At 65.2% G+C, this 115,343-nt stretch carries 105 protein-coding genes, 2 tRNA genes and 1 riboswitch (2 of these 108 only partly in view); of the genes, 71 read left to right on the top strand and 36 right to left on the bottom strand.

Annotated features, from left to right (window positions below):
- Positions 1 to 578: the 5' portion of a class I SAM-dependent methyltransferase gene (locus CXQ88_RS04895; protein WP_104043032.1), read on the bottom strand. 106 nt of this gene lie to the left of the window's left edge; only the first 578 of its 684 coding nucleotides appear in the window; the start codon lies at positions 576 to 578; the stop codon falls past the left edge of the window.
- Between the two features lie 27 nt (positions 579 to 605).
- On the bottom strand, positions 606 to 1,466 hold the full coding sequence (gene purU, locus CXQ88_RS04890) for a formyltetrahydrofolate deformylase (protein ID WP_104043031.1): 861 nt from the start codon (positions 1,464 to 1,466) through the stop codon (positions 606 to 608).
- Between the two features lie 43 nt (positions 1,467 to 1,509).
- Positions 1,510 to 1,595, top strand: a riboswitch (ZMP/ZTP riboswitch).
- Between the two features lie 146 nt (positions 1,596 to 1,741).
- Here purU and glyA point away from each other — a divergent pair.
- The 10 genes from glyA to CXQ88_RS04840 all read left to right on the top strand — a co-directional run bounded on the left by glyA (position 1,742) and on the right by CXQ88_RS04840 (position 11,244).
- Positions 1,742 to 3,040 (top strand): serine hydroxymethyltransferase, encoded by a 1,299-nt coding sequence (glyA, locus tag CXQ88_RS04885; RefSeq protein ID WP_104043030.1) that lies wholly within the window; start codon positions 1,742 to 1,744, stop codon positions 3,038 to 3,040.
- 3 nt (positions 3,041 to 3,043) lie between these two features.
- Positions 3,044 to 3,964 (top strand): bifunctional methylenetetrahydrofolate dehydrogenase/methenyltetrahydrofolate cyclohydrolase, encoded by a 921-nt coding sequence (locus CXQ88_RS04880; protein ID WP_104043029.1) that lies wholly within the window; start codon positions 3,044 to 3,046, stop codon positions 3,962 to 3,964.
- A 125-nt stretch (positions 3,965 to 4,089) separates the two neighbouring features.
- The gene (locus CXQ88_RS04875) at positions 4,090 to 5,091 is read left to right on the top strand and encodes an ABC transporter ATP-binding protein (RefSeq protein WP_373637693.1); all 1,002 of its coding nucleotides are present in this window, start codon (positions 4,090 to 4,092) and stop codon (positions 5,089 to 5,091) included.
- 4 nt (positions 5,092 to 5,095) lie between these two features.
- Positions 5,096 to 5,950 carry an ABC transporter permease gene (locus CXQ88_RS04870; RefSeq protein WP_258061682.1) on the top strand — a complete coding sequence of 285 codons (855 nt, stop codon included), beginning with the start codon at positions 5,096 to 5,098 and terminating at the stop codon, positions 5,948 to 5,950.
- Positions 5,947 to 6,780 carry an ABC transporter permease gene (locus CXQ88_RS04865; RefSeq protein ID WP_104043027.1) on the top strand — a complete coding sequence of 278 codons (834 nt, stop codon included), beginning with the start codon at positions 5,947 to 5,949 and terminating at the stop codon, positions 6,778 to 6,780. The genes CXQ88_RS04870 and CXQ88_RS04865 overlap by 4 nt, the downstream gene beginning before the upstream one ends.
- A 139-nt stretch (positions 6,781 to 6,919) precedes the next feature.
- A complete protein-coding gene (locus CXQ88_RS04860) occupies positions 6,920 to 7,480 on the top strand; it encodes a hypothetical protein (protein ID WP_104043026.1) in 561 nt (186 codons plus the stop codon).
- A 10-nt stretch (positions 7,481 to 7,490) separates the two neighbouring features.
- Positions 7,491 to 8,324, top strand: coding sequence for an exodeoxyribonuclease III (locus CXQ88_RS04855; RefSeq protein WP_104043072.1), 834 nt, complete (start codon positions 7,491 to 7,493; stop codon positions 8,322 to 8,324).
- 20 nt (positions 8,325 to 8,344) lie between these two features.
- Positions 8,345 to 9,388, top strand: a complete 1,044-nt coding sequence (gene trpS, locus CXQ88_RS04850; protein ID WP_104043025.1) for a tryptophan--tRNA ligase — start codon at positions 8,345 to 8,347, stop codon at positions 9,386 to 9,388.
- A gap of 4 nt (positions 9,389 to 9,392) precedes the next feature.
- Entirely contained in the window at positions 9,393 to 10,115 is a 723-nt protein-coding gene (locus tag CXQ88_RS04845) for a 2'-5' RNA ligase family protein (protein ID WP_373637692.1), read from the top strand.
- Positions 10,116 to 10,152: 37 nt separating this feature from the next.
- Complete coding sequence (locus CXQ88_RS04840) at positions 10,153 to 11,244, top strand: YihY/virulence factor BrkB family protein (protein ID WP_104043024.1); 1,092 nt, start codon at positions 10,153 to 10,155, stop codon at positions 11,242 to 11,244.
- Here CXQ88_RS04840 and CXQ88_RS04835 read toward each other — a convergent pair.
- The 5 genes from CXQ88_RS04835 to sdhC form a co-directional block, all read right to left on the bottom strand.
- Positions 11,201 to 11,971, bottom strand: coding sequence for an alpha/beta hydrolase family protein (locus CXQ88_RS04835; protein ID WP_104043023.1), 771 nt, complete (start codon positions 11,969 to 11,971; stop codon positions 11,201 to 11,203). The genes CXQ88_RS04840 and CXQ88_RS04835 overlap by 44 nt on opposite strands.
- Positions 11,972 to 12,134: 163 nt before the next feature.
- Complete coding sequence (locus CXQ88_RS04830) at positions 12,135 to 12,917, bottom strand: succinate dehydrogenase iron-sulfur subunit (protein ID WP_104043022.1); 783 nt, start codon at positions 12,915 to 12,917, stop codon at positions 12,135 to 12,137.
- Position 12,918: 1 nt separating this feature from the next.
- Positions 12,919 to 14,718 (bottom strand): succinate dehydrogenase flavoprotein subunit, encoded by a 1,800-nt coding sequence (gene sdhA / locus CXQ88_RS04825; protein WP_104043021.1) that lies wholly within the window; start codon positions 14,716 to 14,718, stop codon positions 12,919 to 12,921.
- Positions 14,719 to 14,826: 108 nt separating this feature from the next.
- Positions 14,827 to 15,288: a succinate dehydrogenase hydrophobic membrane anchor subunit gene (locus CXQ88_RS04820; protein WP_104043020.1), complete on the bottom strand. Its 462-nt coding sequence runs from the start codon at positions 15,286 to 15,288 to the stop codon at positions 14,827 to 14,829.
- Positions 15,289 to 15,291: 3 nt separating this feature from the next.
- Positions 15,292 to 15,672, bottom strand: a complete 381-nt coding sequence (sdhC, locus tag CXQ88_RS04815; RefSeq protein WP_015936418.1) for a succinate dehydrogenase, cytochrome b556 subunit — start codon at positions 15,670 to 15,672, stop codon at positions 15,292 to 15,294.
- 266 nt (positions 15,673 to 15,938) lie between these two features.
- Between sdhC and CXQ88_RS04810 the strand changes: the two genes are divergently transcribed.
- The 24 genes from CXQ88_RS04810 (at position 15,939) to CXQ88_RS04695 (ending at position 40,813) form a co-directional block, all read left to right on the top strand.
- Positions 15,939 to 17,072, top strand: coding sequence for a mannose-1-phosphate guanylyltransferase (locus tag CXQ88_RS04810; protein WP_104043019.1), 1,134 nt, complete (start codon positions 15,939 to 15,941; stop codon positions 17,070 to 17,072).
- A gap of 74 nt (positions 17,073 to 17,146) precedes the next feature.
- Entirely contained in the window at positions 17,147 to 18,346 is a 1,200-nt protein-coding gene (locus tag CXQ88_RS04805) for an amidohydrolase (protein ID WP_104043018.1), read from the top strand.
- A gap of 104 nt (positions 18,347 to 18,450) precedes the next feature.
- Complete coding sequence (locus CXQ88_RS04800; RefSeq protein WP_104043017.1) at positions 18,451 to 18,885, top strand: MarR family winged helix-turn-helix transcriptional regulator; 435 nt, start codon at positions 18,451 to 18,453, stop codon at positions 18,883 to 18,885.
- Between the two features lie 47 nt (positions 18,886 to 18,932).
- Positions 18,933 to 19,361 (top strand): organic hydroperoxide resistance protein, encoded by a 429-nt coding sequence (locus tag CXQ88_RS04795; protein WP_104043016.1) that lies wholly within the window; start codon positions 18,933 to 18,935, stop codon positions 19,359 to 19,361.
- On the top strand, positions 19,358 to 20,389 hold the full coding sequence (locus tag CXQ88_RS04790; RefSeq protein ID WP_104043015.1) for an NADP-dependent oxidoreductase: 1,032 nt from the start codon (positions 19,358 to 19,360) through the stop codon (positions 20,387 to 20,389). The genes CXQ88_RS04795 and CXQ88_RS04790 overlap by 4 nt, the downstream gene beginning before the upstream one ends.
- Positions 20,390 to 20,634: 245 nt before the next feature.
- Complete coding sequence (locus tag CXQ88_RS04785; protein ID WP_441296476.1) at positions 20,635 to 21,744, top strand: BMP family lipoprotein; 1,110 nt, start codon at positions 20,635 to 20,637, stop codon at positions 21,742 to 21,744.
- A 180-nt stretch (positions 21,745 to 21,924) separates the two neighbouring features.
- Positions 21,925 to 23,505, top strand: coding sequence for an ABC transporter ATP-binding protein (locus CXQ88_RS04780; protein WP_104043014.1), 1,581 nt, complete (start codon positions 21,925 to 21,927; stop codon positions 23,503 to 23,505).
- Positions 23,498 to 24,871, top strand: a complete 1,374-nt coding sequence (locus CXQ88_RS04775) for an ABC transporter permease (protein WP_104043013.1) — start codon at positions 23,498 to 23,500, stop codon at positions 24,869 to 24,871. Before CXQ88_RS04780 ends, CXQ88_RS04775 begins: the two co-directional genes overlap by 8 nt.
- Positions 24,868 to 26,193 (top strand): ABC transporter permease, encoded by a 1,326-nt coding sequence (locus tag CXQ88_RS04770; RefSeq protein WP_104043012.1) that lies wholly within the window; start codon positions 24,868 to 24,870, stop codon positions 26,191 to 26,193. Before CXQ88_RS04775 ends, CXQ88_RS04770 begins: the two co-directional genes overlap by 4 nt.
- Positions 26,194 to 26,197: 4 nt before the next feature.
- Positions 26,198 to 26,605 (top strand): cytidine deaminase, encoded by a 408-nt coding sequence (locus tag CXQ88_RS04765; protein ID WP_258061681.1) that lies wholly within the window; start codon positions 26,198 to 26,200, stop codon positions 26,603 to 26,605.
- Positions 26,599 to 27,933: a thymidine phosphorylase gene (locus CXQ88_RS04760; protein ID WP_104043010.1), complete on the top strand. Its 1,335-nt coding sequence runs from the start codon at positions 26,599 to 26,601 to the stop codon at positions 27,931 to 27,933. Before CXQ88_RS04765 ends, CXQ88_RS04760 begins: the two co-directional genes overlap by 7 nt.
- 6 nt (positions 27,934 to 27,939) lie before the next feature.
- Positions 27,940 to 28,569 (top strand): DedA family protein, encoded by a 630-nt coding sequence (locus CXQ88_RS04755; RefSeq protein ID WP_104043009.1) that lies wholly within the window; start codon positions 27,940 to 27,942, stop codon positions 28,567 to 28,569.
- Between the two features lie 126 nt (positions 28,570 to 28,695).
- A complete protein-coding gene (locus tag CXQ88_RS04750) occupies positions 28,696 to 29,427 on the top strand; it encodes a DedA family protein (protein WP_104043008.1) in 732 nt (243 codons plus the stop codon).
- A 40-nt stretch (positions 29,428 to 29,467) separates the two neighbouring features.
- Positions 29,468 to 30,604 carry an adenosine deaminase gene (locus CXQ88_RS04745; protein WP_104043007.1) on the top strand — a complete coding sequence of 379 codons (1,137 nt, stop codon included), beginning with the start codon at positions 29,468 to 29,470 and terminating at the stop codon, positions 30,602 to 30,604.
- A 58-nt stretch (positions 30,605 to 30,662) separates the two neighbouring features.
- The gene (locus CXQ88_RS04740; protein WP_104043069.1) at positions 30,663 to 31,274 is read left to right on the top strand and encodes a MazG nucleotide pyrophosphohydrolase domain-containing protein; all 612 of its coding nucleotides are present in this window, start codon (positions 30,663 to 30,665) and stop codon (positions 31,272 to 31,274) included.
- A 132-nt stretch (positions 31,275 to 31,406) separates the two neighbouring features.
- A complete protein-coding gene (eno, locus tag CXQ88_RS04735) occupies positions 31,407 to 32,687 on the top strand; it encodes a phosphopyruvate hydratase (RefSeq protein WP_104043006.1) in 1,281 nt (426 codons plus the stop codon).
- 124 nt (positions 32,688 to 32,811) lie between these two features.
- On the top strand, positions 32,812 to 33,495 hold the full coding sequence (locus CXQ88_RS04730; RefSeq protein WP_104043005.1) for an FtsB family cell division protein: 684 nt from the start codon (positions 32,812 to 32,814) through the stop codon (positions 33,493 to 33,495).
- 28 nt (positions 33,496 to 33,523) lie between these two features.
- Entirely contained in the window at positions 33,524 to 34,195 is a 672-nt protein-coding gene (locus CXQ88_RS04725) for a DUF501 domain-containing protein (RefSeq protein ID WP_104043004.1), read from the top strand.
- Positions 34,192 to 35,139 (top strand): Ppx/GppA phosphatase family protein, encoded by a 948-nt coding sequence (locus CXQ88_RS04720; protein ID WP_104043003.1) that lies wholly within the window; start codon positions 34,192 to 34,194, stop codon positions 35,137 to 35,139. The genes CXQ88_RS04725 and CXQ88_RS04720 overlap by 4 nt, the downstream gene beginning before the upstream one ends.
- 6 nt (positions 35,140 to 35,145) lie before the next feature.
- Complete coding sequence (locus CXQ88_RS04715; RefSeq protein WP_104043002.1) at positions 35,146 to 36,537, top strand: S8 family serine peptidase; 1,392 nt, start codon at positions 35,146 to 35,148, stop codon at positions 36,535 to 36,537.
- Between the two features lie 58 nt (positions 36,538 to 36,595).
- Positions 36,596 to 38,071 (top strand): NAD(P)/FAD-dependent oxidoreductase, encoded by a 1,476-nt coding sequence (locus CXQ88_RS04710; protein WP_104043001.1) that lies wholly within the window; start codon positions 36,596 to 36,598, stop codon positions 38,069 to 38,071.
- A gap of 113 nt (positions 38,072 to 38,184) precedes the next feature.
- The gene (locus tag CXQ88_RS04705) at positions 38,185 to 39,147 is read left to right on the top strand and encodes an N-acetyltransferase (protein ID WP_104043000.1); all 963 of its coding nucleotides are present in this window, start codon (positions 38,185 to 38,187) and stop codon (positions 39,145 to 39,147) included.
- A gap of 20 nt (positions 39,148 to 39,167) precedes the next feature.
- A tRNA-Leu gene (locus CXQ88_RS04700) sits at positions 39,168 to 39,241 on the top strand.
- Between the two features lie 219 nt (positions 39,242 to 39,460).
- Positions 39,461 to 40,813: an ABC transporter substrate-binding protein gene (locus CXQ88_RS04695; protein WP_104042999.1), complete on the top strand. Its 1,353-nt coding sequence runs from the start codon at positions 39,461 to 39,463 to the stop codon at positions 40,811 to 40,813.
- 67 nt (positions 40,814 to 40,880) lie between these two features.
- On the opposite strand, the gene CXQ88_RS04690 is transcribed toward CXQ88_RS04695, so the two are convergent.
- The 4 genes from CXQ88_RS04690 to CXQ88_RS04675 are packed head-to-tail and all read right to left on the bottom strand — an operon-like array spanning position 40,881 to position 45,015.
- Positions 40,881 to 41,654 (bottom strand): ABC transporter ATP-binding protein, encoded by a 774-nt coding sequence (locus CXQ88_RS04690; RefSeq protein ID WP_104042998.1) that lies wholly within the window; start codon positions 41,652 to 41,654, stop codon positions 40,881 to 40,883.
- A complete protein-coding gene (locus CXQ88_RS04685; RefSeq protein ID WP_104042997.1) occupies positions 41,651 to 42,745 on the bottom strand; it encodes an ABC transporter ATP-binding protein in 1,095 nt (364 codons plus the stop codon). The genes CXQ88_RS04690 and CXQ88_RS04685 overlap by 4 nt, the downstream gene beginning before the upstream one ends.
- Positions 42,742 to 43,710 carry a branched-chain amino acid ABC transporter permease gene (locus CXQ88_RS04680; protein ID WP_104042996.1) on the bottom strand — a complete coding sequence of 323 codons (969 nt, stop codon included), beginning with the start codon at positions 43,708 to 43,710 and terminating at the stop codon, positions 42,742 to 42,744. The genes CXQ88_RS04685 and CXQ88_RS04680 overlap by 4 nt, the downstream gene beginning before the upstream one ends.
- 9 nt (positions 43,711 to 43,719) lie before the next feature.
- Entirely contained in the window at positions 43,720 to 45,015 is a 1,296-nt protein-coding gene (locus CXQ88_RS04675; RefSeq protein WP_373637700.1) for a branched-chain amino acid ABC transporter permease, read from the bottom strand.
- Positions 45,016 to 45,500: 485 nt separating this feature from the next.
- Between CXQ88_RS04675 and CXQ88_RS04670 the strand changes: the two genes are divergently transcribed.
- Positions 45,501 to 46,412, top strand: coding sequence for a Bax inhibitor-1/YccA family protein (locus CXQ88_RS04670; RefSeq protein WP_104042994.1), 912 nt, complete (start codon positions 45,501 to 45,503; stop codon positions 46,410 to 46,412).
- Positions 46,413 to 46,509: 97 nt separating this feature from the next.
- Here CXQ88_RS04670 and galK read toward each other — a convergent pair whose 3' ends face one another.
- Positions 46,510 to 47,697, bottom strand: coding sequence for a galactokinase (gene galK / locus CXQ88_RS04665; protein ID WP_181037415.1), 1,188 nt, complete (start codon positions 47,695 to 47,697; stop codon positions 46,510 to 46,512).
- Complete coding sequence (gene galT / locus CXQ88_RS04660; RefSeq protein WP_104042993.1) at positions 47,694 to 48,854, bottom strand: galactose-1-phosphate uridylyltransferase; 1,161 nt, start codon at positions 48,852 to 48,854, stop codon at positions 47,694 to 47,696. Before galT ends, galK begins: the two co-directional genes overlap by 4 nt.
- A gap of 130 nt (positions 48,855 to 48,984) precedes the next feature.
- On the opposite strand from galT, the gene CXQ88_RS04655 reads away from it, so the two are divergent.
- From CXQ88_RS04655 to CXQ88_RS04640, 4 genes are read left to right on the top strand one after another with little or no spacing between them, the layout of a single operon-like run.
- Positions 48,985 to 49,944 carry an aldose 1-epimerase family protein gene (locus CXQ88_RS04655; RefSeq protein WP_104042992.1) on the top strand — a complete coding sequence of 320 codons (960 nt, stop codon included), beginning with the start codon at positions 48,985 to 48,987 and terminating at the stop codon, positions 49,942 to 49,944.
- A 39-nt stretch (positions 49,945 to 49,983) separates the two neighbouring features.
- A complete protein-coding gene (locus CXQ88_RS04650) occupies positions 49,984 to 51,327 on the top strand; it encodes an AI-2E family transporter (protein WP_104042991.1) in 1,344 nt (447 codons plus the stop codon).
- A gap of 3 nt (positions 51,328 to 51,330) precedes the next feature.
- On the top strand, positions 51,331 to 52,569 hold the full coding sequence (gene ilvA / locus CXQ88_RS04645) for a threonine ammonia-lyase (RefSeq protein ID WP_104042990.1): 1,239 nt from the start codon (positions 51,331 to 51,333) through the stop codon (positions 52,567 to 52,569).
- An 8-nt stretch (positions 52,570 to 52,577) separates the two neighbouring features.
- Complete coding sequence (locus CXQ88_RS04640) at positions 52,578 to 53,195, top strand: rhomboid family intramembrane serine protease (protein ID WP_104042989.1); 618 nt, start codon at positions 52,578 to 52,580, stop codon at positions 53,193 to 53,195.
- A 69-nt stretch (positions 53,196 to 53,264) separates the two neighbouring features.
- Here CXQ88_RS04640 and greA read toward each other — a convergent pair whose 3' ends face one another.
- Both greA and CXQ88_RS04630 read right to left on the bottom strand, forming a co-directional pair.
- Positions 53,265 to 53,759, bottom strand: coding sequence for a transcription elongation factor GreA (gene greA, locus CXQ88_RS04635; RefSeq protein WP_104042988.1), 495 nt, complete (start codon positions 53,757 to 53,759; stop codon positions 53,265 to 53,267).
- 148 nt (positions 53,760 to 53,907) lie between these two features.
- On the bottom strand, positions 53,908 to 54,369 hold the full coding sequence (locus CXQ88_RS04630) for a DUF4307 domain-containing protein (protein WP_104043067.1): 462 nt from the start codon (positions 54,367 to 54,369) through the stop codon (positions 53,908 to 53,910).
- Between the two features lie 132 nt (positions 54,370 to 54,501).
- Here CXQ88_RS04630 and mca point away from each other — a divergent pair, with 132 nt between their 5' ends.
- Positions 54,502 to 55,407, top strand: coding sequence for a mycothiol conjugate amidase Mca (gene mca / locus CXQ88_RS04625; RefSeq protein ID WP_104042987.1), 906 nt, complete (start codon positions 54,502 to 54,504; stop codon positions 55,405 to 55,407).
- Positions 55,408 to 55,505: 98 nt separating this feature from the next.
- A complete protein-coding gene (locus CXQ88_RS04620) occupies positions 55,506 to 55,886 on the top strand; it encodes a hypothetical protein (RefSeq protein ID WP_104042986.1) in 381 nt (126 codons plus the stop codon).
- A 97-nt stretch (positions 55,887 to 55,983) separates the two neighbouring features.
- On the opposite strand, the gene trhA is transcribed toward CXQ88_RS04620, so the two are convergent.
- Complete coding sequence (gene trhA / locus CXQ88_RS04615) at positions 55,984 to 56,646, bottom strand: PAQR family membrane homeostasis protein TrhA (protein WP_181037423.1); 663 nt, start codon at positions 56,644 to 56,646, stop codon at positions 55,984 to 55,986.
- Positions 56,647 to 56,897: 251 nt separating this feature from the next.
- On the opposite strand from trhA, the gene CXQ88_RS04610 reads away from it, so the two are divergent.
- Positions 56,898 to 57,659: an isoprenyl transferase gene (locus CXQ88_RS04610; RefSeq protein WP_104042985.1), complete on the top strand. Its 762-nt coding sequence runs from the start codon at positions 56,898 to 56,900 to the stop codon at positions 57,657 to 57,659.
- Positions 57,660 to 57,898: 239 nt separating this feature from the next.
- The gene (locus CXQ88_RS04605) at positions 57,899 to 59,317 is read left to right on the top strand and encodes a PhoH family protein (protein ID WP_104042984.1); all 1,419 of its coding nucleotides are present in this window, start codon (positions 57,899 to 57,901) and stop codon (positions 59,315 to 59,317) included.
- A 157-nt stretch (positions 59,318 to 59,474) separates the two neighbouring features.
- Here CXQ88_RS04605 and CXQ88_RS04600 read toward each other — a convergent pair whose 3' ends face one another.
- Positions 59,475 to 60,122 carry a GNAT family N-acetyltransferase gene (locus CXQ88_RS04600; protein WP_104042983.1) on the bottom strand — a complete coding sequence of 216 codons (648 nt, stop codon included), beginning with the start codon at positions 60,120 to 60,122 and terminating at the stop codon, positions 59,475 to 59,477.
- A 42-nt stretch (positions 60,123 to 60,164) separates the two neighbouring features.
- Positions 60,165 to 60,956, bottom strand: coding sequence for a hypothetical protein (locus CXQ88_RS04595; protein WP_181037411.1), 792 nt, complete (start codon positions 60,954 to 60,956; stop codon positions 60,165 to 60,167).
- Positions 60,957 to 61,014: 58 nt separating this feature from the next.
- Here CXQ88_RS04595 and CXQ88_RS04590 point away from each other — a divergent pair, with 58 nt between their 5' ends.
- Together CXQ88_RS04590 and CXQ88_RS04585 are read left to right on the top strand one after the other, a co-directional pair.
- On the top strand, positions 61,015 to 61,569 hold the full coding sequence (locus CXQ88_RS04590; RefSeq protein ID WP_104042981.1) for a prepilin peptidase: 555 nt from the start codon (positions 61,015 to 61,017) through the stop codon (positions 61,567 to 61,569).
- A 75-nt stretch (positions 61,570 to 61,644) separates the two neighbouring features.
- Positions 61,645 to 62,115, top strand: a complete 471-nt coding sequence (locus tag CXQ88_RS04585; RefSeq protein ID WP_104042980.1) for an NUDIX hydrolase — start codon at positions 61,645 to 61,647, stop codon at positions 62,113 to 62,115.
- Positions 62,116 to 62,232: 117 nt separating this feature from the next.
- Here CXQ88_RS04585 and CXQ88_RS04580 read toward each other — a convergent pair whose 3' ends face one another.
- From CXQ88_RS04580 to CXQ88_RS04560, 5 genes are all read right to left on the bottom strand, one after another.
- Positions 62,233 to 63,924, bottom strand: coding sequence for an MDR family MFS transporter (locus tag CXQ88_RS04580; protein ID WP_104042979.1), 1,692 nt, complete (start codon positions 63,922 to 63,924; stop codon positions 62,233 to 62,235).
- A complete protein-coding gene (locus tag CXQ88_RS04575; RefSeq protein ID WP_104042978.1) occupies positions 63,921 to 64,586 on the bottom strand; it encodes a TetR family transcriptional regulator in 666 nt (221 codons plus the stop codon). The genes CXQ88_RS04580 and CXQ88_RS04575 overlap by 4 nt, the downstream gene beginning before the upstream one ends.
- Positions 64,587 to 64,703: 117 nt before the next feature.
- Positions 64,704 to 66,125, bottom strand: a complete 1,422-nt coding sequence (locus CXQ88_RS04570; RefSeq protein ID WP_104042977.1) for a class II fumarate hydratase — start codon at positions 66,123 to 66,125, stop codon at positions 64,704 to 64,706.
- A gap of 76 nt (positions 66,126 to 66,201) precedes the next feature.
- On the bottom strand, positions 66,202 to 66,816 hold the full coding sequence (locus CXQ88_RS04565; protein WP_104042976.1) for a carbonic anhydrase: 615 nt from the start codon (positions 66,814 to 66,816) through the stop codon (positions 66,202 to 66,204).
- Between the two features lie 10 nt (positions 66,817 to 66,826).
- A complete protein-coding gene (locus tag CXQ88_RS04560; protein ID WP_104042975.1) occupies positions 66,827 to 67,507 on the bottom strand; it encodes a DUF4245 domain-containing protein in 681 nt (226 codons plus the stop codon).
- Between the two features lie 233 nt (positions 67,508 to 67,740).
- Here CXQ88_RS04560 and glpX point away from each other — a divergent pair, with 233 nt between their 5' ends.
- Positions 67,741 to 68,763 carry a class II fructose-bisphosphatase gene (glpX, locus tag CXQ88_RS04555; protein ID WP_181037422.1) on the top strand — a complete coding sequence of 341 codons (1,023 nt, stop codon included), beginning with the start codon at positions 67,741 to 67,743 and terminating at the stop codon, positions 68,761 to 68,763.
- Between the two features lie 87 nt (positions 68,764 to 68,850).
- On the top strand, positions 68,851 to 69,906 hold the full coding sequence (locus CXQ88_RS04550) for a lipid II:glycine glycyltransferase FemX (protein ID WP_104042973.1): 1,056 nt from the start codon (positions 68,851 to 68,853) through the stop codon (positions 69,904 to 69,906).
- Positions 69,907 to 69,969: 63 nt separating this feature from the next.
- On the opposite strand, the gene manA is transcribed toward CXQ88_RS04550, so the two are convergent.
- From manA to CXQ88_RS04530, 4 genes are read right to left on the bottom strand one after another with little or no spacing between them, the layout of a single operon-like run.
- On the bottom strand, positions 69,970 to 71,238 hold the full coding sequence (gene manA, locus CXQ88_RS04545) for a mannose-6-phosphate isomerase, class I (RefSeq protein ID WP_104042972.1): 1,269 nt from the start codon (positions 71,236 to 71,238) through the stop codon (positions 69,970 to 69,972).
- 46 nt (positions 71,239 to 71,284) lie between these two features.
- Positions 71,285 to 72,937: an LCP family protein gene (locus CXQ88_RS04540; RefSeq protein WP_104042971.1), complete on the bottom strand. Its 1,653-nt coding sequence runs from the start codon at positions 72,935 to 72,937 to the stop codon at positions 71,285 to 71,287.
- A 10-nt stretch (positions 72,938 to 72,947) separates the two neighbouring features.
- A complete protein-coding gene (gene purE, locus CXQ88_RS04535; protein ID WP_104042970.1) occupies positions 72,948 to 73,532 on the bottom strand; it encodes a 5-(carboxyamino)imidazole ribonucleotide mutase in 585 nt (194 codons plus the stop codon).
- Positions 73,529 to 74,725 (bottom strand): 5-(carboxyamino)imidazole ribonucleotide synthase, encoded by a 1,197-nt coding sequence (locus CXQ88_RS04530; protein WP_104042969.1) that lies wholly within the window; start codon positions 74,723 to 74,725, stop codon positions 73,529 to 73,531. Before CXQ88_RS04530 ends, purE begins: the two co-directional genes overlap by 4 nt.
- A gap of 173 nt (positions 74,726 to 74,898) precedes the next feature.
- Between CXQ88_RS04530 and CXQ88_RS04525 the strand changes: the two genes are divergently transcribed.
- Positions 74,899 to 75,471: a GtrA family protein gene (locus tag CXQ88_RS04525; RefSeq protein WP_104042968.1), complete on the top strand. Its 573-nt coding sequence runs from the start codon at positions 74,899 to 74,901 to the stop codon at positions 75,469 to 75,471.
- A gap of 24 nt (positions 75,472 to 75,495) precedes the next feature.
- Here CXQ88_RS04525 and CXQ88_RS04520 read toward each other — a convergent pair whose 3' ends face one another.
- Complete coding sequence (locus CXQ88_RS04520) at positions 75,496 to 76,194, bottom strand: TIGR03089 family protein (protein ID WP_104042967.1); 699 nt, start codon at positions 76,192 to 76,194, stop codon at positions 75,496 to 75,498.
- A 367-nt stretch (positions 76,195 to 76,561) separates the two neighbouring features.
- Between CXQ88_RS04520 and CXQ88_RS04515 the strand changes: the two genes are divergently transcribed.
- From CXQ88_RS04515 to CXQ88_RS04505, 3 genes are read left to right on the top strand one after another with little or no spacing between them, the layout of a single operon-like run.
- Positions 76,562 to 77,092 carry a WhiB family transcriptional regulator gene (locus CXQ88_RS04515; protein ID WP_104042966.1) on the top strand — a complete coding sequence of 177 codons (531 nt, stop codon included), beginning with the start codon at positions 76,562 to 76,564 and terminating at the stop codon, positions 77,090 to 77,092.
- Between the two features lie 29 nt (positions 77,093 to 77,121).
- Positions 77,122 to 80,439, top strand: a complete 3,318-nt coding sequence (locus CXQ88_RS04510) for a glycosyltransferase (RefSeq protein WP_104042965.1) — start codon at positions 77,122 to 77,124, stop codon at positions 80,437 to 80,439.
- Positions 80,432 to 82,096 (top strand): DUF5719 family protein, encoded by a 1,665-nt coding sequence (locus CXQ88_RS04505; RefSeq protein WP_104042964.1) that lies wholly within the window; start codon positions 80,432 to 80,434, stop codon positions 82,094 to 82,096. The genes CXQ88_RS04510 and CXQ88_RS04505 overlap by 8 nt, the downstream gene beginning before the upstream one ends.
- Positions 82,097 to 82,164: 68 nt before the next feature.
- Here CXQ88_RS04505 and CXQ88_RS04500 read toward each other — a convergent pair whose 3' ends face one another.
- Positions 82,165 to 82,677 carry a metallopeptidase family protein gene (locus tag CXQ88_RS04500; RefSeq protein WP_104042963.1) on the bottom strand — a complete coding sequence of 171 codons (513 nt, stop codon included), beginning with the start codon at positions 82,675 to 82,677 and terminating at the stop codon, positions 82,165 to 82,167.
- A 119-nt stretch (positions 82,678 to 82,796) separates the two neighbouring features.
- On the opposite strand from CXQ88_RS04500, the gene CXQ88_RS04495 reads away from it, so the two are divergent.
- The 4 genes from CXQ88_RS04495 (at position 82,797) to CXQ88_RS04480 (ending at position 86,407) form a co-directional block, all read left to right on the top strand.
- Positions 82,797 to 83,186 (top strand): DUF3499 domain-containing protein, encoded by a 390-nt coding sequence (locus tag CXQ88_RS04495; protein WP_104042962.1) that lies wholly within the window; start codon positions 82,797 to 82,799, stop codon positions 83,184 to 83,186.
- A gap of 77 nt (positions 83,187 to 83,263) precedes the next feature.
- Positions 83,264 to 83,515, top strand: a complete 252-nt coding sequence (locus CXQ88_RS04490) for a hypothetical protein (RefSeq protein ID WP_104042961.1) — start codon at positions 83,264 to 83,266, stop codon at positions 83,513 to 83,515.
- 102 nt (positions 83,516 to 83,617) lie between these two features.
- On the top strand, positions 83,618 to 85,105 hold the full coding sequence (gene ahcY / locus CXQ88_RS04485) for an adenosylhomocysteinase (RefSeq protein ID WP_104042960.1): 1,488 nt from the start codon (positions 83,618 to 83,620) through the stop codon (positions 85,103 to 85,105).
- A 63-nt stretch (positions 85,106 to 85,168) separates the two neighbouring features.
- The gene (locus tag CXQ88_RS04480; protein WP_104042959.1) at positions 85,169 to 86,407 is read left to right on the top strand and encodes a L,D-transpeptidase; all 1,239 of its coding nucleotides are present in this window, start codon (positions 85,169 to 85,171) and stop codon (positions 86,405 to 86,407) included.
- A 3-nt stretch (positions 86,408 to 86,410) separates the two neighbouring features.
- Here the strand turns inward: CXQ88_RS04480 and CXQ88_RS04475 are convergent, their stop codons facing one another.
- On the bottom strand, positions 86,411 to 87,211 hold the full coding sequence (locus tag CXQ88_RS04475) for an RDD family protein (RefSeq protein WP_104042958.1): 801 nt from the start codon (positions 87,209 to 87,211) through the stop codon (positions 86,411 to 86,413).
- A gap of 65 nt (positions 87,212 to 87,276) precedes the next feature.
- Between CXQ88_RS04475 and CXQ88_RS04470 the strand changes: the two genes are divergently transcribed.
- Both CXQ88_RS04470 and CXQ88_RS04465 read left to right on the top strand, forming a co-directional pair.
- Positions 87,277 to 88,269, top strand: a complete 993-nt coding sequence (locus CXQ88_RS04470; RefSeq protein ID WP_181037408.1) for a stage II sporulation protein M — start codon at positions 87,277 to 87,279, stop codon at positions 88,267 to 88,269.
- A 137-nt stretch (positions 88,270 to 88,406) separates the two neighbouring features.
- Positions 88,407 to 89,582 (top strand): TIGR01906 family membrane protein, encoded by a 1,176-nt coding sequence (locus CXQ88_RS04465; RefSeq protein ID WP_104042956.1) that lies wholly within the window; start codon positions 88,407 to 88,409, stop codon positions 89,580 to 89,582.
- Here CXQ88_RS04465 and CXQ88_RS04460 read toward each other — a convergent pair.
- Both CXQ88_RS04460 and CXQ88_RS04455 read right to left on the bottom strand, forming a co-directional pair.
- Positions 89,573 to 91,399 (bottom strand): AMP-dependent synthetase/ligase, encoded by a 1,827-nt coding sequence (locus CXQ88_RS04460; protein WP_104042955.1) that lies wholly within the window; start codon positions 91,397 to 91,399, stop codon positions 89,573 to 89,575. The genes CXQ88_RS04465 and CXQ88_RS04460 overlap by 10 nt on opposite strands.
- A 65-nt stretch (positions 91,400 to 91,464) precedes the next feature.
- On the bottom strand, positions 91,465 to 93,192 hold the full coding sequence (locus CXQ88_RS04455) for a dolichyl-phosphate-mannose--protein mannosyltransferase (RefSeq protein WP_104042954.1): 1,728 nt from the start codon (positions 93,190 to 93,192) through the stop codon (positions 91,465 to 91,467).
- Between the two features lie 46 nt (positions 93,193 to 93,238).
- Between CXQ88_RS04455 and rsmI the strand changes: the two genes are divergently transcribed.
- Together rsmI and CXQ88_RS04445 are read left to right on the top strand one after the other, a co-directional pair.
- Positions 93,239 to 94,180, top strand: coding sequence for a 16S rRNA (cytidine(1402)-2'-O)-methyltransferase (gene rsmI / locus CXQ88_RS04450; RefSeq protein ID WP_104042953.1), 942 nt, complete (start codon positions 93,239 to 93,241; stop codon positions 94,178 to 94,180).
- A 181-nt stretch (positions 94,181 to 94,361) separates the two neighbouring features.
- Positions 94,362 to 95,861, top strand: coding sequence for an NAD-dependent succinate-semialdehyde dehydrogenase (locus tag CXQ88_RS04445; RefSeq protein ID WP_104042952.1), 1,500 nt, complete (start codon positions 94,362 to 94,364; stop codon positions 95,859 to 95,861).
- A 40-nt stretch (positions 95,862 to 95,901) separates the two neighbouring features.
- Here the strand turns inward: CXQ88_RS04445 and CXQ88_RS04440 are convergent, their stop codons facing one another.
- Genes CXQ88_RS04440 through CXQ88_RS04430 form a run of 3 tightly spaced genes read right to left on the bottom strand, consistent with a single transcriptional unit; the run spans position 95,902 to position 100,965 of the window.
- Positions 95,902 to 98,397, bottom strand: a complete 2,496-nt coding sequence (locus CXQ88_RS04440) for a transglutaminase TgpA family protein (RefSeq protein ID WP_104042951.1) — start codon at positions 98,395 to 98,397, stop codon at positions 95,902 to 95,904.
- Positions 98,394 to 99,830 carry a DUF58 domain-containing protein gene (locus CXQ88_RS04435; protein WP_104042950.1) on the bottom strand — a complete coding sequence of 479 codons (1,437 nt, stop codon included), beginning with the start codon at positions 99,828 to 99,830 and terminating at the stop codon, positions 98,394 to 98,396. Before CXQ88_RS04435 ends, CXQ88_RS04440 begins: the two co-directional genes overlap by 4 nt.
- Before the next feature lie 10 nt (positions 99,831 to 99,840).
- Positions 99,841 to 100,965 (bottom strand): AAA family ATPase, encoded by a 1,125-nt coding sequence (locus CXQ88_RS04430; RefSeq protein WP_104042949.1) that lies wholly within the window; start codon positions 100,963 to 100,965, stop codon positions 99,841 to 99,843.
- Between the two features lie 162 nt (positions 100,966 to 101,127).
- Between CXQ88_RS04430 and CXQ88_RS04425 the strand changes: the two genes are divergently transcribed.
- The 5 genes from CXQ88_RS04425 (at position 101,128) to CXQ88_RS04405 (ending at position 107,322) form a co-directional block, all read left to right on the top strand.
- On the top strand, positions 101,128 to 102,033 hold the full coding sequence (locus tag CXQ88_RS04425) for a TatD family hydrolase (protein ID WP_104042948.1): 906 nt from the start codon (positions 101,128 to 101,130) through the stop codon (positions 102,031 to 102,033).
- A gap of 281 nt (positions 102,034 to 102,314) precedes the next feature.
- Complete coding sequence (locus CXQ88_RS04420) at positions 102,315 to 103,508, top strand: resuscitation-promoting factor (protein ID WP_104042947.1); 1,194 nt, start codon at positions 102,315 to 102,317, stop codon at positions 103,506 to 103,508.
- 112 nt (positions 103,509 to 103,620) lie between these two features.
- The gene (gene rsmA / locus CXQ88_RS04415; protein WP_104042946.1) at positions 103,621 to 104,493 is read left to right on the top strand and encodes a 16S rRNA (adenine(1518)-N(6)/adenine(1519)-N(6))-dimethyltransferase RsmA; all 873 of its coding nucleotides are present in this window, start codon (positions 103,621 to 103,623) and stop codon (positions 104,491 to 104,493) included.
- On the top strand, positions 104,490 to 105,452 hold the full coding sequence (locus tag CXQ88_RS04410; protein ID WP_104042945.1) for a 4-(cytidine 5'-diphospho)-2-C-methyl-D-erythritol kinase: 963 nt from the start codon (positions 104,490 to 104,492) through the stop codon (positions 105,450 to 105,452). The genes rsmA and CXQ88_RS04410 overlap by 4 nt, the downstream gene beginning before the upstream one ends.
- Positions 105,453 to 105,492: 40 nt before the next feature.
- Positions 105,493 to 107,322, top strand: coding sequence for an ABC-F family ATP-binding cassette domain-containing protein (locus tag CXQ88_RS04405; protein WP_104042944.1), 1,830 nt, complete (start codon positions 105,493 to 105,495; stop codon positions 107,320 to 107,322).
- A gap of 41 nt (positions 107,323 to 107,363) precedes the next feature.
- Here the strand turns inward: CXQ88_RS04405 and CXQ88_RS04400 are convergent, their stop codons facing one another.
- Positions 107,364 to 107,990 (bottom strand): TetR/AcrR family transcriptional regulator, encoded by a 627-nt coding sequence (locus CXQ88_RS04400; protein WP_104042943.1) that lies wholly within the window; start codon positions 107,988 to 107,990, stop codon positions 107,364 to 107,366.
- A gap of 176 nt (positions 107,991 to 108,166) precedes the next feature.
- Between CXQ88_RS04400 and CXQ88_RS04395 the strand changes: the two genes are divergently transcribed.
- The 7 genes from CXQ88_RS04395 to CXQ88_RS04365 all read left to right on the top strand — a co-directional run.
- Positions 108,167 to 108,238: transfer RNA gene (locus CXQ88_RS04395), tRNA-Gln, on the top strand.
- 106 nt (positions 108,239 to 108,344) lie between these two features.
- Positions 108,345 to 109,826, top strand: a complete 1,482-nt coding sequence (gene glmU, locus CXQ88_RS04390) for a bifunctional UDP-N-acetylglucosamine diphosphorylase/glucosamine-1-phosphate N-acetyltransferase GlmU (RefSeq protein ID WP_104042942.1) — start codon at positions 108,345 to 108,347, stop codon at positions 109,824 to 109,826.
- Positions 109,826 to 110,806, top strand: coding sequence for a ribose-phosphate diphosphokinase (locus CXQ88_RS04385; RefSeq protein WP_104042941.1), 981 nt, complete (start codon positions 109,826 to 109,828; stop codon positions 110,804 to 110,806). The genes glmU and CXQ88_RS04385 overlap by 1 nt, the downstream gene beginning before the upstream one ends.
- A 281-nt stretch (positions 110,807 to 111,087) precedes the next feature.
- Entirely contained in the window at positions 111,088 to 111,687 is a 600-nt protein-coding gene (locus CXQ88_RS04380) for a 50S ribosomal protein L25/general stress protein Ctc (RefSeq protein ID WP_104042940.1), read from the top strand.
- Positions 111,688 to 111,798: 111 nt separating this feature from the next.
- Positions 111,799 to 112,389: an aminoacyl-tRNA hydrolase gene (pth, locus tag CXQ88_RS04375; protein WP_104042939.1), complete on the top strand. Its 591-nt coding sequence runs from the start codon at positions 111,799 to 111,801 to the stop codon at positions 112,387 to 112,389.
- A gap of 121 nt (positions 112,390 to 112,510) precedes the next feature.
- A complete protein-coding gene (locus tag CXQ88_RS04370; protein WP_104042938.1) occupies positions 112,511 to 115,246 on the top strand; it encodes a LuxR C-terminal-related transcriptional regulator in 2,736 nt (911 codons plus the stop codon).
- Between the two features lie 52 nt (positions 115,247 to 115,298).
- Positions 115,299 to 115,343, top strand: partial view of a LuxR C-terminal-related transcriptional regulator gene (locus tag CXQ88_RS04365; protein WP_373637698.1) — the start only. It continues 2,559 nt past the right edge of the window; 45 of the gene's 2,604 nt are visible here — the first part of the coding sequence; it begins with the start codon at positions 115,299 to 115,301; its stop codon lies off the right edge, out of view.

The raw sequence follows: 115,343 nt of genomic DNA, 5'->3' as shown, positions 1-115,343 counted from the left end.
GCACCTTCCTGCCACGTGACAAAGTCCTCGAAATCGCCGTGGCGCCCAAAGACTTCCCGAACCGTGGCGTCACTGCGCCGGCTGAAAAAGCGGGGCTCGACGTCGTCCTCGGGATTCAGCAACTCTTCACCCTCGCCTGACCAGAGGCCGACCGCGATCAGCCCGCCGGGGGCGGTGACCCGCACCAGCTCTGCCAGGACGGCGTCGATGTCGTAGGCGGGGATGTGCAGCAAGGTGCTCATCGACCACAACGCCGGGAACGAACCCTTCGGGAACGGCAGTCGCCGGGCGCTCGCAACCGACACCTCCAAGCCCCTGGCCCGGGCCAGCCGGACCTGCCCCTCAGCGAGATCCACCCCCGTGTAATGGATGCCCGCTTGAACGAATTTCAACCCGTCCAGGCCTGTCCCCGTCCCAACTTCGAGAACGGAGTGGCGCCCTTCAGACTTCAGCAGGGCGATGAAACGCTGCCGCTGCTCCGCCCGGTTGCGCGACGGCGGATGGTCGCAGCCGGAAGCGGCCCGCCGGTTGTAGTAGTCGGCCAGGCGGCGCTCGCCGTCCTCCGCTCCCGGTTCCATCGCGCCTCCCTGACGCCTAGTTCACCGTCAGTTGAAGACGACGGTCCGGTTGCCGTCCAGCAGCACCCGGTGCTCTGCGTGCCACTGCACTGCCTGGACCAGCGTGCGGCCTTCAACGTCCCGACCCATCTGGACGAACTGCTCCGGCGTGCGGGCGTGGTCCACGCGGATGACTTCCTGCTCAATGATGGGGCCCTCGTCCAGCGCAGCCGTCACATAGTGGGCGGTGGCACCGATCAGCTTCACGCCGCGTGCGTGCGCCTGGTGGTACGGCTTAGCGCCCTTGAAGGACGGCAGGAAGGAGTGATGGATGTTGATGGCCTTGCCCGTGAGTTCAGTGCAGAGCTCGTCGGAAAGGATCTGCATGTAGCGGGCCAGGACCGTCAGTTCAACATCGTGCTCCGCCATGATGGCGCGGAGCTTGTCCTCCGCCTGGCCCTTGGTGTCCTTGGTGACGGGGATGTGGTGAAACGGAATGCCATAGAACTCGGCGAGCCCGGCCAGGTCCTGGTGGTTGGACACGATGGCGGGAATCTCGATGGGCAGCGTCCCGGAGCGCTGCTGGAACAGCAGGTCGTTGAGGCAGTGGGCGGACGTGCTGGCCATCACCAAAGTCCGCACCTTTTGCCCCACCGCGTTGAGGCTCCACTGCATGCCGAACGCCTCAACCACAGGTTCCAACGCAACCCGAAGCTCTGACGCAGCAGCCGGCGTCGTTACCTCCACCCGCATAAAGAAGTTGCCCGTGGCGGGGCTGCCGTACTGCTGCGAATCCGTAATATTGCACCCCGCCACCAGCAGGGCGCCGGCCACCGCATGGACGATTCCCGGGCGGTCCGGGCAGGACAGGGTTACTACATACGCTTGGTTCAGCTGCTCTTCTTTCACGCCTACAAGCCTACCCGCGCAGCGGCGCCCGGATTTGATAGGCTGAAAGGGTCGCAACTGGCGTTGGGTGGCTAACCACCAGGGAGCGGCAATCACGAAGACCACGGATCGTACGCCTGGGCCGAGGGTCATGTCTTGCCGGAATTGGGGCTGCACCCCGTCAGTACTGCAGCGCCATGCCTACGCTTTTACGCCCTGTCATCAAGGCTGTGTGAAAGTGCGCCAGCCGGTAGCCTGACCTTAGCAGTGCCCGTATCCCTAGCCAGGAGTTCTTCGTGACTACTACAGCCACCTCAACAACCGCCGTCAGCAACCAGCCGCTGGCTGAGCTCGACCCCGAAATCGCCGCAGTCCTGGACCAGGAGCTCGGCCGCCAGCGCGGCACCCTGGAAATGATTGCTTCCGAGAACTTCGCCCCCCGCGCCGTGATGGAAGCGCAGGGCTCCGTCCTCACCAATAAGTACGCCGAGGGTTACCCGGGCCGCCGATACTACGGCGGCTGCGAGTACGTTGACATCGCCGAGCAGCTGGCCATCGACAGGGTCAAGGCACTCTTCGGTGCGGAGTACGCCAACGTCCAGCCGCACTCCGGCGCCCAGGCCAATGCCGCCGCACTGTCTGCCATGATCACCCCCGGCGACAAGATCCTCGGCCTGTCCCTGGCCCACGGCGGCCACCTGACCCACGGCATGAAGCTGAACTTCTCCGGCAAGCTCTACAACGTGGCTGCGTACCAGGTGGAGGAAGACAACTTCCGCGTGGACATGGACAAGCTCCGCGAGCAGGCCATCGCCGAGAAGCCCCAGGTCATCATCGCCGGCTGGTCCGCCTACCCACGCCACCTGGACTTCGCTGCCTTCCGCTCCATCGCGGACGAAGTTGGCGCGTTGCTTTGGACCGACATGGCGCACTTCGCCGGCCTGGTTGCCGCAGGCCTGCACCCGAGCCCGGTGCCGTACTCCGACGTCGTCACCTCCACGGTGCACAAGACCCTCGCCGGCCCGCGCTCCGGTGTGATCCTGGCCAAGCAGGAGTGGGCCAAGAAGCTGAACTCCAATGTCTTCCCGGGTCAGCAGGGCGGACCGCTCATGCACGTCATCGCCGCCAAGGCCGTTGCCTTCAAGATTGCCGGCACCGAGGAATTCAAGGAGCGCCAGGAGCGCGTCCTTGAAGGCGCCAAGATCATCGCGGACCGCCTCAACCAGGCCGACGTCGCCGAAGCCGGCGTCTCCGTCCTCACCGGCGGCACCGACGTGCACCTGGTCCTCGTTGACCTGCGCAACTCCCAGCTGGACGGCCAGCAGGCCGAAGACCTCCTGCACTCCGTGGGCATCACGGTCAACCGGAACGCCGTTCCGTTCGACCCCCGCCCGCCGATGGTCACCTCCGGCCTGCGCATCGGCACCCCGGCCCTGGCAACCCGCGGCTTCGGTGCCGCCGAGTTCACCGAGGTGGCAGAAATAATCGCCACCGCGCTGAAGGCCGGCACCAGCGCCGACGTTGATGCCCTGCAGTCCCGCGTGGACAAGCTGGCCGCCGACTTCCCGCTGTACCCGACGCACGAGCAGTGGTGACCCATGACTGAAACGAAGACCGCCCGGATCCTGGACGGCAAGGCAGCCGCCGCCGCGATCAAGTCCGAGCTGACTGAGCGTGTAGCGGCCCTGAAAGCCCGCGGCGTCACTCCCGGCATTGCCACCGTTCTTGTTGGTGCGGATCCTGCCTCGCAGCTGTATGTGTCTATGAAGCACAAGCAGTCCGAAGAAATCGGGATGAACTCGATCCAACGGGAGCTTCCGGCGGATGCCACCCAGGCGCAGGTTGAGGCCCTCATCGACGAACTCAATGCGGACCCTGCCTGCCATGGTTACATCGTGCAGCTGCCGCTGCCCAAGCACCTGGACACCGATGCCATCCTCGAGCGCATCGATCCCGCGAAGGACGCCGACGGTCTGCACCCGACCAACCTTGGCCGGCTGGTGCTCAACGTCAACAGCGAGATCACCTCGCCGCTGCCGTGCACGCCACGCGGTGTCATCGAGCTCTTGGAGCGCAACGGCTACAGCCTCGCCGGCAAGCATGTAGTGGTGGTGGGCCGCGGTGTGACGATTGGCCGTTCCATCGGCCTGCTGCTGACCCGGCGCGCTGTGAACGCCACGGTGACCCTGACGCACACCGGTACCGAGAACCTCTCAGAGCTGTTGCGGCAGGCGGACGTCATCGTAGGTGCGGCGGGTGCGAAGCATATCGTCAAGGCTGCCGACGTGAAACCGGGCGCGGCAGTGCTCGACGTCGGGGTCACCCGTGAGACCGACCCCGAGACGGGCAAGAGCAAGGTCCACGGCGACATCGAACCCGCCGCGGCCGAAGTGGCCGGCTGGATCTCGCCGAACCCCGGGGGCGTCGGTCCCATGACCGTGGCGCTGCTGATGACCAACGTGGTCGAAGCCGCAGAGCGCCAATTGGCACAGAAAAGCGGCTCGGGAATCGCCCGGTAATTCCCCTTCTTCACGTCCGACGGCGGCCCGTCCCTTGCGATCAAGGGGCGGGCCGCCGTCGGACTTTAAGGACAGAACCGACAGTCCTCTTCCACCTGCCCGGCAGCTCTACTAGTCTGCGGAGGGTGCACAACAAAGCCACCGTGTCCTCCGGCGCCGCAGCGGGCGCCGTCCAGCCAGCCGCCGAACCCCACACCGAAGCTCACCCCACCGTCATCAGGGCAGAGAACCTGACCAAGACCTACGGCGACGTTGCCGCAGTGGACGGTATCTCCTTCAGCGTCCCGGCGGGGGAGTCGTTCGGCCTGCTGGGGCCTAACGGGGCCGGCAAGTCCACCACCATGAAGATGATCGGCGGGGTCACCCGCCGCACCTCCGGGAACCTCCACATCATGGGTCTGGACCCCGACACCCACGGACCGGAGGTACGCGCGCACCTCGGAGTGGTGCCGCAGCAGGACAACCTGGACGAGGAACTCCGCGTTCGCGACAACCTCCTGGTGTACGGCCGGTACTTCGGCCTGCCCATGAGCTACCTGAAGCCGAAGGCGGATGAGCTGCTGGAGTTTGCCCAGCTGACGGACAAGGCAAAGTCCAAGGTGGACGCGCTGTCCGGCGGCATGAAGCGGCGCCTCACCATCGCGCGTTCGCTCATCAACGAACCCCGGATCCTGCTGCTCGATGAACCCACCACCGGACTGGACCCGCAGGCCCGGCACATCCTCTGGGACCGGCTGTTCCGGCTCAAGGAACAGGGCGTCACGCTGATCCTGACCACGCACTACATGGACGAGGCCGAGCAGCTCTGCGACCGGCTCATCGTGGTGGACAAGGGCCGCATCATGGCCGAGGGGTCCCCGGTGCAGCTGATCCGCGAGCACTCCACCCGGGAGGTGGTTGAACTGCGGTTCGGGTCAGAACGGAACACCACCATCTCCGCGGAACTGGAGGGCATCGGGGAGCGGCTGGAGGTCCTGCCGGACCGGGTGCTGATTTACGCGCACGACGGCGAGGCGGCCCTTGAGCAGGTAGCGTCACGCGGACTGCGGCCGCTGACATCGCTGGTTCGGAGGTCCTCGCTGGAAGACGTGTTCCTCCGGCTGACGGGCAGGAGCCTCGTTGAGTGAGGTTGTGAAAGCGAATTTGGCTGGGAACACGGAGCTGCACTCCCGGGCGCACAGCCCTGAGGTCGCGGCGGCGAAGGCGAGGCGGTGGGGCGCCTTTTACTACGCCGAGCAGGTGCTACGGGTGATGAAGGGGTACAGCTGGTCCATCATCATGTACAGCGTGGGACACCCGGTGGCTTATCTGTTTGCCATGGGCGTGGGCCTGGCCACCTTGGTTGATTCGCAGGGCGCGGGCGCCTTCGGGGGAGTGGGCTACGTGACGTTCGTGGCACCGGCGCTGGTGGTCTCCGCGGCAGTCATGACGGCCGCCAACGAATTCACCTTCCCCGTGATGGACGGCTTCAAATGGCGCCGGACCTACTACGGGCCGCACGCCTCGCCGTTGACGCCACAACAGATAGCCGCCGGCCACATCATGGCGGTAACCCTGCGGTTCCTGCTGCAGTCCGGCGTCTACTTTGCCGCAGTTGCCCTATTCGGTGCGGCGCCCGGCGGCTGGGGCTGGGTCACCATCCTGGTGGCCACGCTGGCGGGGCTCTCCTTTGGCCTGCCGCTGATGGCGTACGCCGCGTCCATTACCGAGGACAAGGGGCAGTTCGCGCTGGTGATGCGCTTCATCGTGATGCCGCTGTTCCTGTTCTCCGGCACGTTCTTTCCTTTGGACAGCCTCCCGCTGGCGGTCCGCTGGATCGGCTGGATCTCGCCGATCTGGCACGGCACTGAACTGGGACGGGTCTTCAGCTACGGATACCAGGAGCCTCCGCTGCTGACCATCCTGCATGCCGCGGTGCTGGTGGGCCTGGCGGTGCTGGGCTGGTTCCTGACGCGGCGGCAGTTCGCCGCAAGGATGGGCCAATGAGCGCCGGGCTGCCCGTGAAGAGCGCTGCGGATGAGGCCCGCAACAGGACGTTCGGGCCGCTGTATTCCCGCAATGCCAGGGCGGTGATTTCGCGTGGCCTCCTGGCTACGAAGAGCACCAACTGGCTGGTGATGCTCTCCGGGTTCTTTGAACCGGTCCTTTTCCTAATCTCGATGGGAGTGGGGCTCGGCGCGATCGTTGGTTCGGTTCACGGCCCGGGTGGTGGGGAGATCAGCTACGCCGCCTACATTGCCCCGGCCCTGCTGGCAGTCTCCGCGATGAACGGCGCGGTCTACGACTCAACGTGGAACGTGTTCTTCAAAATGAACTTCGCGAAGCTGTACCAGGGCATGCTGTATACCTCGCTGGGGCCGCTCGACGTGGCTCTGGGGGAGATCTTCCTGGCCCTTCTGCGCGGGCTCCTCTACGCCATGGGGTTCACAGCGGTCATGGGTGTGATGGGTTTGATCACCACACCCTGGGCGCTGCTGATGGTTCCGGCCTCCGTGCTGATCGCGTTCGGGTTCGCCAGCATCGGAATGGGGATCACCAGCTTCCTGAAGACGTTCCAGCAGATGGACTGGATCAACTTCATCATGCTGCCCATGTTCCTGTTCAGCGCCACGTTCTACCCGCTGAGCGTGTATCCGCAGGCGATTCAGTGGCTCATCCAGGCCATGCCGCTGTGGCACGGGGTGGAACTGCTGCGCCAGATCAGCGTTGGCACGTTCACTGCGGCCACCCCCATCCACATCGGCTATTACGCGGCATTGACCGCCGTCGGAATGCTGCTCACCACCGTGCGGCTGCGGCAGCTGTTCCTGAAGTAGCTCCCAACTAACTGGCACTTAACGTCCTCAAAACGCATGTTGGGAGCGTTAAGTGCGAGTCAGTTGGGAGGGGGAGGGGGTTGTTCGCCGGGGGTGGAAGGCGGCGGGAGCATACGCCGGCATTTGAGAGAATGGGTCCATGCAATCTCTGGGCAGCTCCAAGTCATCCTCCAAACCCGCCAGGGGCGGATTCTCCATGTTTCGAATCAGCGGGCCCGGACTGATGGTCCTCGTCACCGCGTTCGTGGTGGCCGTCATCTTTGCGGCCAACCAGAACGACGTCGTGGGCTGGGTTGTTGCCGTCATCGCCGCCTTCTGGCTCGCTCTCGCATGCTTCGTTGTCTTCAGCATCCAGAAGGCCGCCAAGAAGGCCGGAGCCAAGCTGACTGAAGCCCAGAACGCCTTCACCACAGCCGCCGGACGCGGGCCGTCCTCCTACGTCGACCAGGGCGGAACCCGTGTTGTTGCCGAGCGCAGCCAGGCCGAAGAGGTCCGCGACCTCAAGCTGGACCACTCCTTTAAAATCGTCCAGGTGCAGATCCGCGTGGTGGAGGAGGAACGTGCCAAGGGTGCGGCCGCCAACCAGGACACCATCAACCGGGCCCTGGAAACCATCGAGATCACAGCCACGAATGCCAGGGACATGATCAAGTCCTCCGGCGGCAGCGGAGAGCCGGTCACCGGAACCATCATCGACTAGAGTGGAGCGGGTGATCTCGGCATTGAAGAAGGACCACCTTCGCATCGCATCCGTTAATGTCAACGGCCTTCGGGCCGCTTACAAAAACGGCATGGCGGCGTGGCTCGAGCCGCGCGAAGTGGACATCCTCTGCCTGCAGGAAGTCCGCGCCCCCGACGCCATCGTCCGGCAGCTGCTGGGCGACGGCTGGCACATCCTGCATGCCGAGGCTGAAGCCAAGGGCCGTGCCGGCGTCGCAATCGCTTCCCGGGAAGAACCCCTCGAAACGCGGAACGGCATCGGCGACGATTACTTCGCTACCGCCGGCCGCTGGGTGGAGGCCGACTTCCGGTTCGCCGACGCAGCCGGACACCCTGTCCAGCTCACTGTTGCAAGCGCCTACGTCCACTCCGGCGAGGTGGGCACACCCAAACAGGATGACAAATTCCGGTTCCTCGACGTCATGAGCACCCGCCTCCCGGAACTGACCAAGCACAGCGACCACGCCCTGGTGGTGGGGGACCTCAACGTGGCCCACACACCCCGTGACATCAGGAACTCAAAAGGCAACGTCAAGAAGGCGGGCCACCTGCCGGAAGAACGCGCCTACTTTGACAGGTTCTTCGGCGAGGAGATCGGCTGGCAGGACGTCCACCGCAACCTTGCCGGCGACGTGGACGGGCCCTACACGTGGTGGTCCCAGCGCGGGAAGGCGTTCGACAACGACACAGGCTGGCGCATTGACTACCACCTGGCCACCCCCGAACTGGCTTCCGCCGCCATCTCCGCGGTGGTGGACCGGGCGGCCTCGTGGGACACACGCTTCTCTGACCATGCCCCGCTGGTAGTGGATTACCAGCTCTGAGCCCCGAAGGTTTCCTCCCCATGACTAGCCAGACTTCCACGGCAACCAAGAAGCGCATCCTCTCAGGCGCCAAGCCCACAGCGGACTCGCTGCACCTGGGCAACTACATCGGCGCCGTCCGCAACTGGGTGGACATGCAGGCCGAATACGACGCCGTTTTCTTCATCCCGGACCTGCACGCCATCACCGTGGACTTCGACCCCTCCGAACTGGCCAGGCGCACCCGCATCGTGGCTGCCCAATACATTGCGGCAGGCATCGACCCGGACAAAAGCATCTTCTTCGTCCAGTCCCACGTGCCCGAGCACGCGCAGCTGGCCTGGGCCTTGAACTGCATCACCGGTTTCGGTGAAGCCTCCCGGATGACCCAGTTCAAGGACAAGACCCAGAAGTCCGGCGCCGACGCCGCCACCCTGGGGCTGTTCGCCTACCCCACCCTCATGGCCGCGGACATCCTGCTGTACCAGACGGACCTGGTACCGGTGGGAGAGGACCAGCGCCAGCACCTGGAGCTGACCCGGAACCTGGCCCAGCGCTTCAACACGAGGTTCGGCGCCACGTTCACCGTTCCGGAGGCCACCATCGTCAAGGAACGCGCCAAGATTTACGACCTTCAGAACCCCAGCGCCAAGATGTCCAAGACCGGGGAGTCGCCCAACGGTGCCATCCAGCTGCTGGAAGACCCCAAGATCGCGGCCAAGCGCATCAAGTCCGCAGTGACTGATGCCGGGACGGAAATCCGGTTCGACTCTGAAGAAAAGCCCGGCGTCTCGAACCTGCTGACCATTTATTCGTCCCTGACGGGTAAGTCGGTGGCGGAACTCGAAGCCGAGTATCAGGGGAAGATGTACGGCCACCTGAAGGTGGACCTCGCTGAGGTGGTGGTGGAGTTCGTCACGCCGCTCCGTGACCGCACGAACGAGCTGATGTCAGACCCGGCGGAACTGGACAGGCTGCTGGCGCACGGCGCCGAGCGTGCCCGTGAAATCGCTTCCGTAACTCTTGGCCAGGTTTACGAGCGCATGGGCTTCCTTCCGTCCTTCTCCCTTGCAGGAGTCCGCTAGCGCCATGCCATCCAGCAAAGTCACCGCGAGGGAAGGCTCCCGCTCCACAAAGGTGGCGGGAATGTCCAGTAACCCCCAAGGCGACCCAGCGGCGGCCACCGGCAGGAAGGTTGCCGGCGCGAACCGTGCGGAAGACGTCAGTGTGGGCGTCATCCTGGGCTTTCCACCGGATGTGGCTGAAGAGCTGCAGCGCTGGCGGGCTTCGTTCGGCGACCCTCTCGCGGACGTGGTTCCGGCCCACATCACACTGGTCACCACCACTCCAACCCAGGACTGGGAGGCCACCCAGGAGCATGTCCGGCAGGTGGCACGGAATCAAAGCCCGTTTATGGTCACCATCGCCGGGACCGGGACGTTCCGTCCGGTTTCGCCCGTGGTCTTCATCAACGTGGAGGACGGCTTCGCGGACTGTGTTGACCTGCACGAAAAGCTGCAGCAGGGCCCGCTCCAGCGCGAACTGCCCTTCGCCTACCACCCGCACGTCACCATCGCCCACGACGTCGCCCCGGAAAGCCTCGATGAAGCCGAAACGGTGCTGAAGAACTACAGGGCTACGTTCCCCGTGGTTAGCATGGGACTTTACGAGCACGATGCTGACGGCATCTGGCAGCTACGGGAAGAGCTGGACTTTGGGACCGAAACTGACAACGACGCCGGCACCAGATTCACGGACGCCGCCGCGGACACAGCCACCGAAGCAAGCGGAAGAACAGCCACTTCCCACTGAGCAGGCCCGGCTAAAGCTCGCCGTCATCCAAAAGCAGATGGAGCTGGGCAAGGCACGCAGGGCAGGGAGCGGTCTGTTCGCCACCCTGATGGCCACCTTCCAGTGGCTCGTTGCCCGCCTCAACGCACTTCGCCCCATGCGCGCGTTCCGGCATTACTCCCTTCAGCACGGCCCGCTGATGAGCGCCGGCATCGGCTTCAACATGTTCTTTTCCATCACCGGACTGCTCACCACCGGCTTCTCCATCGCCGGGCTGGTGCTGCGCGGACAGCCTGCGCTCCTGGACACCATCATCGGCAGCGTGGCCCAGAGTGCGCCCGGACTTCTGAAGCTGAACGGCGGTGAAGGGCTCGTCGATCCGCTGGACCTGCTTAACCCGGACGGGCTCGGCTGGACAGCAACCATCGCCGCAGCAGTAACCGTCTTTACGTCCCTGCGCTGGATTGCCGGGCTTCGCGACGGGCTGCGCGCCGTTATGGTCCTACCTCCGCTGCTGGTCAACCCCATCCTGCTGAAACTGCGCGACGCAGGCACCCTGCTTCTGCTCGGAGTAGCACTGGTCATCAGCGCCGGAGCGTCCCTGGTCTTCGGCACCGCGGCGGGGTGGATTTCGGACTTCCTGCAGCTCGACGACGCGCTGGCCGGTCCGCTGACTACCTCCATCAAGATTACGGTGCCGTTGGTGTTGAGCTGGGTTACGGCGCTGATCATGTTCCGGTTCGCGGGCAGCTTGAAGTTGTCCCGCCGGGCCCTGCTCGAAGGCACCGTCCTGGCGGCGCTGGGCACCACGGTACTTCAGGTGTTCAGCACAGAGCTGCTTGCCGGAGCAACCCGCAACCCCCTGCTGGCGCCGTTCGCCATCATCATCGGCCTGCTGATTTGGTTCAACCTGGTGAGCCAGGTCTACCTCATCTCGGCAGGATGGGCCGCCATCCGGGAGGCCGACCTCAAGAACCAGTCCTCGGGGCACGGGAAGGGCACGTGGGGAGCCCGCCAGGTCCAGCCGGGAAAGGTGCCTGTCCAGCCGGGAAAGGTGCCTGTCCAGCCGGGCAAGGCCTCGGTCCATCCGGACACCGCCGCCCCGGCTACGGGGCGGCGTCGAGGTATTGGTCGGCCCAGGCAGCGATAATCCGGGCGGCCCGTGCGGCCTGGCCCTTTCCGGTCAGGAGATGGTCACTGCCTTCGAGGGACACGAAGTTCCGCGGATGCCGTGCCGTCTGGAAGATGGTGCTGGCATTCTCGATGCCCACAGTGTTGTCCGTGGGGGAGTGCAGCACCATCAGCGGCTTGTGCAGCTGCTTGATGCAGTCAGTCAGGTCGGCGTTCTCCAGGTCCTCCACAAAGTGCTTGCGGATCTCCACCCGTTTCCCGCCGAGGTCCACCTCGGCGCTGCCTTCATTCAGGATCTTGTCCAGCGCAGCGTCGAAAACGTGCGCCACGTGCTTGGGTGAGAAAGGTGCCCCGACGGTAGCGACGGCGTCGAGCTCGGGAATCTCCCGGGCAGCAGCCAGCACTGCGGCGCCGCCGAAGGAATGGCCCACCAGCAGGGAAATTTGTTTTCCCTCGCTCCGCATAAACTCCGCGGCCTTTACCGTATCCGCCACCTTGTGGCTGAAGGAACCCGCAGACCACTCGCCGGCCGAACCGCCGAGGCCCAGGTTATCGAACCGCAGCATGCCCACGCCGCTGTCCGCCAGCGCCTTGCACATGCGCGAAGCAGACGGCGCGTCCTTGCCCAGCGTGAACCCGTGGGAGAAGACCCCCCAACCTTTCACCGGGCCCTCGGGAACGTCGATGATGCCGGAGAGCATCTCGCCGGTGGAACCTGCAAAGGAAACTTTTTCAGAGCGGGACACGGCGTCCCCTTTCTTTGATGCGGATGCCCCATCAGTTCTCGTTCCCAAACCGGTGTTTGGGGACCAAATCTGATAGCTCATCCGGAGGTGCTCAACTGCTGAAACGACGACGGCGCTGTCCCCCTCAGGTGGGGGACAGCGCCGTCGTCCGCTAAATCCTTTGTCAGATCTTACGGGAGAGAATGGCCTGCTTGACCTCTTGGATGGCCTGGGTTACCTGGATGCCGCGGGGGCATGCTTCCGAGCAGTTGAAGGTGGTGCGGCAGCGCCACACGCCTTCCTTGTCGTTGAGGATCTCCAGGCGCATGTCGCCGGCGTCATCGCGTGAATCGAAGATGAAGCGGTGCGCGTTGACGATTGCTGCCGGGCCGAAGTACTGGCCGTCGGTCCAGAATACCGGGCAGGAGGACGTGCACGCGGCGCAAAGGATGCACTTGGTGGTGTCATCAAAGCGCTCACGGTCTTCGGCGGACTGAAGGCGTTCCTTGGTGGGTTCGTGGCCCTTGTTGATGAGGAACGGCATAACCTCGCGGTAGGACTGGAAGAACGGCTCCATGTCCACGATGAGGTCCTTCTCCACCGGCAGGCCCTTGATGGGCTCCACGGTGATGGGCTTGGACGTGTCCAGGTCCTTCAGGAGTGTCTTGCAGGCGAGGCGGTTGCGTCCGTTGATGCGCATGGCGTCCGAACCGCAGACGCCGTGGGCGCAGGAGCGGCGGAACGAGAGGCTTCCGTCCGTCTCCCACTTCACCTTGTGCAAGGCATCCAGGACACGGTCCGTGCCGTACATGGTGAGGTGGAAGTCATCCCAGGTGGCTTCCTCGGAAACCTCGGGGTTGTACCGGCGAACACGCAGGTGCACATCAAACGTGGGGATTTCGCCGCCACCGCCGACGCCGGCAGGCAGTTCAATCTTTGAGGCTGGCTCAGCGGTTTCAGCGGTCATCTTAGTACTTCCTCACCATCGGCTCGTAGCGGGTAAAGACAACCGGCTTGGTAGCCAGGCGGATACCAGCAATAGCTTCTGCCGATCCGTCCGCAGGGGCGTGGTCATCCTTGTACGCCATGGAGTGCTTCATGAATTTCTCGTCGTTTCGTTCCGGGAAGTCCTCGCGGAAGTGTCCGCCCCGGGATTCCTCGCGGTGCAGGGCTGCCACGGTCATCACCTTCGCCAGTTCCAGCAGGAAGCCCAGCTCAACGGCCTCCAGCAGGTCAAGGTTGAAGCGCTTGCCCTTGTCCTGGACGTTGATGCGCTTGTACCGCTCCTCGAAGGAGGCGATGTCGCGCAGCACCTGGTTCAAAGTCTCGGCGGTACGGAACACCTGCATGTTGGCATCCATAGTGTCCTGCAGTTCCTTGCGGATCACAGCCACTTTTTCTTCGCCAATGCCGTTGCGGGCAATGTCCAGCAGTTCGGTGGTGTACGCCACCGGGTTCGCCGGCAACTCCACAAAATCAGCCGTCTTGGCGTATTCAGCCGCGGCGATGCCGGCCCGCTTGCCAAACACGTTGATGTCCAGCAGCGAGTTGGTGCCCAGGCGGTTGGAGCCGTGCACGGAGACGCACGCAACCTCGCCGGCTGCATAAAGGCCGGGGATCACGGTGTCGTTGTCCTGCAGGACTTCGGTGGTGATGTTGGTGGGGATGCCGCCCATGGCATAGTGCGCCGTCGGGAAAACGGGAACCGGCTCCGTGTAGGGCTCCACACCCAAGTATGTGCGGGCGAACTCGGTGATGTCCGGGAGCTTGGCATCGATGTGCGCAGGTTCCAGGTGCGTGAGGTCCAGGAGGACGTAGTCCTTGTTCGGGCCGCAGCCACGGCCTTCGCGGACCTCGTTGGCCATGGAGCGGGCCACGATGTCACGGGGCGCCAGGTCCTTGATGGTGGGGGCGTAGCGCTCCATGAAGCGCTCACCTTCCGAGTTGCGGAGGATGGCGCCTTCACCGCGGGCGGCTTCGGAAAGCAGGATGCCCAGGCCGGCGAGGCCGGTCGGGTGGAACTGGAAGAACTCCATGTCCTCCAGGGGGATGCCGCGGCGGAACGCGATACCCATGCCGTCACCGGTGAGGGTGTGGGCGTTGGAGGTGGTCTTGAAGACCTTGCCGGCGCCGCCTGAGGCGAACACCACGGACTTGGCCTGGAACACGTGCAGCTCACCGGATGCGAGGTCGTAGGAGACCACACCGGCAACGCGCTTCTGCTTGTACGGCGTGCCGTCCTCGCGGATGGCGTCCTCTTCGACCGTCAGCAGGTCCAGGACGTAGTACTCGTTGTAGAACTCGACGTTGTGCTTGACGCAGTTTTGGTACAGCGTCTGCAGGATCATGTGGCCGGTGCGGTCCGCGGCGTAGCATGCGCGGCGGACGGGAGCCTTGCCGTGGTCGCGGGTGTGACCGCCAAACCGGCGCTGGTCAATGCGTCCTTCGGGCGTACGGTTGAACGGCAGGCCCATCTTTTCCAGGTCCAGCACGGCGTCGATGGCCTCTTTGGCCATGACCTCTGCGGCGTCCTGGTCAACCAGGTAGTCGCCGCCCTTAACGGTGTCGAACGTGTGCCACTCCCAGTTGTCTTCCTCGACATTGGCAAGGGCTGCGCACATGCCACCCTGCGCCGCACCGGTGTGCGAGCGGGTGGGGTAGAGCTTGGTCAGTACTGCTGTGCGGGCGCGTTGACCGGACTCGATCGCGGCGCGCATGCCAGCGCCACCGGCACCGACGATGACGACGTCGTACTTATGGACCTGCATACCAGACGCTCTTTCTCTCAAAATTCGCTATAAAACAACGGTCGGGCGTTGCCCGCTCCGCAAAACAAGGCCCGCGGTTGTACCCGCGGGCCCGGGATGCTGCCGGTGCTAGGCAGGGCAGAATCCGCCAGGCAGGGGAACGCCGTCAACCACGGGGCACGGGTTGAAGGTGAAGATCACCAGGGTGCCCAGCACGATGATGACGACGGTGGCCGAGTAGAGGACCGTCTTCAGCCAGCGACGGGTGGAATCCTTTTCGGCGTAGTCGTTGATGATGGTGCGGACGCCGTTGGTGCCGTGCAGCATGGCGAGCCAGAGCATGGTGAGATCCCAGAACTGCCAGAACGGGTCGGCCCACTTGCCGGCAACAAAGCCGAAGTCGATGGCGTGGATGCCTTCACCCACCAAAAGGTTCACAAAGAGGTGGCCGAAGATGAGGACTACCAGCACCACGCCGGAGAGCCGCATGAACAGCCAGGCGATCATCTCGAAGTTGCCCCGGCTTCCGCCGGTGCGGCGGTACTGGGGGGCGATACGCCCGCTGCGCGGGCTCTCGATGGTTGCAGACATGGCTTAGTGACCTCCGAGCGCGAGGGACAGGTGGCGGATGGAGAAGGCGACCATGGTGACCACCCAGAGGCCCAGGACTGCCCAGAGCATCTGGCGCTGGTACTTGGCGCCCTTCTTCCAGAAGTCCACAGCGATAATGCGCAGGCCGTTGAAAGCATGGAAAACGATGGCGGCAACAAGGCCGGTCTCACCCAAGGCCATCAGGGGGTTCTTGTAGGCACCGATCACCGCGGTGTAGGCCTCCGGAGACACCCGTACCAAGGAGGTGTCCAGGACATGGACCAACAAGAAGAAAAAGATCACTACACCGGTAATCCGGTGTCCTACCCAGGACCACATGCCTTCACGGCCGCGGTACAAGGTGCCAGCTGGTTTTGTCGGCACTGATAAACCTCCCTGCAACACAGCGGCGCTGGCATGAGATCCACGCGGGGGGAACGCCTGCTGCGAGAGCACTCGTAGCTCGGAGCCTAAATCTAGGCTCCGCTAACAGCTTATTCAATTTAGGAACTCCTTGGTGCCCATCAAAGGCACGGAATCCGCCGATTAATGAGACAAACACCACAATGCCCTGCAGTCAGGGCGGTATATGTTGCGGCTGGGGGAGCCGGAAGGGGCCCTCTGTATCCGGTCGGCTAAAGTAGGCATTGATGAGTACAGACAAAGTGACAAGCCCGGTTTCACCCCTTGACCGCTTCATCGCGGTGATTCCGGCAGGCGGAGTGGGGACCCGCCTCTGGCCCCTGTCGCGAGCCGCAGCTCCCAAGTTCCTGCACGATCTCACCGGTTCGGGCAGCACGCTGCTCCGCGCCACCTATGACCGGCTGCACCCGCTCGCCGGGAGCAGGATGCTGGTGGTTACGGGGCAGGCCCACCGTGAAGCGGTCTGCCGGCAGCTTCCGGAGGTTCAGGATTCGGACCTGGTCCTGGAGTCCGAACCCAAGGATTCCGGCGCGGCGATCGGCCTTGCCGCCGCCATCCTCCACGAACGTGATCCGGACACCATCATGGGTTCCTTCGCCGCCGACCATGTGATCAGCCCGGACAGCCTTTTCCAGGAGGCCGTCCGTGAGGCGATCCACACCGCCGCCGCCGGCAAAATCGTCACCATCGGCATCAAGCCCACCCATCCGTCCACCGGCTTCGGCTACATCCGCTCCGGGCAGGACCTGCGCATCGAGGGCGCACCCCATGCGCTGGACGTGGTGGAGTTCGTCGAAAAGCCGAACGAGGAAGTGGCACAGCAGTACGTGGACAGCGGAAACTACGTGTGGAACGCGGGAATGTTCGTCGCCCCGGTTGCACTGCTGCTCAAACACCTGGAAGCCAACCAGCCCGAGCTGTTCCAGGGCCTGCAGGAAATCGCGCGCGCCTGGGACACCCCCGCCCGCGATGAGGTCACGGCCCGCGTCTGGCCCACGCTGCCCAAGATAGCCATTGATTATGCGGTTGCCGAACCTGCCGCCGAAGCCGGGGACGTCGCCGTCGTGCCCGGTTCCTTCCGCTGGGACGACGTCGGCGACTTTGCTTCCGTGGGCAGGCTCAACAGTGCCAAGGAAGTGGACGACGTCACGGTGCTGGGGGAAGGCGCGCGCGTCTTCACGGAAAACTCCAGCGGCGTGGTGGTCAGCGACACCAAGCGCGTGATCGCCCTCATCGGTATCGAGGACGTTGTCATTGTGGACACCCCGGATGCGCTGCTGGTAACCACCATGGCGAACTCGCAGCGGGTCAAGGCAGCGGTGGATGCCCTCAAGGCCAGCGGGGATACCGACGTTCTCTGAGGCAGGGCGGTTTGCGGATGTAACGCGGGGACCGCGATGGCCCGTATTCCAGCGACCCTCGCTAGAGTGAACCAGTGCGCAATTACACTACGGAAGCCGAGCCCACCGCACTGGTGGCTCCCTGGCTTGAGCCGCTCCTGCCGGAACTGATCGATTTCCGCCGGGACCTGCATGCGCACCCGGAACTGTCCTTTAAGGAATTCCGCACTACGGACAAGCTGGCTGACAGGCTCGAAGCCGCGGGCCTCAACCCGCGCCGGCTGGACGGCACAGGTCTCACCGTGGATGTGGGTGAAGGCCCCATCGCCACGGCGCTTCGCGGTGATATTGATGCCCTGCCCATCATCGAGGAAACGGGCCTGCCCTTTGCCTCGAAGAATCATGGCGTCACCCATGCGTGCGGCCACGACGTCCATACCACCACCATGCTGGGTATTGCCCTTGTGCTGCACCGGATGCACCTGGAGGAGCCGCTCGGCGCCACCGTCCGCATCATCTTCCAGCCCGCAGAGGAAACCATGCCGGGCGGTGCCCACTCGTGTATTGAGCAGGGCGTCCTGGACGGCGTTCCCCGGATCCTGGCCCTGCACTGCGATCCGCGCATTGAAGTGGGCAAGATCGGTACCCGCATCGGTGCCATCACCTCGGCCTCGGACACCATCCGGATCGAACTTTCCGGCCGCGGCGGCCACACGTCCCGCCCGCACCTGACCGAGGACCTCGTCTTCGCCTTGGCGCAGATCGCCGTCAACGTTCCCGCCGTCCTGTCCCGCCGGGTGGATGTCCGAAGCGGAGTTTCAGTGGTGTGGGGCCAGATTTCCGCCGGCTCGGCCCCGAACGCCATTCCGGGAACCGGCTACATGGCCGGGACCATGCGCTGCCTGGACCGCGAGGCATGGCATGCCGCCGGGGAGCTCCTGGATGAGGTGGTCCACCAGGTGGCTGCCCCGTACTGCGTTGACGTGCGCCTCGAGCACACCAGGGGAGTGCCCCCGGTAGTGAACTCCGAGCACGAGACGGCCATCATCGAAGCGTCCGCCCGCGCTGAAATCGGCGAAAGCGCCGTGGTGCTTACCCCGCAGTCCATGGGCGGGGAGGACTTCGCCTGGTTCCTCGCCGAGCTCCCGGGCGCCATGATGCGGCTTGGCACCAAGACCCCCGGCGGCGAGGAATACGACCTCCACCGCGGCGACTACATCCTGGACGAACGCGCCCTGGGCCTCGGCATCCGGGTCCTCACAGCGGCTGCGCTGCGCACCATCCGCGACCTTTAGGGCAAAGGGCGCGGGAGGCCGTCGTAATCCACCAAGCTGACCGGGACGCGGTTTCCTGCCGCGGATAAGTTGTGGGCAATTGAATTGTGCCCTAGAGTGATCACATGACAGATGCTCCACGGCTGAACCGCCAGGTGTGCTTTGCGCTTTACTCAGCCTCCCGCGCCGCGACCGCGGTCTACCGGCCCGTCCTGGACGAGCTCGGGCTGACCTATCCCCAGTACCTGGTGATGCTGGTGCTCTGGGAGAACGAGCCGCGCGGCGTGAAGGAACTGGGCGAGGAGCTCGGCCTCGACTCCGGCACGCTGTCGCCCCTGCTGAAGCGCCTGGAATCACTGGGCCTGGTGGAGCGCCGCAGGTCCGGCGAGGACGAGCGCCGCGTGGCCATCCACCTGACGGCCGCCGGACGGGAACTCAGCGGAAAAGCAGGCGCCATCCCCAAACGGCTGGCCGAGGCTGCAGGGCTGACGCCCGAGGAGCTCGACCAGCTCCACAACACCCTGGGCAGGCTGACTGCCGCCCTGCACAACAGCCACTGACAGCATCAGCCCCAAAGTCTTCAACCGCAGAACAGGACGGATATAGCGTGAAACCCCTTTACACTGCCGAGGCACTTGCCTCGGGCGAAGGACGCGACGGCAACGCCCGCACCAACGACGGCAAGCTGGACGTCACCCTGTCCAGCCCCGTGGAGCTGGGCGGCAACGGCCAGGGAACCAACCCCGAGCAGCTGTTCGCCGCCGGCTATGCAGCCTGCTTCCACTCCGCGCTCCGCCTGGTGGGCCGCAAGGAAAGGGCCGACCTGACGGACTCGGCGGTGGCTGCCAAAGTCCACCTCGGCCAGCTGGACGACGCCGGATTCGGTCTTGCCGCGGAACTGGAAATCGCGCTGCCCGCACTGGATCTGGCCACCGCAGAGGCGCTGGTAGCCAAGGCCCACCAGATCTGCCCGTACTCCAACGCCACTCGGGGAAACATCTCCGTGGACATCAGGATCATGGAGTTCGCCGCATGAGCCTCGGAACCCTTCCCGCCACCACCCGCGAAATCCAGCTGGCCTCCCGTCCGGTGGGCCGCCCCGTGGCGGACAACTTCCGGCTTGCCAAGTCGCCGCTGCCCGAGCTGCGGGACGGCCAGATCCTGGTACGGAACCTCTACATGTCCGTTGACCCCTACATGCGCGGACGCATGAACGACGTCAAGTCATACTCAGCACCGTTCGCCCTGGACAGAGCGCTCGACGGCGGCGCCGTGGGTGAGGTGATCGCGTCCCGTTCCCCGGAACACCAAGAAGGGGACGTTGTGGTGCACAGCCTCGGCTGGCGCGAGTACGCAGTGGTGGACGGCGACGCTGCCCAGCCTGCCCGCACCGATCTTGCTCCCGCGTCGGCGTTCCTCGGCGCCCTGGGCATGACGGGGCTGACCGCATACGCCGGACTGCTGAAGGTGGCAGAGTTCAAAGCCGGCGACGCCGTGTTTGTCTCCGGAGCCGCAGGAGCCGTGGGTTCGCTGGTGGGCCAGATCGCCAAGGTGATGGGCGCCTCCCGCGTGATCGGCTCGGCAGGCTCACCCGCCAAGGTTGCCCGGCTTCTTGAGCTCGGCTTTGACGCCGCATTCGACTACCACGACGGTCCCGTGCGCGGGCAGCTGGCGGAGGCAGCCGGCCCCGGCGGCATCGACGTCTACTTCGACAACGTAGGTGGCGAGCACCTCGAGGCAGCCCTGGCCACCCTCAACGTGGGGGGCCGGGTGGCAATGTGCGGAGCCATCGCGCAGTACAACTCGACGAAGCCGACGCCTGCACCGCACAACCTGATGCTGGCCATCGGAAAGCAACTCACCCTCAAGGGTTTCCTGGTGGGCGGCCAGCGGCAGCACGCCGCCGAGTTTGCCGCGAAGATGGCGGGCTGGCTGGCTGATGGCACCGTGCAGTACGACGAAACCATCGTTGACGGGCTCGAGAACGCCCCGCAGGCCTTTATGGACCTGCTTGCCGGAGCCAACACCGGCAAGATGCTGGTCCGCCTCCAGCCTGAGCTGTAACCAGCCGGACCGGGAAGGGTGCCGCGCCGGGACGCGGCACCCTTACTGGTTGGTAACAACTTGTAAACAATCTCCGGGAACAAGTCCCGCTGTGCTATTGGGACGTGGTGCAGGCCACTAAAGTAGGTGGCATCAGTGCGCTCCGGCGCAGTGCTGCGGACCTCAGTGAAAACAGAATTTCAGTGCAGAAACGGACACTCATTGAATTCCAGCCGTGGCGCCACTCTCTTCATCCTGGAGGAAAATTGAAGACATCACTGCGTGCACAATTCAAGCGCGGTTCAATGGCCGGCCTGGCTACCGTCAGCGCCTCGGCCCTTCTGTTGACCGCCTGCGGCGCAGCGCCCGAAGCCGGAAGCACTTCGTCCGCCGGGGCCACCGACTACACCGGCTGCATCGTTTCCGACTCCGGCGGATTCGACGACCAGTCGTTCAACCAGTCCTCCTATGAGGGCCTAAAAAAGGCTGAAGCCGACCTCGGCATCAAGGTCAACCAAGTGGAGTCCAAGACCAACAACGACTTTGAGCCCAACCTGCGCGCCATGGTCACCGCAGGCTGCAACCTGACCGTCACCGTTGGCTTCCTCCTGGGCGACGCCACCAAGGCACAGGCAACGGCCAACCCGGACAGCCACTTCGCCATCATCGACTTCGGCTACGAAACGCCCATCAGCAACGTCAAGCCGATCATCTACGACACCGCCCAGGCGGCCTTCCTCGCCGGCTACCTCGCCGCAGGAACCACCAAGACCGGAACTGTAGCCACGTTCGGCGGCATCAAGATCCCCACCGTAACCATCTTTATGGACGGCTACGCGGACGGCGTGAAGTACTACAACGAGCAAAAGGGCAAGAACGTCAAGCTTCTTGGCTGGAACAAGGACGCCCAGGACGGCAGCTTCACGGGCGACTTCGAAAAGCAGGACGTGGGGAAGCAGCTGACCCAGAACTTCCTGGACCAGGGCGCCGACATCGTGATGCCCGTGGCCGGCCCGGTGGGCAAGGGCGCCGGTGCAGCGCTGAGCGAAGCCAAGGACGCCGGCAAGGACGTCAAGCTGATCTGGGTGGACTCCGACGGCTACCTCACCGCCCCTGACTACAAGGACATCATGTTGTCTTCGGTCATGAAGCAGATGGGCGACGCCGTGGAAACCGTGGTCAAGGAGGACAAGGAAGGCAAGTTCAGCAACACCCCGTACGTCGGCACCCTGGCCAACGAGGGCGTGCAGCTGGCCCCGTTCCACGATCTCGAGTCCCAGGTCCCCGCGGAGCTGAAGACCGAACTTGAGCAGATCAAGAAGGACATCGTTGACGGCAAGCTGAAGGTGGAGTCCGCCGCCAGCCCCAAGGCCTGACCCGCATCTGAAGCGCCACCCCCGGTTGGTCAATGACTGGCCGGGCGGTGGCGCTTTTTGCTGTGGACTTCCACTTACGGGCCACCGCCCGCTCATCCCAGGACTGCACCCACTAGGCTGGTGCTGCAGCCACATATCCCGTCCGGTCGATCACTGGACGCTTCGAGATTGGTCAGAGTTTTGAAACTTGAGCTCAGAGGGATCACTAAACGCTTCGGAACCCTGCTCGCCAACGACCACATCGACGTGGTGGTTGAGCCCGGACAAATACACTGTCTGCTCGGCGAGAACGGGGCCGGAAAATCGACCCTGATGAATGTGCTGTACGGCCTCTACGAGCCGTCCGAGGGCGAAATCCTCATCGACGACAAGGCGGTAGCCTTCCGCGGACCCGGCGATGCCATGGCGGCCGGGATCGGGATGGTGCACCAGCACTTTATGCTGGTCCCCGTCTTCTCGGTGGCCGAGAACGTGGCGCTCGGTGCAGAGCCCACCAAGGCCGCCGGTTTCCTTAACCTGGAAGAGACGCGCCGCCGGATCAAGGAAATCTCTGATCAGTACGGCTTCGACGTCGATCCGGACGCCCTGGTGGAGGACCTGCCGGTGGGCGTCCAGCAGCGCGTCGAAATCATCAAGGCGCTGGTCCGCAACGCCAAGGTCCTGATTCTCGACGAACCCACCGCAGTCCTGACACCCCAGGAGACCGACGAACTGCTTGACATCATGCGCCAGCTCAAGGCCGGCGGAACGTCCATCGTCTTCATCTCGCACAAGCTGCGCGAAGTGAAGGAAGTTTCGGACACCATCACCGTGATCAGGCGCGGCAAGGTGGTGGGCACCGCAGACCCCGCTGCCCCCACAGCGGAACTCGCCTCGATGATGGTGGGGCGCGCCGTCAGCCTGACCCTCGACAAAGCACCCGCGCAGCCGAAGGAGAAAACCTTCGAAGTCCGGGACCTCACAGTCATCGCTTCCAACGGCCAGCACGTGGTGGACGGGCTCAGCTTCGACATTGCCCGCGGCGAGATCCTGGCCGTGGCAGGCGTCCAAGGCAACGGCCAGACCGAACTCACCGAAGCAATCCTTGGGCTCCAGGACCGGGTCTCCGGCTCCATCAGGCTGGACGGCAAGGAGCTGCTGGGCCGGTCCGTCAAGGAAGTCCTGCACGCCGGCGTCGGATTCGTTCCGGAAGACCGCAAGGTGGACGGTCTGGTGGGCACGTTCTCAGTGGCAGAGAACCTGGTCCTGGACCTCTATGACAAGCCTCCCTTCGCGAAGGGCATCAGCATGAGCCCGGCGAAGATCCTGGAGAACGCCAAGGCCCGCATCGGCGAATTCGACGTCCGGACGCCCTCCGCCGCAGCCGCCGCAGGTACGTTGTCCGGCGGCAACCAGCAAAAAGTGGTGATGGCCCGCGAACTCTCCCGCCCGCTGCGCCTCTTCATCGCCTCCCAGCCCACCCGCGGTGTAGACGTGGGCTCCATCGAGTTCCTGCACCGCAGGATCGTGGCGGAACGGGACCAGGGCACCCCGGTGATGATCATCTCCACCGAGCTGGACGAGGTCATGGAACTGGCAGACCGCATTGCGGTCATCTATAAGGGCAAGCTGGTGGGCATTGTTCCGGGCGGCACCAGCCGTGACGTGCTGGGCCTCATGATGGCGGGCATCCCGCCGGAGGAACACGCGCACACCACAGGGCAGGCGCCCGCAGCTGCCACGGCCTCCACTTCCGACGCCGAAGGAAACGACCATGTCTGACAAGCATCCACCCAAGCACGCAGCCGAAGAGGGCAGCAGCAAAGCGCACCGGGCGGCCCCCGCTGCAGAGGAGACGGCCGCCGTCGTATCCGTTGATACTGCCGGCGGCGCCATGGAACCCTCCGCGGTTCCCGCAACTGCCCAAAGCGGGCAGCTCCCGGGCGGCCCGGATACCCTGCTCCGCAAAATCTTTACCGGGAGCGGCATGGTCTCGGTCCTGGCCGTCCTGCTGGCGCTCATCATCGGCGGCCTCCTGATCGCCAGCACGGACAAGCAGGTGGCCACGACCTCCACCTACATCTTCGCCCGTCCCACCGATTTCCTGGCAGCTGTGTGGAACGCCGTCACCCGCTCCTATATCGCCCTGTTCCAGGGTTCGGTCTTCAACCCCCGGGGCAACAGCGTCGCGGCCCAGTTCGCACCGTTTATGGAAACGCTCACCATTGCCACGCCGCTCATCACAGCCGGCCTTGGCGTGGCACTTGCCTTCCGCGCGGGACTGTTCAACATCGGCGCGCAGGGACAGATCATCGTGGCCGGCATCCTTGCCGCGTGGGTGGGCTTTGCACTCCACCTGCCCCTGGGACTGCACCTGCTGCTGGTCCTGGTGGCCGGCGTCATCGGCGGTGCCTTCTGGGGCGGACTGGTGGGGCTGCTCAAAGCCCGGACGGGCGCCCATGAAGTCATCCTCACCATCATGTTCAACTACATCGCGCTGTACTTCCTGCGGTACCTGCTGAACACACCCGCCTTCCAGCGGCCGGGGGAGACGAACCCCATTTCGCCCATCCTGGACCCCACCGCCGTGTACCCTCAAATTTTCGGCACGCAGTACCGGCTGCACCTGGGCTTCCTCCTGGCCATCGCGGCCACCGTCCTGGTGTGGTGGCTCCTGAACCGCTCCACCGTGGGCTTTGAGTTCCGTGCCGTGGGCGCCAACCCCAAGGCTGCCCAGACCGCAGGCATCAATGTTTCCCGCTCCACCATCCTGGTGATGGCCATCGCCGGTGGCCTGGCCGGCATGTCCGGTGTCGCCCAGGTTGCCGGCACGGAGAAAGTCCTCACGGACGGTGTGGCCGCCACCTATGGATTCGACGCGATCACCGTCGCACTCCTGGGCCGTTCGACGCCGTGGGGCACCTTCGCTGCCGGCCTGCTGTTCGGCGCCTTCCGCGCCGGAGCCGTCCAGATGCAGATCCAGACCGGAACCCCGATCGACATCGTCCTGGTGGTCCAGTCCCTGATCGTCCTCTTTATTGCGGCCCCGCCGCTGGTCCGGGCCGTTTTCGGCCTGAACCCCCGCCGCAAGAAGCCGGCCCGGGCGGCCAAGTTCCGCCAGGCAGCCACAACCGGAGGTGCAGCATGAGCACAAAATTATCGTCGCCCCGCCCCGGAAACCCACAGCCGGGTGACACCTCGAACGGCACCGGCACTAACGTCGTCTCCGCCAAGCCGGTGACCTGGCGGACGCCTGTCCTGCTCACGGTCTTCGGTCTGATCGCCCTGGTCTTCTTTGGTTTGCTGGCGCCCCACCAGACCGCCAGTTTCGGCATCTCCACGGGCGAAGACTTTTTCCAGCTGCCGGCCCTTGCCGTGAACGCGTTCGCGGGCGGCATCGTGTTGTCCGTCCTCCTGCTGGGGCTCGCAGCCTATGCGTTGTTCCTGAAAACCAAGGACCGGCCGGCTCCCGGGTGGCTGACAGTAACCTTCATCGTCCTGTTCGTGGCCGCCTTCCTCATCTGGGTGGTGGGCGGCGCGCGGACCCCGAGCATCTCGCTGGCCGGGCTCATCGCCGGGTCCGTCACCCTCGCCGTCCCACTCGTGTTCGGCTCGTTGTCGGGCGTCCTTTGTGAGCGCGTCGGCGTGGTCAACATCGCCATCGAGGGCCAGCTCCTGGGCGGCGCATTCACCGCCGCCATCGTGGCCAGCATGACGCAGAACCCCTTTATAGGGCTGCTGGCCGCCGCAGTGGCAGGGGCCGTCGTATCCATGGTGCTGGCGGTGTTCAGCATCAAATACCTGGTCAACCAGATTATTGTGGGCGTGGTGCTCAACGTCCTGGTCTCCGGCGTAACCGGCTTCCTGTTCAGCACGGTCATGCAGGAGGACAGCGACCAGTTCAATTCACCTCCCGGGCTGGACATCATTGAGATCCCCGTCCTGTCCAGCATCCCCATCATCGGGCCCATCCTTTTCCGCCAATCGCTGGTGGGATACCTGATGTACATCGCGGTCCTGGTGGTGTGGGTAGGCCTCTTCAAGACCCGGTGGGGCCTGCGGGTCCGCGCTGTGGGCGAACACCCCCAGGCGGCCGACACCCTGGGCATCAACGTGAACGCCACCCGGTTCTGGAACGTCACCCTGGGCGGGGCAGTAGCCGGCATCGGCGGCTCCTTCTTTACCCTCGTGGCGATCGACAGCTTCACCAAAGAGATCTCCGGCGGGCGCGGCTTTATAGCGCTGGCCGCCCTGATCTTCGGCCGGTGGAACCCGATCGGCGCGTTCTTCGCCGCACTCCTGTTTGGGTTTGCAGACAACCTGCAGAGCATCGTGACAATCATCGGCACCCCGGTGCCCAGCCAGTTCATGGCCATGCTGCCCTACCTGGTAACGGTCCTCGCCGTGGCCGGACTGGTAGGGAAGTCCCGAGGGCCGGCAGCCAGCGGCATCCCGTATGTCAAGGGATAACGGCGTGACCGCCGAAAAAGCCGTGGACTGGCCCGCCCTGGAGGCTGCCGCCGTCGACGCCATGAGTAAGGCGTACACGCCCTACTCGAAGTTCCCCGTGGGGGCGGCAGCCCTTACGGAGGACGGCCGGATCGTCAGCGGCTGCAACGTGGAGAACGCGAGCTACGGCCTGACCCTGTGCGCAGAGTGTGCTCTAGTGGGCAACCTGCACATGACCGGCGGCGGCCTGCTCCGCGCGTTCTACTGCGTGGACGGCAAGGGCAACGTCCTGATGCCGTGCGGGCGCTGCCGCCAGCTGCTCTACGAATTCCGTGCCCCCGGCATGCAGCTCATGACCACCCAAGGCATCAAGACGATGGACCAGGTGCTGCCCGACGCCTTTGGTCCCGAACACCTGGAGGAAACATGGTGACAGAGACCCGCGCAACGGAAAACAAGGCCGAAGCGTTCGACGCCGTCGACATCATCCGCACCAAGCGGGACAAGGGCACGCTGAGCCCGGACCAGATTGACTGGACCATCGACGCCTACACGCGGGGAGCCATCGCGGACGAGCAGATGGCCGCCCTCAACATGGCCATCCTGCTCAACGGCATGAACCGCAGCGAAATCGCCCGGTGGACGGCCGCCATGATCGCTTCCGGGGAACGGATGGACTTTTCCAGCCTGCGCCGCCCCGACGGCGGGCTGAAGTACACCTCGGACAAGCACTCCACCGGAGGCGTAGGGGACAAGATCACCCTGCCCTTGGCACCACTGGTAGCGGTCTTTGGCGTCGCCGTTCCGCAGCTCTCCGGCCGGGGACTCGGCCACACCGGCGGCACACTGGACAAGCTCGAGGCTATTCCGGGCTGGCGGGCCTCCCTCAGCAACGAGGAGATGCTGGCGCAGCTACAGGACGTGGGCGCGGTCATTTGCGCAGCGGGCGCAGGCCTCGCTCCCGCAGACAAAAAGCTTTACGCCCTCCGCGACGTCACCGGCACCGTAGAGGCCATTCCGCTCATCGCCTCGTCCATCATGAGCAAAAAGATCGCCGAGGGCACCGGCTCGCTGGTCCTGGACGTGAAGGTGGGCAGCGGCGCGTTTATGAAGGATGAGGCAACGGCCCGTGAACTGGCGGAGACCATGGTGGCGCTAGGTAAGGATGCCGGGGTCAACACCGTGGCCCTCCTCACCAACATGAGCACGCCGCTGGGCCTGACTGCGGGCAACGCCATCGAGGTCGAGGAATCCGTCGAGGTGCTGGCGGGCGGCGGCCCCGACGACGTGGTGGAGTTGACGGTCCGGCTCGCCGAGGAGATGCTCGCCGCTGCAGGAGTGCGCGACGCCGACCCTGCAGCTGCCCTCAGGGATGGCCGTGCCATGGACGTCTGGAACCGGATGATCGAGGCGCAGGGCGGGGACCCGCGGGCCAAGCTGCCGGTGGCCCGGGAATCCGAGGTGGTTTACGCCCCGGCGGACGGAGTGCTTGTGGAACTCGATGCCCTGGCGGTGGGTGTGGCAGCCTGGCGGCTCGGCGCGGGGCGGGCCCGCAAGGAGGACGTGGTGCAGGCAGGTGCGGGAGTCCGCATGCACGCCAAGCCAGGCGCCGTGGTCCGGGCGGGCGAGCCCCTGATGACCCTGCTCACGGACACCCCGGAACGGTTCACCCGCGCCAAGGAAGCGCTGGAGAACGCCGCAGTCATCGCACCCGAGGGATCGCGGCCGGCACAGCGCCTGATCATTGACCGCATAGCATAGGGACACATGCAGGCCATCAATGACTTCATCCTCGCGGCAGCAGGACAGCCCTGGGTACTCTTCCTTGTTTTGGCATGCTGCATCATTGACGGCTTCTTTCCGCCCATCCCCAGCGAGTCAGTGGTGGTGGGTCTGTCCGCCGTTGCTGCCACCGCGGACGTTCCCAACCCCTGGGTCCTGATGCTGGTGGCGGCTTTGGGCGCCTTTTCCGGTGACAATATCGCTTACCTGATCGGGCGCAGGGTGGGCACCCGGCGCTGGGCCTGGATGCGGGGCCCCCGCATGCAAAGTGCCTTCCGGTGGGCAGGCCGGGAGTTGCGCAAGCGCCCGGCCTCGCTCATCCTCGTGGCGCGGTTCGTCCCGATCGGCCGGGTTGCGGTGAACCTCACGGCCGGCGTCACGCACTATCCGCACCTGCGCTTTGTGGGGCTGACTGTCCTGTCGGCCAGCCTGTGGGCGGCCTATTCGGTGGGAATCGGCCTCTTCTTTGGCCAGTGGTTTGAAAACAACCACCTCCTGGGCGCTGTCATCGCCATCATATGTGCCGTGGCGTTGGGGATTGTGGTGGACCTCGTCATCAACCGGGTCCGGCGCAGGCCTCCCATGGTGGAACGGATGAAGGAACCAGAAGCCTAGCCGGACCGTTGTTCGGGCAGGACGGGGCGTAGCGAATTGCGCCGCGGCCGTGGGACACTTAGGAACGATTTCCGCTTTGGCTGCGTCACCTTTGGCCGGTGCCATTTTGCATAGGAGCAAGACCGCGTGGAGTTTATTAATGAGGCCGTGCTCCATGCAGCTGGCCAATGGTGGATCTACCCGGTCCTGCTGTTGTTTTTCTTTGTGGACGGCTTCGCCATGGTGGTCCCCAGCGAGACCCTCATCGTGGCCCTTGCAGCGTTTTCCCGCCACAGCGGGGAGCCCAATCTTTGGATCCTTGGCCTCACCGCCCTGATCGGTGCCATTGCCGGGGACAACATGGCTTTTATGCTCGGACGCCGGATCGGCCTGAACCGCTGGAAGTGGATGCGCCGGCCCAAGGTCCAGAAGGCCTTCGGCTGGGCGCGCTACGAACTGGATAAGCGCGGCGCCGTGCTGGTCTTCACTGCCCGCTACATTCCCTGGGGCCGGGTGGCTGTCAATTACGTTGCCGGAAGCACCGGCTTCTCCCACCGCCGCTTCTTCCTGCTGGACGCCTTCGCCTGCATCACGTGGGTGGGGTATTCCATCGGGATTGGCCTGTTAGCGAGTTCCTTCCCGTGGCTGCACCACAACCCTCTGCTCAGTGCGGGCATTGCAGTGGTGTTCGCTATTGTGCTCGGCATCCTCATCGACCACCTGCTCCGGTTGTGGCACAAGCACCTTGCCCGCAATGACGCCGAAGAAGTGGATGAGTGGCTCGACGGCGGTGCCAACGGGGCACGGGACGGCCAAACCGGCGGCACCGCCGTCATGGCACCCGCAGCCGCCGCAGACGGCGAACCGGCCGCCACCTAGCCGCTGGCATTGAACTGCTGCCCACCCTAAGGTGGGGTACGTGACTGAGCCTATTGTTGACGCTGCCCCTGCCATCGATTTTGACCTGAAGAACCTGCCCAAGGTTTCACTTCACGACCACCTGGACGGAGGACTCCGTCCGGCCACCATCATCGAACTGGCCGAGGCCGTAGGCCACACCCTTCCGTCGACCGATCCGGTGGCGCTCGGCCAATGGTTCCGGGAGTCCGCGGACTCCGGCTCCCTGGTCCGCTACCTGGAGACGTTCGACCACACCGTGGCTGTGATGCAGACCGCCGAAGGGCTGGTCCGGGTAGCCAAGGAATTCGTCGAGGACCTCGCTGACGACGGCGTGGTGTACGGCGAAGTGCGGTGGGCGCCGGAGCAGCATCTGCAGAAGGGCCTCACCCTGGACGAAGCCGTGGAAGCGGTGCAGGAAGGTCTCGAGGCCGGCGTCGAGGCCGTGGGGGAGACCGGCCGGGAAATCCAGGTGGGCCAACTGATCACCGCCATGCGCCACGCTGACCGCGGCCAGGAGATCGCCGAGCTTGCCGTCCGCCACCGCAACAAGGGCGCCGTGGGCTTCGACATCGCCGGAGCCGAGGACGGTTTCCTGCCCTCCCGCTTCAAAGAGGCCTTCACCTACCTTGCCCAGCAGAACTTCCCGGCCACTGTGCACGCCGGCGAGGCAGCCGGACTGGAAAGCATCCAGTCCGCGCTGGTGGACGGCCGGGCGCTGAGGCTGGGACACGGCGTCAGGATCGCCGAGGACATCATGGTCGAGTTCGACGACGACGACGAGGCCGAGGACACCATCGGCCTGGTGACCCTCGGCGACCTCTCCAGCTGGGTCCGCGACCGCGGCATCGCCCTGGAGATCTGCCCGTCCTCGAACCTCCAGACCGGGGCAATCGCCGGATTCGGTGACGGCATCGAGAGCCACCCCCTGGACATGCTTTACCAGCTCGGCTTCAACGTCACCATCAACACCGACAACCGGCTGATGAGCGGCGTCACCCTGACCGACGAGTTCGACCTCCTCGTGGAAACCTTCGACTACGATCTCGACGACTTGCTGGAGCTGACCCTCAACGCCGCCGAGGCATCCTTCCTGCCCCTTGAGGAGAAGGAAGCACTGGTGGAGTACATCAACGACGCCTACGCAAACCTTGGCTGAAACGGCCACTGAGCGGCTGATAACCGAAATAGGACAGCTGCGGGAGCACTGCCCGTGGATGGGCGCGCTGACCCATGAGTCCCTGGTGGAGTACCTCCTGGAGGAGGCCTACGAGCTGGCGGAAACCATCGAGGCCGGGACGGGCAAGGAAACGGACGACGCCGAGCTCCGGGGCGAGCTGGGCGACGTCCTGCTCCAGGTGGTGCTGCACGCCCGGCTCGCCGAGGAGCGCGGGGCCTTCACGTTCGACGACGTCGCACGCGGCCTGAGTGCCAAGATGGTCCGCCGGAACCCGCACGTGTTCCGCCCGGACGGCTCCCTGCAGGACAGCTTTCCGGCCACGGTTGATGAGATCGTCCAGAAGTGGGACGCCGTGAAGCGGGCAGAGCGGCCGGAACGGCGGGATCCGTTCGAAGGCATCCCGCTGGCGCTCCCGGCGCTGGCCCGGGCGCAGAAGTCCATCGACCGCGCGGCGAGGGCTGGGTTTCAATCACCGGTGGTTGAACCTCCGGTGGAGGTGCCCGCTTTCACGTCGGAGGACGAGCTCGGCGAGCTGCTGCTCGCCGTCGTGCGTTCTGCCCACGCCAGCGGATTCGACGCCGAGCGTGCCCTGCGCGGCGCGGTCCGGAACTACCAGCAGCGTGTCCCGGACCAGCACCAACAGAGGTAACCGCACCATCATGACGTCCGGGGCCGGATAGGTTTCCGTAACCCGGACCACTCTCGACTACGCTGGTCCGTGACGAGTACGTCGAGTTTTCAGCTGTATTTCCCCCGTTAATCAGCCATAAGGAGCAAATTCATGGCGCTTATCGATGCCATCCACGCCCGCGAAATCCTTGATTCCCGCGGCAACCCCACAGTAGAAGTTGAAGTACTGCTCTCCGACGGCCAGATCGGCCGCGCAGCAGTTCCCTCCGGTGCTTCCACCGGTGAGCACGAAGCCGTTGAGCTGCGTGACGGCGACAAGGGCCGTTACCTCGGCAAGGGCGTCCAGAAGGCTGTTGACGCCATCATCGACCAGATCGCTCCTGCCCTGACCGGCTTCGACGCCACGGACCAGCGCAGCATCGACCAGGCCATGCTGGACCTTGACGGCACGCCGAACAAGGGCAAGCTGGGCGCCAACGCCATCCTCGGCGTATCCCTGGCCGTTGCCAACGCAGCCGCAGCCTCGGCTGACCTGCCCCTGTACAAGTACCTGGGCGGCCCGAACGCCCACGTCCTGCCGGTCCCGCTGATGAACATCCTCAACGGTGGCTCGCACGCCGATTCCGACGTCGACATCCAGGAATTCATGGTTGTTCCGCTGGGTGCCGAGACCTTTTCCGAGGGCCTGCGCTGGGGCGTTGAGGTTTACCACGCCCTCAAGGCCGTGCTGAAGGAAAAGGGCCTCGCCACGGGCCTTGGCGACGAAGGCGGCTTCGCGCCGAACCTGCCCTCCAACCGTGCAGCACTGGACCTGATCCAGGAGGCCATCAAGAACGCCGGCTACACCCCGGGCAAGGACATCGCACTGGCCTTGGACGTCGCCTCCTCCGAGTTCTTCAGCGACGGCGCATACCAGTTCGAAGGCAAGGCCCTGACCTCCGCCGAGATGAGCGCCTACTACACCGAACTCGTCGCCGACTACCCGCTGGTCTCCATCGAAGACCCGCTGGACGAGAACGACTGGGACGGCTGGAAGACCCTCACCGACTCCATCGGCGACAAGGTCCAGCTGGTGGGTGATGACCTCTTCGTCACCAACCCCGCCATCCTGCAGCGCGGCATCGACACCAAGACCGCCAACTCCCTGCTGGTCAAGGTGAACCAGATCGGTTCGCTCACCGAAACACTCGACGCCGTGAGCCTGGCCCAGCGCGCCGGTTACACCACCATCACCTCGCACCGCTCCGGCGAAACCGAGGACACCACCATCGCCGACATCTCGGTGGCGACCAACGCCGGCCAGATCAAGACCGGTGCCCCGGCCCGCTCCGAGCGCGTTGCCAAGTACAACCAGCTGCTTCGCATCGAAGAGGAACTCGACGACGCCGCACGCTATGCAGGCCGCAGCGCGTTCCCGCGTTTCAAGGGCTAGTAGCCGCATCAACTGCGCGGCGGTGGCTATGGTTGAAAGACCATAGCCACCGTTGTTGTTTCGGCAGTATTAGTTCCAGCCCAGCTAGTGGCGGCCCAGGCAGGCTGCGTGTTTCAGGAGTGTCATGGCTACCCGCCGTCCCAAAGTCCCAAAGGTCGCTCCACCCCGCCAGGAAACCGCCGGGGATGCGGATGTCATTCGCGCGGATTTTGGTACCGCCAAAGACAGGCCCGGCACCCGCGGGGCCGGCGGGAAAGCTGCGGCACCGAAGGCAGACAACGCATCGGGTGGCAACTCGCCCGGCTCCAGGAATGCATCCGGGTCCCACGGCGTCACCGCGCCTGCCGGCGGAGGGAAGGGGAGCCGTTCCCAAAGCACCTCCCCGGCGGCCGGCACCGACGCCGCGGATGAGCAGCAGCCCGTCCCCGCCAAGGCGTTTTCCGGCCGGATGCTCGCGCTGGCGGTGGTGATGATTGCCATTACCATCATGCTGGCGCCCACCGTGAAGATCTTCTTCGACAAAAGGGCAGAAATCGAAGCGCTGAATGCGGACATCGCAGCCCGGGTGGCCGAAGGTGACAGCCTGCGCCAGCAGGTCTCCCGCTGGGAGGACCCCAACTACGTGAAACAGCAGGCCCGCGACCGCATTAACATGGTTATGCCGGGCGAAACCGGCTACTGGGTCTTCGGCAGCGATTTGCCGGCCGGAGAAAGCAGTAGCCAAACCGGTGCAGCAGCACAAGACCCCGCCGATCTGCCGTGGGTGGATTCCCTGTGGGAGTCCATCACGCGCGCGGCCACAGACTGAACCGCAAAAGGAAGGACGGCCCGCGACAGTGGAACTTAACACGGCAGCCGCCCGGGACGCATCCCGCCAGCCATCAGCACGAGACCTGGAAGTACTGAGCCGCCAGTTGGGACGGCCGGTCCGGGACGTCGTCGAGATTCCCGCGCGCTGCGTCTGCGGCAACCCGCTGGTGGCCGCAACCGCTCCCCGCCTCGCCAACGGAACCCCGTTTCCCACCACCTACTATCTGACTCACCCGGTCATTACCTCTGCGGTTTCCCGGCTGGAAGCAGCAGGTGTGATGACCGAAATGAACGAGCAGCTGGCCGGTAACATTGAACTGGCCAACGCCTACCGCTCCGCGCACGAGGCCTACCTGGCAGCACGCGCGGCCATCGGTGAGCGGTCCGGAATCGGAGCTGTCCCCGAGATCGATGGGATTTCCGCCGGCGGGATGCCGACCCGCGTCAAGTGCCTCCACGTCCTGGTGGGGCATTCACTCGCCGCCGGTCCGGGAGTCAACCCGCTGGGAGACCAGGCCATCTCCGCGATCAGTGAGTGGTGGACCACAGACAGGTGCTACTGCGAAGGCGCCTGGGATACGACAGGTGAAGCCCCGGCCAGGGACCTCAGCCGGCACGGGCCGCAGGGGCTGCCGGACATCGTGGGCCGCCCCGCGCCGGTCCGGAAGACTTCCGGGACTGCCGAGGCCGGTAAATGACCCGCGTCGCCGCCATCGACTGCGGCACCAATTCCATCCGCCTCCTGATCGCGGACATCGACCGCAGCAACGGAACCACCAGCCTCAAAGATGTCGTGCGCGAGATGCGCGTAGTCAGGCTGGGCCAGGGAGTGGACGCCACCGGCGAATTGGCCCCGGATGCCCTGGAACGCACGTTTGCGGCCACCGCCGAGTACGCCAGCCTGATAAAGCGGCACGGTGCCGTCAAGGTCCGTTTCGTTGCCACCTCCGCCAGCCGTGACGCACGGAACCGGGACGTCTTCGTGGACGGCATCCGGGACCTCCTGGGCGTGGAACCTGAGGTCATTTCCGGCGATGAGGAAGCGGCGCTGTCCTTTGCCGGAGCCAGCAGTGTCCTGCCCATCCTTGATGGCCAGGAGGTGCTGGTGGTTGACCTGGGCGGTGGAAGCACCGAGTTCGTCCTGGGTACGGCAGCCGGGGTGACGGCGGCCAAGTCCGTGGACATCGGTTGTGTGCGCCTGACCGAACGGCATCTGCGCCAGGACCCGCCCACCGCTGAACAGATAGCTGCCGCGGAAGCTGACGTGGACGCCGCCATCGCCCGCGCCGGACAGGACGTACCCCTGGAACGCGCCACCGCCGTCGTGGGCGTTGCCGGTTCCATTACCACCATCACCGCGCATGCCCTTCGCCTTCCTGAATATTCACCAAACGCGATTCACGGCACTGAACTGCCCCTCGACACAGTCCGGGCGGCCTCCGCCGACCTCCTCGCCATGACGCGGTCGGACCGCGCCGCCCTGCCCTACATGCACCCCGGCCGGGTGGATGTCATCGGCGCGGGGGGACTGGTGTGGGGCCGGATCCTCGAACGGCTGGCAGAGCTCAGCGGCGGGCGCATCGCCACAGCCACGGCCAGCGAACACGACATCCTCGACGGCATAGCCCTGAGTATCGGCTGACGGCCCATGCAGATATCCACGACCCGGATCAGACCACCGCTTGGACGGACCGGCGCAGCCCTGCTCGCGCTGGTCCTGGCCGGCGGCTGCCTCGTCAGCGGCCTGTTCGCCGCCCCGGCGGCGCAGGCGGACGAATGGCGCGACAAGCAGTACTGGCTGGCAGAGTCCGGCATCACCAAGGCCTGGGAGGTATCCAAGGGCGCCGGGGTCAAGGTAGCCGTAATCGACAGCGGCGTGGACGCCCAGCACCCGGACCTGAAGGGAGCCGTTGCCGGCGGCTATGACGCCTCCGGTTCCGGACAGCCAAACGGCCAGAAGGGCGTAGGCTCCAAGACGGAACACGGCACGCTGGTGGCCACCATGCTCGCAGGACGCGGCCACCAACCCGCAAAAGCCTCAGCCTCACCCTCGCCCTCGCGTCGCCCCGGAGCCCTTCCCCCTGACGGAATCGTGGGGGTAGCTCCGGAAGCCCAGATCCTCGCGGTCTCCACGTGGCTGGGCTCAACGAACCCGTCGGGCAAAAGCGACCAGGACCAGATCCCCGAGGCCGTCCGTTGGGCGGTGGACAACGGCGCCAGGGTCATCAACATTTCCCTTGGCAGCACCACCCCGCAGTGGCCGCAAAGCTGGGACGCGGCCTTCCTTTACGCCGAGCAAAAAGACGTAGTGATTGTGGCCGCCGCCGGCAACCGGGTGGGCGGGAACATTCAGGTGGGCGCTCCTGCCACCATTCCCGGCGTCCTCACGGTTGCCGGCCTGGATCGCAAGGGCACAGCGAGCGTTGATGCATCCTCCCAGGGAATCAGCATCGGCGTAGCGGCGCCCGCGGAGAACCTGCTGGGCGGCGTGCCAGGCGGCAGCTACGCGGAATGGGCGGGGACCTCCGGCTCCACACCCATCGTTGCCGGCGTTGCCGCGCTGATCCGTTCCAAGTGGCCGGACATGAGCGCCGAACAGGTAGTCAACAGGATTGTTTCAACGGCGAAGGACGCCGGAGCCCCCGGCAAGGATCCCCTTTACGGCTTCGGGGTCCTCAACGCAGAGGCGGCGCTGAAGGCCGACGTGCCCGAAGCAGCTGCAAACCCGCTTGGTTCCATCAGTGAATGGATCCGGGTCCACCGGCGGGGCAACTTTGCCACCCCCGCGCCGCTGCCCACCGCGGAAGTCCCCAGCGCGGTGCCCACCCTGCCGGAGGCCACCGTACCCGCGGCCGAGCCGCCGTCGCAGCGGGACAGTGCCCTCGGCGCCGCCGTCGTGATCGGGTTTAGCCTGCTGTTCGTGGCGATCATCGCGGCAGCGGTGATCCAGCTCCGGCGGGCGGCGGGGAGACCGACGGAGCCGGCGGAGGAGCCCGACACAGGCGTGATTGGCAGGGTGGATTCCAAGCGTCAGACCTAGGCCCTGTAGCTTTTGGGCAGTTAGTGAAGATTTTCACAAACTGCTGTATCCTTGATCTATGGCAACCACCCCAGAGCTCCAGGACCGTCCCAGGGTACTCGTCGTCGGCGGCGGGTACGTCGGCCTGTACGTAGCACTCAAATTGCAGAAGAAGATCGCGAATGCCGGTGGCATCGTCACCCTCGTGGATCCACTGCCGTACATGACCTACCAGCCGTTCCTGCCCGAGGTGGCCGGTGGCAACATCGAGGCGCGCCACGCTGTGGTTTCCCACCGCCAGCACCTTAAGCAGACCGAATTGATCCAGGGCCGCGTGACCTCGGTCGACCACGCCAACCGCACCGCCGTAGTGGCTCCCGCTGATGGCGGCGCACACTTTGAGGTTCCCTACTTCGACGTTGTGTTGGCCGCAGGTGCCATCACGCGTACGTTCCCCATCAAGGGCCTCGCGGACAAGGGCATCGGCCTGAAGACCATCGAGGAAGCTGTTGCCCTCCGCAACAAGGTCCTGGAGCGCATCGAGGTCGCCTCCACCATGACCGACCCCGCTGCCCGAGCCAAGGCCCTCACCTTCGTAGTGGTGGGCGGCGGATTCGCCGGCATCGAGTGCATCACCGAGATGGAGGACCTGGCCCGGGCTGCGGTCCGGAACAACCCCCGCATCAAGCAGGAGGAAGTCCGCTTCGTCCTGGTTGAGGCCATGGGCCGGATTATGCCGGAAGTCACCGCCAAGCAGGCGGAATGGGTTGTGGAGCACCTCCGCAGCCGCGGCATCGAGGTGCTCCTCAACACGTCCCTGGACAACGCCGAGGGCAGCCTCAAGCTCATCAACCTCCCGGACAAGACCCCCGCCCAGGAGTTCGAAACGGACACCCTCGTGTGGACCGCCGGCGTGCAGGCCAACCCCATGGTCCGCTCCACCGACTTCCCGCTCGAGCCCCGCGGCCGCGTGCGCGTTCTGCCGGACCTCCGGGTTGCAGGCGATGAAGGCATCATCGACAACGCCTGGGCAGCCGGCGACGTCGCCGCCGTGCCGGACCTGACCGGCAAGGGCCTCCCGGACGGCACCTGCGTCCCTAACGCCCAGCATGCGCTCCGCCAGGCCAAACGCCTCGCCAAGAACCTGTGGGCCTCCCGCTGGGACAAGCCGCTGAAGGACTACAAGCACAAGAACCTGGGCGCTGTTGCAGGCTTCGGTGAGTGGAAAGGCGTTGCCAACATCAACCTTGTGGGCAGCATCGGCCTCAAGGGCGGGCTCGCCTGGCTCGCGCACCGTGGCTACCACGGCATGGCCATGCCCACGTTCGAGCGTAAGTTCCGTGTGGTCTTCAACTGGATCCTCAGCTTCTTCGCAGGCCGCGACACCACGCAGCTGATGGACCTGGACAACCCGCGCGGCGCCTTCGTGGCAGCAGCTACTCCGGCTCCCAAGCCGGCCGCCGCACCCGCTGCGGACGCTCCTGCGCCGGTGGCCGGCGGCTCCGGCTCCACCGCCACCACGACAGCGCAAGTGCTCCCGGCCAGCGTTAAATAGACCGGCCTGCATCAGCGCACGACGGCGGCTGTCCCTTTTGGGGGATGGCCGCCGTTCGCGTTTTCCAGAAAGCATCCGCCCTGCCGCCGGCACCGCCTTCTAGACTGGTCAGCATGACTGGCGAGAAGAACCTTCAAGCCCTGCTGGCAGGGATGCACCCGGTCCGGCGCGCGGGTGAGTACGTCTACGTCCTGTGGCCGCACGGGCGGCCACTGACGTCCGGCATCGAAGCGGCAGTACGGGAAGCTGAGGGCCTCACTGTGGTCCTGCCCCGTGCGCAGGCGGACAAGGAAGGATTGTCCTACGACTTCGTGGGCGCCTGGATCACCTTGCAGATCCACTCCGCCCTGGAAGCCGTGGGACTCACCGCCGCCGTCAGCAAAGCCCTCACGGATGCCAGGATCAGCTGCAATGTCCTTGCCGGGTTCCACCACGACCACCTGCTGGTGCCCGTGGCCGACGCGCCCCGCGCCCTTGAGGTTCTGGCTGAGCTCGCAGCGCAGAACGCGCCTGGGCAAGGCCGCGGGCAGATACCCCGGCCTGAAGTCCTGCTGCGGGAAGAGACTCCGGAGGACCGGGATGCGATCCTCGCACTGACAGCGGATGCGTTCGCCATCTCGCCGGCCACCGGGCTACCTGCCGACGGGGAACCGGTGGAGGTCAACGTGCTCCGGGAGCTCTTCGACGCCAAGGAGTACCTCCCCGATTTCAGCTTGGTCGCGGTCCTGGACGGCGAGGTGGTGGGGCATGTGATCAGCACACGCGGATGGGTGGGCCGCCAGGAACTGCTGGGCCTCGGCCCCATCGGTGTCACCCCACGGCTTCAGAGGCACGGCATCGGTTCTGCATTGATGAAGGAGAGCATTGCCAGGGCAAACGATGCGGGGGAGATCGGTATCGCCCTGCTCGGCAGCCCCGAATACTACTCCCGCTTCGGCTTTGTCCCGGCCGCAACGTTGGGTGTGCTCCCGCCCGAGGATGAATGGGGCGATTATTTCCAACTGCTGCCACTCGCCCTGTGGCCGGGCGGTGTCCATGGCACATTCCGGTATGCCGAACCGTTCTCACGCCTTTGACGGGATACCATTGAGCCGTTGCCCCAGTAGCCCAATTGGCAGAGGCAGCGGACTTAAAATCCGCGTGTTGTGGGTTCGAGTCCCACCTGGGGTACCTGGCAGAACCGGCGGCCAGGGGCCGCCGGAAGAGGAAGCCGTCCGCACCGCGGGCGGCTTTCCTGCATTTAATTCCACATATGCAACGACTGTTATGTAAGTGTGACCTCTCTCACTTATCTTCCCTGTGCATATGCATTAGCTTGAAAGCTACATCAGGAACACCTGATTTTTCGTGTCAAAGGCCGTTCGCACCTTTAGATCGAGGAGCTCGTAAATGACTTTATTCCCCCAGGCGGGAACCCGCGTTGCCAAGCTGACAGCGCTTGGCATCGGCGTCGCCTTTATGGCAACGGCTTGCGGCGGTTCGTCCACACCCACGGCGTCCGAAACCGCCACCGGGTCAGCGGCAGGCATCGCATGCCCGGCGCCCGGCTCTACCGGCGGAAGCACCGCCCAGGCGACTGGCGCGGGCGGCGCGGTCCCTCCGTCAAAGGGCACAACCAAGACCCCGCTGAAGCTCGGCTCTCTCCTGCCCACCACTGGTTCGCTGGCCTACCTGGGCCCACCGGAAATTGCTGGTGTTAACCTCGGTATCAAGGAAGTCAACGATGCCGGCGGCGTCCTCGGCAAGCCTGTTCAGGTAGTCCACCGCGACTCGGGCGACACCAAGACGGACATCGCAACCCAGTCCACCTCTGCTTTGCTTGGCCAGGGTGTCAGCGCCATCATCGGCGCAGCCTCCTCCGGCGTTTCCAAGACGGTCATCAACCAGATCACGGGCGCCGGTGTGCTGCAGTTCTCGCCCGCCAACACCTCACCGGACTTCACCACGTGGGACGACAAGGGCCTGTACTGGCGTACGGCGCCCTCCGACGTTCTTCAAGGCAAGGTCCTGGGTAACTACATGGTCACCTGCGGTGCCCAGACTGTCGGCATGATCGTATTGAACGACGCCTACGGCACAGGGCTGGCGACCAACATCAAGGCAGCGTTCGAGTCAGCCGGCGGCAAGGTGGTGGCTGAGGAGCTCTTCAACGAGGGCGATACCCAGTTCAGCAGCCAGGTGGACAAGGTTATTGCAGCCAAGCCCGATGCCATCGCCCTGATCACCTTTGACCAGGCCAAGAGCATCGTGCCGCTGATGACCGGCAAGGGTGTGAAGGCCAACCAGATGTTCCTGGTGGACGGCAACACCTCGGATTACAGCAAGGACTTCCAGCCCGGCACCATGGAAGGCGCCCACGGCACCTTCCCGGGAACCTTCGCCAACGAATCCTTCACCAAGAAGCTTCTTGAAGTGGACCCGGCGCTGAAGGACTTCACCTACGGCGGTGAATCCTACGATGCCGTGAACCTGATTGCACTGGCATCCGAGGCTGCCGGAAGCACCAGCGGTGTTGAAATCGCCAAGCAGCTCAAGGGGGTCTCGGAATCGGGTGAGAAGTGCACCAGCTTCCCGTCCTGCGTCACGCTGCTGCGTGAGGGCAAGGACATCGACTACGACGGCCAGTCCGGCCCTGTAACCTTCTCCGACGCCGGCGACCCCACAGAGGCCTACATCGGCATCTACGAGTACACCAACGACAACAAGCTCAAGCCGCTCCAGTCGGAGTTCGGCAAGCTGTAACACCACCCGCAACATCAAAGAACCCCTGTCCAACCGGACAGGGGTTCTTTGTGTGGCGGTTGGGCCTTTACTCGACGGTATCGGCCAGCGTGCCCAGATAAAGCTGAATGACCTTGGGGTCCTTCATCAGGTCACGGCCGCTGCCCGTGTAGGCATCCCGGCCCTGGTCCAGGACGTACCCACGGTCGCAGATCTGCAGGCAGCGCCGGGCGTTTTGTTCCACCATGATCACCGATACTCCGGCGCGGTTGATCTCATGGACGCGCAGGAAGGTTTCGTCCTGCTTGACGGGGGAGAGGCCCGCGGACGGCTCGTCGAGCAACAGCACTGCCGGATCCATCATCAGCGCGCGTCCCATCGCCACCATCTGGCGCTCGCCGCCAGAGAGGGAGCCGGCACGCTGGGCCCGGCGCTTACCGAGTTCAGGAAACAGGCTGGTGACGAAGTCGAACCGCTCCGCGAAGTCCTTGGGACGCTGGAACATGCCCATCTGCAGGTTTTCCTCGATGGTCAGGGTGGCAAAGACGTTGTTGGTTTGCGGGACGAAACCTACGCCCCGGCTCACCAGCTTGTTTGCTTTTAGTCCCGTAATGTCCTGCCCGCGCACCACCACTGTTCCTGAATGGACCTTGACGAGGCCGAACATTGCTTTCAGCAGCGTGGATTTACCCGCACCGTTGGGGCCGATGATGCCGATCAGTTCGCCTTTGCGGGCCTCGATGCTGCAGCCGTTCAGGATGTTGACCCCGGGAAGGTAACCGGCCACCAGGTCGGTGACCTTGACCACCGAGTCGCTGTCACTGACTGGTTGAGCGGCGGGTGCCGCGCTTGTGCTGCTCATTGGCTGTCCTTCTCTGTGGTGCCGGTCTCCGTGCTTCCGTGGCGGCCGAACGGTTGGTCGCGCTGAGGCCGGCCATCCTCGGTGGGGGCGGGGTTGTCGCCCTCTCCGGCCACGACGTCGACGGCGATGATGCCCGCGTTTTCCGTTCCGACGATGGATTCTTCGTCAGCCACGAGTTCTGCTGCAAGTTCCTTGATGCCCTCGGAGTCTCCAAGGTCCACGTCATGGTGGGCGCCCAGGTAGGCGTCGATCACCGCGGGGTTCTTCATGACTTCCCCCGGCGGACCTTCCGCCACCACCTTGCCCTCAGCCATTACCACCACCCAATCGGCGATGTGCCGGACCATGTGCATGTCGTGTTCGACGAAGAGAACCGTCATGCCTTCGGCTTTGAGGTTCTTAATGTGATCGAGCAGGGACTGCGTCAACGCAGGGTTGACTCCTGCCATGGGTTCATCAAGCATCACCAGCTTGGGCCGCACCATGAGGGAACGGGCCATTTCCAGGAGTTTGCGCTGGCCGCCGGAAAGGGACGCTGCGTAATCGTCCTTTTTCGCGTCAAGCTTGAACTTCTCCAGCAGGACATCGGCCTCGGCGGTAATCTGTTTCTCCCTGCCGCCCCAGATGCCCTTGAAGAGTGCCTTGGCGAGGCTCTCACCGGGCTGGTTCGAGGCGCCGAGGCGCATGTTCTCCATCACGGTGAGCTTGCCCATGACCTTGGTGAGCTGGAACGTTCGCACCATTCCCATCCGGGCGACCTTGTAGGGGGACACCCCTGCCAGGCTCTGGCCTTCGAACTGCCACTTGCCGCTGTTCGGCGTATCAAACCCGGTCAGCAGGTTGAACAGGGTTGTTTTGCCGGCTCCGTTGGGGCCGATTAAAGCGGTGATTTTGTGGCGGGGGATTTCCAGGTAGTCGACGTCCACCGCATTGATGCCGCCGAAGCTTCGGGTTACGTTCTCGGCGACGACGATAGGATCCCGTTTCTTGCAGCCGGGGCCGGTTTCGCCGGCTGCTATGGGACGGCTGTCGGTCATGTAGTCCGGTTCCCCGGCACGTGCGGTGGTGGGTTCTTCGCTGTGCTTGCTCATGCGAACGCCAGCTCCTTCTTGTTTCCGAAGACGCCCTGCGGCCTGAAGATCATCAACAGCATGAGGGCGACGCCAACCAGGATGTAGCGCAGCTGCCCGGCCTGGACCGTGTTCAGCCACGTGACGGCACCTGACTCGATCAGGCCATAGAGGATCCCCTGGGTCAGCGAAAGGACCACCCAGAAGATCATGGCGCCGATGACCGGCCCGAGGACGGTGGCCATGCCACCGAGCAGGAGGCAGGTGTAGAGGAAGAACGTGAGTTCCGTTCCGTAGTTTGCCGGCTGCACCGATCCTCGGGGGAGGGTAAAGACCATACCGGCGAGGGCACCCAGTACGCCGCCGATGATGAGGGCCTGCATCTTGTAGGCATAGACGTTCTTGCCCAGTGAACGCACGGCGTTCTCGTCTTCGCGGATGCCTTTAAGCACCCGGCCCCAAGGGCTCCGCATGAGCAGCCACACCAGAGTGCAGCAGAGGATGACCAGCGCCCACGCCACCACACGGATGAAGAAGTCACGGTTATTCATGCCGAAGTAGGAGCCTTCAGGAAACGGGTTCATGGAGTAGAACCCCCCTTCGAAGGCAGCCAGCCCGTTGGCCGATCCGGTCACCGAGGTGAGCTGGTTGGTGGTCACGACGTACCGCACGATTTCGGCCGCCGCGATGGTAACGATGGCGAGGTAGTCGGCGCGCAGCCTCAGTGTGGGGATGCCAAGCAGCAGGGCAAAAATCGCTGAAGCAATGACGGCGATCAGCAGCCCCACAAAGAACGGGGCGCCGAAGGTGAGGGTTGAGATGGCGAAGCCGTAGGCGCCGACGGCCATAAAGCCGGCCTGGCCAAAATTGAGCAGCCCGGAGTAGCCGAAGTGAACGGCGAGGCCGAGTGCGGCCAGAGCGTAGGCCGCCGTCGTGGGGCTGAAAATCTCCCCGGCGGCGCTGGCAAGAATGAATCCAAAGTCCATGGCTGTCTCCTAACCCACGCGCTCGCGTCGGCCCAGGATTCCCTGCGGCCGGAACAAGAGGACAACGATCATGATGAACAGGGCTCCCACGTATTTGAGGTCGGCGGCGAGGCCGAACACGGTGGTCAGCTCCACAAAGATGCCGACGATAATGGAACCGATCAGGGCACCAAAGACGGTCCCCAGGCCGCCGAGGGTCACTCCGGCGAAGATCAGCAGCAGGATCGCGGAGCCCATGTCGAAGGTTACGCCAGGACGGTAGTACGCCCAGAGGATGCCGCCAAGCGAGGCCAGCATGCCGCCGGTGATCCAGACAATCCGGATCACGCCGTCGACGTCGATACCCGACGCCGCCGCGAGGGCGGGGTTGTCCGCCACTGCACGCGTGGCTTTGCCCAGCCTGGTTTTCAGCAGGACGATGCCGATCAGGGCGATCACCACAGCACTGATGCCCAGCGACCAGAGGTTGTTGGGCGAAATGGATACCGGCCCGAGCTGGATTTCCGGGCTTTGGGCAAACGGCAGCTGCTGGGTGGCGCCGCCGAAGAAGAACTGGATGACGTACCGGGCGGCAAGGGCAAGGCCGATGCTGACGATCATCATGGGCACCAGGCCCGTCCCGCGGCGCCGCAGCGGCCGCCACAGCCCCCTGTCCTGGACGTAGCCGAACAATCCGCCGCCAAGCAGCGACAGGATGATGGCCAGCCAGAACGGAAGTCCCATTGCATTGAATGCAAACACCAGAACCGCACCGAGGGTAACCATCTCGCCGTGGGCGAAGTTTGTCAGGCCCGTCGTACCGAAGATGAGCGAGAGTCCCACGGACGCCAGCGCCAGGAGCAAACCAAAGCTCAACCCGGCCACAAGGCGGTTAAGCAGATTCTGACCGAAGTCCTGCTGCTGGACCACGATGCCCTTGCCGAAGGCGAAGATCACCGACAGGTTGGACGTCTGGCTGAACGTAACGTCGCGGGGATTTTCCTGACCCTCCGCAAGGGTGATGCCCTCCGGCAGGGTGGATTCGTCCAACTCCACCGTGTAGGTGCCCTGCTCGGGTACCCCAATGCTCCAGGAGCCGTTCGCTGACGACTTGGCGGTGCCCGTGAAGTCGCCGCTCGTGGCGGTGATGGTCACATCGGCCAGTGGCGCGCGAGCATCATCGCGCAGGAAGCCGCTGATGTTGTTCTGGAAGGTTTGATTCGACGGGGATGGTGTCGGTGAGGGGGAAGTGGCCTGGGATGCCGGGGCCGCCACGAGGAGGATTGCCAGGATGGATGCGCTGATGGCTCCCAACAGTCTTAGCAACCTGCGGCGTCCTCCGGCCCGCAGGCCCTGGGATGTACTTCTCAAATTGAAAACCTCCACTTGGGGGGCGGTCTCGGCTGCGCCTTTGCAACCGCTGCGAACGGATGCAGGGCTGGGATGATGCCATAACGCCCTGCACCCGTCACGCATGTGAGTTCCGTCACCCTGCTTGGCTTATGCTACAGCCCGGAAGAACTGATAAATGCCGTGATTGGGGGCGTCAGGGTAGCGATCAGATAACAACTGGGCGGTGCCGGGAGCCCGAACCGTGGGTAAAGCCGGAGGAAACCTTTGTTGAATCATGGTGCTTCCGGACGGGCCTGCCACCCTGCTGGAGTCCGTCATCAAACGGCATTGCCGGGTTCAACACGTCACGGTTGGGTTGCACCCGGGGTTGCGGGGAACTTTTAGCGGTGCGAGGACGTGAAAATTGGTAGCGTAAACCATAAGGTTCACAACACATCCCCTATTGGAGGAATCCCGCAATGGCACTTGGCGGCAACCCGATCTTCAACGGAAAAAGCTTCCGTGGAGCCACCCAGGCACCGCCTGTCCCGCAGGCTCCCTACGGCCAGGCTCCTTACGGCCAGGCTTCCTACGGCCAGCAGCCGTATGGCCAGGTCCCTTACGGTCAGGCTCCTTATGGCCAGCCGGGCTACGGACAACAGCCCATGACCGACGAGCAGCTGCAGCAGATGTACAACCAGCCTGCAGCGGGTCCAGCTGATACCGGACGGATGACGTTCGACGACGTCATCGTCAAGACCGCGGCCTGCCTCGGAGTGCTGCTCGTCGGTGCCGCTGTAACCATGTTCGTGAGCATGGGCCTTGCTTCACTCCTAATGATCGTGGGCGCACTGGGCGGCTTCGTGCTGGCACTGGTCAACACCTTCAAGAAGCAGCCCTCTCCGGCGCTGATTCTTGCCTATGCCGGCCTTGAAGGCCTCTTCCTCGGCGGCCTCACCCGGGTTTTGGACACTATGTACCCGGGTGTGGGGCTTCAGGCTGTCCTCGGCACGCTGTCCGTCTTTACCGTGACGCTCCTGCTCTTTAAGAGCGGCAAGGTCCGCGCCACGCCTAAGGCCATGAAGTTCTTTATGATCGCAATCGTTGGCTACGCACTGTTCTCCGTGGTGAACCTCGTCATGATGGTAACGGGTCTGACCACGGAACCGTTCGGGCTGCGAAGCGGCATCATCGGCATCGCCATCGGCATCCTGGCCATCGGTCTCGCGGCTTTCTCTTTGGTCATGGACTTCACCAGCATCGAAGCGGGCGTCCGGAGCGGAGCCCCGCAGCGTTTCTCCTGGACTGCCGCCTTCGGACTCACCGTCACCCTGGTATGGCTCTACGTCGAAATCATCCGTCTGCTCGCCATCCTGCGAGGGGACGACTAGCAAACCTCGGCGACATCCCGCCGTCGGACGCCGTGCAGTAGCCAATTAACAGCTGAGGGCCCTACCGGAAGGTAGGGCCCTCAGCTGTTTGGGGGAACTAGGCAATCCGCGCCGCGCCGGCTGCCGGAGTCACGGTGAAGATGTCCGGCTCGGTGAACCCGGCAGCAGCGAAAGCCTTGACGACGGCGTCGCGCACCATCTGCTCCGAATCCACCGGTGTGAGCGCGATGGCGGCACCGCCAAACCCGCCGCCGGTCATCCGGGCGCCGATGGCGCCTTTGGCGCGGGAAGCCTCCACGGCCAGGTCGAGCTCCGGGCAGGAGATTTCGAAGTCATCGCGCATGGACGCGTGGCTGGCGTCCAGGAGTGGGCCGATCGCTGCCGGCCCCTGGCCCGCCAGCAGGTCCACAGTTTGGAGTACGCGGTCATTCTCGGTGACCACATGGCGCACGCGGCGGAACGTCACTTCGTCCAGCAGTCCGGACGCTTCCTCAAGTTCGCCTACCTGGACATCCCGCAGTGCCTTAACGCCCAGCACCTCGGCGCCCAGCTCGCAGGACGCGCGCCGGGACGCGTAGCCGCCGTCGGCATGGGAGTGGGACACCTTGGTGTCGATGACCAGCATCACGAGGTCTGCCGGCTCCGTTTCGAACGGAACCAGGCGGACGTTCTGGTCCCTGCAGTCCAGGAAGACGGCGTGGCCCTTGGAGCCGCGCAACGAGGCGGACTGGTCCATAATCCCCGTGGGCGCCCCCACGAAATCGTTTTCGGCCTGCTGTGTGGCCAGGACCATGTCCTCTGCCTGCAGCCCGGCGCCGGTCAGTTCATTCAGCGCGGAGATGACAGCGCATTCGATGGCGTGGGAGGAGGAGAGCCCGGCGCCGAGCGGGACGTTCGAGTCCAGCAGCAGGTCAACGCCCGGCACGTCGATGCCCCGCTGGCGAAGCGCCCACATGACACCCAGCGGATACTTGGTCCAGCCCTTGCCCGAGCCGGGCTGCAGGGAGTCCAGCGAGGTGGTCACCACGCCCTGGTCCCCGTAAGTGGACAAAAGCCGCACGGAATTATCAGGGCGCACTGCTACTGCCACGCGTGCGGTCCGGTCAATCGCGAAGGGCAGGACAAACCCCTCGTTGTAATCCGTGTGTTCCCCGATCAGGTTCACGCGTCCCGGCGCCTGCCAGATGCCGGCGGGAACCCCGCCGAACTCCCGGGTAAACCGGGCGGCCAGGTCCTCGGCACCGGTGCCGTGTGGTGTGGTCGCGGGGTCGGATGCGGCACTCACGCGGGAGCTCCTTCGGGCAGGGCTGCCCGGAGGGCAGCGGTGGAGGGTGTTGAAGCCGGAACCGTGACGTTGCGCAGGCGCTCGGCCACGCTTTCCGGAGTGGTGTCATTGATAAAGGCGCCCATCGCTGCCTCCGAACCGGCGAGGAACTTCAGCTTGTCGGCGGCCCGCCGCGGGGAAGTCAGCTGGAGGTGGAGGTAGCTTGCGGGACGCAGCAGTTCGTCCAGCGGGGCCTGGTGCCACGCGGAGATGTACGGCGTGGGCGTGGGGTAGAGCGCGTCCAGCCGTTTGAGCAGGTCAAGGTAGACATGCGCCAGTTCATCCTTTTCCTCCCCGCTGAGCGCTGCCAGATCGGGAACCTGGCGGTGGGGAACCAGATGGATCTCCAGCGGCCAGCGGGCAGCAAACGGAACGTAGGCGCTGAAGTTTTCGCCCTCCATGACCATCCTGCTGCCGTCTTCGCCTTCGGAGCGCAGCAGCGAGCCCGTGAGGGTCTCCCGGCCGTCCGCCGCATCGTAGAACTTCCGGGCAGCGGCGCCCAGGACACCTGCGCGCGGGGTGACGTAGGGGTAGGCATAGATTTGGCCGTGCGGATGGTGGAGGGTTACGCCGATATCCGCGCCGCGGTTTTCGAAGGGGAAGACCTGCTTGATGCCGGGGAGCGCGCTCAGGGCTTCGGTGCGCTGCGCCCAAGCCTCAATCACTGTACGGGAGCGGGCTTCGCTCAGGCCGCTAAAGGATCCGGTATGGGCCGGGGTGAACGCCACCACTTCGCAGCGGCCGTAGGCGGGTCCCGTTGTTCCCCAGGCCGTTTCAGCAGGGACCGCGCCCAGGGCCGGGCCAAGCGACGGGAAGCGGTTCTCGAACACAACGACGTCGTAGTCGTCAGCCGGTATCTCTGAAGGATTGCCGGCGGTAGTCGGGCAAATGGGGCACTGGTCCGCCGGCGGCAGATGGGTGCGGCTTTGGCGGTGGGCTGCTACCGCCACCCATTCATCGGTGAGGGCATCGAAACGAACTTCGCCCGGCTCGCCCCTGGGAGGCAGGCCGCGGTGGTCCGTGGTGGTATCCGCCATCCGCGCTTTGGGGGCGTGGGCGTCATCAAAATAGATCAGCTCCCTGCCGTCGGAGAGCCTGGTGCTGGTGATTCCCGTCATGAACCGTCCTTTGGGTGTTGCCGCAACTTAACAATATTGTGTCACGAGTCGCTCAAAAAGGAATAGAAGCAAACAAAATAGAACAGCGGTCGGGTGCGCGGGCAACGGGCGGCGCTGTACGGTATTGCTCATGACTTCCGATTCACCCCTCGAAACCAGCGTCGCTTCAGGCTACCGGGCATATGCGACCGGCCGGCAGTATGAACTCCGGCGGGGAGACGCCTTGGCAGTGGTCACCGAACTGGCCGCCGGACTCCGCTTGTTCAGCAGGGCGGGCGTCCAGCTGACGGAAACCTACGGCGATGACCAGATTCCGCCGGGCGGGTGCGGGATTACGCTGGCCCCCTGGGCCAACCGGGTGGAAGACGGGCAGTGGTTCCTGGACGGCAAAAAGCAACAGCTGGCCATCACAGAGGTGGCGCGCCACAACGCCAGCCACGGACTCCTCCGCAACGCCTCTTACGCGCTGGTTGACGAGTCCGAGCATTCGGTAACGCTCGAGGCCACCATTTTTCCGCAGCACGGTTACCCGTTCCTGGCACGGCACCGTGTGCAGTACCTCCTCACCGAAGACCTGGGACTGGTGGTCCGCCAGACGCTGGTCAACGATGCCAAGGCACCGGCGCCGTTCGTCCTGGGGGCACACCCGTACCTGCGGCTGGGGGACACGGACACAGAGGAACTGGTGCTGACTGTTTCTGCCGATACCCAGCTGCTCGCCGACGAGCGCCTCATTCCGCGCAGCAGCGCTCCGGTCCAGGGCGACACGGACTTCCGGGCAGGGCTGCACATCGCGCCGCTAAGCGTGGACGTCGCCCTGACCGGCCTGCAGTTCGAGGACGGCAAGGCCCGTCACACCCTGGCGGGGCCGGATGGCCGGCAGGTGAGCCTTTGGCAGGACGATTCCTGCCAGTACGTCCACGTTTATGTCAGTACTCAGTACCCCGGCCGCAGCAGGGCTGTGGCCGTTGAACCCATGACCGGTCCCGCCAATGCCTTCAACTCCGGCGACGGCCTCCGCTGGCTGCAGCCGGGAGAGTCCTTCACCATGTCATGGGGGATCGATTACCGCGCAGGGGCCGCGGGCTAGCAGTTTCCCATTAGGCCACGGCTGGGGAATTATTAGGCTATGACGCCAGCCGAGGATCCCGTTTCGCCCGACCCTCAACCCCCAGTACGGCAACCATCCGCTGCACCGGCAACGGGAACTGCGCCGCTGCGGGTTCTGACAGACCGTGAACTGGACAAGGACATTCCCTACGGGGTGCGTATCGCCGCGTCCTGGGCCTGGCGCCTGGGACTCATCCTCCTTGTGGGTGGTGCGCTCGTGTGGCTGCTGAGGGGGATTAGTTTCCTCATCATTCCGGTGATGGTTGCGGCTCTTCTGGCCGGGCTCCTGAGTCCCGTGGTGAGCTGGCTGAAACGGGGCAGGGTACCCGGCGGTGCGGCAGTGGCCATTACCGTGGTGGGTTTCCTGGGCCTGATCGGGGGATCACTGGCACTGGTGGGCAGGCAGCTCGTCGCGGGATTCGGGGAGCTCTGGTCTGAAGCGCTGACCGGCATACGCCAGATACAGGACTGGTTGTCCGAGGGGCCCCTCCACCTGACGGCAGACCAGATTGACAGGTACCTGCAGGAAGCCACGACGGCGCTGCAGGACAACACCAGCAGTATCCTCAGCGGTGCACTGTCCTTCGGCAGCACCGCGGGGCATTTCGCGGCGGGACTGGTACTCGCGCTCTTCGTCCTCATCTTTTTCCTGCTGGAAGGCGACCGGATCTGGGCTTTCCTCGTCCGGCTGCTGCCCCGGAAGGCGCGGGCGGCGACGTTCGGCGCAGGGCGCAAGGGCTGGGCATCGATGGTGAGCTATGCGCGCATCCAGATGTTCGTCGCATTTGTCGATGCAGTGGGCATCGGCGTGGGTGCGGCGATTATCGGCGTCCCGCTGGCGCTGCCACTGAGTGTGCTCGTGTTCATCGGTTCGTTTATCCCCATCGTGGGTGCACTGGTGACTGGTGCCATAGCAGTACTGCTTGCATTGGTGGCCAATGGCCCCATCAACGCCTTGATCATGCTCGGCATAGTCCTGCTGGTGCAGCAGCTGGAAAGTCACATCCTTCAGCCCCTGGTGATGGGCAAGGCCGTAGCTTTGCATCCCGTGGCTGTGATCCTGTCGGTAGCGGCCGGATCCTACCTGGCCGGGATTCCCGGCGCGCTGTTCTCGGTGCCCATCCTCGCCGTCGCAAACTCGGCCGTTCGCTACATCGCCGCCAGAACGTGGGAACATGAACAAGTGCTGGCAACGCCTGCAGGCCCGGTGGCCGCCGGGGCGGGCCAGGACAACACGATTGCGCGTGTTGACCCGCCGGACGCCCTCAAGGGCGGCAAGGACGCCGCGGCCAGCACCGACGCAGAACAACCTGACGCCCGTTCCGAGGACGCGGCGCCGGGGCCAAAATCCAGAGGAGATTAGTCCGTGAACATCCTTGAAACCCTTCCCGTCACGCTGGACGATGTCCTGGCGGCGCAGAAGCTGCTCGACGGGATTATTGCGCGGACTCCCGTGGAGTCATCCCGGGCCCTGGGCGCGCTCGTCGGCGGCGACGTCTATCTCAAGTGTGAAAACCTCCAGCGGGCGGGATCATTCAAGGTTCGGGGCGCGTACGTGCGGATGGCGCGGCTGTCCCCGGAAGAAAAGAAGCGGGGCGTGGTGGCCGCGTCCGCAGGCAACCACGCCCAAGGTGTTGCCGTAGCCGCCAAGAGCCTGGGCATCAAAGCACGGATCTACATGCCGTTGGGGGTGGCCCTGCCCAAGCTTGCGGCGACCCGCGGCCACGGGGCAGAAGTCATCCTGCACGGGCACAATGTCGACGAGGCCCTCGCCGAGGCGCAGCGGTACAGCAACGAAACCGGAACAGTCTTTGTTCACCCGTTCGACAACGTGGACGTCGTGGCAGGGCAGGGCACGCTGGGGCTCGAAATCCTGGAACAAGTGCCCAACGTTGACACCGTCCTCATGGGCGTAGGGGGCGGCGGGCTCCTGGCGGGTGTAGCCGTCGCCATCAAAGCCCGGGCCAAGGAACTGGGCCGGGAGATCCGCATTATCGGCGTGCAGGCGGAGAACGCCGCGGCATATCCGCCCTCCCTTGCTGCTGACGCACTCGTGCCGTTGAAAAAGGTATCCACCATGGCCGACGGCATCGCCGTCGGCCGCCCGGGGCAGCTTCCGTTCAGCATCATCCGCGAGTTGGTGGACGACGTCGTCACCGTCAGCGAAGACTCCCTGGCGCGGGCGCTGATTTTCCTGCTGGAGCGGGCAAAGATGGTGGTGGAGCCCGCCGGCGCTGTGGGCGTGGCCGCCCTCATGGACGGGAAGATCGAGAATCCGGGAACCACGGCCGTGGTCCTCTCAGGCGGCAACATCGACCCGATGCTGATGCTGAAAGTCATCCAGCGTGGCCTCTCCGCCGCGGGGCGCTACATGACGGTCCGCATGATGCTGGATGACCGTCCGGGTTCGCTTGCGACCATCGCCCGGATCATCGCCGAGAATGACGCCAACGTTACCGGCCTGGACCACACGCGGGTGGGTGGGTCAATCAGCATGGGCGACGTCTCCATTACCGTCAACCTGGAAACCAAGGGCCACCAGCACGGCGAGCAGGTCCTCAGCGCGCTCCGTGCGGAGGGTTTCCAGCCCATCGTGGTGCACTAGGAGGGACAATGGCCGGACTGATGGGCAGCGGGGGACTGGGGGAGCGGCGGACCATTGCTGCCAGGGCAAAGGGCGGATTGCTGGTGCTGGGCGGCTTTGTGGCGCTGCTGTTCGCCATCGAACTGTTCAACGCGCTGATGCTGCGCTCCCTGAACCGGACGTTCGGACTGAGGCCCAGGAGCGCCGACGGGCTGCTGGATATCCTCACGTTCCCGCTCCTGCATGCCAACCTGAACCACTTGCTGTCCAACAGCCTGCCGCTGATAATTTTCGGTTTCCTGGTCTTTTTGTCCGGACTGCGGGTGTTCCTGACGGCACTGGCCTTCAGCTGGCTCGGTTCCGGGCTGACAGTCTGGTTGATCGGGAACGGCGGCATCACGGTGGGAGCTTCCGGGCTGGTCTTCGGGTTGTTCGCGTTCCTGCTGGTCCGGGGCTTCTTCAACCACAGCTGGCGGCAGATCCTGCTGGCGGTTGTCCTGTTTATGGGCTACGGCAGCATCCTGCTGGGCATCCTGCCCCTCGTGGCCGGGTTTGTCTCCTGGCAGGCGCACCTCGGCGGCGCGGCCGGTGGGGTGGTGGCAGCGCTGCTTTTGAGGCCGCGCCCAGCCGCAGGCTCGAGGTCCTGAATTCGGTTCCTTAAAAACAAAACGCTGGCCGCCCCTTCCGGGCGGCCAGCGTCTTTTTAAGGCTTACGACTATGCGGCGTACGGCTTGGCTGAAAGGATCTCTACTTTGATGTCCTTGCCGTTGGGTGCCGTGTAGCTCAAGGCATCGCCTTCCTTGTGGCCAAGAATGGCCGCACCCAGCGGTGACTTCTCGCTGAAGACGTCGAGATCGGAGTCGCCTGCGATCTCGCGGGAACCGAGCAGGAAGGTCTCTTCGTCGCCGGCGATCCTGGCGACGACGATCATGCCGGGCTCAACGATTCCGTCATCTGCCGGGGACTCGCCCACGTGGGCGTCACGAAGCAAGGCAGTCAGTTGGCGGATGCGGGCCTCGATCTTGCCCTGCTCCTCCTTGGCCGCGTGGTATCCGCCGTTTTCCTTGAGGTCACCCTCTTGCCGGGCTGCTTCAATCTTCTGGACGATCTCTGCCCGGCCAGCGCCGGAAAGGTGGTCCAGCTCTGCCTTCAGGCGGTCAAAAGCTTCCTGGGTAAGCCAGGCTGCAGCTGCGCTGTTGGTGGTAGACACGGACTTCTCCTCTAATGGTCCTACATGCAAAAGACCCCGCCACGGTGGCCACTTGTGGAACAGCAACCAGCTCAGCGGGGTAAAGGTATGGCTCCATTGTAGTCAATCCTGTGGATTTAACCCAACAAGGAAGCGGCGCGCATCACACCTACCGGCCGGAGTCGCCGGGAATCCAGCAGCTGTCCACCACCCCGGACACCGACAGTGACTCGGTCCTGACCGGGACCCGCTGCGAAACGGAACGCCCGCCGTCGGCTGTTCCATTTGCCTCCGACGGAGGAATGTCCACAACTTTCCACCCCACCACGGCGAACTTTGAATCCAAGGCCTTGACAGCACATTGCACGGAGGTTCCGGGTTCCCTGGTCACCTGGAAGTCCACCTCCGCCAGTGTGGCGTCTGTGGTGACATAGCCGATGTCCTTGAAGCTCACGTCGTTCAGGGAATTCGACGTGGAAACCCACGCCATAAAACCGATGCCTGCGGCCAGGGCGGCGCCTGCGATGGTGCGCTTGGCGGCTGGGGAGAGCCGGCGCTTTTTAGCGCCATAACGATTGGCTAGGCTAGTGGTCGAGGGCTCGGAATCGGCCGACTGTTCCGGGGAAGTCACCAAACCAGTTTAGTGCCCCTTCCGTCGGAGCTTTCCCGGCCGGCGGCGCAGCAGGCCTTGAAGCGCCCGCCCCGTAAAGCGAACCGTTCAGCAGCCATCAAGCCGCAAGAAAGAATAAGGAGCCGTCCTTTCATGACAGCGTCCAGCAACTCCCACGCACCGCTCCGGCTGCTCGCCGTCCACGCCCACCCCGACGACGAGTCCAGCAAGGGTGCCGCCACGATGGCCATGTACGCAGCGTCCGGGGTGGACGTTATGGTGGCCACCTGCACGGACGGCTCCCGGGGGGACATCCAGAACCCGGCAGTGGAAGGCGAACCCCACCCCAAACGTGACATGGCCGGTGCCCGCCGCCTGGAGATGGAACGGGCAGCCCGGATTCTGGGCATCAAGCAGCGGTGGCTGGGTTTTGTGGACTCGGGCCTGCCGGAAGGGGACCCGCTTCCGCCGCTGCCGGCCGGGTCCTTCGCCACCCTGCCGCTTCACCACGCGGCAGGCCCGTTGGTCCGGCTGGTCCGCTCCTTCAAGCCGCATGTCATCCTTAGCTACGACGAAAATGGCGGCTATCCTCACCCGGACCACATCATGGCCCACCGGGTTGCTGTTGAGGCCTTCGACGCTGCCGGTGATCCGGCGCGTTATCCGGATGCGGGTGAACCCTGGGAACCGGGCAAGCTGTACTATGACCGGGCCTTCAGCCCGGAGCGGTTCCGTGCCCTGCATTTCGCATTGGAGGAAGCGGGACTCCAGTCCCCGTACGCCGAGCGGCTCGCTGCGTGGCTGGAGTCCGACGCCGAAGGCCACACACCGCCGCCGGCGCCCCACCCCACCACTACGCAGGTGGACTGCGGAGACTTCTTTGAGGTTCGCGACGACGCCTTGCGGGCACACCGCACGCAGGTGGATCCGCTGGGGTTCTTCTTTGCCGTGTCCCCGGAAATGCAGCGCCGGGCCTGGCCTTGGGAAGATTACTCCTTGATCCAGTCCAGGGTGCCCTCAGAGCTCCCGGAGAAGGACCTGTTCGCGGGGCTAAGATAGAAACGGCAGGCAATTTCTATGCCGCGTAGAAGAGGTGCCCGGAACCGGGCCGCCTGATCTGCTGCCTGCTGACACCCGTTCCATAGAAGGTATTCAACGTGCATCGTCTGCTCCTCAGCCTAGCTACCACCCCGTCCCCCCTGCCCACACCTTCCCTGCGGGAGGGGATCTCCGAGGACCAGGTAACACCGGGCCTGTTGGGATTCATCATGACGGCATTTTTTGTGGTGGCCACCGCCCTGCTGATTGTGGACATGGTGCGCCGGATCCGGCGGGTCCGCTACCGCGCCCAGGTGGAGGAAGAGCGCATGGCCGCAGCTTCTGCCGCCGACATCGAGGCGGCGGAAGCCGCGGAGGCAGGCTCGGCACCGGCTGGCTCGGGAGCGGCAGGCCCTGCCGCCGGTCCAGTGTCTGGTGATTCCTACCAGGGACCTTCCGACGGCGGAGCGGACGTCGATCCGGGAAGCCGCCGGCACTAGAGCCATTAGGGTTCCACTCTCTGTCCCCTGGCCACGGCCCCGCACCTTGGTGCCGCACGGCAGGCAGGCGATTAACCAACCTGCCTGGGCGGTACACCTAGCTCAGCACCGCCAGGGCTATGGCTGTGAAGTGCGCAGCGAAGGCCACCACGGTCAAGGCGTGGAAGAGTTCGTGGAAGCCAAAGTGGTGGTAGCTGAAGTTGGGCTTTTTCAGGGCGTAAAACACGGCCCCGGTTATGTAGAGCGCACCGCCCACGCAGATGAGGACGGCGGCGGGAACGCTGGCCTGGAAGAACTGCGGCAGGTAGAAGAGTGCGCCGCAGCCCAGGGCGATGTAGATCGGAACGTAGAGCCAGCGGGGCGCCTCGGTCCAGAGCAGCCGGAACAGCACGCCCAGGATGGCGCCGGACCAAATGACCCACAGCAACAGGACGGCCTGGGGCCGTTCCAGCAGGGTCCAGGCCAGCGGGGTGTAGCTACCGGCGATAACCAGCATGATATTTGTATGGTCCAGCCGCTTGAGCACCATCTTCACGGGCGGTGACCAGTTGCCCCGATGGTACACAGCACTGACACCGAACAGCAGCACCCCAGTGGCGGCGTAGATGGCCGACGTAATCTTGCGGTCGGTCGTCGGGGCAAGCAGCACGAGGACAATTCCCGCCGCGAGTGCCAGCGGCGCCGTGACTGTGTGGATCCAGCCGCGCCACTTGGGTTTGATCATCAGGAGCCCGGCCAGGCGCTGGGCTGCCTCGTCCATGGCGGTTGTGTTGGCGTTCGTTTCCGCGCCGGCTTCCGCGCCTGGATTGTCCTGGGGCTGCGGCGTCCGGGGAACCTCCGGGGTGTCGCTGTTCATGGCTCCAGAATAACTTACGGCACGGTAAGTTACCGCTCAGTAACCATGAACCTGGGCCCCGCCCGGGGAGGGAAAGACCGCCCGCGTCGCCGGCGGACTGTAGCCTAGGATGTGCAAAGCCGAACGTACAGCAAGGAAGTCAGGTGAGAGACCGCGTGGAGTTGCCCGGGTTCCTCTACGGCTTTTACGAGCGCCGGCTGCTCAAGGATCTTGCGCGCGACCGCATCCCCCGGCATATCGGCGTGATGGTGGACGGCAACCGGCGTTGGGCCAAACAGTTCAACGCGCCCACCAGCCAGGGCCACCAGGCGGGGGCGGACAAAATCCATGAGTTCCTCGGCTGGTGCCAGGAACTCGGAGTCAAGGTGGTCACGCTGTACATGCTGTCCACGGACAACATGAACAGGTCCAGTGAAGAACTCGACCTCCTTATGGGCATTATTGCCAACACATTGGACCGGCTGGACGAGGACGCCAACATATCGGTGCATGCCATGGGTGCTCCGGAGCTGCTGCCGGACTATCTGGCGGAGCGGCTGAATAAGCTCACGGCACGCACGCCGGTACGCGAAAAGATCCATGTCAATGTGGCCGTGGGGTACGGCGGACGCCGGGAGATCGTTGACGCCGTGCGCGAACTCCTGCACGACGCCGTCGCAAAGGGCACGGACATCGGCAGGCTCGCGGACGACCTCTGCGTGGACGACATCTCGCGGTTCCTCTACACGCGGGGCCAGCCGGATCCGGACCTGGTAATCCGCACCTCCGGTGAACAACGGCTCTCCGGGTTCCTGATGTGGCAGAGCGCCTACAGCGAGTTCTACTTCTGTGAGGCCCTGTGGCCAGCCTTCCGGAAAGTGGATTTCCTGCGCGCCCTCCGCGATTACGCAGGCCGGCAGCGGCGCTTCGGTTCCTGACATTCCAGGTTCACCAACAGTTCACATGGCTGCAACAGGAATCGCCGCGTAATGGTTGCGGAAATTACTTCCGATGGATTTACGTTATAACCATCAGCAGGCAAAACCGCCGGCTGATCGGGGAGGCCAGTACATGGAGCGAGACATCGCACCGGTTGTATGGGAGGCCGGACCCGGCCTCGTGGCCGAGCCGCCTCACCACTAACAATTCCGGGCATCCGCCCGGGGCTGGAGTCGATGTGGCTACTTCTGAACAACTGCCCGCGGTCCTTTTCGACCAGGGACAGAAAGCTACCTCTCGCGCCATGCGAGCTACCTCAGAGACCGGCACAGCAGAAGATGCTGCGGCCGGTTTTGCTGTCTCCGGAAGGGAAGCCACCATCCACACGTTCGTGATCGACACCTCCGTCCTGCTGTCCGACCCGCGTGCGCTGCTGCGCTTCGCGGAACATGAGGTGATCGTGCCGGTGGTGGTCATCACCGAGCTTGAGGCCAAGCGGCACGACCCCGAACTTGGCTACTTCGCCCGGAAGGCGCTCCGGCTCCTCGATGATCTTCGGGTCAAACACGGCGGCCTGAGCAAGCCGATCCCTATCGGCGACGACGGCGGCAGCCTCATGGTGGAACTGAACCACATCTCGGCCGAGGTGCTGCCGCTGGGATTCCGCAGCGGCGACAACGACAGCCGCATCCTCGCGGTCGCGAAGAACCTCGCCAACGAGGGCCGGGACGTCACCGTGGTGTCCAAGGACCTGCCCATGCGGGTCAAGGCTTCAGCCATGGGACTCACCGCGGATGAGTACCGCAACGAACTGGTGAAGGACTCCGGCTGGACAGGCGTGGCCGAGGTGGAAGCCAGTGAGCAGGAGGTTGCCACCCTGTACGGACATGAACCCGTGTTCGTTCCGGCGGCAGCGGAAATGCCGGTCAACACAGGCCTGGTCCTGCTGTCCAACCGCGGCTCCGCACTCGGCCGGGTCGGGGCTGACAAACAGGTCCGTCTGGTGAAGGGCGACCGTGACGTCTTCGGCCTGCACGGACGGTCTGCGGAGCAGCGGCTCGCCATCGACATGCTCATGGATCCCGCCGTCGGCATCGTCTCCATCGGCGGCCGGGCAGGCACCGGCAAGTCGGCACTGGCCTTGTGCGCGGGCCTGGAAGCGGTACTGGAGCGACGCGAGCACCGCAAGGTGATCGTTTTCCGGCCCCTTTACGCGGTGGGCGGACAGGAACTGGGCTACCTGCCCGGGTCCGAGTCCGAGAAGATGAACCCCTGGGCGCAGGCAGTCTTCGACACCCTCGGGGCACTGGTCAGCCAGGAAGTGGTGGAGGAGGTCATGGACCGCGGCATGCTCGAGGTTATGCCCCTCACCCACATCCGCGGACGCTCCCTCCACGATGCCTTCGTCATCGTAGACGAGGCCCAGTCACTCGAGAAGAACGTCCTGCTGACCGTTATGAGCCGCATCGGCCAGAACTCGAAGATCGTCCTGACCCACGACGTCGCCCAGCGCGACAACCTCCGCGTCGGACGCCACGACGGAATCGCCGCCGTCGTCGAAACCCTGAAAGGACACCCGCTCTTCGGCCACATCACCCTGACCCGCTCAGAGCGTTCCCCGATAGCAGCATTGGTGACAGAACTCCTCGAAGGCTAAGGCACCTAACCTGGGGCCGTGGTCGGGTTCGCCGGGCCACGGCCCTTCTCCGTCGCTTAGGCACGTCGCATAGGGGCTCCTGCGGTCGCTGAGCGACCTCCGGACCCCGATGCGCCGCGATGCGCTCCTACGAGAAGGACCGTAACCCGACTTGTGGTTAGGTCACCTTCAGGAACTTCGCCGCCCCGTCGTGGCCTTCGACCTCGAGAGTCCAGTCGGGGCGTTTGAAGGTTTCGGGGGTGAGGCGGACGTGCTGGACTGCTTCGACTTTGGTGCCCCAGGCATTCCTGGTGATGCCGTTCAATTCGTAGCCGAGGGAGCGGGAGACGCCGAGGGAGGCTTCGTTCCAGCTGGCGGCTTCGGACTCGGCTACTTCTGCGCCCAGCCAGTCGAATGCGTAGAGTGCGACGGCGGCGCGCATCTCCTTGCCCAGGCCGCGGCCCTGCATGGATTGCTTGAGCCAGGATCCAGTGGTGACGGTTTTGAGCGTGGCGAAGTCCTTGGCGCCGACGTCCTGGCAACCGATGAAGCTGCCTTCGTGCCAGATGCCCAGGAGCAGTGTCCAGGATTCGGGGGAGCACTCCGCGCGGCAGCGCCAGTACCAGCGGGCCATGTTGGGCCCCAGTTCAACTGTTGGGAGCTCGGTCCACGGGGTGCTGAATGGACTCCTGCCCGCTTCATGGATTCCGCTTTGTGCGGCGGCGACAGCTGCGGGGATGTCCTTATCCAGGATAAGGCGGAGTTCCAGCCGGGGCGTGGCCAGGCGAAGACCGAAGAGTGGCCAAACGTCGCTCAGTGATGTCATCCGCGAAGCCTAGCGGATGAGTAAGTCCGGGTCTTGTCACAGTCAGGCCGGGACATCCCAGGGGATGTGCTGCCGGACATCAGTGAGGCTCATCGACTGGGCCAGGAACAGGTCATCCAGCATGTACTGGTCCACGGCGATGATGCGCAGCCAGTGACCGTACTCTTCCGTCCCGGGATCCAGGGACTGGCTCGCCACGCACACGCCGGTGCCGAGGTCCACCCGGATCCGGGATCTGCCGGGAAGGCACAGCGGCGCTGCAGGGTGGACCGGGTGGTAGGCAGCCGTGGGCAGCACAACTGCCTCGAGGACGGGGCGTCCCTCGTGCTCGTGCTGCCGGACTGCCTGGACTTCCACGGTGTTGCTGCCGGGAAATTCGAGGGGTACGGGGGCGTTTCCGGCCAGTTCCACCGGGTCCAGGGCTGCGGCGAACCGTCCGTTGCCGAACCCGGGCTCGCCGTAGGCAGCTTCAGGCCGCCGGCGGACCAGTCCATGGTCGTCGTACACGGGGGTCACAAGATGCGGCGGCAGGAGCCACGACTTTCGTGTGGCGCTGACATACAAGCCGTCCTTGGAATCGTTGATCCCGGTTGTGCTGTGCAGGACAAGTCCGTCGGCGGTTTCAAGACGCAGAGCACCCGGACGGCGCAGCCACGCCCGGACCAGGGGCGCCCCAGGATCGGGCGCATCTGCGAAGGGCTCATCCCAATACTCGAAGCGCAGGGACTGCCATTTCCAGGGCGAGGACCTGCAAAGGTTTCGGAATATCGCCGGGTCCGCGGCGGTTGAAGTCCTGTCCGGATCCATCCGGTGCCGGGAGTCCCACGTCGCCATATCCACAGTTTACGCGCGGGCGGTGCGCCGTCGAGCGGAAATCCAGTAGCATCCGAGGGTGATCCAACGACTGGGCGAACTATGGCTGCACACCCCGCTGGCCTTCTGGCTGGTGCTTGCGGCCTGCGCCTACTTCGCGGTGATGGCCGTCCGGCTCACGGTGATCGACGTCCGGCATCACCTCCTGCCCAACCGGATCGTCTTCCCCTCCTACGCTGTGGCCGGTGGCCTGCTCCTCGCGGCTGCTGCCTTTGCCGGAGCCGGTACCGGCGCGGACCGGGGTCCTGATGGTCCGCTCGCCGGGCTGATGGCTGTGCCGGCGCTGCGCGTAGTGGCCGGAGCCGCTATCCTCTGGCTCTTTTACTTCATACTGCGGTTTGCTTACCCGCCGGGCATGGGATTCGGGGATGTGAAACTTGCTGGCGTCCTGGGCATGTACCTCGGCTATCTGGGATGGGGACACCTGTTCGCCGGCACATTCCTGGCCTTCCTCCTGGGCGGCCTCTGGTCCATCGCGCTCCTGGCCGCCCGCAGGGGGACACTGAAATCGTCAATTCCCTTTGGTCCGTTTATGCTCGCCGGTGCAGCGGCTGCGATGCTGCTTCCGGCCTGAACCAGACCTTCCCCGGCGGACGGGAGCCCGGTCATTTGAGGGCAAGCCGGCCAAGCAGTTCGATAGGCTGGCGGAATGCCTGCGCCTGATTACATCCTGAAACTTCGTAAGAAAATCGGCAACGATCCGCTCTGGGTCCCCGGCGTCCGGGGCGTGGTGGTTGATGATTCCGGGCGGGTGCTGCTCGCCCAGCGTGCCGACAACAAACAGTGGGCGCTGGTCAGCGGGATGCTTGAGCCGGGGGAGCAGCCTGCGCGTGGGCTGGTGCGGGAGATCTATGAGGAAACGGCAGTAGTGGCCGAACCGGAGCGCGTGGTTTCTGTGGGGGCAGTGGGTCCGTTCACGTATCCCAACGGCGACGTGTGCGAGTTCCTGGACGTGGTGTTCCTTTGCCGCTACGTCTCCGGGGCGGCCCGGGTGAACGACGACGAATCGCTGGCTGTCGGCTGGTTCGGCATGGATGAACTCCCGGAGCTGATGCCCGGGCACCTCACCAGCATCCACCGCGCCCTGGCACCGGCCGACGCCGCCCACTTCGAACCCTGACCGGCGCCTCGAAGCCAACTCCGCGGGGAAACAGCACAGGGGCGCCGCATCCCCCAAAATTGCGGCGCCCCTGCTGGTTTAGCAGGCAGCGTTGGCATGCAGGCAGTACGACGGCGGTCAGTTGAGCTGGGAGGCCAGCTCGCCGTCGTTGTCCTTGACGCTGTCCCGCTGCTCCGCGGCTTCCGCCGGTGTCCCCGTCTCCACCGCTGAGCCGGGCAGCCCGGCGGCGAGGCGCTCGGCCTCCTCGCCGCCCACGGCTTCGCCGCGCGCCACCATGCCGGCGGTGTCCGACAACGTGATCTGCTTCAGCGTGACGGCCAGGATCAGCGCCACCGCAATGAACGGGATGAGGTACCAGAACACCGGGGCGAGGGACTCGGCGTAGGCGTTGACAATGGCGTCGCGCAACTGCTCCGGGAGTTGGCTCAGGGCCTGCGGGTCCAGGGTGCTGGTGGACTGCGCTGCCTGGTCCGCAGAGGCGCCCGCGCCAGTGAAGGCGGTGGTCAGGGACTCAGAGAGCCTGTTGGTGAAGATCGCACCAAAGATTGCGACGCCCATGGCCGCACCAACCTCCCGGAAGTAGTTGTTGGTGCTGGTGGCCGTGCCGATCTGGTCTGCGGGGACGGCGTTCTGCACCACAAGAACCACCACCTGCATAATCAGGCCGAGGCCTGCCCCGAAGATGAACAGCTGCAGGCAGATGACCCAGATGGGGGTGCTGGCGGCGAGGGTGGTCATCCAGAGCATGGCGGCCATGGTGAGGGCCGCTCCCAGGATGGGGTACATCTTGTACATGCCGGTCTTGGATATCCGGATGCCTGAGTAGATGGACGTGCCCATCAGGCCAGCCATCATGGGCAGCATCAGCAGGCCGGACTCGGCCGCGGAGGTGCCGGAGGACATCTGCAGGAACGTGGGAACGAAGGCGATGGCGGAGAACATGCCCAGGCCCAGGGTGAAGCCGATAGCGGTGGCGTTGACGAAGATCCGGTTGCGGAACAGGCTGAGCGGAATGATGGGATCCTCGGCGCGGCGCTCCACCATCACAAACGCGGCCGCGGACAGGACCATGCCGGCACCAAAGGCCCAGGTGAGGGGGGAGTCCCAGCCTTCGTCTTTCTTGCCGCCGAAGTCGGTGAAGAAGATAAGGCACGTGGTGGCGGCGGACAGCAGCACAACGCCCAGGATGTCGATCCGCTTTTCGGCCTTCTTGTTGGGCAGTGTCAGCGTGAACCAGGCGATGGCGAAGGCGGCGATGCCGATGGGGATGTTGATGTAGAAAGCCCATTCCCAGGTCAGGTGGTCCACAAAAAAGCCGCCGAGCAGGGGCCCTGCCACTGCGGACAGGCCGAAGATTGCGCCGAGCGGACCCATGTACTTGCCGCGGTCCTTGGCCGGGACGATGTCCGCGATGATGGCCTGGGACAGGATCATCAGCCCGCCGCCGCCGAGGCCCTGGATGGCCCGGAAGATCACGAAGCCCCAGAAATCGGTAGCCAGGGCACAGCCCACCGAGGCCAGCGTGAACAGGGCGATGGCGATCAGGAACAGGTTGCGCCGACCGAGGACGTCACCGAACTTGCCGTATATGGGCATCACGATGGTGGTGGCCAGCAGGTAGGCCGTGGTGATCCAGGCCTGGTGTTCCACGCCGCCCAGCTTGCCCACGATGGTGGGCATGGCGGTGGAGACGATGGTCTGGTCGAGGCTGGAGAGCAACATGCCGGCGATAAGCGCCGAGAAGATGATCCAGATGCGTTTCTGGGTCAGCAGCAGGGGACCCGCTGGTGGCTTGGTGGCGATACTCATGGTTGTCCTTTTGCGGGTACAGGGTTTTCAAAGGGTTGGGAAAACAGCCGCCGCGCGGCGGAGACGTTTTCCAGGAAGAGTTCCGGGTAGGAGCGGGTGTTGCCGTCGGAGAAATAGACCATGCTGCTTTTGCGGGCGATGTTTCCGAGCAGGACAACGGCCATCCGGACCACAGGATGGTCGGGATCGACGCCCTCACGGCGGGCCAGGACGCGCGCGAATTCCTTCTCGCGCTCCTCGGTGGCGCCGATGATCCGCAGCATCAGCTGGGGTTCCTTCTTGATGACGCCGATCAGCTGGCGGGTTTCCTCTTCAGAGGCGGCCATGTTCTCGGACAATTTTAACGAAAGTCCGATCAGGTCCTGGAAGAGGGTCGGGGAGATGTCGCCGGAATTGGATGCCTGGCGGCCCGCAATAAACTCCTCGATGACATCGGCCGGTATCTCGTCATCTGCGTGGCCAAGGATGGCGTCTTCCTTGGTGGGAAAGTAGTTGAAGAACGTGCGGCGGGAAATGTCCGCCTGGTCGCAGACCTCTTCCACGGTGTAGCCGTTCAGTCCGCGTTCCGCGGTCAGCTTTCGGGCAATGGACGTGATGGCGGCACGGGTAGCGGCCCGTTTGCGTTCCCGGCGGCCACCCTCAATAACTACACTATTGCTCACAAAGTATATCTTTGCACTCTCGACTAGAGAGTGCAAAATTGTCTTTGGAGCTTAACGACGACGGCCGCCCGCCTTCGCTGGGAAGGTGGGCGGCCGTCGTGGACCCTTAGCGGGGACCTAGGCCTTGTGCGGCGGGCGCGTCATGGACATGACGTCCAGGGCGGTGTCCAGCTGCTCCTCGGTGACCTCGCCGCGCTCCAGGAAGCCCATGGCGACGACGGTCTCTCGAATGGTGAGCCCCTCAGCTACGGCCTTCTTGGCGATCTTGGCGGCGTTTTCGTAGCCGATGTACTTGTTCAGCGGGGTCACGATGGACGGTGATGCCTCGGCCAGGAAGCGGGCGCGCTCCACGTTGGCGGTGATGCCGTCGATCATCTTGTCCGCCATGACGCGGCTGGTGTTGGCCAGCAGGCGGACGGACTCGAGCAGGTTGGCGGCCATGACCGGGATGCCAACGTTCAGTTCGAAGGCGCCGTTGGTTCCGGACCAGGCGATGGCGGTGTCGTTGCCGATCACCTGAGCGGCCACCATGATGGAGGCCTCGCAGATGACCGGGTTGACCTTGCCGGGCATGATCGAAGAGCCCGGCTGCAGGTCCGGGATCGCGATTTCACCGAGGCCGGTGTTGGGGCCGGAGCCCATCCAGCGGAGGTCGTTGTTGATCTTCATAAACGAGATGGCGATGTTGCGCAGCTGGCTGGACGCCTCGATGAGGCCGTCGCGGTTGGCCTGGGCCTCGAAGTGGTCGCGGGCCTCGGTGAGGGGCAGCCCCGTGTCCGTGGCCAGCAGTTCGATAACGCGCTCCGGGAAGCCGGCGGGGGTGTTGATGCCGGTTCCAACAGCGGTGCCGCCCAAGGGAACCTCGGCAACCCGGGGGAGAGAGGCGTTGATGCGCTCAATGCCGTAGCGCACCTGGGCGGCGTAGCCGCCGAACTCCTGGCCGAGGGTTACCGGGGTGGCATCCATGAGGTGCGTGCGGCCGGACTTAACCACGTCCTTGAACTCCACGGCCTTGCGCTCCAGGGACTCGGCGAGGTAGCCGAGGGCCGGAATGAGGTCGTTGATCAGGGCGGACGTGGCAGCAACGTGCACCGACGTGGGGAACACGTCATTGGAGGACTGCGAGGCGTTGACGTGGTCGTTCGGGTGGACAACCTTGTCACTGCCGGCGGCCTTCAATGCGCGGGTGGCAAGCTCGGCAATGACCTCATTGGTGTTCATGTTCGAGGACGTGCCGGAGCCGGTCTGGAAGACGTCGATGGGGAAGTCGCCGTCGTACTTGCCGGCAGCCACCTCATCCGCTGCGTCTGCAATGGCCTTGGCAAGCTCGCCATCGAGCACACCCAGTTCAGCGTTGGCTTGGGCGGCAGCCTTCTTGACCCGGGCCAGCGCCTCAATGTGTGCACGTTCCAGGGTCTTGCCGGAGATGGGGAAGTTCTCCACTGCCCGCTGCGTCTGCGCGCGGTACAGTGCGTTCACGGGGACGCGGACTTCGCCCATCGTGTCATGTTCAATGCGGAACTCTTCAGTGGAAGTCATGGGGCTAGCTTAGGGCGATCCTGCACCCCATCGAAAACCGTGAAGAGCATGCTACGGGCGGCTTTTCACCCCTCCCCTAGAGCTCACCGATCCCGGAAACAACGTTGGCGCGGCCCTCGGCCAGGCTGTACGAGAGGCCGATGACGGCGGTGCGTCCGCTTTCAACTGCGTCGGAAATCACACGCGAGCTATCCACCAGCCGCTGGGAGGTCTGCTTGACGTGCTCCACCACCATGTCGTTGACCTCGTGCTTGTCCTGGCGCATGGAGGTCAGCACCGACGGGGTGATGCGCTCCACGAGGTCCCGGATGAAGCCAGTCGGCATATCACCTGTGTCCACCGCGGCCTTGGTGGCGCTGACGGCGCCGCAGCTGTCATGCCCCAGGATGGCGATCAGCGGTACCCCAAGCACACTTACGCTGTACTCCAGCGAGCCGAGGACGGCGTCGTCGATGACCTGTCCGGCAGTACGCACCACAAAAACGTCGCCGAGCCCGACATCAAAGATGATTTCGGCGGCGAGCCGTGAATCGGAGCAGCCGAAGATCACGGCAAAGGGATGCTGGTTTTCCACCAGTGAGGACCGGCGGGAGGAGTCCTGGTTCGGGTGGGAGGATTCGCCGGCGACAAAGCGCTCATTTCCTTCGCGCATCCGGCGCCAGGCGAGGGCAGGAGTCAGGTAGGTAGTCACCCGCCTTACCTTACGGTGCGGTACTGGCCACAGGTGAAACTGTGACGGCAGGGTTGCTGTCCAGGGATTTCACGACGGCGTCCGCCAGGGTGGCGAACTCGTCAAGTTGGGCGGCGCCGGCGAGAATGACGGTGGTCCCGCGGTACTCAAGCACCATCGACTTCTCGCCCTTGCCGGTATCGCGCAGTTGCCATTCCTGGCCGCCCGCGTTCCGCGAGCCGGTGACCGGAGCGTTCTGTGTCTGCTGGAGGAGCCAGGTGGGGTTGGCGCTGCGGGTTTGGACCAGTCCGACGAAGGACTCCCTGGGCGTGATGTAGCCCACCTCCCATGCCGGCACGCCGCTGCCCGTTCCGGCTTCCCACCGCGCGTAGTTCGCCCGGAAGGAGTTGCCGGTGTCCGGCGCTACCGGTGTGAATCCCGCCACGTCTGTCGCATTCCGGGCCGCGGCACTGACGTCGATGTCCGGACGGTAGCCGTCGGTCTTGGGGGAGGGATTCATCAGGACGATGGGCAGGAAGGCAGCGATGCTCACCATCAGGGCAATGATCATGCCGATCACTGACGCGTTGGCCCGCTTGGCTGCTGCCGCCGGAATAACCGGCTTAACCGGGCCCTGCCCACCCGCCCCGCTGGATCCGCTGTTGCTTCCGGGTCCTGCCGGTTCGGGGGAAGGGCTGGTTTTTTCCTGCATTTCATTCACCCCTCTATAGTCGCCCATCCCGGTGTGCAACTCACATTCGGTCCGCCCCGGAGCAGCCCACCCGGAACCCGGCCTCCGCGTACATTGCGCCGCCGCGTCATCCCGCCGCCGGAACCCGGTGCCGCGACTATGATCGGTATCAGAGGAATCACCGCTCGGCTGTTCCGGCCGGGCGGGTTCAATGATCGCCACTCGAAGAAGAGGTTAACGTGTCACCAGCGTCCATGACCCAGAAGTACTCCACGCTCTCCCCGTCCCTGGCGGTGGGCATCGATGAGCCGGACCGCAACCTTGCATTGGAACTCGTCCGCGTTACCGAGGCCGCGGCTATCGCGGGCGGCCACTGGGTTGGTTTCGGCGACAAGAACAAGGCCGACGGCGCCGCCGTCGACGCCATGCGCTCCTTCCTCCAGACTGTCCACTTCAACGGCGTAGTGGTCATCGGCGAAGGCGAAAAAGACGAAGCCCCCATGCTGTTCAACGGCGAACGCGTTGGCGACGGCACGGGCCCGGAATGCGATGTGGCAGTTGACCCCATCGACGGAACCCGGCTCACTGCATTGGGCATCAACAACGCCCTGGCCGTCCTGGCTGTGGCCGAGCGCGGCTCCATGTTCGACCCCTCCGCGGTGTTCTACATGGAGAAACTCGTCACCGGCCCGGAAGCTGCGGACATGGTGGACCTCCGCCTCCCCGTAAAGCAGAACCTGCACCTGATCGCCAAGGCCAAGGGCGTCAAGGTCAACCAGCTCAACGTCATGATCCTCGACCGTGACCGGCACCGCCCGCTGGTGGAGGAGATCCGCGAAGCAGGCGCCCGCACGAAGTTCATCATGGACGGCGACGTTGCCGGCGCCATCGCCGCTGCACGTTCCGGTACCGGCGTGGACGCGCTGATGGGCATCGGCGGCACCCCCGAAGGCATCGTTGCTGCCTGCGCCATCAAGTCCCTGGGCGGCGTTATCCAGGGCCGGCTGTGGCCCACCAGCGACGAAGAGAAGCAGAAGGCCCTCGACGCCGGACACGACCTGGACCGGGTCCTGTCCACGAACGACCTCGTTTCCAGCGACAACTGCTACTTTGCCGCCACCGGCATCACGGACGGCGACCTGCTCAAGGGTGTCCGGTACTCCAGGGACAAGGTCCTCACCCAGTCCATCGTGATGCGTTCCAAGTCCGGTACCATCCGCTTTGTGGACGGCGAGCACCAAGCCAGCAAGTGGGAAGGGTACGCCCGCAAGAGCTGACCCCACCGCAGCCAGCACAGGTCCCCGGATGCACCGCAGCGTGCTCCGGGGATCTGGCGTTTGAGGCCTTGGTATAGGGTTGAAGCCATGATTCCTGCTGTTGTGCCCTGTACTGACCGCGCCCTCTGGGACGAATACGTTGACCGGTTCAAGGGACATCCGCAGCAGCTTTGGGGCTGGGGCGAAACCAAGGCCATGCATGGCTGGTCGGTGGACCGGGTGTTGATCAACGACGGCGACAACACGGTAGGCTGCGCGCAGTTGCTGGTCCGCCGGCTTCCGTTCCCCTTCCGCGCCCTGGTCTACATTCCCCGGGGCCCGATGTGTTCGGTGGAAAACGCCCCTGCCGTCCTTAGCCGCCTGGCAGACCATGCCGCCGCCCGTCACCGCGGCGTGGCCCTGAGCATCGAACCGGACTGGGACCAGGACTCGGACTTCGCAGGCGCCGTAGCGTCGGCAGGCTTCCGGGCAACCACCAATACTGTCCTCATTCCGCGCACGCTCATCCTGGACCTCACCCGGACTGACGACGAACTGATGGCCGAGATGTCCAAGTCCACCCGGGCAAACATCCGCAAGGCGATGCGCAGCGACGTGGAGTTCCGCAAGGTTAAAAATGACGCCGAGCTGGAGCAGGTGCTCGCGACCTACCACGAGACCGCTGAGCGCGCCGGCTTTGGCATTCATGAAGACCAGTACTACCGGGACATTTTCAGGAACATGGGGGACGGGTCGCCGATCATCGCAGCCTTCGACGGCGAGCAGATGCTGGCCTTCGTCTGGCTGGCCAGGAGCGGTTCCACCGCCTTCGAGCTGTATGGCGGCGTCTCCTCCGAGGGGCAAAAGCAGCGGGTCAACTACGGCGTGAAGTGGGCAGCCCTGCAGGCCATGCGCGAAGACGGGTGCTCCCGGTACGACTTCAACGGCCTCCTCAACGACGGCATCTCCGACTTCAAAAAGCAGTTCGCGAAGCACGAAAACATGCTCCTGGGCACCTGGGAAAAACCGCTTTCGCCGTTCTACTCCGCTTACTCGCAGGCCATGCCGCTGGCCCGCCGCGGACTTCAAACGGCGCGGCGCCTGCTGAAGAGCGCGGCCGGCCAGATCCGTCCGGTGGTCCAAAAGCTGCGCCCGGGCAACTAGCCGCATCAGAGCAACGGGCGACGACGGCACCCGCCCGGGTGCCGTCGTCGCCCGTTGCTGTTGCTAGCTGCCTGCGGCAGTCTGCTGCAAACCGGTGGTCACGGCGAACGCCAGCGCAGACTCGGTGCTGCCGGCCACGGGATGAACGTTGACGGGAGCCTCGGCGGCAGCCAGGAAGGCGCTGCCACCCCGGGAGAGCCGTAGGTCGCCCTTGGGTGAATCCAGGTAGACATCCCCGGCAACCACAATCACCACTGCCGCACCCGACTGTGCCAGCGGTACGGGCCCGGCGTCGGGTGAGAGCTCGATGCGCTGCAGCTGGAACTCCTCGAAAGGCGGGCGGAAGAGCTCCTGGTCCATCACGGTCCGCTCAGCCTCGAGCATCGGCACCGCGACCGGCTGGAAGTCGATGGTCCGCAGCAGTTCGGGGACGTCAATGAACTTCGGGGTGAGCCCGCCGCGCAGGACGTTGTCCGAGGACGCCATGACCTCAACGCCCAGGCCATGCAGGTACGCGTGGACGTTCCCGGCGGGCAGGTAGACAGCCTCGCCCGGCTCAAGCGATATGTGGTTCAGCAGCAGCGAGATCAGGACTCCGGGATCGCCGGGATACCTCTCATTGAGGCTGATCGCTGTTGAGAGTTCAGCGTCAAAGGGAGCCAGGGGAGCTCCGGCAAGCAATGCGGCTACCACCAGGGACGTATCCTCAGCCACGGCCTTGCCGCCGGTGATCAGGCGTTCGAAGGCTTTCCGGAGGCCGGCGCTTTCGTTGCTGTGCTCAAGATCCCCCAGCAGGGCGCTGACCAGTGTGGGCGCCGCGCCCTCATTGGCATCAAAGGCCGCGTTTATGTGCCGCAGGATTTCCCGGGTCTGCGCTGCCGGCCGGAAGCCGCACAGCGCCTCAAACGGCGTCAGGGCCAGGATCATCTCGGGTTTGTGGTTGTCGTCCCGGTAATTCCTGTTGGGGGCGTCCGCGGCCAGGCCTTCGGCGTTCTCCCGTGCAAAGCCCGCCTTCGCCTGTTCCAGGCTCGGGTGGACCTGCAGGGACAGCGGCTGGGCAGCCGCCAGGATTTTGGCGAGGAAGGGCAGCCGGGGACCGAAACGCGCCACGGAGTCCGAGCCGAGGAAGTGCTCCGGGTCACCGGCTATCAGGGCGTCCAAGGCGGCAGTGGAACCGTCCTCGGGCAGGCGGGCCAGGGACGGTGAGTCGGGGTGCGCACCGATCCACAGCTCTGCTTCCGGACTTCCCGACTCCGGACGCCCCAGCAATGCGGCGATCGCCGTCGTCGATCCCCAGGCATAGTCCCGGAGGACGTTGTCAATCTCGTACAAGGCGGTGTCCGTTCCGTAGGTAGGTAGGGGGGTGTGGTGGCAGCGGCTACAACGGGGCGCACTGGCCGTTGGTCGCCACAAGTTCCCGGATAGTCTGCTCGTCGCCCTGGCTCTTGAGCTCGTTGAGCATCGCTTCGGTGATCGGCTCCCCGGCAGGGGTGGTGGTCACAGGGGTGAAGTCCGACGCCGGGGGAGACTGCTGCGCCGGGGTCCCGCCCGCCAGCAGCGGGGCTGCGGGATAGCGGACCGGTGCAGCCAGCAGGTGCCCGCCGGCCGCGCTCGGGACCACCATTGCGTCGTCCGGCAACCCCGCGGACTGGGCTTCCGATGCTGAGGCCAACAGCTGGTCCACCCGGGTGTGGATGACGTCGAAGTTGGGCACAGTGGAGAAGGCGGCGTCAAAGTCCGGCGGGCCGATGGTAAGGCGCTTGATGTCCTGGCCCTTAGCCTTCATGGCCAGGTCCACGAAGCTTCCCAGTTGCGAGGAAGAGATGTTGGAGTCCACTACTTTGGTACCGGCGTTGGCGATCTCCTCGAACTTGGCCAGCAGCGTGCCCGGGTCCAGCTGCTTTAGCATTGCCTGCTGCACGCACTGCTGGCGCTGGATGCGGGCGTAGTCGTCGACGAATTCGCGCGACCGCCCGTACCAGAGCGCAGTGTAGCCATCCAGCGTCTGGTCGCCCGCGGGGATCCAGCCCAGGGGCATACCGTGGATGCCGTTGGCCTCATCAATGGTCTCGCCGCTGATAGGCACCCAGCCCCCGGCCTTGATCCTGATGCCGCCCATCGCGTCAATGAGCTTGGAGAAGCCCTCCATATCCACCAGCACGTACGCCTGGACTGTGATTCCCAGCGTCCCGGAGACGGCCTCGAGCGTGGCCTGGGCGCCGGGATCTGCGACGCCGGGATAGAGGTCGGCGTGCTCGTTGGTCACTTCGGTGTTAATGGCGTTGATCAGGCACGCGTCACCGCAGTCGTAGCCGTTTGGGTAAATGGCCCGCATGGGGGAGTCTTCGCTGAACTGGGCATTCTGGAGGTTCCGGGGCACGGAGATGATGGCCGTTTGGCCGGTCTTGGCATCGACGCTCAGGACCGAGAGGCTGTCTGTGCGCCTGCCGGTACGGTCGTCACCGGCATCTCCGCCCATCATCAGGAAGTTGTAGCGGCCCTCCACTGGGTCGATCGCGGGGCCGGCGGAAAAGATGCTGCCGATGGCGTTGCGTCCCACGTTGAGCAGGTAGGCAGCGTAACCGAGCGTTCCGCTGCCCAGGACCATCGCCAAAACCAGCGAAATCACGACGACCGGCCGTGCGGGCGGAGCCAGCAGGACCGGGCGGATGAGCCGCAGGGTGTTGAGAAACAGAATTGCCCAGCCTGCAGCGAGTGCCACCAGCAGGATGACGATGACGAGCGAGGAAAAGGAGTTGGTGATGATGTTGATGAGCACGGGCCGGTTGAGCAGCAGCAGGAGCACGGCAAGCAGCAGGGCCGCCCACACGCAGAGCGTCACCCGGAGTGCCGCGCGCCCGAGTTTGCGGTCGCCCGCTACAAGTTGCGCGCTGCCCGGCACCAGGAGCGTCAGGAGCACAAGCACGAAGCCGCGCTTGGTCCGGACCGGAGAGGAAGCGCTGTCCGGGTAGCGTACAGGGTCGGTGAGCGCTGCCTCCGAAGCGGACTGCTGGAGCTTGCTGCTGGCCATGGCCGCCTTCCTAACGGCTGCCCCGGAGCGGGCCGTTGCCTTCGGCGAAGACCTCGCTGACCTTTTGCCGCAGGTTTGCCCCTTTGCGGGAGGCCACGGCATTCAGGTCCGCTGCGAACTCAAGAAGGTCAGCGCGCAGCGATGCTGCAAGCTCATCCGTGCCTGCTGCAAGAATCCGGACCGCCAGGAGTCCGGCATTGCGCGCTCCCGCGATGGAAACGGTGGCCACGGGGACACCGGCAGGCATCTGCACGATGGACAGCAGGGAGTCCATGCCGTCCAGGGTCTTCAGCGGGACCGGAACCCCAATCACGGGGAGCGGAGTAACGCTGGCGAGCATCCCCGGCAGGTGGGCGGCACCGCCGGCGCCGGCAATGATCACCCGAAGCCCGCGCTCGTGAGCTGTCTGGCCATAGCGGATCATTTCGGTGGGCATGCGGTGGGCGGATACAACGTCGGCTTCAAAGGGGATGCCAAACTCTGCAAGGGCGTCAGCCGCGGCTTCCATGACCGGCCAGTCCGAATCCGAACCCATCACCAGGCCTACCAGCGGGTTGCCGGCGGAACCGGCGGCAAGGGTGGCTTCGGCACTCATGCTTTCTCCTCAAAAATTGCCGGCGGTTCTTCGGCGGGTACCCGCCCGTCCCGAATGATGCCCGCCACGGTTCCTGCACGGCGTCGGACGTCGTCAACTTCTGCGGTGGATGACCCCACCAGGTTTACATGGCCAATCTTCCGGCCCGGCCGTACCGACTTGCCGTAGCAGTGCACTTTGGCAGCCGGCTCGCTGGCCAGCGCCAGCGGGAAGGCGGAAAACAGGTCATGGTTGTCGCCGCCCAGGAAGTTCTTCATCACCACTACCGGAGCCAGGACGTCAGTGGCGCCCAGCGGGAGGTTCAGGACCGCCCGAAGGTGCTGTTCAAACTGGCTGGTGACCGACCCGTCCTGCGTCCAGTGGCCGGTGTTGTGGGGGCGCATGGCCAGTTCGTTGATGAGGAACCCTGCTCCGGTACCCGGAGTTTCGAAGAGCTCCACCGCGAGGACCCCTGTCACTCCCAGTTCATGGGCTATGCGCAAAGCGGCGTCCTCGGCTGCGGCCGCAACCTCCACCGGGATGTCCAGGGCGGGGGCGATGACTTCATCGCACACCCCGTCGACCTGGATGGTGTGCACTACGGGCCAGGCCCGGGCTTCGCCGTCGGGCGTCCTGGCGACCAGGGCGGAAAGTTCGCGCGTGAATTCGACTTTTGCCTCCGCCAGGAGGGGGCTCATGGCCTCGAACCATTCGGTGGTTTCGGCAGCCTGCTCCGCCGTGGAGATGATCCGCACACCCTTGCCGTCGTAGCCGCCGCGGGGCGTCTTCAGGACCACCGGCCATCCGGTGTCCTCTCCGAAGCTGATGAGTTCGGCCACATTTGCCACCGAGGCCCACACTGGGTTGGGAAGCTCCAGCCGGTCGATTGCGGCCCGCATCACCAGCTTGTCCTGCGCATGCACGAGGGCGTCGGGGCCGGGCTGTACGTTGACGCCGGCTTCCTGCAGTGCCCGGAGATGGGCCGTGGGGACATGCTCGTGGTCAAAGGTCATGACGTCCAGGCCCTGGGAGAACTTCAAAAGGGTCTGCAGGTCCTTGTAGTCGCCCACCGGAGAGGAGGGCACTGCCGGGACGGCGGAAACGTCCTCGCCCTCGGCCAGGACACGGAGTTCAAAGCCGAGTGCAGTCGCGGCTGGGGCCATCATTCGCGCGAGCTGGCCGCCGCCAACCACACCTATTACTGGAAAAGTCACATAGGCCAGCCTACCGAAGACCGCCCGGTATCCCGCTTTTGGGACGCGGCGGGGAGGAGTTTTCGCACCGCCGCGTCCCAACCTGCCGAACCCTAGGGGGCTGCCCCTCAGTTTCGGGGGCTAAAATGGGCCTTTGGCCGAGTGGCCCATAGTTCCAACGGCCATGGAGGGTCATGTTTAACACACTTGCAGATCGAGTCCGGGGGCTCGCCTCGCTTTTCTGGCGCGAGGTAGCCAAGTTTGGGGCCGTAGGCGGTGTGGCATTCGTCATCGACAACGGCCTTACGTATTACCTTATGCACGGTCCAATGACGGACAGCGAGGCCAAGGCCCGCTTTGTCGGCGCTTCGGTAGCCACCATCTTTTCCTGGATTGCGAACCGTCTCTGGACTTTCCGGCACCGCCGGCAGGACAACGTACTGCGCGAATTCCTGATGTTCATCCTTATCAACGGAATCGGAATCGGCATCTCCACCGGCTTCACTGCCCTCGCAAAGTACGGGTTCGGCATCACCGACAAGAACATGCTCTTCTTCGCAGGAGTGGCAGGCATCCTGGTGGCCACGGTGGTCCGGTTCTTCGCCTACCGGTTCCTGGTGTTCAACAAGGAACTGGACCAGGACCCCGAGTTCTCACACGACCACGAGCTCATTGAACTCCACCACCATGCCAAAGACGCCGGTGCCGGCACCGGTGTGGCAGAGCGCGAGACCTTCACGGAAGACCCCGCCCAGCCCAAAAAGTAAGGGCAAGACGGCAGGAGCAGCCCTTCAGCTGCCGTGGATGCGTTCCGCGGCGAGCAGCTTCTCCGTGGGCTCCACATCGGGGTGCGTCAGTACCACTGAACCCCCGAGCCGCCACGCGCCCAGCGCATTGGCCAACGCCGCCTCCAGTCCGTCCTGTCCCGGTATATGCAGCCGGACGGCCTCTTGATGGGGCACTGCGAAGCCGTCAAGCAGGTCCTGGTGGGAGTGCCGGCGGCCGTCCTGCGCAACGATTGCGCAGGACGAGGGGTCGGCCTCGGTGTGCTGCATAAATACGTCTCCGTGGGAGCGCACTTCCGCCGCGTAATCCAGACAACCGGCCGGCAGTTCGCCGGCCCAGCGCATGGCCAGGGCGGGCAGCGCAACGGCCACAACGGCGTCGTACTTACCTGCTGCCGGCTCCGGCCGGGCGGTGGCCAGGAGGTCGGCTTCACCGCCGTTCAGGACTGTCTCAAGGCCGAGCTGCCAGGCGGCAAGCGCCCAGACCAGTCCTTTCCAGTGCGCGGGCAGGTCCAGCGCCAGCCGCATGCCGGGTTCGGCGTCCAGTTCGTCCTGGAGGAGGTTGCTGGTCTTGGCCACCCAATTGTCCAGCACCTTTCCGGACAGCTCCACACGCTCCGAGTCCGGGCCGTACCAGGTGAGGCGAGGCGCAGAGGAGTTGCCTGAACGAAGGCTGGTCATCAAATCGATTGCCGGGGTAGTCATGGCTCAATCCTGCCATTGCGGACGGGCCCGGTCACTGGGCCCGGCAGTGATTTGAAGGGGACCGCCGGCGTGACCTTCGTCGCAGAAAAAGAAGCGTCATCTACTCTGCTGTGCCGTTCGGGCCGCTAAAACCCGAGTTTTTGAAGCGGACGCCTTGCATAAACAGTCCGCCGATGGGTAAGACGGGCAAAAGTTCGGGCGTGGCGTGCACCATTTAGGGGCTGTTGGTGATTATTATCCGGGCAGCGGCTTGACTCACCTTAGTTACACGCGTGTAATTAGGTAACTAAAGGCACCTGCGTAAATACCGGCACACAACCGAGTGTCCACGTATCCAGGCAGAAGCTGCAACATCAGGAGGGGCGCCGTGGGGCAAGCAGAGCGTATCCAGGAAGATGCCGTCGTGGCCGGCCAGGCAACGGCAAGATACCGTGCACGGGGGGTACCCAGCGATTGGTACGTCGATCCGGCCGATCCTGACGCTGCGGAGCGGTACAACACGAACAACAAGGACTTCCTGCAGGACCAGGCAACAGCCTTCCTTGCCGAGCACGAAGCACTGCTGGACGGCGGGCAGGACTCCGAGGACGAGCTCGATCCGCCCATGGAGCTGGCGGCCGGAACGGCACAGCCTGTTTGGATCGGACTGCCCTTCCAGCAGGACTTTGATGACGAAGGCGAGCTCGGCTGGCAGACGGACGCGCTGTGCGCCCAGACCGACCCCGAGGCGTTCTTTCCCGAAAAGGGCGGCTCCACCCGTGACGCCAAGAAGGTCTGCGGTGCCTGTAACGTGCGGTCCCAGTGCCTTGAGTACGCCCTGGCGAATGACGAGCGGTTCGGCATCTGGGGAGGCCTTTCCGAGCGTGAGCGCCGGCGGCTAAGGAAGCGAGCAATCTAATTCATCAGGATGTCCACGTCACTGCCGTTGTGGTTGCCCACAACGGCAGTGCCTATCTTCCCAGAACACTGGCAGCGCTGGCGGGCCAGACCCGGCCCGCGGACTACGTCATAGGCGTTGACACCGGGTCCCGCGATGATTCCAAGGCCCTCCTTGAGCAGGCCCTGGGTGAGTCGCTGATAGTAAGCCTCCGCGGAAAGAGCGGCATGGGCGCCGCGGTAACCGCCGGTCTTGCCGAACTCGCCCCTTGGCGGGAAGACCACGGCAACGGCAGTTCAGAGTGGATCTGGCTGCTTCACGATGACGCCGCGCCCGCTCCGGAGGCCCTGGCGGAACTTCTCCTCGCCGTCGAACGCGCACCCTCCGTAACAGTTGCCGGCTGCAAGCAGCTGGACTGGCACGCCGGACGCAAGCTGGTGGACGTAGGCCTGTCCACCAGCCGCTGGGCCGAGCGGTTGACGCTCATTGACGCCGACGAACTCGACCAGGGGCAATACGACGGCCGCAGCGATACCTTTGCCGTGAATTCCGCCGGCATGCTGGTCCGACGGGACGTCTGGGAACACCTTGGCGGCTTCGATCCCGCCCTCCCCGGCAGCGGGGATGACGTCGACTTCTGCTGGCGCAACCGCCTGGCGGGACACCGTGTGGTGATTGTCCCCGCGGCGAGGATGTTCCACGTAGCACACCGTCCCCATGCTTTAGGCAACGCCGCCGCGGCCCGTAAGGCCCAGGTCCACTTGCGGCTGAAGCATGCACCGCTGTGGATGGTCCCCGTCCATGGCGTGGCTGCCCTTCTCGGCAGCATGTTCAAACTGGTGTTGAGCATCGCGGTTAAGGATCCCGGGCACGGCATTACCCAGCTGGCAGCAACATTTGCAGCACTGGGACGTCCCCGGGCCGTAATAAGGGCAAGGGCGAACGCCAGGGAGACACGCCGGATCCGCCGGTCCGTCATCCGGAAACTCCAGACCCCCCGCCGTGAGGTCTGGAGTCACCGGCGCTCCCTCATGGAAGCCCTGGGTTCAGACGGCAGCGCCGCGGACCACCTCGAACAGGACCCGTTGGCAAACCAGCCCACCGGCGACGCAGCCGACGACTTCGCGGCGCTTGCCACCAGCAAGCGCGGCTGGGTGGGGAACGGTGCCCTGGCCGCTGTCATCGTTGGGTCTGTTACCTCCCTGCTGGGCTTGACCGGACTTTTTGGTGCCCCCGCAGTGTCTGGCGGGGCCCTCATTCCGGTCGCAGCCGGACTGGGGGACATCTGGCACCATGCGTCCAGCTGGTGGATCTCGCTGGGTGCCGGGCTTCCCGGCCGCGGGGATCCCTTCGGATATGTCCTCTGGATCCTGGGTGTACTGGGCGGCGGTGACGCCAATGCCGCCATGGCCTGGCTGCTGCTGCTCGGCACGCCATTGTCCGGCCTTACCGCCTGGTTTGCGGCGGGCGGCCTGACAGTCCGCCGCCGCCTCCGCCTGGCAGGAGCACTTTTCTGGGCCGCTGCCCCAGCCCTGCAGGTGGCCCTCAACCAGGGCCGGGCCGGGTCCCTTATTGCGCACATCATGATTCCGCTGCTGGCCCTGGCCCTGTTGCGGGCAACCGGCTCCGCAGTGGGACAAGGCCGGTTCCAGCTGCCGGCTCCCGGTGACCTACGTTTCACCGACAGGCCACCCGCCAAACCCGGGATCAACGGGATGCCTTCATGGACGGCTGCAGCGGCGGCCGGCCTGGCCCTCGCTGTCGTCACCGCGTCCGCGCCGTCCCTGCTGATACCTGCGACGGTGGTTATAGTACTTTGCGGGCTCCTGCTCGGGCGCCGCGGCCGGACGGTGTGGTGGGCACTGCTGCCAACCGCGGCCCTGTTCATCCCTCTCGGCCTCTCAGCCCTGGATAGGCCCCGGGCCCTGTTGGCTGATCCCGGCGTGCCGCTGGGCTTTGATGCTGCTCCTCTATGGCAGCAGCTGCTCGGCCAGCCGCTTGAATTCGGCGCCAACAGCGGGCTGGCGGGACTACCGTACTTCGCGGACAGCGCCGTGCCGTGGGCCCTCTTGTTGGCCTTCCTCGTTGCCGTCCCCGTGCTGCTCCTGGCCGTGGCCGCCGTTAGCCTCCCCGGCAACCGGGCCCGGATTGCCAGGTCACTGTGGGTCGTGGCCACTCTTGCCCTGGCCGGAGGCTGGCTTGCAGGGCACGTCGCCACCGGCGTGAATGCCGACACCATGGTCACGCCCTTCCCCGGACCTGCGGTTTCTGCAGCAGCGTTCGCCCTGCTGGGTGCCGGTGTACTGGGAGCAGAACGGCTGCTGGACAAGGCGGACCGGGCAGTGGCTGGCACCAGCAAACACAAGAGGGCACTGCAGTCAGCGACCGCGTGCGGCATGGTGCTCCTGCTGGTGGGACCGTTGGCAGGAATGGCTGCCTGGTCGGCGCAGAACATCCTCCGTCCGACTGTTGTCACCGCCCAAAAGCACACCGCTCTGGGCACGCCCCGGCTCGTCGAGGCAGCCGGCGCGCGAACCCTCCCGGCCACGGCCATCGACCGCGGGACCGGGCCTGAACAGACGCGCACACTCCTGATCAGCACCGGCGAGAACGGCACGTATGACGCTTCCCTTATGAGGGGCGCGGGCACCACACTGGACAGCCTTTCGGCCATCGCCGCGGTACGGAACATACTGGGCCCGCCGGGATCAGAAACGGTCCGTGAGGACGATGACGTTACCGCGGCGGTCCGCCGCGTGGTGGCGACACTGGTGGCCGGCCAGGGCGTGGACCCCCGGACCGACCTGGAACAGCTCGGGGCCGGCTTTGTGGTTCTCCGGGCAGCAGACACCGCCGCCCAGCTCACTGCCAGCAGGATGGACGCGGTACCCGGGCTTATTGCAGTGGGGCAGACCGACGTCGGCTGGCTATGGCGGATCACTCCACTGAACCAGCCAATCCTCCAAGGCGCAGACGTTGCCCACCGAGTGCGGGTTGTTGACGCGGACGGCTCCGCCATTGCGCTGGTCCCGTCGGGGTATGACGACGTCGACGCTGCTGTGCCCGAGGGGCCGGAGGGCCGCCTCGTGGTGCTGGCGGAACGGGCAGATCCCGGCTGGAGTGCCTGGCTGGACGGCCGCAGGCTGACCTCGACTACTTCAGGATGGTCCCAGGCTTTCACCCTCCCGGCCTCGGCGGGCCAGCTGACGGTACGGTACGAGAATCCGTGGGCCCTGTGGTTAGGGATCGCCCAGTTCACCGTCATTGGGCTGACGGTCATGCTCGCCATCCCCATGCCTGCCCCGCGCCAGAGGACTGGTATTTCACGGGACGAAGGCTCGCTGCGTAAGGAACACCAGAATGCGTAACACTTCCACGTCCGCGGAAGCATCAGAGGCAAGCGGTTCCACCGCTGTGGAACCCCCGCAAAGCCCCGGGCCTGCCAAGCGTTCAGCCGCCAAGGGGCGGAAGGCGCTGCTCTCCAGCCTGGCGTCTGCCGCCGTCGTCATCGCCGGTGCGGGCGCCGTGGTGGCAGCCGGGTCAGCCCTCCCGCAGCCCGTTTCCAGCCGTGCCGTACCCGCAGGGGAGTCGGCCGTTCCTGCCGGATCCAGTGTAGGAGTCTGCCCGGGCCCCGCCCGGCTGCTGGAAGGCACTGAAGCGGGCACTGATCCGCAATTCAGCCCGGAGTCGGAAACTGCCGCAAGCTCGGTAACCGGGGCGGTACTCAGCGCAGGAGGGGTGCTGCCTGCCAGTCGGCTGTCGGAACTCAGCGGAACGACCACCGTCGAGATTGCAAAGGAGCAGGCCCAGCCCGGTGCCGCCGAAGGTCCCCAGGAGCTTCTCGCGGGAGTGGTTGCGCGCCGTTCCGTGGATCAGGTCAGCATTCTCAGCGCCGACGCCCTGGCAAACCAGAAGGCCTCTGCGGCCGCAGCCATGAAGTTCACGGCAACGGACGGTGACCTGCAGGGGACTGCGGCAGCCAACTGCCTGCAGCCGGCCAACGATCAATGGCTGGTGGGTGCCAGCACCACCGTAGGCCGTACGTCAGTGCTGGTGCTGACCAACGCGTCCACCACACCGGCCACCGTCAGTCTCGAGCTTTTCGGGGCCGCGGGGCAGATCCAGGCACCCGGCAGCCGGGGGCTGCTGGTGGCGCCCGGCACGTCCAGGCCGGTGGTGCTCGCCGGCCTGGCTCCGGGAGAGGGCCAGCTGAGCGTGCACGTGCGCAGCGCCGGCGGCCCTGTCGCAGCCGTCATCCAGCAGAGTGTCCTGCGCGGGCTCACCCCGGGCGGCGTGGACTTCATCACACCCGGAGCGGCGCCGGCCGTCCGGCAGGTGATGACCGGCGTTGATATCCAGGACCCCGGGCAGGTAGCTCAGCTCACGGGAAGGTCCGGCTACGAGGACGCCGGGCCGACCCTGCAACTCACCGTTCCCGGCCCTTCAGACGCAGTGGTGGAGGTCAAGCTCTACGGGCGCGACGGCCAGAAGGCACTGCCCAACGGGGGAGTCATCACTGCCAAAGCGGGCACCGCCACGGAAGTCCCGCTCGCTGGCGCCCCGGCAGGTCACTACACGGTGGTTGCATCATCGGATGTCACCTTCGTCGCCGCCGCCCGGGTAACCCGGGGACTCCAGGACAACAGGGCGGCCGACGTCGCCTGGGCGGCATCGGGAGTGAGGCTCGGCAGCCAGCACGTGGTCCCCGTTCCGCAGGGGGGCCAGCGCCATCTCGTTTTCGGTGCCCTCGACAACCGGGCCACTATCACCTATTCCGCCATCACTGCCGACGGCAAGGTCCGGGCAGCCTCCACCGCCGACATCGCCGGCGGAACCACGGCGTCCATCGCCATTCCTGAAAAGGCAGAGGATTCCGACGTCGTGGGTTATGTGGTGTCAGCCTCAGGCGATGCCGCTTACGGAGCCCTGCTGCTGCAGCAGGACGGGCGGGACGATATTTCGTCGCTGGCCTTCCTGTCCGCAGCGGCAGGACAGGAAACAGTGCCCGTCACCTTGAGTTACTGAAGCTCGGACGTCCGGTAACCGGCCGCCGATTGCGGCGGCGGCCGGCAGAAGCTGATGCTGCAGCGGGATCAGTACCGGCGGCGGTACACGGGGTCAAGGGTCTCCGGGGCAACACCCAGCATTTCAGCTGTGTGCTCTACCACCACGTCATGGACCAGGTCATGGAGTTCGTCCACACTGCCGCACGCCTGCTCAACCACGCGCCGGTACACGGTAATCATCGGCCCGTCCTCGTTCGTTGCAGGGGTATAGGAACCCATGGGGGCCGTGGTGGCATTCAACGCCAACTGCTCCAGGTCCGGCGGGATTTCATCGACGCCGAAACGGACGCCGTCGAGGGTTTTGCCCCAGATGTCGTGCAGCCGTTGCGCGGAGTCCAGCACCATGTCATCGAAGCGGTCCGAACGCGTGCGGTAACCGGGATGGGTGGGGAGCATCACCTCGCCGCGGAGGCCCCGTCCGTGGCGGTTGCGGCGGCGCATCATAAAGCTTTTGCCCGGCGATGCGGTGCCCGGGTCCCTGCGGGCATCCGGGTCAGCCAACCGGACCGAAAAGCCTGATTCATGGTTCGATGACTGCATACATCGACTGTAAACCCGGGGGAGGATTTACGCGACACATGGGCTGCACCCGCCAAGGCGCGTCGACCCGGGGCGGCAATGCCGGGTTTTGCCGTCTGCACGGAGTAGTCTGTGATGTCGTGGGAGCTATCCGTCAGTGTTCAAGATCTGCGTGCCGCCAGTCAGCGGTAGCTACTCTGACGTACGTCTACGCGGATTCCACAGCGGTCCTTGGTCCGCTGGCCACGTACGCCGAACCCCATTGTTACGATCTGTGCGAGCAGCACGCTGATTCCCTCACCGTCCCCCGGGGCTGGGAAGTTCTGCGCCTGGCCATGCCTTCCACTCCGCAGCAGCCTGGCCCGGACGACCTTCTGGCACTGGCCAATGCAGTCCGCGAGGCTGCCGCGTTGCCCGCCCAGGCGCCGCCGCCTTCCGGAAAACGCGGCCCCCATTCGGCGTTGGAAGCACCAGCCGGAGCCGAGGGGGCCCGAAGGGGCCACCTCCGCGTCCTGCGGGAACCGTCCTGACGCGCATCTGGCGGTAGGCTGGAAGCTGCAATTCCGTCCGCTACCGGCGCGAGCGCGCCCGCCAGGGAGCATGAATAATGCCAAAGATCAGTCCTGAACTCCTGTCCGTCCTGCGTTGTCCCGTGACAGGGTCGTCCCTGGTGCAGGAAGGCGAAGAACTCGTTGCAGCCGTCGCAGGCGAGTCCGGAGTGAAGCCCCGCTACGCCATCGAGGACGGAATTCCCCTCCTCCTGCCGCCCGAACTGCTGGCAGCAGCGGCCGCGGCAGGTTCTGACCAGCACGATTCAGACCAGCACGACCCTGCCGCCGCCGCACCCCGGGCCGTTTAGCCCTCCGCCAACACAGACCACAGGCACCCATGCCGCGGTTCCCGGACCGGGCGCCGCAAGCAGCACCCGGCCCCACCGCCGGACAAAGTAAAGGATTCATCCATGGCTTTTGATTACAAGGTTGCCGACATCTCGCTGGCCGAGGCGGGCAGGCACCAGATCCGCCTTGCAGAGCATGAAATGCCCGGCCTGATGTCCCTCCGCGAGGAATTCGGACCCACCCAGCCGCTTAAGGGTGCACGGATCGCGGGATCGCTGCACATGACGGTGCAGACCGCGGTGCTGATCGAAACCCTCACCGCCCTGGGCGCCGAGGTCCGCTGGGCTTCCTGCAACATCTTCTCCACCCAGGATGAGGCCGCCGCTGCCGTAGTGGTGGGGAAAGGCACCGTGGAGGACCCGCAGGGTGTTCCGGTGTTCGCGTGGAAGGGCGAAACGCTCGAGGAATACTGGTGGACCGCCGAGCAGATCCTCACCTGGCCCGGCGCGGAGGCCAACCCGGAGCTCGGCCCCAACATGATCCTTGACGACGGCGGCGACGCCACCATGCTGGTGCACAAGGGCGCCGAGTTCGAGGCAGTGGGCAACGTCCCGTCCGCCGACCCGACGGATTCCGAAGAGTACGGCATCTTCCTTGATGTCCTCCGCCGTTCGCTCGCAGCAGACCCGCACAAGTGGACCCGCACGGCCGCCACCATCAAGGGTGTCAGCGAAGAAACCACCACCGGTGTCCATCGCCTGTACCAGCTGGCTGAACAGGGCAAGCTGCTCTTCCCCGCGATCAATGTCAACGACTCCGTTACCAAGAGCAAGTTCGACAACAAGTACGGGATCCGGCACTCGCTCCCGGACGGCCTCAACCGTGCCACTGATGTGCTCATGGGCGGCAAGGTCGCTGTCGTGTGCGGCTATGGCGACGTCGGCAAGGGTGCCGCGGAGGCACTGCGCGGCCAGGGTTCACGCGTGATCGTCACCGAAATCGACCCCATCTGCGCCCTGCAGGCGGCCATGGACGGTTACCAGGTGGCCAAGCTGGAGTCCGTCCTGGCCCAGGGCGATATCTTCATCACCACCACTGGCAACAAGGACGTCATCATGGCCGAGCACATGGCGGGCATGAAGAACAAGGCGATCGTGGGCAACATTGGCCACTTCGACAACGAGATCGACATGGCCGGACTCGCCCGGATCCCCGGCATCAAGAAGGTGGAAATCAAGCCGCAGGTCCACGAATGGGTGTTCGAGGAGAACCCGGCCACGGGAGAGGCCAGCCGTTCCATCATTGTCCTTTCCGAAGGCCGCCTGCTGAACCTGGGCAACGCCACCGGCCACCCGTCCTTCGTGATGAGCAACTCGTTCGCCAACCAGACCATCGCCCAGATTGAGCTGTGGACCAAGAAGGACCAGCCCGAGGGGGAGCGCGAGTACGAGAACCAGGTCTACGTCCTGCCCAAGGTCCTGGACGAAAAGGTGGCCCGCCTGCACCTGGACGCCCTCGGCGTGGAGTTGACCGAACTGACCAAGGACCAGGCTGAGTACTTGGATCTGGACGTCGCCGGCCCGTACAAGCCCGAGCACTATCGTTACTAAGAAGCAAAGTGCCCGGGCGCCCAGAGCGCCCGGGCTGTTACTTTCTGCGCCTAGGATCAAAATATGGAGCCCGAAGTCCAATCCCGCCGGCCGGGTCGTGTGAAAAAAATACTTGTGGTGGTGGCTGTGTGCCTCCTCGCCGCTGTGGGCGGCGTGTTCGCTGCAGTGGCACCGGGAATTGCCCGCGGAGCCATCGAATCCGAGGCAGGGTCCGCCGTCAGGACATCGCCCGGCGTCGCCGCGCCGGTCATTGCGCCGGTAAAGCTCGACGCCGCGCCCGCCAACGGCGCCAAGCAGGTGAACCCGGCTGCCCCGGTGTCACTGAAGGTGGCCGACGGCACGATTGAACGCGTCACCCTGACCAGCACTTCCGGCGAGACGGTGGAGGGCAGCATCGACGCCGCGGGGACAGGCTGGACGGCGTCCGGTCCGCTGAAGTTCAACACGGACTACAGCTACACCTACGTGGTGAAGGATGGTGCCGGACGCGAGACCAGCACCACGCAGTCGTTCAGCACGGTTTCCAGTTCCCACGAGGCAGATGCGGCCATCTACCCTCTGGACGGCATGAAGGTGGGCGTCGGGCAGCCGCTGCAGGTCATCTTCAGTGAACCGGTGGTCAACCGCGAAGCCGTGGAAAAGGCCATCAGCATCACCAGCAGCGCCGGTCAGGTGGGCGCCTTCCACTGGCACAGCGACACCATGGTCCGGTACCGGGCGGAAAACTTCTGGGCGGCAAACTCCACCATCACCATGGACATGCAGCTGTTCGGCGTGGACCTGGGCAACGGCCAGATCGCCAACTTCAACAAAAAGGTGAACGTTTCCATCGGCGACAAGAAGGTGGCGGTGGCGGACGCAGCGGCCCACACCTTCACCCTCAGCGTCAATGACCAAGTGGTCAAGACGCTGCCGGTGAGCATGGGGGACAAGCGGTTCCCGTCCGCACGCGGCTACGGCGTGCTGATGGAAAAGAACCGCTACGACCACTTCCGGGCCTCGAGCATCGGGCTGAAGCCCGACGATCCGGCCTACTACGGGAACGTCGACGTGGAATACACCATCCGGCTTACCCTCAGCGGCGCCTACATCCACCAGGCCCTGCCGTCCGCCTTCCCCTTTATCGGCAACACCAACGTCTCGCACGGCTGCATCGGCTTCGCCCCCGACGGCGCCGCCTGGGTCTTCAACAACATGGGCACCGGCGATGTGGTCCGGATCGTCAATACTGAAGGCGACTACGCAGCACACGACGATGGGTTCGGCGACTGGAACATCCCGTGGAGCGAATACGCCAACTAGCTCTCAGCTGCCGAACGGCAGCCGGTGCAGCCGCTCACCCGTCTCCACGCTCCGCCGTCGTGCCTGGGACAACCGGGCGAGCTCCCTGCTCCGCCGCTCCGCCACGACGGCGGCGAGGTAGTCATCGGGGCTGGTCCCGGCAGGCGGCGGCGGGGCCACGTGGGCAGCGAGCTCCGTTGCGATCGACTTGGCCATGCCGGCCCTGGACAGTGGTGCCATCCGGCCGGCCTGGCGGATGAACTGGGATGCCCGGCGCGCCGTCGCATCCGGAATCCGGCCGATATCCGCCGCCGTTGCCCAGGACCGGAGCCGGGGCGGAACAAGCACCGGCGGAGATTCTTCAACCGGGACCCGGCTGCGGATGGCGTAAGTCCCGGCCATCAGGTCGCCCAGCCGGCGCGACCTGTCATTGAACAGGGCCACAGCGATGGCCAGCCCTCCGAAGGTCAGGTAAATTTCGAGGAAGCCGGTCAGCCCGCGGATGAGTGCGTGGCGGAACCGGATGGCGCCGCCGTCCTCCCGCACTACCCGGAGGCCTGCTGCGAGCTTGCCAAGCGAGAGCCCGCGGCTCAGGGTCTCCACGGCCACTGGAACAATCACCAGGCAGAAAACCACACTGGCCACCACGAGGGCCCGCATCGCCGCATCGTCGAGGTCTTCGCCCGCGGCCGTAACTCCAATCAGGATCACCACCAGCAAAATGATGCTCATGGCCATGTCCAGGAGCAGGCCCAGCGCCCGGGCTGCAAAGGACGCGGGGCGGAGTTCCAGGACCACGGCTTCGCCGGTGATTATCGAACTCACACTGTTCCTGTTCCTCGCGGCTGATGGGACGCTCATAGTCTATGGCGGGCCGCTAGGCTGGTGCCGTGGATATGGACGCATTCTCCGCCGTCAACGCGGACAAGTGGTCCCGGCTGCACGAGCTTGCCTACAAAGGCCGGCTCAGCGGGCCGGAAGCAGATGAACTGCTGACGCTGTACCAGTCCACGTCCTCTCACCTTTCCCTCATCCGGTCGCTGGCCCCGGAGAGCGGCCTGTCCGCCTCCCTGTCCGCGACCCTTGCCCAGGCGCGGACCCGTTTTACCGGTGCGAGGTCCAACGTGATGGAGGACCTGGCGCGGTTTTTTGTGGTGGCCCTTCCGGCCGCCTTCTACCGGCTCACCTGGCTCACCCTGGCTTGTGGGGCGGCCTTTGTCCTCATCGGCGCGGCCTACGCGCTCTGGATCGGCACCTCCCCTGAGGCCCTGCGGGCGGTGGCCTCCGAGGCGGCCGCCAAGCAGTACGTCGAGGAAGACTTCATCGACTATTACTCGGAGAACCCCGCCGCGTCTTTCGCCGGAGCCGTCTGGACCAACAACGCCTGGATCAGCGCACAGGCAGTGGCCCTGGGGATCACGGGAGTGTGGGTGCCGATGATCCTGTTCAGCAACGCCCAAGGGGTTGGTATCGCCGCCGGCATCTTCGCGGCCGCCGGAAAGTCCGACGTCTTCTACAGCTACATCCTGCCGCACGGCCTGATGGAACTCACCGCAGTGTTCATTGCCTGCGCCGCAGGACTCCGGATCTTCTGGGCGATGGTGTCGCCGGGGCCGCGCACCCGCGGCCGGGCCGTGGCCGAGGAGGGCAGGTCCCTGATCACGGTAGCCCTGGGACTGGTCCTGGTGCTGTTCGTTTCCGGACTGGTGGAAGGGTTCGTTACCCCCAGCGCACTGCCGGTCTGGGCAAAGATCGCCATCGGGGCCGCCGTGCTGGCTGCCTACTGGCTGTATGTCTTCGCCTGCGGACGGCCCGCCTACCTCGCGGGGGAGTGCGGCGACCTGCGCCGCGAGGACGCAGGTTATTCGGAAATCGCCGTGTAAAGCGATGCCTGAATCGTTGTAATCCCTCCGGGGTGGTTCCTCGCCCGGCCGGAAGCCCGGACGGTAGGCTCGTCAACAGATAAAGCGCGCCGGCGGACCAGAACCTGGCGCGGAAGCCCAACGGAAGTGACGCTGCTGTGAAAGACGAAACTCCTGCCCGCGCCAGGCGCGCCGAGCCGCAGCCGGAACCAGTCCTGGACACGTCAGGGGACTCTGACGAGCCGGCGTTTTCCTGGATGACTCCCGCCGGTACGGGCACCGGCAGTTCTGCGGCGGACAGTTTCGATGAGTCGCCCGCTGAAGCGCGGGGCGAATCAGCCGGGGGCGGGAAGGCAACGACTCCGGTCAGCACCGGGACTGCGGCCGCCGGCTCAACTGCGACAGCCGCCGCGGCTCCGGAGGCCCGCAAAGCCGCCCAGCCGGAGAGCCGGGCCGACCGGAAAGCCGCAGAGGCCGCCGTCGCAGATGCGGAACCCGCGTCCTTACGTGGCAGCTCGCCTGTTTTCAAGGAACCGCTCCCAACGTCCGCGTTGCAGGTCCGTCCGCCCGAGGAAGAGGTGGAGCGCCGCAACGCACAGCGTGAGAGCGCAGCCAACGCCAAGCCGGTAGCCCCGCGGCTGATGCAGGTCCTGCTTGCCATCTTCTTCCCACTGATCCTGCTCATCCTTGCGGTACGTGCAGTGACCAGCCCGCTGTTCCTGTGGGTGGAGTACAACCGCCCCGGATTTCCCGGCGACGGCTACGGGTTCAGCACCGACGACAGGATGACCTACGGCTCGTACGCCGTCGACTACCTCAGCAACTGGTCCGGCCCGCGCTACCTGGGCGACCTGGTGCACCGCAGCGGTGACAAGCTGTTCAAGGACGGCGAAGTCAGCCACATGGCGGACGTTAAGCTGGTGATCCTCTCCACCTTCGGTGCTGGCGTGCTGCTGGTCCTGGTGAGTCTCATCGCTGTCCTCTACCTGCGTAAGCGAAGCACCGGGGGAGTCCGCAGGGGCCTGTTCGCCGGCTCGATCATCACGCTGGTCCTGATCCTGGGACTGGGTTCGCTGGCAGTGCTGGGCTGGCAGCAGTTCTTTACCGAGTTCCACCGAATCTTCTTTGCCGATGGTTCCTGGACGTTCAGCCTGGATGACACCCTGATCCGGCTGTTCCCCGGCCAGTTCTGGGTCGACGCCGGGATTGTGATCGCGGGCCTGGTGCTGTTGACAGCGCTCGTCACGCTGATCCTCACCTGGCCCACCCGGCGGCGCCGCGGCCTCGTCAAGGACGAACCCGCGGCAGCCGATCAGGCAGCCGGTCAGGAGTAAAGTTTGGCGATTTCGCTTTCGTAGTCATGCACGACGGCGGAGCGCTTCAGTTTGAGCGAAGGCGTCAGGTGTCCTGAACCGACCGTGAACTGGGCGTCCAGCACAGTGAATTTTCGGATTGATTCTGCCTTGGACACCAGCTGGTTTGCCTGGTCCACCGCCTCCCGTATTGCTGCGGCCACCTGCGGGTCCGTGACGGCGTCCCGGACAGCAAGGGCGGGCAGTCCCTGCTCGGAGCGCCAGTTCTCGAGGCCTTCCGGGTCCAGGCTCACGAGCGCCGAGACAAAGGGCTTTCCGTCACCCACTACCACCGCATGGGCCACCAGTTGATGGGCGCGGATCCGTTCCTCCAGCGGCCCGGGGGCAACATTTTTGCCGCCGGCGGTCACCAGCAGGTCCTTCTTCCTGCCCGTGATGGTCAGGAACCCCTGGGAGTCAAGCTGCCCGAGGTCGCCGGTGCGGAAGAAGCCATCCACAAAAGCCTCTGCGTTCGCCGCCTGGTCGGCGTGGTAACCCCGGAAGACGCCGATGCCCTTGACCAGGATCTCGCCGTCCTCGGCTACCCGGACGGTGGTGCCGGGGATGGGGATCCCCACTGAACTTACCCGTGTGCGGGAGGGCGTGTTGACGGTGCACGGCGCGGTGGTCTCGGTCAGGCCGTAGCCTTCCAAGACAGGAATCCCCGCGCCCCGGAAGAAGTGGGCGTCGTCCGTTGCCAAGGCACTGGCGCCGGATACGGTGTATCCCACGTGGCCGCCGAAGGCGTGGCGGAGCCGGGCGTAGAGCAGCCTGTCGAAGATCCCGCGGCGGATCCGGCAAGGCAGCCCGGGGCCGTTGCCCTCGCCCCGGCCGCGCTTGTCCTCCTCCTGCGAGTGCTCAATGGCAGTTGCCGAGGCGGCTCTGAAAAGCCGTGCCTTGCCGCCCACTGCTGCCTTGTGCCCCGCGGTGGCACGGACCTTCTCGAAAATCCGCGGAACCACCAGCAGGAACGTGGGCCGGAACGTTGCCAGGTCCTCGAGGAGCTGGGCGGCCCCCGTGTGCCCAAGCGTGGCGCCGGCCGTGAGGCTGACCACCTGGACCGCCCGGGCGAGGACGTGTGCGAGCGGCAGGAACATCAGCGTGCGGGCTTGGTCCTGGAGCAGCAATTCCGGGAGGAAAGCGACGATGTTCCGGGCCACCAGGGCGAAGTTGCCGTGGGTGATTTCGCAGCCTTTGGGTTTGCCCGTGGTGCCCGAGGTGTACACCAGGGAGGCGACGTCATCCAGCCCTGCCCGGCTCCGGTGCCGTTCCAGCTCCCCGTCGGTGACACCGGTTCCGGCGGCGGCCAGGCTCGCGAGGTCCGGGGCTTCGCCCTCGAAGTCCATGCGGACCACGTTGATAAGCCGGTCACGGAGGAGTTCGGAACCGGCCAGGACGCCGGTCACCAGCTTCACCTTGGCACGGTCCTCGGCGAAGACGCGCCGCACGCCGGCGTCATGGAGGATCCACTCCACCTGGCCGGCTGATGACGTTTCGTAAATGGGAACGGTGACGCCGCCGGCAAACCAGACGGCGAAATCCACCAGCGTCCATTCGTAGGAGGTGGCGGACATAACCGCCACGGTGTCGCCGGGTTCGAGGCCGCCCGCGATCAGGCCCTTGGCAAGGGCGCTGACATCCTGCAGGAACTTCTGCGCGGTCACGTCAAACCAGCCGTTGGGCCCCTTGCGCAAGTAAAGGGCCCGGGCAGGATTGGCGGCCTGCTGCTCGAGCAATAAATCCGTGACGTTGCTGGCGGCATCAAGCTCAACCAGCAGTTCGGTGCTTGCTTCCCTCACAGCAGGTCTCCGTTCCGCTGCCATGCCGCGGCAGCGGCTCTGTCAAGGTCTCCTGCCATCCTGCCCTAGATCCAGGAAGGCATCCACATCCGGAGCCGCCACTCCTGGTACGGGATGATTTCGGCGGCCCAGACGGGATAGAAGTAGCCTGCCAGCAGGACTGCGGCGGCCACGAACAGGGCCACCAGGTACAGGCCGGACCGGCGGCGCCACCGCGGATCCGTCGTCCTGCCCAGCACCAGCCCCAGGCAGTACACGAGGGCCAGCACCAGGAACGGTTCGAAGGACACCGCATAGAAGTAGAACATGGTGCGCTCCGGGTACATGAACCACGGGAGGTACCCGGCGGCCACCCCGGCCAGCACCGCTCCGGCCCGCCAGTCGCGGCGTCCCGCCCACCAGAACAGGAGAACCACCAGCGATATGGCTGCCGCCCACCAGATCATGGGATTTCCCACGGACAGGATGGCGGACGTGCACTTGTCCACGTCGCAGCCCGGAGTGCCGCGCTCGGGTGATTCGTAGAAGAACGACGTCGGCCTGCCCATCACCAGCCAGCTCCAGGCGCTTGCCTCATACGGATGCTCGGACCCCAGGCCCTGGTGGAACTTGTAGGCTTCCAGATGGTAATGCGCCAGGGACCGGACCGAATCCGGCAGCCAGCCCCACTCGGCGGACGGATTGCTCTGCGCCCAGCGGCGGAAGTAGGCGTTGTCTGAGCGGAACCAGCCGGTCCAGGTGGCGGTGTAGACAAGAGCGGCAACCGGAACCATGCTCAGGAACGCCGGGATGCCGTCCTTGATCACGCCGCCGCTGATCCAGCCGCGGATCCCCGCCACCCGCCGTGCGCTGAGGTCCCATAGGACGGTGAGGATGCCGAAACCGGCCAGGAAGAACAAGCCGGACCACTTGGTTCCCACGGCAAGCCCCAGGAAGACCCCCGCTGCGACCCGCCACCAGCGGATGCCGAGCCAGGGCCCGGACAGCAGTTGCGCGGTGGTGGGAAGTCCCCCGTTGGCGGACGCAACCGTCCCCAGCCGGGCAGCGAGCCGCCGTCGGCCGTCATCCCGGTCCATCAGCAAGGCGCCGAACGCTGCGAGGATCCAGAACATCAGGAAGATATCCAGCAACGATGTCCGAGACATCACCAGGTGGTGGCCATCCACGGCCAGGAGAAGCCCGGCGGCACCAGCCAGGGGAAGTGAATGGAAGAGTTTCAGCGCTATCAGGGACAGGAGCAGGATGGACAGGGTCCCGGTCAGTGCTGCGGCGAAGCGCCAACCGAAGGAGTTGTCCGCGCCAAAGACCGACATGCCGGCGGCGATCATCCACTTTCCCACCGGGGGGTGAACTACATACTCGGGAGACTCCAAAAGGATGCCCGGGTTCCCGGCGTTGAAGGAGTCGTTGGCCTTGTCCGGCCAGCTGCGCTCATAACCGCTGATCAGGTATGAGTAGGCATCCTTGACGTAATACGTTTCGTCAAAGACCAGCTTGTGCGGCGTCTCCAGCCGGACGAACCGCAGGACGGCGCCGGCTGCCGCGGTCAGGACCGGGACCAGCAAAAACCAAAGCCGCAGCGACGGCGGGTAGTCCCGCCAGCTTTGCACAGGCCCGAGCAGCCGCGCGCGCAGGGACTCCGGCGTAAAGGCTTCAGAGGGACGGCTGACCCACGGCCGGGCAGTGAGGGTCCCGGGCTGGTCCTCCGCTCCGGAGGAAGAACTGCTGGACGCCGGGGGTGTGGCGTATTCGGCCCCGGCCGGCCGCGTCGAGGTCTGCGTCACGAGCCCCATGCTACCTTTTGCGGCTGACCGCGCCCCGCAGCAGTAGGCTGGTGGCGTGGACCCTAACCCCAGCCCCTTCCCTGAATCCGGCACTGCCATCACCGACCAGGAAACCGGAGGGCAGCCGTCGGGGGCGCCGGAGGCAGCCGCGGTGCCAACACCGGCCGGCGGGCGGATAGTGCTGGCGGCCACCCCGATCGGCAACACGGGCGATGCTTCTGCCCGCCTGGTGGAGCTGCTGGGCACAGCGGACATCGTTGCCGCTGAGGACACCCGCCGCCTGCACCGGCTGGTGCAAAGCCTGGGCGTCACTGTGGCCGGGCGGGTGGTTAGCTACCACGAGCACAACGAAGCAGCGAAGACTGCGGAGCTGCTGGAACAGGTGCGGGCCGGCAAGACGCTGGTGATGGTCACCGACGCGGGGATGCCCTCGGTGTCCGATCCCGGGTTCCGGCTTGTGGAGGGCGCCGTGGCCAGCGGGCTTAGGGTTACTGCTGTACCCGGTCCATCGGCCGTACTGACGGCGCTGGCATTGTCTGGCCTGCCCACGGACCGCTTCTGCTTCGAAGGATTCCTGCCACGGAAGGCAGGCGAACGTGCATCACGCCTGGCAGACCTGGCGGGGGAGCGCCGCACAATGGTGTTCTTCGAAGCGCCGCACCGGCTTGAGGTGATGCTTCGGGCGCTGCGCGAACGCTTCGGGGCCGACCGCCGCGTGGCCGTGTGCCGGGAACTGACCAAAACCTACGAGGAAGTGATCCGGGGCTCGCTTGGCGAGCTCCTGCAATGGGCGGAAACCACCGAAGTCCGTGGTGAGATCGCCGTGGTCCTGGCCGGCGCACCTGAACAGGAGCCCGGAACACCCGAGGACCACGTGGCTGCTGTTAACGAACTGGTAGCCCAGGGGATCCGCCTCAAGGAGGCTGTCGCCGCCGTCGCGGAAGACGTCCGGGTGAGCAAGCGGGAGCTCTACTCAGCTGTTCTAGCCGCCCGGTAGGCGGGCGCCAGAGGGTACGGAAGGGCTGTGCAGGTGCACAGCCCTTCCGTGTTTCGGTAGTGCGTGAAGGCGTAGACCCGCTGCGGGCGCAGCAGTAGTCTGGCAACTAATCAGCCAGGACGACGGCGGCTACTCCGGCCGCCGTCGGGGCTGCAACAACCCTACTGACGAGGGAGTCATCGTGACTGTCACTGCACAGCCGGCCGTTTCCGCAGAACGTGAAAGCGCCCTTTTGGCCTCTGTTCCCACAGGCTTGCTTATCAACGGTGAGTGGCGGGCCGCCGCAACAGGTAAGACGTTCGACGTCGAGGATCCGGCTACGGGGAAGGTGCTGTTGAGCATTGCCGACGCCGGGGCTGAGGATGGTGCCGCGGCGCTGGACGCCGCCGTGGCCGCCCAGGAGTCCTGGGCCAAGGTCCCGCCGCGTGAGCGCGGCGAAATCCTGCGGCGCGCATTTGAGCTCGTGACCGAGCGGGCCGAGGACTTCGCCTTGCTGATGACCCTTGAGATGGGCAAGCCGTTGGCGGAAGCCCGGGGTGAAGTCACGTACGGTGCGGAGTTCCTGCGCTGGTTCTCGGAGGAAGCTGTCCGTGCCTTCGGCCGCTATTCCGTGTCCCCGGACGGCAAGTCCCGGCTGCTGGTCACCAAGAAGCCGGTGGGTCCCTGCTTGCTGATCACGCCGTGGAACTTCCCGCTGGCCATGGCCACCCGCAAGATCGCCCCCGCCGTCGCTGCGGGCTGCACCATGGTGCTGAAGTCCGCGAACCTTACCCCGCTGACCTCCCAGCTGTTCGCTGCCGTCATGATGGAGGCCGGCCTGCCCGCCGGTGTCCTGAACGTCATCCCCACGTCCACGGCCGGTGCCACCACCGGTCCGCTGATCAAGGACTCCCGGCTCCGCAAGCTCTCCTTCACCGGCTCCACCGAGGTTGGGCGCCGCCTGCTCGCCGATGCCTCCGAAACTGTCCTGCGCACGTCCATGGAGCTGGGTGGCAACGCACCGTTCGTGGTCTTCGAGGACGCAGACCTTGATGCAGCCGTCGCCGGAGCCATGCTTGCCAAGCTGCGGAACATGGGCGAGGCGTGCACCGCTGCCAACCGCTTCATTGTGCACGAGTCTGTTGCCGCAGAATTCTCCGAGAAGTTCGCAGCGAAGATGAAGGACATGACCACCGCCCGCGGCACCGAGCCGGAGTCCAAGGTGGGCCCGTTGATTGACGCCAAGAGCCGGGACAAGGTCCACGAACTGGTGTCCGACGCCGTTGCCTCCGGCGCGAAGGCAGTCCTGGGCGGGGGACCGGTGGAAGGCCCGGGTTACTTCTACCAGCCCACGATCCTCTCGGGCGTCACCGAAGGCACCCGGATCCTTTCCGAGGAAATCTTCGGACCGGTCGCCCCGATCATTACTTTCAGCAGCGAAGATGACGCTGTCCGGTTGGCCAACAACACCGAATACGGGCTTGTTGCCTACGTCTTCACGAAGGACCTCAACCGCGGCATCCGGATGGGTGAGCGGCTGGAGACCGGCATGCTGGGCCTGAACGCAGGCGTCATCTCAAATGCTGCCGCACCATTCGGCGGCGTCAAGCAGTCCGGACTCGGGCGCGAAGGCGGCCTCGAAGGCATCGAGGAATACCTCTACACCCAGTACATCGGTATCGCCGACCCCTACGCCGGGTAGTCCCTTCCCTCAGGGCGGCAAAGCCGCCGCATGCTTCACATCAGGAGCGCGCAGACCAGCGCGCTGACCAGAAGCGTGCGGCGGCTTTTGCTGCCTGGACCACGGCTGCTCCGGCAACCCGGAACGGTGCCGCCAGCAGGCGTCCCAGCCGTCCAATCACCGACGGCGGCACCCACCAGGCGCGCAACCGCCGCAGGGCGGGGGCATGGGCGCGCAAAGCCGTTTCAAGCGCTGCGATCCGTGCGCCGGTAACCTCCTGGTGGGCGCCCGCGGCCCCGGTGCGGCCGGTGCCCTCTTTCAGCGCGCCCGCCCGTTCCGGCGGCGGGCCGTATTCGCGGCGTTCGAAGTCTGAGGTCAAGGCAGCCACGGCCCCGTGGGCAGCATCATCCATCCCTCCCGGTTCGCCCAGCAGCGATGATTCGCGAAGGCGCGAGCTGTAGGCACGCGGGGTCTCGCTGGGCTTCGGAGGCAGGCCATAGTCGGTCCCCAAGTCCACCATTTCACTCCAGGCCAGCACCGCGGCCGTGCCTGCATCTGCCGAGCGAAGCCGCCGCGCCTTGATGCCTGTTCTGGCCAGGCGCGGGGCGGCTGCCAGCAGGGCAACCCCCAGGACTCCACCCAGGCCCAGCAACAGGGGCAGGAGCTGCACGCCGGCATCAGTGCCTTCGCCGCCACCCGGCGCGGTCAGGGGAGCGGCGCTTGGTGCCGGGGCGGGAGCGGGGGTGGCATCCGGGGCCAGGTCGTCGTTGTTCTCGAGGGCACCCGGGGCTGAAGGAGCCAATGCTTCTGAAGCATAGTCAGGCACTACCCCGCGGGACGGCGTGGGCTCAAATGGCACCCAACCCAACCCTTGGAAGTACAGTTCAGGCCAGGCGTGGGCATCCCTGGCGTCCACTTCGTATTCGGGCAGTGCGCCCTCGCCTGCCACGGAAACGGTGGCGCCCGTTAACCTGCCCGGGGCATAACCCACTGCGATCCGGCTGGGGATCCCTTCGAGCCTGGCCATCACGGCCATGGCCGACGCGTAATGGATGCAGTACCCGCTTTTCTGGTCCAGGAAATCAGCAAGGACCGAGAGGCCGTTTCCGTCGTAGCCGCCCTGTACGGGAGACTGCAGGGAGTAAGTGAACTCCGCGGAGCGGAGGTACTTCTGGATGGCCATGGCCTTCTCGTAGGGCGTCCCGCCGGAACCCGCCACCGCGCTGGCCGTCGTCCGGACAATCTCGGGAACGTTGCCCGGAATCCTGGTGAAGTCCTCAGGGATGCCCTGGACGCCTGCCGAAGACCGGGCCAACTGCCCTGCGGTCAGTCTTGGAACGGAAGACCGGACCAGGTACTCCTGCCGCCGGGAGGTGGTGTCTGTTCCCTTAATGCTTAGGGTGGCCGGATCCCAGGTCCACCGGCCGTCGAGGCCCCGCACGGATTCCGGGGGGTACGGGGCCGGCAGGTAAGGGCTGGTGAAGGATCCTGCATCGATGGCCGTCACCACGGGCTGCTGTTCGTCCACCAGCACCGTGTAGCCGGGGTCAATCTGGCTGCCAAGGGAGCGCCGGGAGGCGTTGCGGTCATCCGGACCCCAGGAGTCGCCGTCGAAATGGTCCACGGTGACGGACCGAAGATACAGCGGCGCTGTGGAATTCGTGGCGTAGGTGATCCGTCCGGTGCCGGCAGGAGTCCGGAGGCTGTTGCCCAGGGTGATCATCGGATTGAGGCCCGTGGACGTGCCCCACGGGTTGAGGCGGGAACCCTGCGGGAAGGTGCCCTGGTCGAATCCGGGGACTGCCAGTGGCACCAGCAGGGTGGCAATTAGCGCCACGGACCCTGTCAAAGCAGCCCGCCGGACCTGGCCCGGGCTGCGCGCGGAGTCGGCGGAGGTCCGGGCGTCCGGGACAAACCACTGGCTGCATGCCAAAATCATCAGATATCCCGCCACAGCGGCGGTGAATCCCCAGAAGCCCACGCTCTGTGGCTTGATCATGGCCGGCACCACGAGGATGGCCAGCAGCCCCGCACCGGTGGCGGCAGGCATGCCGAGCGGCACCGCGAGCGCGTCCACAAGGATAACGGCCAGGCCCAGGACGGCGCAGATCACCATCACAATGCCTACGTTGGGGGCGACGGGTGCGGTTTCGGACAGTACGGTTTCGCTGGCGCGGCGGATCAGCCGGTCCAGTTCAGCCAGGCTCGCTCCCGTGGGGATAACGCCGGCAATGCTGGAGCCGCGGAAGAACGTCAGGGTCAGGGCAGCCGCCAGGGCAAGGAACCCGCCGGCTGTCACCAGCAGGGGCTTTGCCCTCACTGCGCGCAGGGCGGCGAGGGTAAAGCAGACTACCAGCACGGTAGTGAAAACTGGCCAGTACCAGCCCCAGCCCCTCAGGACTCCGTTCAGCGACAGGGCGGCTCCGGCCACTCCCACGGCGATGGAGCCTGCCATCGCCCACGGGTAGGGGCCAACCCGGGTACGTTCTGCTGCGTTCCCGGTGGACGGTGCAGGTTGCTGGTCCGTTCCGGTATTCCGGGGTGGCGCAATGGTCATCCTGCCACCTCCGCTCCGCGCCGGACCTCCGTCGCCGGGGTTTCCGGCAAGGCGACGTCCTGGTCGAACTGGTTCCAGGCACCTGCGACGGATACTGACGGCGGCACGGCGGCGGCACGCCAGCCTCCCTGCCGGAGCTTCTCGAGAGCGTCCTCGAACTCCGCGGGCCGCTCCGTGATAACGATGGCAAAGGCGTTGGTGCCGTACCCGGCAGCCGGGGCGAGTGACAAGGCCTCCAGCGGTGAGATCCTTCCCAGGACAGCGATCAGGGGTCCCCGCATCCGGTGCGCCGACAACTTGTCCATCAGGGTGTCATCAAAGGGCGGTGGTCCGGACTCCGTGTGGCCGTGGGATTCCCGGTGTCCGAAAATGTCCCTTCGCCCGGAGTCGCGGCGAGCGTGCGGCCCTGCGAGCTGGATTGCCGCGAGGCTTTCAGCGATGGATTGGAGCCCGGAGGCTCCGGTGTACTCCTCCACCTCAGGTTCGGGGGCTGAGGGCGAACGCAGGAATGCAGGTTCGCCCCGGGCGTCCAGCAGTCGCAGGCCATAATTGCGCTCGGCGAGGTGGGCGCTGATGGACATGGCGGCAACTACGGCCCACTCGAAGGTTTCGCTGCTGATCATGGAGGGGCGGTCCAGGGCTGCGATTCCTGGCGGTACCGCCCCGGAGCCGCCGGAGAACGCGGCGAACCTTTGGTCAAGGATGATCGTGGCCTCGGGTGTTGTGACGGATTCCTCCTGCCGCACCATCAGGGAACCGTGGCGGGCGGTAGCGGCCCAGTGCACCCGGCGCATCGGGTCCCCATGGCGGTATTCCCGCGTCATGACGTCGTCGTCACTGGGGTTGGCCCGGATCCTGGTGGCCGTGACACCGTCGTTGCCCCGGGCGCCGGCCAGCCCGGTCAAGGGAAGCACGACGGCGGCGGGCGTCACGGTGAGGGTGTCGCCGTCGTCAATTGCCTGCCGGTGCAGGGACAGTCCAAACGGATCGGTGAACTCGGCGGTCACGGGGCCGATAAGGAACTGGCCGCGCTGGGCGGAGCGCAGGTGGTACTCGTACCTGCTGGTGCCGCCGGTGGCCGAACGGGACGGAAACCGGAAGACGGGCGACTCGCCGAACCGGGAAGGCAGCCTTTCCTCCATCGTGGCCCTGCCGCTGGCTGCCCCGGTCCGGGCGACCGCAAGCCGCACGGTGGTGGGGGCCGAAGTTTCCACCGGTGACGGGTTGAATTCGCGGTACACCTGGAACCGGGGCTTCACCAGCCGGATCCCCGCCAGGGAAACCAGCGGAAGGACGAGCAGCAGTACAGCCAGGCTCAGCAGGTCCCTTCGGCCCATCACCTGCGCTGCGGCAAGTGCCGCGGCCCCGGCAGCCAGCATCCCCCAGCCCCGCTGGGTGAAGAGGTGTCGGGGCAGTTTGTCCAGCAGCGCCATGGAAAACCGCCTAGTGGTTCCGGCTCAGGCCTGCAACAGGGGTGGTCCGGTTCGTGGACCCGGGAGCCTTGTTCCCGGCATCGGCAGGCCGGTGCGGGACCGGCAACCGGGACAGGATGCCGCGGAGGACGCTGTGAGGGGTTTCACCGGCGCCGGCGGCCTTCCGGTCCAGGATGATCCGGTGGGCCAGGACGGCTTCCGCCACATGCACGACGTCGTCAGGCAGCACGAAGTCGCGTCCGTCCAGGGCCGCTGTGGCCTTGGCAGCCCGCAGCAGCTGCAGCATGGACCGGGGGCTCGCGCCCAAACGGAGCAGCGGGCTTTCCCGGGTGGCCCTGCCCACGGACACCGTGTACTCCTTGACCGCCTGCGAGACGTAGACCTGCTGGACCGCGGCAATCATGGCCGCCACATCCGCAGTGGCGACTACTGCAGACACCTTTGCCAGCGGCGACGTCGCCTGATGGGTCTCGAGCATTTCGATCTCGGAGTCCTTGTCCGGGTAGCCCATCGAGATCCTTGCCATAAAGCGGTCCCGCTGGGCTTCAGGCAGCGGGTACGTGCCCTCCATCTCGATCGGATTCTGTGTTGCCACCACCATGAAGGGTTCGTCCAGCCGGTACGAATTGCCGTCCACTGTCACCTGGTGCTCTTCCATGCACTCGAGCAGCGCCGACTGCGTTTTGGCTGAGGCACGGTTGATCTCATCGCCGATCACGATGTTGGCGAACACGGCACCGGGCCGGAACTCAAAGAGCCGGGAGGCCTGGTTGTAGATGGAAACGCCGGTGACGTCGGAGGGCAGCAGGTCCGGGGTGAACTGGATCCGGTTGACCGTGCAGTCGATGGTCCTGGCGAGGGTCTTGGCCAGAAGCGTCTTTCCCACACCCGGCACATCCTCCAGGAGCAGGTGCCCCTGGGCGAGCAGGACGGTCAGCGCCAGCTTCGCGGCGTCGGACTTCCCGTCGATCACCGTGTTAATGGTCGTCAGGATCCGTTCGCTGGCCGCATGGAATGACGGGCCATCCATTGGAGCGGGCCGGTGCCCGTTGAGATGGCTGACGGGGTCTGCGACTCCCGCCAAATTGCGGTTCGCAGCGCTCACATCGTTGGCAGTGCGTCGGTGGGATTCCATCGGCAACCTTTCAGCCAGGGTTTCACCTGGACGGGACAGCAAGCCCTGCCTTCGCCCTCGGTGGGCGTCCGCATCTGTTCGTACCAGACTACTAACACAACTGCTTCGGCTGACAGAGAGTTCCAATAAATGTGGGGGACTGTTCCCGGTTAGGGTGGATAAATGTGCAATCCGCTGATCCCTGCCGCCTACCGAGCTTCTGTCCCCGGCGGCGGTCAGGAATCCGGAAACTCCCCAAAGCGGGCGTTCCCGCCTGCCCCCGAACCTTTGCCAGTGCCCGTTATGGACAACCACACGCACTTGGATTTCCCGGACGGGGAAGCGCCAGTGGGCATCAAGGAGGCGCTCGATGCCGCCGAGGCGGTGGGCGTCCAGGGCGCGGTCCAAGTGGGTTGCGATCTGGAATCCTCGCGGTTCACGGTCAAGGCGCTGGACCTTGACGAGCGACTGCTTGGCGCGGTGGCCCTGCACCCGAACGACGCTCCGCGCTATGCCGAACGCGGTGAGCTGGAAGAGGCGCTGGCGGAAATCGAGCGGCTGGCAGCCCATCCCCGGGTGAGGGCCATCGGTGAGACGGGGCTGGATTTTTTCCGCACTGAGGGGGAGGGCCTGGCCCACCAGCGGCACTCCTTCCGCCGCCATATCGACATCGCCAAGCGGCTGGACCTGACGCTGCAGATACACGACCGGGATGCCCACAGGGACGTAGTGCAGGTGCTGAAGGAAGAAGGGGCTCCGGACCGCGTGGTTTTCCACTGCTTTTCCGGCGATGAGGAGCTGGCTGCCACCTGTAATAAGGAAGGCTGGTGGATGTCCTTCGCCGGCACGCTGACGTTCAAGAACGCAACCAACCTGCGGGCTGCGCTCGCCGTCGCTGATCCCGACCTGGTTTTGGTCGAAACCGACGCGCCATTCCTGACTCCCCATCCGCACCGGGGGCGCCCGAACGCCAGCTACATGGTCCCCTACACTGTCCGTTCGATGGCTGAATTGACAAGCACTGACTTGGCAGAGCTGTGCGCCGGAATCCAGCGAAATACCGTGCGTGCGTACGGATCATGGGAATAAGAAGACATTGCTTTGAAGTAGGCCGCGGAATACCGGGTATGTAAAATTCTTGGTTGCTTTATAACGCTACGGTTACAGTGGGAATCTATTAGCCGGGGTCGGGGAAGGCCACCGGGTAAATTCACTTCACTTGCAGCAGGATCTGCTGGGCCTTGTTCCAGCCTGCCCGCTGCACGGAGTTTGGCGGCGCGAGGGTGCCCGGACTGCCCCTTTTAGCGGTGGCGCCGGGCATTTTATTGCGCTCTCCCCGTGCCCGGAAGGACCTAAAGTTACGGGCAATCGTGGTCAAGTTCTTCACAACGGACGGCAAGTTCAGCTTCATCAAGGTTGGAACCCAGCTCCTCGTGCTGTGCGCGCTGGTGGTGGGCCTTGTAGCCTTCGTCGGCAATAACAAAACCATCACGCTGAATGTCGACGGCAAGGTAACGTCCGTTCAGACCTTCGGTGGGACAGTCGGACAGGTCGTTAAGAGCGCCAACGTCGAGCTGAAGGCGGCGGACCGGGTCTCCCCGTCCATTGACGCCACCGTCCGGAACGGCACGGTCATCAACGTCAACATGGCCAAGGAAGTCAAGGTCAGCCTGGACGGCTCTGAGAAGACGGTGAACACCACTGCCCAGGACGTTGCGGGCCTGGTCACCGAACTCGGAGTAGCAAGTGCATCGTCGGTCTCCGTGCCCAAAGACGCCCAGCTCTCGGTAGCCGGGTCCTTCGTCTCCATCTCCACCCCTAAGTCCGTAAGCATTGTTGCTGACGGCAAGGTTGACACCGCCACCACAACTGCCGCCACGGTGGGCAAGGTACTGGAAGATGCTGGCCTTACCCTCGGCGCCAATGACCGGACTTCCCAGCCCGCAAATGCGCACGTGGTGAACAACATGGTCATCAAGGTCTCCCGGGTGGACACCGGCCGGACCACCGTGGCCACGGAGGATATTCCGTTCGAGAAGGTGAGCACCGAAAGTGCCGAGCTGCTGAAGGGTGAAAAGGAAGTTACCCAGGCAGGCTCCGCAGGCAAGGTGAAGAGGACCTTCAAGCTGGTGCTTATTGACGGCCGCGAAGCATCCCGCACCCTGGTGTCCGAAGCCGTCACCGTCCAGCCCGTGACGGAGGAGACCACGGTGGGCACCAAGGTCAAGCCCGTGGCTCCCCCCGCCCCCGCCCCCGCCCCGGCCCTGGCGCCGGCAGCCAAGGCCAGCGCCAACACCGGTGCCGCCGCTCCTGCCATGATGAACGAGGCCATGTGGGACAAGATTGCCCAGTGTGAAGCTGGCGGAAACTGGTCCATCAACACCGGCAACGGCTACTACGGCGGCCTGCAGTTCGACATCCAGACCTGGCTCGGATCCGGCGGCGGCACGTACGCCCCCAACGCCAGCCTTGCCAGCAAGGCCCAGCAGATCGACATCGCCAACCGCGTTTACGCTCAGCGCGGCCTGCAGCCGTGGGGCTGCGGCTGGGCTGCCACCAGCTGACGCGACCTGACTCGAGCCCCGCGGGGCTGAACGGCCGGGCCCGGATCTTCCGGGTCCGGCCGCGGCACTTAACCAGGCCGGGCGCAAGTGGCGCGCGGGATAGGATACCTAGGTGACTGAACCGATCCCCGCCGCGCCCGCACCGCTGTTTGGTGCTTCCGACATACGCCGGCTGGCGGTAGAGATAGGTGTCCGGCCCACCAAGACCCTGGGCCAGAACTTCGTGATTGACGGCAATACGATCCGCAGGATCGTGGCGGCAGCGGGCGTCAGCCCGGACGAGACGGTTCTCGAAGTGGGACCCGGCCTGGGATCGCTGACCCTCGGGCTGCTGGACGCAGCCGCTTCGGTAGTCGCGGTGGAGATCGATCCCGTACTCGCGGCGAAACTTCCGGAAACAGTGAAGGAATGGCGCCCGGCCGCAGTGGGATCATTCCACCTGGTGCAGGCCGACGCCATGAAGGTCACTGAACTTCCGGTCCAGCCCACCGCCCTGGTGGCCAACCTGCCCTATAACGTGGCCGTGCCCGTGGTGCTGCATCTGCTGCAGCACTTCCCCAGCCTGCAGCACGGCCTGGTGATGGTCCAGGACGAGGTGGCTGACCGGCTTGCTGCCGGCCCGGGATCCAAAACCTACGGCGTGCCCTCCGTAAAGGCTGCCTGGTACAGCCGGATGCGCAAAGCCGGTGTGATCGGCATGAACGTTTTTTGGCCCGCCCCGAAGATCCATTCCGGGCTGGTGTCCTTCACCCGACACGACCCTCCGGCCACCACCGCAACCCGCGAGCAGGTTTTCGCCGTGGTGGACGCCGCCTTCGCGCAGCGGCGCAAGACGCTCCGCGCCGCCCTCGCCGGCTGGGCCGGAAGCGCGGCGGAAGCCGAACGCTGCCTGGTGGCTGCCGGCGTCGACCCCACAGCCAGAGGTGAAGTGATCGACATCGCAGCCTTTGCGAGGATCGCGGAAGCCCGTGAGGCCCGGCCGTGAATGCACTGGCAGGACGGTTTGCCGCTCGGACCGTCCGGGCCAGGGCTCCAGGAAAGGTCAACGTATCCCTGGACGTGGGACCGCTCCGGCCTGACGGCTACCACTCCGTGGCCAGCGTCTACCTTGCCGTATCCCTCTATGAGGAAGTGGCGGCCACCAGCACCGAGGTCCCCGGCATTACGGTGAGCCTCAGCCCGGACAGCACACTGGACCTGGACGAGGTCGATATTCCGTTGGACCAGAACAACCTGGCGTACAAGGCCGCTGCCATCATGGCGGATGTCTCTGAGCATGCCACCGGCGTCCATCTGGAGATCACGAAACGCGTGCCGGTGGCGGGCGGTATGGGCGGCGGCTCCGCTGATGCTGCCGCCACGCTATTGGCCTGCGACGCACTCTGGAACAGCGGGCTGTCCCGTGAAGAACTGGCGCACCTTGCCGCCGAGCTTGGCGCCGACGTCCCCTTTTCCCTGCTCGGTGGAACAGCGGTGGGCTTGGGCCTCGGCGATGAGCTGTCCCCAGCACTGGCCAAGGCCCAGACGGATTGGGTTTTGGTCACGGCGGACTACGGACTGCCCACGCCAGAGGTGTACAGGACGCTGGACCGGATGCGGTCGGCAGAGGGCATAGAGGTGGCCGAACCAACAGGAGTGGACCCGCAGATTCTTACCGCACTGCGCAGCGGGGACGCAGAAGCCCTCAGCCGAGTCCTAGTCAATGACCTCCAGCGGGCATCCATCGAACTGTCGCCTTCACTGCGCGATACGCTGGGAATAGGTGAAGCACATGGAGCCGTTGCCGGCATCGTTTCCGGCTCCGGGCCCACCGTGGCGCTGTTGGCCGATGATCCCGTCGCCGCGGAAGGCCTGGCCGAGAACCTGCGACGCTACGGGCTGACGGCACTCGCCGTCCACGGCCCGGTTCCGGGGGCACGCATCATGTCCGACATCCTTTTGTAAGACGTTCACTTTTTTCCTCAGCAGCAGAAAGCAGTTCCCTTTGGCACACCTTCTTGGCGGCGAGAACCTAACGGTCTCCTACGCAACCCGCACCGTCCTGGACGGCATCACCCTCGGACTCGAAGAGGGCGACCGGATCGGCATGGTGGGCCGGAACGGTGACGGAAAGTCCACCCTGATGCGCCTGCTGGCGTTGCGGTCCACCCCCGATTCCGGACGCGTCACCAAGCGCGGCGACGTTAACGTGGGCTACCTGGACCAAAGCGACGTGCTCGACGGCGACCTGACAGTCGGCGCGGCGATTGTGGGGGACCAGGCGGATTATGAGTGGGCGCGGAACCCGCAGATCCGCGAAGTCATGGGCGGCTTGGTGTCCGACGTCGACTGGCACGCCAACGTTCACGCCCTGTCCGGTGGGCAGAAGCGGCGCGTGGCACTGGCCAAGCTCCTCATCGAGGACCACGACGTCATCATGCTCGACGAGCCCACGAACCACTTGGACGTGGAGGGTGTTGCCTGGCTGTCCCGGCACCTGAAGACGCGCTGGCGGGCGAACCAGGGCGCTTTCCTGGTGGTCACCCACGACCGCTGGTTCCTGGACGAGGTCTGCAACAGGACCTGGGAAATCCATGACGGCATCATGGACCCCTTCGAAGGCGGGTACGCGGCATACGTGCTGGCCCGCGCCGAACGTGACCGCTCCGCCTCCGTGGTGGAAAGCAAGCGCCAGCAGCTCGTGAAGAAGGAACTCGCCTGGCTCCGCCGCGGCGCGCCGGCACGCACAGCCAAGCCAAAGTTCCGGATCGAGGCGGCGAACGCCCTCATCGCCGACGTGCCCGAACCTCGGGATTCCACGGCACTGAGCAAAATGGCCACCGCACGCCTGGGCAAGGACGTGCTCGACCTGGAAAACGTCTCGCTGGACTTCATTGGCGGTGACGAAGGGCAGAAACTCTTCGACAACATCACCCTTCGCCTCGCGCCCGGCGAGCGGCTGGGCCTGGTGGGCGTCAACGGTGCCGGCAAGACCACACTGCTGAAGCTGCTCAACGGCCAGATCGAGCCCACGTCCGGCAAGCTCAAGCGCGGCAAGACCGTGGTCACCGCCGTGCTGACGCAGGAGGTCAAAGAGCTCGACGACGTCTCTGACCTGCGCGTCATCGAAGTGATCGAGCGTGAGAAGCGTTCCTTCAATGTGGGCGGCAAGGAGTTTACGGCGGGCCAGCTCGTGGAGCAGCTGGGCTTCACCAATGAGAAGCAGTGGACGCCGGTCAAGGACCTCTCCGGCGGTGAGCGCCGCCGCCTCCAGCTGCTGCGCCTGCTCGTGGGGGAGCCGAACGTGCTGATGCTCGATGAGCCCACCAACGACCTCGATACCGATACCCTCGCCGCCGTCGAGGATGTGCTCGACGGCTGGCCGGGAACGCTTGTGGTGGTCAGCCACGACCGGTACCTGCTGGAGCGGGTCACCGACCACCAGATGGCGCTGCTGGGCGACGGAAAGATCCGTGCCCTGCCGCGCGGCGTGGACCAGTACCTGGAACTTCGGGAATCCGCCCTGGCCGGTTCCACCATCACCGGCGGCGGCAACCCCGTCACCAGCGGCAGCTCGGCTTCCGCGGCCACCGCTCCCACCGGCCCGTCCGAAGCCGAAAAGCGCGACGCCCGAAAGGCCAAAAACCGCATCGAACGCCAGCTCGGCAAACTTGAGCAGCAGGAAAAGAAGCTCCACGACCAAATGGTCAAGAGCACGGCCGGGAACGACTTTGACGCCCTTGCCGAACAAAACAAAAAGCTCAAGGACCTCGCGGGTGAACGCGAAGCCCTCGAACTCGAATGGTTGGGCGCCCTGGAGGTCCTCGGCGAGTAGTGACGTCCCCTCACGAGCGGCGGACGGAACCCCGGAACCACTCACCCTTCGGACATCAGCTCCGGGTCTTTTTTGAGGCCGGTCAGGCCGTTCCAGGCGAGGTTCACCAGATGGGCGGCGACGGTGTGTTTGTCGGGCTGGCGGCTGTCCTGCCACCATTGGCCGGTCATGGCAACCATGCCGACGAGCATCTGGGCGTACATGGCGCCGTCCTGGGCGCTGAAGCCGCGGCGGTCGAACTCGTCGGAGAGAATGTGTTCGACTTTCGCGGTGACGTGGGAAAGCAAGGTGGAGAACGCGCCCTCCGGTTGGGACGGCGGGGCGTCCCGCATCAGGATCCGGAACCCTTCGGTGCGGTCCTCGATGTAGGTCAGCAGTGCCAGGGCGGCCCGTTCCACGAGGACGCGCGGCTTCGCCTCCTCGGTAAGGGCCGAGCTAATGGCGTCCAGCAGGATCCGGAACTCGAAGTCCACCACCTGGGTGTACAGCCCTTCCTTGGATCCGAAGTGTTCGTAGATGACCGGCTTGGATACTCCCGCGGAGGCTGCGATCTCCTCGATGGTGGTGCCGTCAAGTCCGCGGACTGCGAAAAGGCCCCGTCCGACGTCGATCAGCTGGCTCCGCCGCTGAAGGCCGGTCATCCGTGTCCGCGGAGGGTTGTTGCTCACATTTCCATCATGCACTACACGCAGCTGGCGGAATTGCAGCCGCCCTGCCGTGCCCGAATAGCGGCACGAACAGGGCAGAAACGTGGCAGGACAGGGGGATGAACGGCCCGTGTCGCGCGGCGCCCCGAACCCATGGCAAAATAACTACTTGTGCCCAGGCAAGCGCCACGGCACGGTCCGCCCTGGTGTAATGGCAGCACCCCGGCCTTTGGAGCCGTGGAGTATAGGTTCGAATCCTATGGGCGGAACTGCTGTGCGAGGAGCGTTCAGTAGGATGACATGCGGTGCCGGGACGGCTTCAGGCCGCGCGGGCACCGCAAAACGCCAGCGTTATTTAGCAAGGAGAGCCCGTACGTGATCCCCGAGAATACCGGCCCGGCCGCGGTCATCGTTCTGGCGGCAGGCGCCGGTACGCGGATGAAATCGCGCACTCCCAAGATCCTTCATGAGATCGGCGGCAGGTCCATGGTGGGCCACGCGCTGCTGGCCGCACGCAGCATCAATCCCCGCCAGCTCGCCATCGTGGTCCGCCATGAACGTGACCTGGTGGCACGCCACCTTTCCGAGCAGGATCCTGCTGCCGTCATCGTTGACCAGGACGACATCCCGGGAACCGGACGTGCAGTGGAGGTCGCCCTCCAGGCGTTGGACGGCGAACAGCACCTCACCGGAACCGTCGTGGTGACCTATGGCGACGTGCCCCTCCTTTCCGGAGACCTGCTCGCTGAGCTCGTGGCCACGCACCAACGCGAAGCCAACGCGGTCACCGTCCTCACTGCTGTCCTTGACGACGCCACCGGCTACGGCCGCATCCTGCGCGGCGAGGACGGGACCGTCACCGGCATCGTCGAACACAAGGACGCTTCCGACGCCGAGCGGCTCATCCTCGAGGTCAACTCCGGCATTTACGCCTTTGACGCTGCCGTCCTCCGCGACGCACTGACGCACGTCACCACAGACAATTCCCAGGGCGAGAAGTACCTCACCGATGTCCTCGGACTGGCCCGGCAGGCAGGCGGCCGCGTGGCTGCCGTCGTCACCGCCGACCGCTGGCAGGTCGAAGGCGCCAACGACCGCGTCCAGCTTTCCGCCCTGGGCGCCGAGCTGAACCGCCGGATTGTGGAAGCCTGGATGCGTGCCGGCGTTACGGTGGTGGACCCATCAACCACCTGGATCGACTCCTCAGTGACCCTCGACGAGGACGTCCGGATCCTGCCCAACACCCAGCTGCACGGCGCCACCACAGTGGCGAGGGACGCCGTCGTCGGCCCCGACACAACCCTCACGGACGTCACCATTGGTGAGGGCGCCAAGGTGGTACGCACCCACGGTTCAGGGGCGGTCATCGGCCCGGAGGCCGCCGTCGGGCCCTTCACCTACCTGCGCCCCGGCACCGTCCTGGGCGAAAGCGGCAAAATCGGCGCGTTCTACGAAACGAAGAACGTCACCATCGGCCGTGGCTCCAAGCTCTCCCACCTCGGCTATGCCGGCGATGCCGAAATCGGGGAGGACACCAACATCGGCTGCGGAAATATCACGGCCAATTACGACGGCGAGAAGAAGCACCGCACGGTGATCGGCTCCGGCGTCAGGACAGGCTCCAACACAGTGTTCGTTGCCCCGGTCACCGTGGGGGACGGTGCCTACAGCGGCGCCGGCGCGGTGATCCGCAAGGACGTCCCGGCGGGCGCACTCGTGCTGACGGTTGCCGCCCAGCGCAACACAGAAGGCTGGGTGGCCGCGAACCGCCCTGGCACCCGCTCCGCCGAACTGGCCCAGGCAGCCACCCCAGATTCCTCAAGTACCCCAGCATCTACAGAAGAGGGCAAGCAATAATGAGCGAAATTACGGCGCGCGGCGAAAAGAAGCTGGTGCTGGCCACCGGCCGCGCCCACCCCGAGCTGGCCCGGGAGATCGCCAAGGAGCTTGGCACCGACCTCCTCCCGGTAGACGCCTACGACTTCGCCAACGGTGAGATCTACGTCCGTGCCGGCGAGAGCGTCCGCGGAACCGATGCCTTTGTCATCCAGGCGCACCCCGCGCCGCTGAACAACTGGCTGATGGAACAGCTGATCATGATCGATTCGCTGAAGCGCGCCTCCGCCAAGCGCATCACGGTGGTTTCTCCCTTCTACCCGTATGCCCGGCAGGACAAAAAGGGCCGCGGCCGCGAGCCCATCTCGGCCCGCCTGGTGGCAGACCTTTACAAGACCGCCGGCGCCGACCGCATCATGAGTGTGGATCTGCACACCTCACAGATCCAGGGCTTCTTTGATGGCCCGGTGGACCACCTGATGGCCATCCCGCTGCTCGCCGACTACATCCGCACCCGGGTGGACGCTGAGAATATCACCGTGGTCTCGCCCGACACGGGCCGCGTCCGCGTCGCTGAGCAGTGGGCAGAACGCCTGGGCGGCGCCCCGCTGGCATTTGTGCACAAGAGCCGCGACCTCACCGTTCCCAACCAGGCGGTTTCAAAGACCGTCGTGGGTCAGATCGAGGGACGCACGTGCGTCCTGATCGACGACATGATCGATACCGGCGGAACCATCTCCGGTGCCGTCAACGTGCTGAAGAACGCCGGGGCCAAGGACGTTATCATCGCCGCCACGCATGCTGTCTTCTCCGAGCCGGCCGCCCAGCGACTCTCCGAGTCCGGCGCCCGCGAAGTGGTGGTCACCAACACGCTCCCGCTCACCGCGTCACAGCGGTTCCCGCAGCTGACCGTGCTGTCCATCGCGCCGCTGATCGCCCGTGCCATCCGCGAAGTGTTCGACGACGGCTCGGTCACCAGCCTGTTCGACGGCAAGGCCTGACGAGTCCGGTGCTGGCGGGGAGGCCCACGCCCGGCGGCGGATCAGTCAGCTGCCGGGGCGGGGCCCGTTTTCAGTATTCGGGTCCGCCGCTGGTAGACTTTCCAGCGATACCTTGGCGAGGGAGAGCGCCGGTAACCTGGACGGGAACCGGCTGCAGTCTCCGTTATCGACTGGGTCTGAATCTCCCTTCGAAGATGGGCCCGGCCACGGCCGCCCGGCGTTGAAGGTCGCAACAGACCTCCGCCCTTGCTGAACACCGTTTAGTTTTCAAGGAGATATCCATGTCTGAGCAGAAGCTCGCAGCAGAAGTACGCACCGAATTCGGCAAGGGCTACGCCCGCCGCGCCCGCATGGCGAACCTGATCCCGGCCGTCATCTACGGCCACGGCGCGGAGCCCATTCACGTAACCCTCCCGGCGAAGGCCACCACCCTGGCCGTCCGCACCGCCAACGCCCTGCTGGCCCTGGACATCAACGGCGAAAGCCACCTGGCCCTGGTCAAGGACGTTCAGCGCGACCCGATCAAGCAGATCATCGAGCACATCGACCTCCTCACCGTCCGCCAGGGCGAAAAGGTGACCGTTGACATCCCGGTCCACGTCGTCGGCGAGCTTGCTCCGGGCAACGTCTTCAACCAGGAACTCACTGTCATCTCCCTCGAGGCCGAGGCAACCCACCTGCCCACCGCCGTCGAGGTCAGCATTGAAGGCCGCACCGCCGGCGAGCACATCCACGCGTCCGATCTGCCCCTGCCCAAGGGAGCGGTCCTCCTGGCCGACGCTGATGCCCTCGTGGTCAACATCTCCGAGGCCACCGAGTCCGCCGAGGAAGAAGGCACGGAGGAAGCTGCCGGCGCCGCTTCCGAGGCCGCAGCCGAGTAATCAGCCTGCACTTTTCAGCAGTGGCCGGATCCCCTTGGGGTCCGGCCACTGCCATGTCTGCTACCCGCCGCCCGCACCTAACCCCTGCCCGCCCCACCTTAGGATTGATTCATGACTGACACCTGGTTGATCGTTGGCCTCGGAAACCCGGGAGTGCAGTACCAGGGCAACAGGCATAACGTCGGACAGATGGTCCTTGACGAACTCGCCGGACGCGTAGGAGCGGGATTCAAGACCCACAAGGCACGCGCGCAGGTGGTAGAGGGCCGCCTCGGAATTGGTGGTCCCCGTGTGGTGCTGGCCAAACCCATGAGCTACATGAACGTCTCGGGCGGACCCGTTTCGGCGCTGGCAGGCTTCTACGGCGTCACGCCGGATCACGTGGTGGCGGTACACGACGAGATCGACATTCCCTTCAACACGGTGAAGCTTAAGACCGGCGGGGGAGAAGGCGGCCACAACGGCCTGCGCGACATCTCCAAAGCGCTTGGCACCAAAGACTATCTGCGGGTCCGCGTGGGGGTCGGAAGGCCGCCGGGCCGGATGGACACGGCCGACTACGTGCTGCGGGATTTCGGCACGGTTGAACTCAAGGAACTGCCTTTCCTGCTGGACGAGGCAGCCGATGCTGTGGAGCTGCTCGTCCGGGAGGGGCTCATGTCCGCCCAGCAGAAATTCCATCCTGCCAAGTCCGAGAGCTAGCAACAAAAAAACTTAAAGCCCCGGTATCTGTTTCCTTGTCTGTGCCACAAGGTAGTCTTTTTCGTATGCGGGGGAGCAATGGGGCTATATCCCGCTATCGCGGGATGTAGGGGATAAGTTGATGTCAATCGAGCCACTTAGCTGGGGACGTGGGTCAACATCTCACGACGTTGGGCTGCACACCGAAAGCGCCGGCGCGCCCGGGGCACAACAGTGGTCTGCGCCTGCCCGCAGTGCCAACCTTGAAGCGGTCCGCACCGCACTGGTCAGCCAAGACTCTCTCGGCGTCGTCATCACTGGGGGCCGGGGGGTAGGAAAGTCTTCGCTCGCCCGTGCCGCAGTTTCCGATCTTGGTGCGGACGCTTGGTCCCTGCAGCTTCGGAGCGGGCCCGCCGGCGCCAACACACCCTACGGTTGCCTCTCCTTCCTGCTGGCGCGCCTGCCGCAGGCCTACATGGGTTCTCCCACCGCGATTCTCCGCGGGATCACGTCGCTGATCCGGAGCGACGCCGCCGGCCGGAGCTGCGTCATCACCCTGGACACGTCCGGAAGCATTGACGAAATGAGCGCGGGAGTGCTCCTGAATGTACTCCTGACGGGCACGGCCAAAATCATCGCCGTAGCGCCAAAGATCAGCGACCTTCCCGCCGACTTCCACTGGCTGCTCACGGACCGGCGCCTGACCGAGGTCCGGCTCAGCAACCTCAATGAACTGCAGACCCGCCAAGTCCTGTTGTCCCTGCTCGGCCACCGGGTCTCAGCGTCGTTGGTCACCACCTACCACCAAATGGTGGGTGGCAACCCGCTGCTGCTGAAAGCGCTTGTGACCGAACAACGGCTCTCGGGCAACCTCGTTCTGTCTGACTCCGTCTGGACCCTCCGCGACAAAGTGGTGCTCGACGGCGCCGCCAGCCTTGACGACATCGTGCGGTCCCGCTGGTCCCGGGAGACGCCGGAAACCAGGGAAGTCATCGAGATGCTCTCCTGCGCCAGGCGGGTGGAGCTTTCCAGACTCACGGCGGTGTACCGCGCCGGGGTAGTGGCGGACATGGAGGATGCCGGCTTACTGGAGATTGACGACTCGGACCACCGGTGGGTGTCCCTGCGGGAAAAGTACATCGGCGATGTCGTGCGGTCATGGATAAGCATCGCCCGGCGCCGGGAACTACGGAGCGCGCTTCTGGGCGGTACCGAACCCGACCCCGCGGACATGACCGTCGAAGAGCTGATGGCCTTCGCCGCGTGGACGCACGAGTGTGAGGCCGAGCTGAGCCCCGCCCTGGCCCTGGCCGCAGCCGAAGCCGCCGTCCAACTGTTTGATCCCCGCTTCGCCCTGGCTTATGCGGAAATGCTGAAGCGGACGGACCAGGAGTGGGTTCCCGGCCAGCGCCAGAAGGCGGGCGCTTATCTTCAGCTGGACCTGCCAGTCCAGGCCCTCGCTGCCCTGGACGATATTTCCCAGCCGGAACTGGACAATGTTGGTGTCGAAGAATACGCGCGCGTCATAGCGGCCAAAGCCCGGGTGATGCTATGGCATCCGGAACAGGCAAGCCAAGTGCCGGCCCTTCTTGCTGAAGCCCGCGAACGGCTGGACGGCGCGGCAAAACAGGCATCCTGGCCCCACCCTGCCGTGGCAGCCGCGAACCGCGTGGCGCTCAGCGAGTTCGAATACCGGGCGTTCGTCGGCGACTACGCGGGCATGATTCCAGACCTCGAGGCAGCGGCAGATCCGGCACGGAACCCGGACACCGGCTACCGGATGCAGTCCGCCGTCATCCTGATGACGGCGCTGGCACTGACCGGGCGGGAAATGGAAGCTCTGAGCCTGATGCGTCAGCTTGGAGGCCAGATAACAGACGCCTCCCACGTGGTGGGTTTGCGCGAGCAGTACACCCGGGAGGCCTACCTGGTGCTGCTGACGGCCGGGCAGTGGCGGCGCTGCATCGACCTCCTGGGTCCGCACGGCAGCCGGGAATATGACCGCCTGCCGTACCGGAGCGCCGCGACCGAACTCGCTGCCGGACTCGCCTATGTCTACTCGGGCCGGGGCGGGGTTGCCCTGGACCCGCTGATTTCTGCGGTGGCGCAGCTGGAGCTTCAACCGCTCCAGAGTGCCCTCCGCTGTGCCTACGCCGCGACAGCACTGGCCCACGCGCAGACGGGCAACGCTGCCCAAGCGCGCAAGTTCCTGACCAAACTCCAGCGGACACCGGGCAAGTCCAGTTTCGCCACGGAGAGCATCATCGAGTTCTGCGCGCTGGTGGCGGCACGCTGGCTGGGCGACTCCGAAGCCGCTGCCGGCCTGAAGCAGTCCGCCCGGCGGTACATGGGGGCAGGTCTTTACACCGTCGCCGGAATCAGTCTGTTGGCAGCAACCGTCAACGGCAGCGACGCTGACTTCCGCCTGCTGGAGGAGATCTCGGACCACCGGCAAGGCCCCCTTGCGGAGATCGCCCGGCTGGTCGCAGTGGGGAGCCGGACCAAGGATGCCAAGACTCTGCTTGCCGCAGGGGAAATCGCGGCCACCCTCGAACTGGACACCGTGGAGGCCCGCTGCATGGCACTGGCCGTGGATTTCGCGCGGCAGGACGGAGATTCGATTTCTGCCCGGACCGCCCAGGCGCGTCTGGACATCCTGGCTGCCACAGTGGCGAACCTTCCCATCGTGCCCAGCAGCGGCAGCCCGTTGCTGACCGCACGGGAGCGCCAGATCGCGCGGCTGGCCGGACGCGGAGCATCAAACCGTGACATCGCCCTGGAAATGGGTGTGTCCGTCCGCACGGTGGAAGGCCACCTCTACCAGGTCTTCACAAAGCTCGGCGTCACTTCCAGGGGTGATCTGACTGGACTCGTCTAACGGCCACAAACCGGCACCCGCCCAACGCCCGGTCACCGGCCGGCGCGAACCCCTGGACCGGATCTGCAACATTGTCCGGAACGGGACCAGCCAGGCT

It is taken from the genome of Arthrobacter sp. ZGTC412, assembly GCF_002929215.1.
Lineage (GTDB): Bacteria > Actinomycetota > Actinomycetes > Actinomycetales > Micrococcaceae > Arthrobacter.
The sequence above is the reverse complement of the archived record's forward strand: the minus strand, read 5'-3'. Positions and strand labels throughout refer to the sequence as shown.

Excerpts from the sequence above, each read along its gene's own strand:
- CXQ88_RS04600 (WP_104042983.1), bottom strand. The coding sequence starts at position 60,122 with ATGACATCACTGAGCGACGTTTGGCCACTCTTCGGTCTTCGCCTGGCC.
- CXQ88_RS04730 (WP_104043005.1), top strand. The coding sequence starts at position 32,812 with ATGGCTACCCGCCGTCCCAAAGTCCCAAAGGTCGCTCCACCCCGCCAG.
- CXQ88_RS04505 (WP_104042964.1), top strand. The coding sequence starts at position 80,432 with ATGCGTAACACTTCCACGTCCGCGGAAGCATCAGAGGCAAGCGGTTCC.
- CXQ88_RS04860 (WP_104043026.1), top strand. The coding sequence starts at position 6,920 with ATGCAATCTCTGGGCAGCTCCAAGTCATCCTCCAAACCCGCCAGGGGC.
- CXQ88_RS04560 (WP_104042975.1), bottom strand. The coding sequence starts at position 67,507 with ATGCAGGAAAAAACCAGCCCTTCCCCCGAACCGGCAGGACCCGGAAGC.
- CXQ88_RS04720 (WP_104043003.1), top strand. The coding sequence starts at position 34,192 with ATGACCCGCGTCGCCGCCATCGACTGCGGCACCAATTCCATCCGCCTC.
- CXQ88_RS04775 (WP_104043013.1), top strand. The coding sequence starts at position 23,498 with ATGTCTGACAAGCATCCACCCAAGCACGCAGCCGAAGAGGGCAGCAGC.
- CXQ88_RS04810 (WP_104043019.1), top strand. The coding sequence starts at position 15,939 with ATGAGTACAGACAAAGTGACAAGCCCGGTTTCACCCCTTGACCGCTTC.
- CXQ88_RS04580 (WP_104042979.1), bottom strand. The coding sequence starts at position 63,924 with ATGAGTATCGCCACCAAGCCACCAGCGGGTCCCCTGCTGCTGACCCAG.
- CXQ88_RS04490 (WP_104042961.1), top strand. The coding sequence starts at position 83,264 with ATGCCAAAGATCAGTCCTGAACTCCTGTCCGTCCTGCGTTGTCCCGTG.
- CXQ88_RS04540 (WP_104042971.1), bottom strand. The coding sequence starts at position 72,937 with ATGGCCAGCAGCAAGCTCCAGCAGTCCGCTTCGGAGGCAGCGCTCACC.
- CXQ88_RS04595 (WP_181037411.1), bottom strand. The coding sequence starts at position 60,956 with ATGGCGACGTGGGACTCCCGGCACCGGATGGATCCGGACAGGACTTCA.
- galT (WP_104042993.1), bottom strand. The coding sequence starts at position 48,854 with ATGACGGGAATCACCAGCACCAGGCTCTCCGACGGCAGGGAGCTGATC.
- CXQ88_RS04525 (WP_104042968.1), top strand. The coding sequence starts at position 74,899 with ATGTTTAACACACTTGCAGATCGAGTCCGGGGGCTCGCCTCGCTTTTC.
- CXQ88_RS04680 (WP_104042996.1), bottom strand. The coding sequence starts at position 43,710 with ATGGACTTTGGATTCATTCTTGCCAGCGCCGCCGGGGAGATTTTCAGC.
- CXQ88_RS04425 (WP_104042948.1), top strand. The coding sequence starts at position 101,128 with ATGTGCAATCCGCTGATCCCTGCCGCCTACCGAGCTTCTGTCCCCGGC.
- CXQ88_RS04585 (WP_104042980.1), top strand. The coding sequence starts at position 61,645 with ATGCCTGCGCCTGATTACATCCTGAAACTTCGTAAGAAAATCGGCAAC.
- CXQ88_RS04685 (WP_104042997.1), bottom strand. The coding sequence starts at position 42,745 with ATGAGCAAGCACAGCGAAGAACCCACCACCGCACGTGCCGGGGAACCG.
- CXQ88_RS04770 (WP_104043012.1), top strand. The coding sequence starts at position 24,868 with ATGAGCACAAAATTATCGTCGCCCCGCCCCGGAAACCCACAGCCGGGT.
- CXQ88_RS04570 (WP_104042977.1), bottom strand. The coding sequence starts at position 66,125 with ATGACTTCCACTGAAGAGTTCCGCATTGAACATGACACGATGGGCGAA.
- CXQ88_RS04690 (WP_104042998.1), bottom strand. The coding sequence starts at position 41,654 with ATGAGCAGCACAAGCGCGGCACCCGCCGCTCAACCAGTCAGTGACAGC.
- CXQ88_RS04710 (WP_104043001.1), top strand. The coding sequence starts at position 36,596 with ATGGCAACCACCCCAGAGCTCCAGGACCGTCCCAGGGTACTCGTCGTC.
- trpS (WP_104043025.1), top strand. The coding sequence starts at position 8,345 with ATGACTAGCCAGACTTCCACGGCAACCAAGAAGCGCATCCTCTCAGGC.
- CXQ88_RS04670 (WP_104042994.1), top strand. The coding sequence starts at position 45,501 with ATGGCACTTGGCGGCAACCCGATCTTCAACGGAAAAAGCTTCCGTGGA.
- CXQ88_RS04740 (WP_104043069.1), top strand. The coding sequence starts at position 30,663 with ATGGGCGCGCTGACCCATGAGTCCCTGGTGGAGTACCTCCTGGAGGAG.
- CXQ88_RS04440 (WP_104042951.1), bottom strand. The coding sequence starts at position 98,397 with ATGACCATTGCGCCACCCCGGAATACCGGAACGGACCAGCAACCTGCA.
- CXQ88_RS04790 (WP_104043015.1), top strand. The coding sequence starts at position 19,358 with ATGAGCCTCGGAACCCTTCCCGCCACCACCCGCGAAATCCAGCTGGCC.
- CXQ88_RS04800 (WP_104043017.1), top strand. The coding sequence starts at position 18,451 with ATGACAGATGCTCCACGGCTGAACCGCCAGGTGTGCTTTGCGCTTTAC.
- glpX (WP_181037422.1), top strand. The coding sequence starts at position 67,741 with ATGACCCAGAAGTACTCCACGCTCTCCCCGTCCCTGGCGGTGGGCATC.
- CXQ88_RS04865 (WP_104043027.1), top strand. The coding sequence starts at position 5,947 with ATGAGCGCCGGGCTGCCCGTGAAGAGCGCTGCGGATGAGGCCCGCAAC.
- CXQ88_RS04705 (WP_104043000.1), top strand. The coding sequence starts at position 38,185 with ATGACTGGCGAGAAGAACCTTCAAGCCCTGCTGGCAGGGATGCACCCG.
- CXQ88_RS04455 (WP_104042954.1), bottom strand. The coding sequence starts at position 93,192 with ATGGGGCTCGTGACGCAGACCTCGACGCGGCCGGCCGGGGCCGAATAC.
- CXQ88_RS04820 (WP_104043020.1), bottom strand. The coding sequence starts at position 15,288 with ATGTCTGCAACCATCGAGAGCCCGCGCAGCGGGCGTATCGCCCCCCAG.
- pth (WP_104042939.1), top strand. The coding sequence starts at position 111,799 with ATGACTGACACCTGGTTGATCGTTGGCCTCGGAAACCCGGGAGTGCAG.
- CXQ88_RS04640 (WP_104042989.1), top strand. The coding sequence starts at position 52,578 with ATGGCCGGACTGATGGGCAGCGGGGGACTGGGGGAGCGGCGGACCATT.
- eno (WP_104043006.1), top strand. The coding sequence starts at position 31,407 with ATGGCGCTTATCGATGCCATCCACGCCCGCGAAATCCTTGATTCCCGC.
- CXQ88_RS04880 (WP_104043029.1), top strand. The coding sequence starts at position 3,044 with ATGACTGAAACGAAGACCGCCCGGATCCTGGACGGCAAGGCAGCCGCC.
- CXQ88_RS04550 (WP_104042973.1), top strand. The coding sequence starts at position 68,851 with ATGATTCCTGCTGTTGTGCCCTGTACTGACCGCGCCCTCTGGGACGAA.
- ahcY (WP_104042960.1), top strand. The coding sequence starts at position 83,618 with ATGGCTTTTGATTACAAGGTTGCCGACATCTCGCTGGCCGAGGCGGGC.
- CXQ88_RS04520 (WP_104042967.1), bottom strand. The coding sequence starts at position 76,194 with ATGACTACCCCGGCAATCGATTTGATGACCAGCCTTCGTTCAGGCAAC.
- CXQ88_RS04480 (WP_104042959.1), top strand. The coding sequence starts at position 85,169 with ATGGAGCCCGAAGTCCAATCCCGCCGGCCGGGTCGTGTGAAAAAAATA.
- CXQ88_RS04845 (WP_373637692.1), top strand. The coding sequence starts at position 9,393 with ATGCCATCCAGCAAAGTCACCGCGAGGGAAGGCTCCCGCTCCACAAAG.
- CXQ88_RS04370 (WP_104042938.1), top strand. The coding sequence starts at position 112,511 with ATGTCAATCGAGCCACTTAGCTGGGGACGTGGGTCAACATCTCACGAC.
- CXQ88_RS04655 (WP_104042992.1), top strand. The coding sequence starts at position 48,985 with ATGACTTCCGATTCACCCCTCGAAACCAGCGTCGCTTCAGGCTACCGG.
- CXQ88_RS04830 (WP_104043022.1), bottom strand. The coding sequence starts at position 12,917 with ATGACCGCTGAAACCGCTGAGCCAGCCTCAAAGATTGAACTGCCTGCC.
- mca (WP_104042987.1), top strand. The coding sequence starts at position 54,502 with ATGACAGCGTCCAGCAACTCCCACGCACCGCTCCGGCTGCTCGCCGTC.
- CXQ88_RS04760 (WP_104043010.1), top strand. The coding sequence starts at position 26,599 with ATGGTGACAGAGACCCGCGCAACGGAAAACAAGGCCGAAGCGTTCGAC.
- trhA (WP_181037423.1), bottom strand. The coding sequence starts at position 56,646 with ATGGACGAGGCAGCCCAGCGCCTGGCCGGGCTCCTGATGATCAAACCC.
- CXQ88_RS04430 (WP_104042949.1), bottom strand. The coding sequence starts at position 100,965 with ATGGAATCCCACCGACGCACTGCCAACGATGTGAGCGCTGCGAACCGC.
- CXQ88_RS04435 (WP_104042950.1), bottom strand. The coding sequence starts at position 99,830 with ATGGCGCTGCTGGACAAACTGCCCCGACACCTCTTCACCCAGCGGGGC.
- sdhA (WP_104043021.1), bottom strand. The coding sequence starts at position 14,718 with ATGCAGGTCCATAAGTACGACGTCGTCATCGTCGGTGCCGGTGGCGCT.
- CXQ88_RS04715 (WP_104043002.1), top strand. The coding sequence starts at position 35,146 with ATGCAGATATCCACGACCCGGATCAGACCACCGCTTGGACGGACCGGC.
- CXQ88_RS04755 (WP_104043009.1), top strand. The coding sequence starts at position 27,940 with ATGCAGGCCATCAATGACTTCATCCTCGCGGCAGCAGGACAGCCCTGG.
- CXQ88_RS04695 (WP_104042999.1), top strand. The coding sequence starts at position 39,461 with ATGACTTTATTCCCCCAGGCGGGAACCCGCGTTGCCAAGCTGACAGCG.
- CXQ88_RS04380 (WP_104042940.1), top strand. The coding sequence starts at position 111,088 with ATGTCTGAGCAGAAGCTCGCAGCAGAAGTACGCACCGAATTCGGCAAG.
- CXQ88_RS04840 (WP_104043024.1), top strand. The coding sequence starts at position 10,153 with ATGGAGCTGGGCAAGGCACGCAGGGCAGGGAGCGGTCTGTTCGCCACC.
- CXQ88_RS04500 (WP_104042963.1), bottom strand. The coding sequence starts at position 82,677 with ATGCAGTCATCGAACCATGAATCAGGCTTTTCGGTCCGGTTGGCTGAC.
- CXQ88_RS04650 (WP_104042991.1), top strand. The coding sequence starts at position 49,984 with ATGACGCCAGCCGAGGATCCCGTTTCGCCCGACCCTCAACCCCCAGTA.
- CXQ88_RS04385 (WP_104042941.1), top strand. The coding sequence starts at position 109,826 with ATGAGCGAAATTACGGCGCGCGGCGAAAAGAAGCTGGTGCTGGCCACC.
- purE (WP_104042970.1), bottom strand. The coding sequence starts at position 73,532 with ATGAGTGCCGAAGCCACCCTTGCCGCCGGTTCCGCCGGCAACCCGCTG.